The sequence below is a fragment of the Trichocoleus sp. ST-U1 genome (genome assembly GCF_039961835.1).
GTDB lineage: Bacteria > Cyanobacteriota > Cyanobacteriia > Cyanobacteriales > FACHB-T130 > FACHB-T130.
Map to the genome: position 1 here is coordinate 1 of NZ_JAMPJZ010000010.1, position 109,272 is coordinate 109,272.

General features: G+C 47.2%; 87 protein-coding genes, 1 tRNA gene, 3 pseudogenes and 1 CRISPR repeat array. Of the genes and pseudogenes, 54 read left to right on the forward strand and 37 right to left on the reverse strand.

Going from position 1 to position 109,272, the window contains the following annotated elements; all coding sequences use genetic code 11:
• The 3 genes and pseudogenes from NDA06_RS05940 to NDA06_RS05950 all read left to right on the forward strand — a co-directional run.
• A pseudogene (locus tag NDA06_RS05940) lies at positions 1–100 on the forward strand (IS5/IS1182 family transposase); the annotation flags it as partial.
• Positions 101–190: 90 nt separating this feature from the next.
• Positions 191–598 (forward strand): ChuX/HutX family heme-like substrate-binding protein, encoded by a 408-nt coding sequence (locus NDA06_RS05945; protein WP_190984526.1) that lies wholly within the window; start codon positions 191–193, stop codon positions 596–598.
• Between the two features lie 86 nt (positions 599–684).
• Positions 685–1,431 (forward strand): DUF6816 family protein, encoded by a 747-nt coding sequence (locus NDA06_RS05950; protein ID WP_190413362.1) that lies wholly within the window; start codon positions 685–687, stop codon positions 1,429–1,431.
• A 388-nt stretch (positions 1,432–1,819) separates the two neighbouring features.
• Here NDA06_RS05950 and NDA06_RS05955 read toward each other — a convergent pair whose 3' ends face one another.
• A complete protein-coding gene (locus NDA06_RS05955) occupies positions 1,820–2,254 on the reverse strand; it encodes an SRPBCC domain-containing protein (RefSeq protein ID WP_190413358.1) in 435 nt (144 codons plus the stop codon).
• 152 nt (positions 2,255–2,406) lie between these two features.
• Here NDA06_RS05955 and NDA06_RS05960 point away from each other — a divergent pair, with 152 nt between their 5' ends.
• Positions 2,407–3,798: a malic enzyme-like NAD(P)-binding protein gene (locus NDA06_RS05960; RefSeq protein ID WP_190529953.1), complete on the forward strand. Its 1,392-nt coding sequence runs from the start codon at positions 2,407–2,409 to the stop codon at positions 3,796–3,798.
• 178 nt (positions 3,799–3,976) lie between these two features.
• Complete coding sequence (locus NDA06_RS05965; protein ID WP_190984525.1) at positions 3,977–4,867, forward strand: hypothetical protein; 891 nt, start codon at positions 3,977–3,979, stop codon at positions 4,865–4,867.
• A 164-nt stretch (positions 4,868–5,031) separates the two neighbouring features.
• Here NDA06_RS05965 and NDA06_RS05970 read toward each other — a convergent pair whose 3' ends face one another.
• A complete protein-coding gene (locus NDA06_RS05970; protein WP_190435587.1) occupies positions 5,032–5,733 on the reverse strand; it encodes a peptidoglycan-binding protein in 702 nt (233 codons plus the stop codon).
• Between the two features lie 384 nt (positions 5,734–6,117).
• Between NDA06_RS05970 and NDA06_RS05975 the strand changes: the two genes are divergently transcribed.
• The 8 genes from NDA06_RS05975 to NDA06_RS06010 all read left to right on the forward strand — a co-directional run bounded on the left by NDA06_RS05975 (position 6,118) and on the right by NDA06_RS06010 (position 15,112).
• The gene (locus NDA06_RS05975) at positions 6,118–7,533 is read left to right on the forward strand and encodes a hypothetical protein (RefSeq protein ID WP_190984524.1); all 1,416 of its coding nucleotides are present in this window, start codon (positions 6,118–6,120) and stop codon (positions 7,531–7,533) included.
• 290 nt (positions 7,534–7,823) lie between these two features.
• Positions 7,824–8,042: a hypothetical protein gene (locus NDA06_RS05980; RefSeq protein WP_190413348.1), complete on the forward strand. Its 219-nt coding sequence runs from the start codon at positions 7,824–7,826 to the stop codon at positions 8,040–8,042.
• Between the two features lie 107 nt (positions 8,043–8,149).
• Positions 8,150–8,611, forward strand: a complete 462-nt coding sequence (gene rimP, locus NDA06_RS05985) for a ribosome maturation factor RimP (RefSeq protein WP_190413346.1) — start codon at positions 8,150–8,152, stop codon at positions 8,609–8,611.
• Positions 8,612–8,729: 118 nt separating this feature from the next.
• Positions 8,730–10,058 carry a transcription termination factor NusA gene (gene nusA, locus NDA06_RS05990; RefSeq protein WP_190984523.1) on the forward strand — a complete coding sequence of 443 codons (1,329 nt, stop codon included), beginning with the start codon at positions 8,730–8,732 and terminating at the stop codon, positions 10,056–10,058.
• Between the two features lie 49 nt (positions 10,059–10,107).
• The gene (locus NDA06_RS05995; protein WP_190427456.1) at positions 10,108–10,452 is read left to right on the forward strand and encodes a YlxR family protein; all 345 of its coding nucleotides are present in this window, start codon (positions 10,108–10,110) and stop codon (positions 10,450–10,452) included.
• 275 nt (positions 10,453–10,727) lie between these two features.
• A complete protein-coding gene (gene infB / locus NDA06_RS06000) occupies positions 10,728–13,790 on the forward strand; it encodes a translation initiation factor IF-2 (RefSeq protein WP_190984522.1) in 3,063 nt (1,020 codons plus the stop codon).
• 112 nt (positions 13,791–13,902) lie between these two features.
• Entirely contained in the window at positions 13,903–14,568 is a 666-nt protein-coding gene (locus NDA06_RS06005; RefSeq protein ID WP_190984521.1) for a low-complexity tail membrane protein, read from the forward strand.
• A gap of 337 nt (positions 14,569–14,905) precedes the next feature.
• Entirely contained in the window at positions 14,906–15,112 is a 207-nt protein-coding gene (locus NDA06_RS06010) for a hypothetical protein (RefSeq protein ID WP_190413336.1), read from the forward strand.
• A 50-nt stretch (positions 15,113–15,162) separates the two neighbouring features.
• On the opposite strand, the gene NDA06_RS06015 is transcribed toward NDA06_RS06010, so the two are convergent.
• Positions 15,163–15,717 (reverse strand): alpha/beta hydrolase, encoded by a 555-nt coding sequence (locus tag NDA06_RS06015; protein ID WP_190984520.1) that lies wholly within the window; start codon positions 15,715–15,717, stop codon positions 15,163–15,165.
• Positions 15,718–15,887: 170 nt separating this feature from the next.
• On the opposite strand from NDA06_RS06015, the gene NDA06_RS06020 reads away from it, so the two are divergent.
• The 3 genes from NDA06_RS06020 (at position 15,888) to NDA06_RS06030 (ending at position 17,969) form a co-directional block, all read left to right on the forward strand.
• Positions 15,888–16,034: a hypothetical protein gene (locus tag NDA06_RS06020; RefSeq protein WP_190427467.1), complete on the forward strand. Its 147-nt coding sequence runs from the start codon at positions 15,888–15,890 to the stop codon at positions 16,032–16,034.
• A gap of 87 nt (positions 16,035–16,121) precedes the next feature.
• Positions 16,122–17,780 (forward strand): DUF1565 domain-containing protein, encoded by a 1,659-nt coding sequence (locus tag NDA06_RS06025; protein WP_190984519.1) that lies wholly within the window; start codon positions 16,122–16,124, stop codon positions 17,778–17,780.
• A 117-nt stretch (positions 17,781–17,897) separates the two neighbouring features.
• Positions 17,898–17,969: transfer RNA gene (locus NDA06_RS06030), tRNA-Gly, on the forward strand.
• A gap of 264 nt (positions 17,970–18,233) precedes the next feature.
• Positions 18,234–18,845: a CRISPR direct-repeat array (repeat unit 37 nt; unit sequence CTTTCAAACCACCCCTAGTTGGGATGGTCGTTGAAAC).
• Between the two features lie 231 nt (positions 18,846–19,076).
• Here the strand turns inward: NDA06_RS06030 and cobS are convergent.
• A complete protein-coding gene (gene cobS / locus NDA06_RS06035) occupies positions 19,077–19,877 on the reverse strand; it encodes an adenosylcobinamide-GDP ribazoletransferase (RefSeq protein ID WP_347276983.1) in 801 nt (266 codons plus the stop codon).
• 324 nt (positions 19,878–20,201) lie between these two features.
• Here cobS and NDA06_RS06040 point away from each other — a divergent pair, with 324 nt between their 5' ends.
• From NDA06_RS06040 to NDA06_RS06050, 3 genes are all read left to right on the forward strand, one after another.
• Positions 20,202–20,651 carry a hypothetical protein gene (locus tag NDA06_RS06040; RefSeq protein ID WP_190432259.1) on the forward strand — a complete coding sequence of 150 codons (450 nt, stop codon included), beginning with the start codon at positions 20,202–20,204 and terminating at the stop codon, positions 20,649–20,651.
• Positions 20,652–20,765: 114 nt separating this feature from the next.
• Positions 20,766–21,878 carry a tRNA guanosine(34) transglycosylase Tgt gene (gene tgt / locus NDA06_RS06045; RefSeq protein ID WP_190432257.1) on the forward strand — a complete coding sequence of 371 codons (1,113 nt, stop codon included), beginning with the start codon at positions 20,766–20,768 and terminating at the stop codon, positions 21,876–21,878.
• 238 nt (positions 21,879–22,116) lie between these two features.
• Positions 22,117–22,254, forward strand: a complete 138-nt coding sequence (locus NDA06_RS06050) for a photosystem II reaction center protein K (RefSeq protein ID WP_190413748.1) — start codon at positions 22,117–22,119, stop codon at positions 22,252–22,254.
• A gap of 88 nt (positions 22,255–22,342) precedes the next feature.
• On the opposite strand, the gene NDA06_RS06055 is transcribed toward NDA06_RS06050, so the two are convergent.
• Together NDA06_RS06055 and NDA06_RS06060 are read right to left on the reverse strand one after the other, a co-directional pair.
• A complete protein-coding gene (locus tag NDA06_RS06055; RefSeq protein ID WP_190984518.1) occupies positions 22,343–22,900 on the reverse strand; it encodes a glutathione S-transferase family protein in 558 nt (185 codons plus the stop codon).
• A 10-nt stretch (positions 22,901–22,910) separates the two neighbouring features.
• Positions 22,911–23,375, reverse strand: coding sequence for a hypothetical protein (locus tag NDA06_RS06060; RefSeq protein WP_190984517.1), 465 nt, complete (start codon positions 23,373–23,375; stop codon positions 22,911–22,913).
• 465 nt (positions 23,376–23,840) lie between these two features.
• Between NDA06_RS06060 and NDA06_RS06065 the strand changes: the two genes are divergently transcribed.
• Entirely contained in the window at positions 23,841–24,557 is a 717-nt protein-coding gene (locus NDA06_RS06065) for a tetratricopeptide repeat protein (protein ID WP_190984516.1), read from the forward strand.
• A gap of 43 nt (positions 24,558–24,600) precedes the next feature.
• Here NDA06_RS06065 and NDA06_RS06070 read toward each other — a convergent pair whose 3' ends face one another.
• Positions 24,601–24,990: a hypothetical protein gene (locus NDA06_RS06070; RefSeq protein ID WP_190413320.1), complete on the reverse strand. Its 390-nt coding sequence runs from the start codon at positions 24,988–24,990 to the stop codon at positions 24,601–24,603.
• Between the two features lie 242 nt (positions 24,991–25,232).
• The gene (psaM, locus tag NDA06_RS06075; protein WP_190413318.1) at positions 25,233–25,328 is read right to left on the reverse strand and encodes a photosystem I reaction center subunit XII; all 96 of its coding nucleotides are present in this window, start codon (positions 25,326–25,328) and stop codon (positions 25,233–25,235) included.
• Positions 25,329–25,582: 254 nt separating this feature from the next.
• On the opposite strand from psaM, the gene NDA06_RS06080 reads away from it, so the two are divergent.
• Positions 25,583–26,302, forward strand: a complete 720-nt coding sequence (locus tag NDA06_RS06080; RefSeq protein WP_190413317.1) for a TerC family protein — start codon at positions 25,583–25,585, stop codon at positions 26,300–26,302.
• 91 nt (positions 26,303–26,393) lie between these two features.
• Here the strand turns inward: NDA06_RS06080 and ndk are convergent, their stop codons facing one another.
• The 6 genes from ndk to NDA06_RS06110 all read right to left on the reverse strand — a co-directional run bounded on the left by ndk (position 26,394) and on the right by NDA06_RS06110 (position 32,768).
• The gene (gene ndk, locus NDA06_RS06085) at positions 26,394–26,843 is read right to left on the reverse strand and encodes a nucleoside-diphosphate kinase (protein ID WP_190413315.1); all 450 of its coding nucleotides are present in this window, start codon (positions 26,841–26,843) and stop codon (positions 26,394–26,396) included.
• A gap of 232 nt (positions 26,844–27,075) precedes the next feature.
• Positions 27,076–28,206 carry a D-alanine--D-alanine ligase family protein gene (locus tag NDA06_RS06090; RefSeq protein WP_190673276.1) on the reverse strand — a complete coding sequence of 377 codons (1,131 nt, stop codon included), beginning with the start codon at positions 28,204–28,206 and terminating at the stop codon, positions 27,076–27,078.
• 122 nt (positions 28,207–28,328) lie between these two features.
• Positions 28,329–28,937, reverse strand: coding sequence for a hypothetical protein (locus NDA06_RS06095; RefSeq protein WP_190529935.1), 609 nt, complete (start codon positions 28,935–28,937; stop codon positions 28,329–28,331).
• A gap of 29 nt (positions 28,938–28,966) precedes the next feature.
• Entirely contained in the window at positions 28,967–30,331 is a 1,365-nt protein-coding gene (miaB, locus tag NDA06_RS06100; protein ID WP_190984515.1) for a tRNA (N6-isopentenyl adenosine(37)-C2)-methylthiotransferase MiaB, read from the reverse strand.
• 69 nt (positions 30,332–30,400) lie between these two features.
• Complete coding sequence (locus NDA06_RS06105; RefSeq protein ID WP_190984514.1) at positions 30,401–30,550, reverse strand: hypothetical protein; 150 nt, start codon at positions 30,548–30,550, stop codon at positions 30,401–30,403.
• A gap of 784 nt (positions 30,551–31,334) precedes the next feature.
• Positions 31,335–32,768: a carotenoid oxygenase family protein gene (locus NDA06_RS06110; RefSeq protein WP_190984513.1), complete on the reverse strand. Its 1,434-nt coding sequence runs from the start codon at positions 32,766–32,768 to the stop codon at positions 31,335–31,337.
• Between the two features lie 193 nt (positions 32,769–32,961).
• On the opposite strand from NDA06_RS06110, the gene NDA06_RS06115 reads away from it, so the two are divergent.
• Positions 32,962–33,693 carry a carbonic anhydrase gene (locus tag NDA06_RS06115; RefSeq protein WP_190413306.1) on the forward strand — a complete coding sequence of 244 codons (732 nt, stop codon included), beginning with the start codon at positions 32,962–32,964 and terminating at the stop codon, positions 33,691–33,693.
• Positions 33,694–33,735: 42 nt separating this feature from the next.
• Here NDA06_RS06115 and NDA06_RS06120 read toward each other — a convergent pair whose 3' ends face one another.
• Positions 33,736–35,874: an NACHT domain-containing protein gene (locus NDA06_RS06120; RefSeq protein ID WP_190984512.1), complete on the reverse strand. Its 2,139-nt coding sequence runs from the start codon at positions 35,872–35,874 to the stop codon at positions 33,736–33,738.
• Positions 35,875–36,192: 318 nt separating this feature from the next.
• The gene (gene gloA / locus NDA06_RS06125) at positions 36,193–36,624 is read right to left on the reverse strand and encodes a lactoylglutathione lyase (RefSeq protein ID WP_190432239.1); all 432 of its coding nucleotides are present in this window, start codon (positions 36,622–36,624) and stop codon (positions 36,193–36,195) included.
• A gap of 246 nt (positions 36,625–36,870) precedes the next feature.
• On the opposite strand from gloA, the gene eno reads away from it, so the two are divergent.
• On the forward strand, positions 36,871–38,160 hold the full coding sequence (eno, locus tag NDA06_RS06130) for a phosphopyruvate hydratase (RefSeq protein WP_190432237.1): 1,290 nt from the start codon (positions 36,871–36,873) through the stop codon (positions 38,158–38,160).
• Between the two features lie 110 nt (positions 38,161–38,270).
• A complete protein-coding gene (locus NDA06_RS06135) occupies positions 38,271–38,858 on the forward strand; it encodes a hypothetical protein (RefSeq protein ID WP_190673292.1) in 588 nt (195 codons plus the stop codon).
• A gap of 361 nt (positions 38,859–39,219) precedes the next feature.
• Here NDA06_RS06135 and argC read toward each other — a convergent pair whose 3' ends face one another.
• The gene (argC, locus tag NDA06_RS06140; protein WP_190413299.1) at positions 39,220–40,281 is read right to left on the reverse strand and encodes an N-acetyl-gamma-glutamyl-phosphate reductase; all 1,062 of its coding nucleotides are present in this window, start codon (positions 40,279–40,281) and stop codon (positions 39,220–39,222) included.
• 871 nt (positions 40,282–41,152) lie between these two features.
• The gene (locus tag NDA06_RS06145; protein ID WP_190413297.1) at positions 41,153–41,374 is read right to left on the reverse strand and encodes a helix-turn-helix transcriptional regulator; all 222 of its coding nucleotides are present in this window, start codon (positions 41,372–41,374) and stop codon (positions 41,153–41,155) included.
• A gap of 162 nt (positions 41,375–41,536) precedes the next feature.
• Between NDA06_RS06145 and ribBA the strand changes: the two genes are divergently transcribed.
• Together ribBA and NDA06_RS06155 are read left to right on the forward strand one after the other, a co-directional pair.
• A complete protein-coding gene (gene ribBA, locus NDA06_RS06150; protein ID WP_339380239.1) occupies positions 41,537–43,246 on the forward strand; it encodes a bifunctional 3,4-dihydroxy-2-butanone-4-phosphate synthase/GTP cyclohydrolase II in 1,710 nt (569 codons plus the stop codon).
• Between the two features lie 294 nt (positions 43,247–43,540).
• Positions 43,541–44,605, forward strand: a complete 1,065-nt coding sequence (locus tag NDA06_RS06155) for a tetratricopeptide repeat protein (RefSeq protein WP_190984511.1) — start codon at positions 43,541–43,543, stop codon at positions 44,603–44,605.
• Between the two features lie 179 nt (positions 44,606–44,784).
• Here NDA06_RS06155 and NDA06_RS06160 read toward each other — a convergent pair whose 3' ends face one another.
• Positions 44,785–45,258, reverse strand: a complete 474-nt coding sequence (locus tag NDA06_RS06160) for a GNAT family N-acetyltransferase (RefSeq protein WP_190984510.1) — start codon at positions 45,256–45,258, stop codon at positions 44,785–44,787.
• Between the two features lie 163 nt (positions 45,259–45,421).
• Positions 45,422–46,168: a Uma2 family endonuclease gene (locus NDA06_RS06165; protein ID WP_190984509.1), complete on the reverse strand. Its 747-nt coding sequence runs from the start codon at positions 46,166–46,168 to the stop codon at positions 45,422–45,424.
• Positions 46,169–46,366: 198 nt separating this feature from the next.
• Between NDA06_RS06165 and NDA06_RS06170 the strand changes: the two genes are divergently transcribed.
• The gene (locus tag NDA06_RS06170; protein ID WP_190984508.1) at positions 46,367–47,869 is read left to right on the forward strand and encodes an NAD(P)/FAD-dependent oxidoreductase; all 1,503 of its coding nucleotides are present in this window, start codon (positions 46,367–46,369) and stop codon (positions 47,867–47,869) included.
• Positions 47,870–48,110: 241 nt separating this feature from the next.
• On the opposite strand, the gene NDA06_RS06175 is transcribed toward NDA06_RS06170, so the two are convergent.
• The gene (locus tag NDA06_RS06175; protein ID WP_190984507.1) at positions 48,111–49,688 is read right to left on the reverse strand and encodes a Na+/H+ antiporter; all 1,578 of its coding nucleotides are present in this window, start codon (positions 49,686–49,688) and stop codon (positions 48,111–48,113) included.
• A 183-nt stretch (positions 49,689–49,871) separates the two neighbouring features.
• On the opposite strand from NDA06_RS06175, the gene NDA06_RS06180 reads away from it, so the two are divergent.
• The gene (locus NDA06_RS06180; protein ID WP_190984506.1) at positions 49,872–50,549 is read left to right on the forward strand and encodes a uracil-DNA glycosylase family protein; all 678 of its coding nucleotides are present in this window, start codon (positions 49,872–49,874) and stop codon (positions 50,547–50,549) included.
• Positions 50,550–50,621: 72 nt separating this feature from the next.
• Here NDA06_RS06180 and NDA06_RS06185 read toward each other — a convergent pair whose 3' ends face one another.
• On the reverse strand, positions 50,622–50,972 hold the full coding sequence (locus NDA06_RS06185) for a hypothetical protein (RefSeq protein WP_199323943.1): 351 nt from the start codon (positions 50,970–50,972) through the stop codon (positions 50,622–50,624).
• 455 nt (positions 50,973–51,427) lie between these two features.
• Positions 51,428–51,880 carry a PPC domain-containing protein gene (locus tag NDA06_RS06190; protein ID WP_190413280.1) on the reverse strand — a complete coding sequence of 151 codons (453 nt, stop codon included), beginning with the start codon at positions 51,878–51,880 and terminating at the stop codon, positions 51,428–51,430.
• 557 nt (positions 51,881–52,437) lie between these two features.
• On the opposite strand from NDA06_RS06190, the gene NDA06_RS06195 reads away from it, so the two are divergent.
• Positions 52,438–55,671, forward strand: a complete 3,234-nt coding sequence (locus NDA06_RS06195; protein WP_190984505.1) for a CHAT domain-containing protein — start codon at positions 52,438–52,440, stop codon at positions 55,669–55,671.
• Between the two features lie 67 nt (positions 55,672–55,738).
• On the opposite strand, the gene NDA06_RS06200 is transcribed toward NDA06_RS06195, so the two are convergent.
• From NDA06_RS06200 to NDA06_RS06210, 3 genes are all read right to left on the reverse strand, one after another.
• Complete coding sequence (locus NDA06_RS06200) at positions 55,739–57,703, reverse strand: ShlB/FhaC/HecB family hemolysin secretion/activation protein (protein WP_242047329.1); 1,965 nt, start codon at positions 57,701–57,703, stop codon at positions 55,739–55,741.
• A gap of 1,046 nt (positions 57,704–58,749) precedes the next feature.
• Complete coding sequence (locus tag NDA06_RS06205) at positions 58,750–59,580, reverse strand: DUF928 domain-containing protein (protein ID WP_190984504.1); 831 nt, start codon at positions 59,578–59,580, stop codon at positions 58,750–58,752.
• 233 nt (positions 59,581–59,813) lie between these two features.
• On the reverse strand, positions 59,814–60,761 hold the full coding sequence (locus NDA06_RS06210) for a DUF928 domain-containing protein (protein ID WP_190984503.1): 948 nt from the start codon (positions 60,759–60,761) through the stop codon (positions 59,814–59,816).
• Between the two features lie 560 nt (positions 60,762–61,321).
• On the opposite strand from NDA06_RS06210, the gene NDA06_RS06215 reads away from it, so the two are divergent.
• From NDA06_RS06215 to hisA, 3 genes are all read left to right on the forward strand, one after another.
• Positions 61,322–63,016 carry a transglutaminase domain-containing protein gene (locus NDA06_RS06215; RefSeq protein WP_190984502.1) on the forward strand — a complete coding sequence of 565 codons (1,695 nt, stop codon included), beginning with the start codon at positions 61,322–61,324 and terminating at the stop codon, positions 63,014–63,016.
• 409 nt (positions 63,017–63,425) lie between these two features.
• Complete coding sequence (locus NDA06_RS06220; RefSeq protein WP_190984501.1) at positions 63,426–64,370, forward strand: hypothetical protein; 945 nt, start codon at positions 63,426–63,428, stop codon at positions 64,368–64,370.
• A gap of 77 nt (positions 64,371–64,447) precedes the next feature.
• Positions 64,448–65,221: a 1-(5-phosphoribosyl)-5-[(5-phosphoribosylamino)methylideneamino]imidazole-4-carboxamide isomerase gene (gene hisA / locus NDA06_RS06225; RefSeq protein ID WP_190984500.1), complete on the forward strand. Its 774-nt coding sequence runs from the start codon at positions 64,448–64,450 to the stop codon at positions 65,219–65,221.
• 235 nt (positions 65,222–65,456) lie between these two features.
• On the opposite strand, the gene NDA06_RS06230 is transcribed toward hisA, so the two are convergent.
• Entirely contained in the window at positions 65,457–67,703 is a 2,247-nt protein-coding gene (locus NDA06_RS06230; RefSeq protein ID WP_190984499.1) for a PAS domain S-box protein, read from the reverse strand.
• Between the two features lie 43 nt (positions 67,704–67,746).
• On the opposite strand from NDA06_RS06230, the gene NDA06_RS06235 reads away from it, so the two are divergent.
• Entirely contained in the window at positions 67,747–67,896 is a 150-nt protein-coding gene (locus NDA06_RS06235; RefSeq protein WP_190413262.1) for a hypothetical protein, read from the forward strand.
• Between the two features lie 566 nt (positions 67,897–68,462).
• On the opposite strand, the gene NDA06_RS06240 is transcribed toward NDA06_RS06235, so the two are convergent.
• Positions 68,463–69,431 (reverse strand): Hpt domain-containing protein, encoded by a 969-nt coding sequence (locus tag NDA06_RS06240; protein WP_190432269.1) that lies wholly within the window; start codon positions 69,429–69,431, stop codon positions 68,463–68,465.
• A 519-nt stretch (positions 69,432–69,950) separates the two neighbouring features.
• Between NDA06_RS06240 and NDA06_RS06245 the strand changes: the two genes are divergently transcribed.
• Positions 69,951–70,127: a hypothetical protein gene (locus NDA06_RS06245; RefSeq protein ID WP_348251693.1), complete on the forward strand. Its 177-nt coding sequence runs from the start codon at positions 69,951–69,953 to the stop codon at positions 70,125–70,127.
• Here NDA06_RS06245 and NDA06_RS06250 read toward each other — a convergent pair.
• Together NDA06_RS06250 and NDA06_RS06255 are read right to left on the reverse strand one after the other, a co-directional pair.
• Positions 70,088–76,210, reverse strand: a complete 6,123-nt coding sequence (locus tag NDA06_RS06250) for a CHAT domain-containing protein (RefSeq protein WP_190984497.1) — start codon at positions 76,208–76,210, stop codon at positions 70,088–70,090. The two genes, NDA06_RS06245 and NDA06_RS06250, sit on opposite strands and share 40 nt — an antisense overlap.
• 242 nt (positions 76,211–76,452) lie before the next feature.
• Positions 76,453–77,598 (reverse strand): cob(I)yrinic acid a,c-diamide adenosyltransferase, encoded by a 1,146-nt coding sequence (locus NDA06_RS06255; RefSeq protein ID WP_190413257.1) that lies wholly within the window; start codon positions 77,596–77,598, stop codon positions 76,453–76,455.
• A 367-nt stretch (positions 77,599–77,965) separates the two neighbouring features.
• On the opposite strand from NDA06_RS06255, the gene fraC reads away from it, so the two are divergent.
• From fraC to larE, 5 genes are all read left to right on the forward strand, one after another.
• A complete protein-coding gene (fraC, locus tag NDA06_RS06260; protein ID WP_190430429.1) occupies positions 77,966–78,502 on the forward strand; it encodes a filament integrity protein FraC in 537 nt (178 codons plus the stop codon).
• Between the two features lie 106 nt (positions 78,503–78,608).
• Positions 78,609–79,607 (forward strand): DUF5357 family protein, encoded by a 999-nt coding sequence (locus NDA06_RS06265; protein WP_190984496.1) that lies wholly within the window; start codon positions 78,609–78,611, stop codon positions 79,605–79,607.
• A gap of 169 nt (positions 79,608–79,776) precedes the next feature.
• The gene (locus NDA06_RS06270) at positions 79,777–80,604 is read left to right on the forward strand and encodes an ABC transporter permease (protein ID WP_190984495.1); all 828 of its coding nucleotides are present in this window, start codon (positions 79,777–79,779) and stop codon (positions 80,602–80,604) included.
• Positions 80,605–80,714: 110 nt separating this feature from the next.
• On the forward strand, positions 80,715–82,991 hold the full coding sequence (locus tag NDA06_RS06275) for a GAF domain-containing protein (RefSeq protein ID WP_190984494.1): 2,277 nt from the start codon (positions 80,715–80,717) through the stop codon (positions 82,989–82,991).
• Positions 82,992–83,279: 288 nt separating this feature from the next.
• Entirely contained in the window at positions 83,280–84,098 is an 819-nt protein-coding gene (gene larE, locus NDA06_RS06280) for an ATP-dependent sacrificial sulfur transferase LarE (RefSeq protein ID WP_190984493.1), read from the forward strand.
• 159 nt (positions 84,099–84,257) lie between these two features.
• On the opposite strand, the gene NDA06_RS06285 is transcribed toward larE, so the two are convergent.
• Complete coding sequence (locus NDA06_RS06285) at positions 84,258–84,434, reverse strand: hypothetical protein (RefSeq protein ID WP_190984492.1); 177 nt, start codon at positions 84,432–84,434, stop codon at positions 84,258–84,260.
• Positions 84,435–84,631: 197 nt separating this feature from the next.
• Here NDA06_RS06285 and NDA06_RS06290 point away from each other — a divergent pair, with 197 nt between their 5' ends.
• Together NDA06_RS06290 and NDA06_RS06295 are read left to right on the forward strand one after the other, a co-directional pair.
• Positions 84,632–85,036, forward strand: coding sequence for a hypothetical protein (locus NDA06_RS06290; protein ID WP_190984491.1), 405 nt, complete (start codon positions 84,632–84,634; stop codon positions 85,034–85,036).
• 290 nt (positions 85,037–85,326) lie between these two features.
• Positions 85,327–86,013 carry an SAM-dependent methyltransferase gene (locus tag NDA06_RS06295; RefSeq protein WP_190984578.1) on the forward strand — a complete coding sequence of 229 codons (687 nt, stop codon included), beginning with the start codon at positions 85,327–85,329 and terminating at the stop codon, positions 86,011–86,013.
• A gap of 440 nt (positions 86,014–86,453) precedes the next feature.
• On the opposite strand, the gene NDA06_RS06300 is transcribed toward NDA06_RS06295, so the two are convergent.
• A complete protein-coding gene (locus tag NDA06_RS06300; protein ID WP_190413235.1) occupies positions 86,454–86,654 on the reverse strand; it encodes a hypothetical protein in 201 nt (66 codons plus the stop codon).
• A 388-nt stretch (positions 86,655–87,042) separates the two neighbouring features.
• Between NDA06_RS06300 and NDA06_RS06305 the strand changes: the two genes are divergently transcribed.
• The 6 genes from NDA06_RS06305 to NDA06_RS06330 all read left to right on the forward strand — a co-directional run bounded on the left by NDA06_RS06305 (position 87,043) and on the right by NDA06_RS06330 (position 91,901).
• Complete coding sequence (locus NDA06_RS06305) at positions 87,043–87,423, forward strand: histidine kinase (protein ID WP_190430189.1); 381 nt, start codon at positions 87,043–87,045, stop codon at positions 87,421–87,423.
• 207 nt (positions 87,424–87,630) lie between these two features.
• A complete protein-coding gene (gene ffh, locus NDA06_RS06310; RefSeq protein ID WP_190533219.1) occupies positions 87,631–89,076 on the forward strand; it encodes a signal recognition particle protein in 1,446 nt (481 codons plus the stop codon).
• A 151-nt stretch (positions 89,077–89,227) separates the two neighbouring features.
• Positions 89,228–89,488: a 30S ribosomal protein S16 gene (gene rpsP, locus NDA06_RS06315; RefSeq protein WP_190413229.1), complete on the forward strand. Its 261-nt coding sequence runs from the start codon at positions 89,228–89,230 to the stop codon at positions 89,486–89,488.
• Complete coding sequence (locus NDA06_RS06320; RefSeq protein WP_190984490.1) at positions 89,451–89,900, forward strand: KH domain-containing protein; 450 nt, start codon at positions 89,451–89,453, stop codon at positions 89,898–89,900. The genes rpsP and NDA06_RS06320 overlap by 38 nt, the downstream gene beginning before the upstream one ends.
• Positions 89,901–90,376: 476 nt before the next feature.
• A complete protein-coding gene (locus NDA06_RS06325) occupies positions 90,377–91,333 on the forward strand; it encodes a PhoH family protein (protein ID WP_190984489.1) in 957 nt (318 codons plus the stop codon).
• A 193-nt stretch (positions 91,334–91,526) separates the two neighbouring features.
• Positions 91,527–91,901: a hypothetical protein gene (locus NDA06_RS06330; protein WP_190984488.1), complete on the forward strand. Its 375-nt coding sequence runs from the start codon at positions 91,527–91,529 to the stop codon at positions 91,899–91,901.
• 13 nt (positions 91,902–91,914) lie between these two features.
• Here NDA06_RS06330 and NDA06_RS06335 read toward each other — a convergent pair whose 3' ends face one another.
• The gene (locus NDA06_RS06335) at positions 91,915–92,832 is read right to left on the reverse strand and encodes a phytanoyl-CoA dioxygenase family protein (RefSeq protein WP_190984487.1); all 918 of its coding nucleotides are present in this window, start codon (positions 92,830–92,832) and stop codon (positions 91,915–91,917) included.
• 212 nt (positions 92,833–93,044) lie between these two features.
• Here NDA06_RS06335 and NDA06_RS06340 point away from each other — a divergent pair, with 212 nt between their 5' ends.
• From NDA06_RS06340 to NDA06_RS06350, 3 genes are all read left to right on the forward strand, one after another.
• Positions 93,045–94,238: an NAD(P)/FAD-dependent oxidoreductase gene (locus NDA06_RS06340; protein WP_190529870.1), complete on the forward strand. Its 1,194-nt coding sequence runs from the start codon at positions 93,045–93,047 to the stop codon at positions 94,236–94,238.
• Positions 94,239–94,512: 274 nt separating this feature from the next.
• The gene (locus NDA06_RS06345; RefSeq protein WP_190984486.1) at positions 94,513–95,160 is read left to right on the forward strand and encodes an HAD family hydrolase; all 648 of its coding nucleotides are present in this window, start codon (positions 94,513–94,515) and stop codon (positions 95,158–95,160) included.
• Positions 95,161–95,364: 204 nt separating this feature from the next.
• On the forward strand, positions 95,365–95,856 hold the full coding sequence (locus tag NDA06_RS06350) for a hypothetical protein (protein ID WP_190434569.1): 492 nt from the start codon (positions 95,365–95,367) through the stop codon (positions 95,854–95,856).
• A gap of 143 nt (positions 95,857–95,999) precedes the next feature.
• Here NDA06_RS06350 and NDA06_RS06355 read toward each other — a convergent pair whose 3' ends face one another.
• Complete coding sequence (locus tag NDA06_RS06355) at positions 96,000–96,725, reverse strand: DUF4079 domain-containing protein (protein WP_190984485.1); 726 nt, start codon at positions 96,723–96,725, stop codon at positions 96,000–96,002.
• Positions 96,726–96,750: 25 nt separating this feature from the next.
• Positions 96,751–97,182 (reverse strand): DM13 domain-containing protein, encoded by a 432-nt coding sequence (locus NDA06_RS06360; RefSeq protein WP_190533242.1) that lies wholly within the window; start codon positions 97,180–97,182, stop codon positions 96,751–96,753.
• A 226-nt stretch (positions 97,183–97,408) separates the two neighbouring features.
• Here NDA06_RS06360 and NDA06_RS06365 point away from each other — a divergent pair, with 226 nt between their 5' ends.
• The 3 genes and pseudogenes from NDA06_RS06365 (at position 97,409) to uvrA (ending at position 102,965) form a co-directional block, all read left to right on the forward strand.
• Positions 97,409–99,682 carry a glycosyltransferase gene (locus tag NDA06_RS06365; RefSeq protein WP_190533244.1) on the forward strand — a complete coding sequence of 758 codons (2,274 nt, stop codon included), beginning with the start codon at positions 97,409–97,411 and terminating at the stop codon, positions 99,680–99,682.
• 43 nt (positions 99,683–99,725) lie between these two features.
• Positions 99,726–99,854 (forward strand): annotated as a pseudogene (locus tag NDA06_RS06370) (Uma2 family endonuclease); the annotation flags it as partial.
• Between the two features lie 108 nt (positions 99,855–99,962).
• Positions 99,963–102,965, forward strand: a complete 3,003-nt coding sequence (gene uvrA, locus NDA06_RS06375) for an excinuclease ABC subunit UvrA (RefSeq protein WP_190984484.1) — start codon at positions 99,963–99,965, stop codon at positions 102,963–102,965.
• A gap of 349 nt (positions 102,966–103,314) precedes the next feature.
• Here the strand turns inward: uvrA and NDA06_RS06380 are convergent, their stop codons facing one another.
• Positions 103,315–107,322 carry a PAS domain S-box protein gene (locus NDA06_RS06380; protein ID WP_190984483.1) on the reverse strand — a complete coding sequence of 1,336 codons (4,008 nt, stop codon included), beginning with the start codon at positions 107,320–107,322 and terminating at the stop codon, positions 103,315–103,317.
• 486 nt (positions 107,323–107,808) lie between these two features.
• Between NDA06_RS06380 and alr the strand changes: the two genes are divergently transcribed.
• The gene (gene alr / locus NDA06_RS06385; protein WP_190984482.1) at positions 107,809–109,047 is read left to right on the forward strand and encodes an alanine racemase; all 1,239 of its coding nucleotides are present in this window, start codon (positions 107,809–107,811) and stop codon (positions 109,045–109,047) included.
• Positions 109,048–109,158: 111 nt separating this feature from the next.
• Here alr and NDA06_RS06390 read toward each other — a convergent pair.
• Positions 109,159–109,272: pseudogene (locus NDA06_RS06390) on the reverse strand (30S ribosomal protein S5 alanine N-acetyltransferase); the annotation flags it as partial.

Below are 109,272 nucleotides of genomic sequence, written 5' to 3' on the forward strand. Positions count from 1 at the left end.
ACTCAAGCAGTATCGAGCGATTGCAACGCGCTACGACAAGCGTGCGGTTAACTTTCTCGGTGCGATTCACCTCGCTGCTACGGTCATCTGGTTGAATTGATGACACGCCCTAGAATTAATTAGAAAATTAGTCATCCTAATGTCACATTAATGTTAGCAAAGATTTACTTTTTCAACATTCAAATTTACCATGAAAGCTAATCTGAAAGAATTTTTAGAATCCTGCGAAAATTTAGGAACACTGCGTCTGATTGTGACCAGCAGTGCTGCTGTTTTGGAAGTACGCAGTCCGCTGAAAAAGGTGTTTTATGCAGAATTACCTAAAGGTAAGTACGCTAATATGCACGCCGACATATTCGAGTTTCATCTGAATATGGATGCTATCAAGCAGGTAAAATTTGAGACAGGCGAATCAAAACGCGGTAACTTTACTACCTATGCTATTCGCTTTTTGGATGAAAAAAATGAACCCGCCTTGAGCGCATTTCTCCAGTGGGGAAAACCAGGAGAATACGAACCAGGACAAGTAGAAGCATGGCAGTCTCTTCAGGAGAAATATGGAGAAGTTTGGGAACCAGTACCCGTTGATTCGGTGTAGTAAACATGCTTGAAAACCCGGTAAATTGAGAATATTTCTGTGTTTAAAAGCTATCTAAACCTACAAACAAACCCACGTTTACCGTGATGCAACGAGTCTTTTGGAGTTGTTTCCTAATTTTGGGGTTGCTGCTATGGGGAGGGGAAGCGCAGGCGGGGGTTTTAGCTGACCGTTTGGCGCAGTTTCCTCACTGGGACAGTAAACCACTCGTCAGCGCCGCGAAGGGTGACCTAGTTTATCCTGACTGGATGGAAGGTACTTGGAACGTCACCAGTACATTAGTGGATTTAGTGGCACCCTTAGCGCCAGAAATTGTGACGCCAGGGTTTGAAAGCAATCGTCGCCAGCTGAATCAGCCTGTTAGTTTCCCAGTGCGATTCAAAAATCAAGACGCGATAGCTGTCTCTACAAAAGGCAAAAATCATCTGGTAGTGGCAGATCGGGCGTTTAATGGGTTGAGTATCGGGAAGGCATATTTAGGCGATCGCGCGATCCTCTCGGTCAAAGTCGATCCCAATTCTCCCAATCGTCAGGTGACTTTACTGCGAGGCGATCGCCAGCTAGTCTCAATTGTCACGAGTCGAGGCACCGAAACACTCGCCCCAGATCGATTTATTGCCACAGAAGTGTCTCAGCAAGTCTTTCGCGGCACCCCTCAGCCGTATTTCAATACAGTGGAAACCACAACTGCTTATCACCGGATTCACTCATCCATCGAAGCCGATCAAGTAACAGCAATTTACCTCTCGCCTCAAGATCCAGACTATTTCAAAGCTGTCGATCGACCCGTCGCACTTTATCGCTATCAACTACAACTTTTGCCCGTTCAATAGCCAAACGCGATAAATGGCGTCTCTACGTGACTTCAGATCGGGGTGCATGGGTAGACGGCTCCACAAGCAAGCTAGACAATTGCTTGCCTAATCTAGCCCTACTTCTTTGCTTTCGAGAAGTCCGCACCTTATATAAAGTAAAAAACCGTGGGAGTTGGAGTTCCACGGCTTCTGAAGGAGTCTTATCTTAAAACAATCTTATTCGGCAGGAACTTATAGAAAAGGGCTGGTAACAGTTTTTGTAACCGAGTTGCCCCAGCGAGTAGAAGCTACGGCTATATAGACAAAACCCGGATGGTGCGCGGGTTTTAATTTCATCAGTCCGTGACGGAGGACTGAGTTTATATAGCTGCAATTTTTAATTGCCAAGGCAAGGTGTTCCCAGAATTTACATCCGTTCCACATAACGCTTCAACTCCCGCGCCATCCGCTTGATGCCTTGCTGCTCATCATCCCGAATGAAGGGCATAAATACACGAGTCAGCACCCCTGAGAACGTGTTGCGGTGGAAGTATTTAGTCCGTCCAATACCAATCTCTTGCAACTCAAAGACATACTCATTCTTAAAGCCAGGAATCGAGGAAACCCAAGCGAGGCAAAGTCCAGACTGCACTCTAGTAATCAACGGCTGAAACTCTGTTTCCTCCTCACCCGGTACGCGCCGCACAGAGAGTAAAACTTCTTCCCCCTGCTTAAATGGCACCGTTGGATCGAGGTCAAATAAAAAAGTGTTCCACTTGTACCACTTTTCTTTTTTCAACAGAACCTGCCAAACTTCCTGCTTAGGAGCATTAATTTCAATTTCGGTATAGAGACTCGCCATTATCGCGGCAGCTAATCCGGTAGTGTAACTGGGTACAATTGGAAACTTGCAGCTCCTTTAGGCTAGGAGCGAACAATTTTGGATTTTGGAGGAAAGGATTTTAGATTCCCAATCCAAAATCTATCATCTTAAATCTAAAATCCTTAGTCAGCATGGTCAACCTAACACCCAACTCTAGCTTCAGTTTAACGATTCGCCTCCAGATTCCCAATCGCACTGGGATGTTAGCAAGCATCACCACCGCGATCGCTAGTGTCGGCGGTAACATCGGTCAAATTAGTTTAATCGAGCGGACTCGCAATATCGTGGTGCGAGAAATCACCGTCGATGCCGCCAGTACCGAACACACCGAACAAATTGTGCAAGCCGTGAAAGGGTTGCCAGATGTCAAGGTGATAGATGTCTACGACTGCACCTTTAACTTGCACCGCGGCGGCAAAATCGCGATGCAGAGTAAGATTCCGCTGAAAAGTCAAGCCGATTTAGCAATGGCTTACACTCCCGGCGTCGGTCGCATCTGTATGGCGATCGCATCTGACCCGGAACAGGTTCACACTCTCACGATTAAACAAAACACGGTTGCGATTGTTACCGATGGCAGTGCTGTACTAGGATTGGGCAACTTGGGCGCAGCCGCATCGTTGCCGGTGATGGAAGGCAAAGCGATGTTATTTAAAGAATTTGCCGGGATTGATGCCTTTCCGATTTGCCTGGATACCCAAGATACAGATGAAATTATCCGCACGGTAAAAAATCTTGCCCCAGTCTTTGGCGGCGTTAACTTGGAAGATATTGCTGCCCCTCGTTGTTTTGAGATTGAAGCGCGACTGCGGCAGGAACTCGATATTCCTGTGTTTCACGACGATCAACATGGCACCGCAATTGTTAGCCTTGCCGCATTGATTAACGCCCTCAAATTAGTGAAAAAATCCTTAGCGGATGTCCGAATTGTGATTAATGGGGCGGGTGCTGCTGGGGTTGCGATCGCTCGTTTGCTCAAGAAAGCGGGTGCCCAATCCATCTGGATGTGCGATTCTAAAGGCATTCTCTCCAGCCAACGCACCGACCTCACCCCGGAAAAGCAAGAATTTGCTGTCGAAGCCAGCGGTAACTTGGCAGATGCCATGCAACAATCTGATGTCTTCTTAGGCGTCAGTGCGCCTGGAGTTGTAACGCCGGAAATGGTGCGTTCGATGGCAAAAGATCCGATTGTCTTTGCAATGGCGAATCCTATTCCTGAAATTCAGCCGGAATTAGTCACAGAAGATGTCGCGGTCATGGCAACCGGACGCAGCGACTACCCGAATCAAATTAACAATGTCCTCGCCTTCCCTGGCGTTTTTCGCGGGGCGCTCGATTGTCGTGCAGAGACCATTACCACCACGATGTATCTAGAAGCCGCTTACGCGATCGCTTCTTTAGTCAAACCCTCCGACCTCGACCGGGAAAACATCATTCCCTCCGTGTTCGACCCGCGCGTTGTCAATGCCGTCGCCGGTGCCGTGCAAGCCGCCGCCCGTCAAGAAGGCATCGCCCGCCACTAAGCGAGAAAAGCAGCTGGTTCCAGGCGCAATCGTATCGCGTCTGGAACCGGAAAGTGGGGAAGCGACCAACAATCGACTCCCCATTTTCATCTTTGAAATAGTTTGCTCTACAGATAGAGTTTCAATTTTCTAGATATTGGAAGAATAAGGGGGAATACTGCGTTCTTGCTAGGGAATAATGAGCTTTAGTTTCTTTGACCTCTTCTGGGTATTTCTGGCTGTCAGCTCGATCTTGCCCGCCTTCCAACAACGCCGCTTGGCTTTTCAGCGAGTGCAAGCCTTGCGGAATTTCGAGCGATCGCGCAATAGTCGAGTGATTTTGCTAATTCACCGGCAAGAATCGATTAGTTTCTTAGGAATTCCCATCTCGCGCTACATTAGCATTGAAGATTCAGAACAGGTGCTACGGGCAATTCGCCTCACACCTCCCGAAGTTCCCATCGATCTAATCTTGCATACCCCAGGTGGTTTAGTGCTAGCAACCGAGCAGATTGCTCGAGCGTTAATTCGCCACCCTTCCAAAGTCACCGTGTTTGTACCCCACTACGCCATGAGCGGCGGCACCATGTTAGCTTTAGCATCTGATGAAATCGTCATGGATGCCAACGCTGTCTTAGGGCCAGTCGATCCCCAGTTGGGAAATATGGCAGCGGCGAGTGTCCTCAAAGTCATCGAACAGAAGCCAATTAGCGAAATCGACGACAACACGATCATCATGGCAGACCTCTCGCGCAAAGCGATGGATCAGGTACAGCGCTTTGTCCGAACCCTCTTGAAAGACAATATTCCCCAACCGAAAATTGCTCCCGAAAACATCGAACGGATTGTGGACGCTATCACTACAGGGCGCGTCACCCATGACTATCCGATTACGGTCGAAGAAGCCACAGAACTTGGTATGCCGATAACGGTAGGGCTGCCAATGTCAATCTATAACCTGATGGATTTCTATCCGCAGCCCCAAGGAGGACGTCCAAGCGTGCAGTACATTCCCATGCCCTACGAACGTCCCCCAGTTTTACCCCCAGCGCCTAAGGGCAGACCCATCCCAGAGAATGCTAAGTCTTAAGCTGTCCTGAGATTGAATTTTCCCAGGAGTTGAGGCTGCGATCATCGTCAGTAGTCAGTAGTCATAAGTCCTTCAAGTAATGACTCCTAACTACTGACCGATTATCCATTGCCAACTCAGCGCGATCGCTATGCGATTTAGACCCACAGCACCTTAAAGATTTATCAGCTTGAAGGCGATGGTTTTGGGCTGGGAGCCGGGGATGGACTTGGACTCGGCGTTGGTCTTGGCGATGGGCTAGGACTAGGACTTGGTCTTGGGGATGGCGATGGACTCGGACTCGGCGTTGGGGTGGCGCGGGGCGTTGGCGCGGGACTCGGTGTTGGCGATGGCGCTAGTGTTGGTTCTGGCGCTGATTGGGGTGTTGGTGTTGTCGCTGGCGCTGGCGATTGCTGTTCAAATCCGAGGATTCTTCTTGCTTCTTGGTCGAGTCTCTGACGAACTGGTAACGTAGCAATGCCAGTTACCGGCAAATTAAATTGTCTCTGAAACTGCCTGATAGCATCTTCAGTGCGCGGACCATAAAACTGGTTACGGGGAAGGGGCGGATTTGGCTTAACGACAAGATTCAAGTTTGCCTGAAGAATTCTAACGATATTTGCGGCATAATCCTGTGTCTTCGGCCCCGCTGTAGCATCAACAGGTGTTAGCTTATATCCCTGCTGAAACTCGCGGATAGCCCTTATCGTGGCTTCATCCGTCAGAGTATCTCCAATCGTGACGTTATACCCAAAGCCGCGCAACAAGGAACGAAATTCCCTTGGCGTGTAATCGCGGCTGCGTTCGGCTATAGCTACTTGATAACTAACTAAGCTGGCGGTTATGGTTATCACCGCAGCTAAAGGCATTCCAAACCTATTCCACATAGCTCAATCTCCTCACTCACTCACTGATTAAGCGCGATAGCGATTTGAACAGTTACAGTTTAAGCTGAATTGAGCATTCTACCGTTTATTTTTCGCAAGCGATCGCCATAACAGCTAATTGCGATCGCGTCGCGTGCGCTACCGGGTTCGACCTTTCAGCGTGCTGATATCCAATAGAATCCTTCTATTTTGAAGGCAACATCAGCAATTGGTGAACAATTAGTGGTATCAAATATGACTGAAGCTTCAGAGGGTCTGTCAAGCTGATAATTGGTAATTGAAAATTGTAATGGATGCTAGCTAGGTAGTAGGTAGCAGCTTTTTCGCCATTCCCTTTTTTTCCATTACCGATTCCCGATTACCAATTACCTCATCTTCCTTTCCATGTCACCTCAAAAATTGGCAAAGACTCCCCAATCCCGCCGGAACTTGTGGTTTGAACGTGTGATGGCACTTTTGGCAGTGGCTAACTTGGGCTTAGTGCTGTTCGACTTAACTTACATTCCGCTGCGCGATTTCTACCTGCGGGAATTTCGCAGCATTACCCGAATCTATGACCCCATCAAAGGCATTGAACCCCATCGAGAAACACAGCAGTACCTAGAGACAGTAGAAAAACTCAAAGCACAGCTGCAACAGACAGAAGGATTGCAGTCGCCAGAGGTGGCAACTTTACTGGAGGAACTGCGCCAACAAAGTGTGGAAATGATTGAGACAAACCCGTTTGCAGAGGCGAATAAGACAGGGACTCTGGAAAAAATCAAAAATCGGATGCGTCAGCGCGTTGGCAACGACTCTGCCAAACAATCTTTTAGCACCTTTTGGAGTCTGCCTTATTTATCCCAAGCTGGCGTGGAAAAAGAAATTACCTTTTATAACCAAGAAATTCAGCCTTTGATGGCAAGAAATTATTTTCGCCCAGTTGGGGAAACAGGTAATTTCGTTGACTACTTCTGGAAAATCGATCTCTGGTTTATCATTCCCTTTGGCATTGAGTTTCTGCTTCGTACCTACTATATCCACCGACGTCACCATAGTCTCACTTGGCTCGAAGCAATGATGTGGCGCTGGTATGATATTTTCTTGCTGCTACCTTTTTGGCGGTGGCTGCGCGTCATTTCAGTTTTCATGCGCCTACACCAAGCACAATTATTAAACTTAGAATCAATACGGGTACAAATTAACCGAGGATTTGCGGCAAACTTTGCAGAAGAATTGGCAGAAGTCATTGTGATCCGGGTAATCAACCAGCTACAAGGGTCGATTCGCGGCGGAGAACTGACTCGGTGGTTATCAGGACGGGAGGCTCGTCCTTATGTTGACATCAACAATGTAAATGAAGTGGAAGCGATCGCTACCTTATTGATGAAAGTAACTGTCAATCAAGTGTTACCAAAAATTCAGCCAGATTTAGAGGCAATTCTACAGCACAACATTGAAAAAATTCTCAGCCAATCTCCCCTCTATCGGGGAGTCCAGCAAGTACCTGGAGTGGGTACTATCCCCACACAGATAACTGAAAAATTGGTCAAAGAAATCTCACTTGCAGCCTACAACACCCTCACCGCCTCTCTGGAAGACGATCCGGTTGGCGCAGAACTTTCCAAACATCTGATAGAACACTTCACTGAAGCCTTAGGATCGGAGGTGCAAAGACAGCAGACTGCTCAGAAAATTCAATCTTTACTTTTCGATATGTTGGAGGAAATGAAACTCAACTACGTCCAACGCTTGTCCGAGCAAGATTTGGAGCAAGTGTTAGAAGAAACACGGGCGATCCGTCAGATTGTCAAGCAATAATTTGAATTTGTATGTCAATTGCTGATATCCATCTCTAACTTGAACTCCTTATTTAGGATTCAAATTTAGTCTTGGCTTGTGCTAGGAGAAGACCGAGACTGTTGAGCTTGAATACGAAGATGTTTGAACAGTAGTATTGGCATCTGGGAAGGATTATTTATTTAGTAAACTACCTGCCACAAATTTTGATAGATTGTCGCAAAAACGCCAAATTCCCGATAGATAAGGAGTGTCATAACCAATTTTTCAGACATTCTCTACCAATCTCAATTTCTAGCATTCTTTCATAGATGTTTCTAGAGAGTTTCCGATCGCGATCGCGCCGCCACCCAGAAGAAAAATTGTTCTTCTACAGAGTCTTCATCCCGCGCTTGCACGCGCCTACGTTAATAATCCTCAGTCCAATTTTCCTAGCCCTTCAGGCACCGAGCATCGGTGCCTATCTCTTTTTTCTTATCTTCCCTCAGCGCTCGGTTGACGACTCGCCACTGGCATACCGCTTGAGTTAAACTCAAAGTTAGGAAGGCGAATCCATCAGGATTCGTCCAGAGACTTCTTGGAATATAGTGTTCGCAGGAAGTGGGGCAGCACCCACTTTTTTTATTGGAGTTTTCCAATGACTCATCCCCTGATTCCACAAATTATTGATTTAGCAGCGCCAGTGGCAGAAGCCTTGGACTTGGAAGTAGTCGGGGCGGTTTTTCACACCAACCAACGCCCACCCGTGCTACGCGTGGACATCCGGAATTGCAACGCTGACACAGGGCTGGATGACTGCGAACGAATGAGTCGGGCATTGGAGGCTGCTTTGGATGCAGCGGATTTCATTCCTGATGCCTATGTCCTGGAAATTTCTAGTCCCGGTATTTCGCGTCAGTTGACGACAGATCGGGAATTCATCTCCTTCAAGGGATTTCCCGTAATTGTCACCACATCCGAACCCTACGAAGGTCAGCAAGAGTGGACAGGGCAACTGATTCGTCGGGATGAAGAGGGTGTTTACCTCAACCAGAAAGGTCGAGCGATCGCCATTCCCCGCCAAATGGTCAGCCGAGTGCAGCTGGATGAAAAACGGTAATTGAGCTGTCAGCTTAGTAGTTAGTCCTCAGTGGTTCGCAAGGAAGTTGCCTCTTGACCACTGACCGATTACCAATTACCAGTTACCAATTACCAATAGCAATTAGCGAGGTTTTTTTATGTCAATGGTTAGTCTACGCGGACTTAAAGAGCTAATCGATAAAATTAGTGTAGAGCGCAATTTACCCAAAAGTGCCGTACAAGCAGCCCTACGAGAAGCTTTATTGAAAGGATACGAGCGATATCGTCGTACCCAGAACCTCGACAAGCATCATTTTGATGAAGAGTACTTTCAAAACTTTGAAGTCGAACTCGACCTAGAACAAGAAGGAGAAGAAGGCTTCCGCGTTTTGGCGACCAAGACCATCGTTGAAAAGGTGAGTAGTGGCGATCATGAAATTGGTCTAGAAGAAGTGCAGAAAGTCGCGCCTGAAGCAGCGATTGGCGACACGGTGGTTTTAGATGTAACCCCCGATCAAACTGAGTTCGGTCGCATGGCAGCAATTCAGACCAAGCAAGTGCTATCGCAAAAACTGCGAGATCAGCAGCGCAAACTCGTCGCAGAAGAGTTCCAAGAACTGGAAGGAACCGTTTTGCAGGCGCGGGTACTGAGATTTGAGCGGCAATCCGTGATTTTAGCTGTCAGTAGTGGGTTTAGTCAGCCAGAAGTAGAAGCCGACTTACCGAAACGGGAACAGCTACCCAACGATAATTACCGTGCCAATGCAACCTTCAAGGTATTTCTCAAAAAAGTACGCGAAGGCCCAGCGCGGGGGCCACAATTGCTAGTGTCTAGAGCTGCCGCAGGTTTAGTCGTTTATCTCTTTGCCAACGAAGTCCCAGAGATTGAGGATGAGGTGGTGCGGATTGTAGCAGTGGCGCGGGAAGCAAATCCTCCGTCTCGTCACGTTGGCCCGCGAACTAAAATCGCGGTCGATACCCTGGAGCGCGATGTGGACCCCGTCGGAGCTTGTATTGGTGCCAGAGGATCGCGGATTCAAGTGGTAGTGAATGAATTACGTGGCGAAAAAATTGATGTAATTCGTTGGTCGCCCGACCCATCTACTTATATTTCCAATGCTCTCTCGCCCGCACGAGTGGATGAGGTGCGTCTGATTAACCCAGATGCTCGTCAGGCTCATGTTTTGGTGGCGGAGGATCAACTAAGTTTGGCGATTGGTAAAGAAGGTCAGAATGTCCGTCTAGCAGCCCGTCTGACTGGTTGGAAAATTGATATTAAAGATATTGCCAAGTACGATTACGAAGCGGAATCTCGGAACATGGCAGCGATCGCAGCCGCTCGGCAAGCCCAGGAGGAAGCTGAGTATGACGATGCAGACGATGAACTCGAAGAACTGGAAAGATCCGCAGCCGTTCCTAGCTGGCAGCAGGACAGTGATGATTTTGATGATGTAGAGGTAGATGAGGTAGAAACCACGGAAGTTTAGATTTGAGATTAAATCTTCAATCCAAAATCTACACTCCCCATTGCTTGAGATGGAACCAAACTACCGCCGTTGTGTGAGTTGCCGCCAAGTCGCGCCAAAATCGGCGTTTTGGCGAATTGTCAGAGTCTATCCGTCCCAGCAGTTACAATTAGATCGGGGGATGGGGCGATCTGCCTATCTTTGTCCCCAAGAAAGTTGTCTGGTAGCAGCTCAAAAAAAAAATAGGCTGGGCAGAGTGCTCAAAGTACCTGTTCCAGAAGCACTGTACCAAACCCTGTGGCAGCGCCTAGCTACTAAACTTGAAGGCTGCGATCGCTCCTTGTCAAGAAGCGAATCCAGCCCTCAAGAACGTTGCCTCCCATCCGCATCAGACCTAAAACAGCCGTCCGAATGAGATATTGTAGGAAAGAAGCCCAAAAAAAGCGACGTGCCCCAAATTGTAAAGATTTGTGCAAAATTAGAAATAGAAGTGTTTCACTATCCTTAGGGATAGGGAATTTACTTGGTGATAAACAGACTTCCCATAAGTAGCTTGGATATCATTAGTAGAAGTATAGGCAGCAAGTTAAAGCTTCACACCCATTAGGCAGTAAGCAAATGATCAACAAGTTGTCGTTCAAGCAGATGGTTATGGTGTAAAAACTGGTAGGATTCGAGGGGAAAGACTGGATGAACAACGGCAAAGTAAGAATTTACGAGTTATCGCGGGAATTGGATTTGGAGAATAAGGATATTCTAGGAATTTGTGAGCGGCTCAATATTGCAGTCAAGAGCCACAGCAGCACAATAACTGAATCGGAGGCGGAGAGTATTCGCTCGGCGGCAGAAAAACAAGCAGCAGCCCGACCAGCTTCACGTGCGCGGGCTCCAATGGATCAACGTAAAACAGCATCGCCAGCCGCTCAATCGGTGCGACCCCGGCTAGAAAACAAGCCGCAAATTCTGGAGATTCGTCAGCATAAATCTGGGTCTGGTTCTAACGCACCACAACAGCCGGGAGAACAGGTTGCGATTCCTCCCCAACCACCAGTAAGACAGCAGACGCCATCACCCATGAAGCCGACAAGTCTGAATAAACCAGTGCGTCCTAGCCAGCGGGATAATCCTCCTGTAGTAGAAGTAGTAGAAGCAGAAAAACTACAGGTAGACCCAGTAGAGGCTCCTCCTATTCCAGCTCCGAAAGCTGTTGAACCAGCTCCCCATCTGGTTGAACCTCCCATGCGACAAGCAGGGGAGCGTCCTGGGCCAAGTAATGTGGAGCGGCCTGTATTAAAACGTGCCAAGGTAGAAACACCTATTAGCTCTCCCGTCAGCGCGCCCCAAAGAGTAGGACCAGCGAGCGGGGCACCCGAAAGAACTAACGCCTCGGCTCCTCCTGCCCCCGTCAGAACGGAGCGACCTGCCCCCCCAGCTCCACCCCGAGTTCCAGAACTGCACTCGCCCCCCCAAAGGCCGGTGCGACCATCCATGCCCGTTGGTAGACGCCCAGGCGGTGCTGGTGACACGCAACTAGAACCGGGTTCCAGTCGCTCGAAGCTACTACGGGACGAAAATGATGAAGGTTTGGGAACGCCCGATACTCTGGGAGAAGAGGCAAGAAAACCGAATCCCCCCCGTCTCGTTGGTCCCAATAAGCGAAAACCTGAGTGGGAAGATGAGGAAGAAGAAAACCCAGATAAAGCAGGCAAGGCAGGTGCTAAAGCCAAGCGTCGGGTTCAACCCCTCATTGATGACGACGAAGACTTTGACACGGATTTAGAGGAATTGCCAGCAGCATTACAGGTGAGTCTATCTGTAGCTCGTCCTCCCAAGCAGCAGAAAGCTCGTCCAGCCAGCCCAGTCGTGGTGGCAGCGGAAAGAGAGAAGCGGAAGCCTCAAATGCAGCGCGGCGAAGGGCAAAGCAACGATCGCGATCGCCGTCGCGAACCTGCTGCTAAAGCAGAACGTCCGGAAAATCTGGTGTTAACGGGCAGTATGACCGTTCAAGAACTGGCTACGGCCTTAGCAGTTCAGGAAACAGAGATTATCAAAACTCTGTTCTTTAAAGGCTTTGCGATCAATATCACCCAAACCCTAGATATCCCAACCATCACAATGGTGGCGAAAGAACTGGGCGTAGAAGTGGAGACGCAAGAAGAACAAGCTGCGGCGACAAAAGTAACGGAGATGGTGACAGAGGAAGACCTCGATCACCTGCAACGCCGTCCGCCAGTGGTGACGATTATGGGTCACGTAGACCACGGGAAAACAACTCTGCTCGATTCCATCCGCAAAACCAAGGTAGCGCAGGGAGAAGCTGGGGGAATTACTCAGCACATTGGTGCCTACCATGTGGATGTGGAATATGAAGGAAAAACTCAGCAAGTTGTGTTCCTGGACACTCCCGGTCACGAAGCCTTTACAGCAATGCGGGCGAGGGGAACGCGAGTCACCGACATCGCTATTCTGGTAGTTGCCGCCGATGATGGCGTCCAACCTCAGACAATTGAAGCAATTAGCCACGCGAAAGCCGCTGAGGTGCCAATTGTTGTGGCGATCAACAAAGTTGATAAACCGGATGCCCAGCAAGACCGCGTGAAGCAAGAGTTGACCCAGTACGGTCTGCAACCCGAAGAATGGGGCGGCGATACCATCATGGTTCCCGTGAGCGCCATCAAAGGGGAAAACTTGGATACCCTGCTGGAAATGATTTTGATCCAGGCCGAAGTTTTAGAACTCTCTGCAAACCCAGACCGCGCAGCTAAGGGTACGGTAATTGAAGCCAATCTAGATAAGTCGAGAGGCCCAGTTGCTACCTTGCTGGTGCAAAATGGTACGTTGCGAGTTGGTGATGTCCTGGTAGTTGGCTCAGTATTGGGCAAAGTCCGGGCGATGATCGACGACCGGGGAGATCGGGTAACGGCAGCGGCACCATCGTTCGCGGTGGAAGTGTTGGGCTTGAGCGATGTCCCAGCGGCTGGCGATGAGTTTGAAGTCTATCCAAACGAAAAAGAAGGTCGCGCGATCGCAAGTGTCAGAGCCGACGAGCAACGCCAGTCACGCCTGCAACAGGTCATGGCATCCCGCCGAGTCACTTTGAATACCCTCTCAGCTCAAGCGCAGGAAGGCGATCTCAAAGAACTCAACTTGATTCTGAAGGCAGACGTTCAAGGTTCCGTAGAAGCTCTTCTGGGCGCGCTCGGACAGCTGCCACAAAATGAGGTACAAGTTCGGGTGCTGTTAGCGGCTCCTGGAGAAGTCACCGAGACAGACGTTGACTTAGCGGCTGCCAGTGGCGCTGTAATTGTTGGATTTAATACCACCCTTGCCAGTGGTGCGCGGCAAGCAGCGGATCAAGCAGGAGTCGATGTGCGCGAATACAACATCATCTACAAACTGTTAGATGATATTCAAGGCGCAATGGAAGGTCTGCTAGAACCGGAGCAGGTGGAAGAGCCTCTGGGTCAAGTCGAAGTCCGGGCTGTCTTCCCAGTCGGTCGTGGCTCCGTCGCTGGTTGCTATGTGCTGTCGGGTAAAGTGGTTCGTAACTGCCGAGTGCGGGTACGCCGCAACAGTCAGATAGTTCATGATGGCGTCTTAGATTCCCTCAAGCGGATGAAGGAAGATGCCAAGGAAGTCAATGCTGGATACGAATGCGGCATCGGAGTCGATCGTTTCAATGCCTGGGTAGAAGGCGACATTATCGAAGCTTACCAAATGGTAAGCAAGCGCCGTACTCTCTCGCCAAATTAAGGCAAAACTCAAAAGGCAAAAGTCAAAAGAAAGAAAAAAGGAAATAATCTCCTTTGCCTTTCTTCTGACTTTTGCCTTTTATTTTGCTTTTTGCCTTTTTACTACTTGTAATATGCGCTCTTTTTGGTTGGAACCGTTCTTGTGGATTCATCTTGCTGGTCTGGCGACAGTTCCCATTTGGTTGGAACTATGCTGGCTGGGTTTGGCAGTTGGCGATCCCGTGTTGCCGGTGTGGTTGGAACTTTTTTTGGTTGCCACTATAGGTATTGCACCCATACTGTGGATGCAGTTGAGCCGTCCTTTTAACATTTTTAGCATCCTGGCAGTGGCCTTGAAGCCAAGTCAACTGACGCTTAACCAGCGACGCCTGTTGTCACAGTTCAAGTCACCTACAAACCAATTAGTAGCCGTTCTAGCAGCTGGTTTCATGCTGTGGGTATTGTGGCTAATCTATCAGGCAGCGCCGCTAGCGGCAACTGTTACACCGCTTCCCCCGGAGTGGCGGTTTGCTGGACTGCTAGTAGCGGCACTGGCATTTCTGGCAAGCAATTTGTTCTTGCAGATACCACTGAGCGTGGCGCGAGTCCTTTTGACTAATGAAGCAGCATTTTCTGCTACGCAACCCTGTTCAGCAGAAGAAATTCCGCAACAATTTACAATTCCGGGACTACAGGTCAATCAAATCTTACCTTCGGAAATTTCCGAGACATCTGCGATATCACCCAACTCTGTAAAACCAATAAATGCAGGAATAGAAGCCCCAGCGTCCTCCGACTAATCTAAAAAAGAGATTTTTCTTCAAGGTTCTTGGTTTTTCAGCACATGGGTGTCTATGTAGAAAAGCTTTCAGCAACTGGCGTACCCCAAAAAGTTTTGGCTGGTTGACTAGCGAGATGTTACTGACAGCACAAATCCCCCCAACCTAACTGCGTTATCCTAAGAATAGACATAGAAATTTGTTAAATAGTCATCAGCGGGCAGTCAATTTTAAAGATTAGATTTAGAGATTAGATTTTAGAGTGGGTTGTCAATCCATAATCTAAAATCAAAATCTAAAATAGAATTGCTGAAGGCTGATAGCTGAAAACTCCTTGTTCCCTTAATTTAAGGTGCATATGATCAGGTTTCCTGCTTCATCAACCAGCCAATTCTCCGGCAATACCAAAATCTGGGAAAGCCTCAAACAAGCGATCGCATCCAGTTCTGGGTTTCAGCGCTGGGAGATAGAACACCCGTTGGATAACGACCGCCTTCAGGAGTTCAACCTTGATTATCGGGTTCGCCGGTATCTGCGCGAAACCCTAGAAACTCTTGCTTATTAGTCATTAGTCATTCGTTCGGTAGCCAAGAACGAATGACTAACGACCCATCACTACTGACCAATTCTGATTAAATCACTTAGATTGGGCAATCCCTGTCCCAATCGCTTGAGTTTGCCAAAAACCTCAGCAAGGCGATCGCCCTCCACATGAACTTCTGAGGTTGGGTAATTTTCTAAAATTTCAATCAAGGTAATCTGATTGTCTGGAAGCGCTGAACTCATCACAGCTCCTCGCAAAGACTGAATGTTTGCGCCATTTCCGGGAGTATGAACCACGTCACTGACTTGACCCAAGACTAATTCCCCAATCTGGTTATTGAGTACCCGATCTAAAATGAGGGCATTCACCTTAACTTCTTGCGTTAGGGTTTTTCGCAAATCCTCAGGTTTTCTTCCTGCCATAGCCAAATAAGCACGTAGCGCTGGCGAAAGTTCACCCGTTTCAGCAAAAGTTGTGAGTTCGGGAACAGATACCGATTCCCTTAGAAAGCGGTACTTCAGCACGACTGTATTGGCAGCATCCGCACGAGAGGGGCTAAACAAAATACCCGTAGCGGCGGCTAAAGAGAACACGAAAGGTAGCGATCGCAGCAGTAGAGAGCGCATAAGGAACCTGAAAACAGCTTAGAGATAGCACAACTGTGCTATCTCTACTTTGACGATACTGGATGCCGATGGGTTGCATCCTCCTGCTCAAGTAACAACTGCTTTTGAATCATCCCTCTCGCCTGGATTAGCCTAAGCCAACGCTCTTAAATTTATAAAACCTCAGCCCTATGAGCATTTCAGGGTTTACATCGCCTGAATTTTCTTTGCAGGGGCAAGTTGCCATGTTGGGAACTGATAATATTCGCAACTTGTCATCAAACGTAATTGTGAATATTAATATTAGCGACGCAAGTGCATACACCAAGTATGTATAGCTTCCAGCGTAAAAAAATATCCCAATTGGTGAGTCTCTAAGTTACTAAATCGTACAGTTAATAATGCACATCAAAAGCATCAAACGTATGACACCCCAGGGTTTTCCCGATCGTTTCTCCCATTCTTCTAGCATCCGTTTCGCCAAACGTTTCGCTGGTGTCGTACCCGTCCGGGCGTCCCTGCTAAGCGCTTTGTTACTTTGGTCTGGCGGGGTCATGGCACTTCCTGCGGCTGCCCTTACCCCGCCATCAACGCAGATAGCTCAACTTCCTGCAAGCGCGAACGTTGTCTACGTCAACCAATCCACGGGCAACGATACTGCCAGTGCTGGCACCAGTGAAAACACACCCTATCGCACTATCACCTACGCCCTCCAGCAAGCCCGCTCTGGCACAGTCGTACAATTAGCTCCAGGTTCCTACACGGCTGATACGGGTGAAGTTTTCCCCCTCCTTGTCAAACAAGGCGTCATTTTGCGCGGCGATGAGCAAAGCAAAGGGCAGACTGTAGCGATTATTGGCGGCGGCGGCTATGTTAGTCCTACCTTTTCCGGTCAGAACATTGCAATACGAGCAGAAAAAGACAGTGAAATCAGAGGATTGACCATCACCAACCCAAATCGTCGGGGAACTGGACTGTGGATTGAATCTACCAATGCAACAGTCAGCAACAACACCTTTTCGAGCAACGACCGAGAAGGAGTTTTCGTCACCGGGACAGCTACCCCCAAAATTGAAAGCAATATCTTTACCAGAAATAAGGGGAATGGCATTTCAGTCGCTAAGACAGCGCAAGGAGAAGTCCGCAACAATCTGTTTCAAGAGACGGGGAATGGGATTGTCCTAACTGAGACGGCATCGCCTTTGCTCGCAGACAACCGCATTGTCCAAAACGTTGATGGAATCGTCGCCTCCAACTCCGCTGCCCCAGTCCTGCGTAACAACATTATTGAGGCAAACACGCGGTATGGAGTCGTAGCAAGCGGAGATGCCCAGCCCAATTTAGGGACTCAAGAGAATCCTGGGCAAAATCGGATTCGCAACAATGTTCGTTTCGATGTTGCCAACCTAACGCGCACGAATACTATCATCGCGGTCGGCAACGATATTGATTCTAAGAAGATTTCCGGGCGCGTGGATTTTGTGGCGACGTCGATACCTAGCGGTGGTTTTGCCGATGTTCAAGGGAACTGGGCGCAAGCCTATATCGAAGCTTTAGTTGCTAAAGATGTAATTGCTGGTTTCCCTGATGGGACTTTCCGCCCCAACGAACCTGTCACCCGCGCTCAGTTTGCCGCGATTATCAACAAGGCTTTTTCACCAGCACAGATACAGCCTGGGATTAATTTTGTCGATGTCAAAACTAATTATTGGGCTTATCAAGCGATTCAAAGCGCTTACCGGGGAGGCTTTTTGTCTGGGTATCCGGGTCAAGTTTTTAGAGCCGAACAGCGCATTCCCAGAGTGCAGGTTTTAGTTTCTTTAGCGAGTGGTTTGAAGTTGCGCTCTGAGGATACAAATGTGCTGTCTGTTTACAACGATGCCACCCAGATTCCTAGCTGGGCCAGCACAGCGATCGCAGGCGCAACTCAGAAACAGCTGGTGGTGAATTATCCGACGCTGACTCAGCTCAATCCCAGCCGTGACGCCACTAGGGCTGAAGTCGCCGCTTTTGTCTATCAGGCACTGGTGAATGCCGGTCGTGCTGAGGCGATTTCTTCACCTTATCTAGTCAAGGCTCCATAATCGCGACTCAACGTTAAGATGTATCGCGCCAGTTTTCCAATTACTGGATGCTGGCGCTCGATCGGTCGTATAATAAAAGTTAACCATCAGTAGACTGCTGATCGTTAACCTCAAAATGCGGGTATAGTTCAGTGGTAGAACGTCACCTTCCCAAGGTGAATGTCGTCGGTTCGAGTCCGATTACCCGCTTTTCTAGACAGTTGTACAGTGACTAATTAATTGTCATTAGTGACAGATTACTGTCGTTGTGACTAATTGTGTGTCGTTGTGACAAATTAATGTCGCTAAAGTAGCAGTGACAAATTAGTGTCGTCTTGATGCATAAAAACACCTGAACAAAAAAATGCCAGATTGGGAAGCTGACGTTCCTTTCAATCCACTCTAGCACTTGTAAGTTTTGTTAAGTATAGTTGTTAAAACCATGAGTAGGAAGAGGAATGGTTGCATTAAAAATTATCAACCCACTCCTAGGTGGGATGGTCGTTGAAACTTCTGGCTGCTGCTGCCAACCCGCAACTGTACCATCCTTTCAGCCCACCCCTAGGTGTGATGGTCGTTGAAACGCCTCGACTGCGAACGTGCGGATTACGACGACTCCTTTCAAACCACCCCTAGTTGGGATGGTCGTTGAAACTCTAATCGATAAACGTATCTAAGCGAAATTGCCGTCTTTCAAACCACCCCTAGTTGGGATGGTCGTTGAAACAATTAAACGGTGGGAAGTGGGTATTTGATGGTACTTTCAAACCACCCTTAGTTGGGATGGTCGTTGAAACTTGAATTGGAAAAGCTATCAAGTTTATAGAAATCTCTTTCAAACCACCCCTAGTTAGGATGGTCTTTGAAACTAAGGCTAGCCCGTCAAGTAAAAATGCTTTGCTAGCCTTTCAAACCACCCCTAGTTGGGATGGTCTTTGAAACTTAAGTAGAGAAACTGTTTTGAATCTAAGATAACTTTCAAACCACCCCTAGTTGGGATGGTCGTTGAAACATTTTCTGATTCGGCTTATGAGCCAAAGTCAGGTAGCCTTTCAAACCACCCCTAGTGTACAGTGACTCATTAAATGTCATCGTTGATAGATGAATGTCGCTTTGACAATTAGGGATGTCGTTAAGGCTAAATCATCCAATTTGCCGAAATGATTTGCAGTGGCTTGGGCAGTTGAGGCAGTGGCAGGCATTTTTACAAGGCGACTTGGAATATCGAAAAAAACCTCAATTGGGATTCAAGTTTTCTGACGCCGTTGGCTGAAATTGGAATTTCTATGTAAGGCTTGGCAACTTGCGACAGAGAACTTAGCCCGAAAAGTGAGAGTAGAGGCTAGCGATCGCGCACAATAACAAAGCTTCTGTCCACTCTACAACTGCTCCGTAAGTATCGCCCGTATGTCCGCCTAGCTGGCGGTGAAACCAGGCTCCGGTTAAAAGCGAGATCGCGCATCCTGCGGCGGCTGTTCCCACCGCTGCGGGCCACCGAGTCGGCGATAGGACGATCTGTAATCCCATCAGGGCAAATAGCACTAGCAATCCCAGTAGGATGTCTTGAGGCGTCCGGATGGATTCTTTATGGAAGGCACCTTTACCCTCCGCTTTGAGGTAAGGATAGCAAGCGATCGCTACCACTTGTCCCCACCTTCCCCATCCTGCCGATACCATTAGTGCCAGCCACCGATAAGATTCTAAGTCACTCAAAGCAGATGTTTTTAATAGCAGCAGCGCGATCGCTGCCATCGCCCCAAACGCACCCGTGACGCTATCTGCCATCACCTTTAGACGCCGCTGCCGTTCGCGTAGCTTGTCCGAAGAAAAATCCTGCACTGCCAGTCCATCTGCTGTATCCATAGCCCCATCCAGATGCAGACCCCCGGTGAGGGCAATCCAAGCAACAACGACCATTGCAGAGCGAGTCAGCATTGGGACACCCAGCAGTTGAAAACAAGTATCCAGAAGAGCGAGTAACCCTCCAATAAATAAACCCACCAAAGGTGCCCAACGCGCAATGCCGCGAAATTCTAATGTCCATCCAGATGGAATCGGAATACAGGTGTAAAACGCGATCGCACCCAGAAATCCTTTCCAAAATGAGAAAATTTGCACCACAAACAAACTTAATGACTTTTCGATAACAAATTCAGCAGATTAGCGTATGAACAGGGGAGAAATGTTGGGCTAAGATTGTCTCGTAGCAGTTCCGATTGCCATAGGCGTATGCCGTTAGGCTCCTCGCGCTTTGCTGAGTGTTCGCGTTCGCCATAACCGTCGAATGCGTATGCCGTAAGGATTCGGATTCTTGCCCAAAGCGCGTATACCATTAGGTTATGAAAGCTACCTACTTCCCTAAGTAGTGTATATCGCATTATTCTGTTGCATCTACGCAGCGACCAGGCAAGATCGGGCTTGTTTGAACCAGAGGCTGTTCCCATGACTTATGACCAATCTCCGCCCCACTTACCGGCTCCATGTATTATTGACAGCGGCATTATTGTTAATAAACAAGATATGCGACGACTGTTGACCGATCTAGGTCGCGTTCGCTACATCCACACCCTCGATGGCAAAGTTCAGAGCGAGGGCGAAGGATGCGTACTGGACGTATTTGCTGAACCACAGCGGTCTACGATGATTGCTAACCAGGCAATCTATCTTAACGTCCATAGTTTTGATTATCTGCAACTGCACCAGTCGAGCGAACAGGAATCTTATTTTGACTTGATTCAAGATCATCGTCAGTTACGTTTGATACCACTTTCTAGCCCACTCCAAGAGCAAAGCACGCCGATCATTAACGCCGCTGCTTTAGAGGCAATGGTGACACAAGTTCTGTCTGCTAAGTGGGATGTCCAACTTGACGACGACGATTGCTTATTCTAAGTAATCTTTAGTTAGGAAGTCGTTAGTCATCAGTCATTAGTCAATAAAAATCGACTAATCATCTAAAAACTAAAGACTAAAGACTATTGTTAGTAGGACTCGCAGCTAAAGTAAGTGGGATTTTCGTTTCAATGTCAGGCGCGTTGTCGCCATACGCAGGCACGAGCCGGGACTTTTTTGACACCACATGGCTTAGTAGAAACACCTAAGTTTATGCCGGTAGGGACGCTGGCGACTGTCAAATCTGTGACAATCGATCAGCTGGAGGCAACGGGTGCCCAAATGGTTTTGGCGAATACCTTTCACCTCCACTTGCAACCTGGAGAAGCAATTGTGGCGGGTGCAGGTGGGCTGCACCGCTTTATGGGCTGGAAGAAGCCGATGCTGACAGATTCTGGCGGCTTCCAGGTGTTTAGCTTGAGCGAGTTGCGGAAAATTACTGAAGAGGGTGTAACTTTTCGCTCTCCCCGCGATGGGCGGATGATTCATCTAACGCCGGAGCGGTCAATCCAAATTCAGAACGAACTGGGAGCAGATGTCATTATGGCATTTGATGAGTGTCCGCCTTATCCAGCGGAGCGCTCAGAAGTCATGGCGGCAACAGAGCGGACTTATCGGTGGCTGGAACGATGTATAAATGCTAACCAACGTCCGAATGAGCAAGCTTTGTTTGGGATTGTTCAAGGTGGCGTTTACCTGGATTTGCGAGTTGCGGCTGCTGAGTCATTAGCGGAGTTAAATTTGCCAGGATACGCGATTGGCGGCGTCAGCGTGGGAGAACCGGCGGAACTGATTCACCAGATTGTGCGGGCGACTGCGCCAGTGTTACCCGCCGAAAAGCCTCGTTACCTGATGGGTGTCGGCACTTATCGAGAAATGGCACAAGCGATCGCTGCGGGTATCGATTTATTTGACTGTGTGATACCCACTCGCTGGGCGCGTCACGGTACTGTGATGGTACAGGGAGAACGCTGGAATTTGAAAAACGCTCAGTACAGAGAAGATTTCAGTTCCCTGGATGCGAGTTGTCCTTGCTACACCTGCCAGAACTTCAGTCGCGCTTACTTGTGTCATTTAGTGCGAACGCGAGAAATCCTCGGTTACACCTTACTCTCAATTCACAACATTACTGAATTGATTCGGTTTACCCAACGAATCCGGGAAGCAATTTTAGGCGATCGCTTTGTCACGGAATTTGGTCACTGGCTAGACACTCCAACAGAATAATTAAAAATTAAGAAACTTTAAGCATGAGCGTAAGCGTCTTTCTGATCGAGTTGGCTTTTTTAGAGATAGCGATCGCAATTTTGGGGAATTTTAGCGGTCGAGGATCGTCAAGAGCGATCGCCACCGTTTAGTAAAAGTAAATTTTCCATGTAGGCTGAAATCGCGTCCAGCTAACAGCCGAGTCATGTTAAGATACTTGTCAATTCTTAAAACTGTGTTGGAAAGGTGGATTTTAAATATGGAAGCAGCACTGCTGTTGGCAAAACTGCCGGAAGCTTACTCCTTCTTTGACCCCCTGGTAGACGTTCTCCCGATCATCCCCGTGTTCTTCTTGTTGTTGGCTTTCGTTTGGCAAGCATCTGTGGGTTTCCGCTAAACCTGAACTGCAAAAAAATTGAAAGGGCACCCACATGGGTGCCCTTTTATGATTCAGGGTAGGCACAAGGCCGCTTCCTAAAACTTGTTTAACCCTGCGATCCCATTGCTTTCTGAAAGGCAGGACGTTCCGAGAGTCGCTGGATATAGGTAACAACTGCTGGATATTCGTTCAGGTCGAGCTTCAGCATCATGGGTATATAAGCCAGAATCGACCCTACCGCTACATCGACGACCGTTAGTTCCTCGCCTAATAAAAATGGTTGCCCTGCCAAAATTTCATTCAGCGGTGTCAGCAACTTAGGCATCTCGCGTTCCCGACTCGCTTCCACAAAAATCCCTGGTCCCAAAGTAGCATTGCCAAATATTACCCATTGGGTGATTTGTGCTTGTTCCTCCAGAGTGGCTGGCATCTTGCCGTACTTTTGGGCGAGATACATCAGAATCGCCCCTGACTCCCAAAGTTTAAAATCCCCATCAACAATTGCCGGGACTTTTCCCATCGGGTTAATTGCCAGAAACTCTGGTTGGCGATGAGCGCCTGCCTGCATATCCAGCAGAACGAATTCGTAAGGGACGCCCAACTCTTCGAGATACCATTTGACAATTGATGCCCGACTACGGGCACCGCCATACAGTTTCAACATCACAGATATCTTAAAGGACTTTATGGGTGTGAGAGTGTTGTTTCACGTTGTCTTCTTTGCGGACAACGCGCTGAGCATTCAGCACTCGCTTGCGTTCGACGGAATAGTTAAAGTCATTGCGGCTAGTGCCCAGAGGAATATGGGATTTGGCTTCTGGTTTGTTCTTATAGGTGCGAACAGATGCGATCGCCCGAAAAGTGAACTCATCGCTAAATTGCGCCTCTTCTGGAAAATCTGCTGGCTTGTAGAGGTTATCGCCGACGATCACTGCACCCATTGTGGTCGCAACAGCCATCTTGTAGGAGGTCGGAATCCCTTTGAGAAGGGCTTCCAGGGCAGCTGAGGGAATGGGTTCAATAATATTGACTTCTTGGACTTCGCCATCTTCCTTGAAGAAACAAGTGGCTAAGCCAAGTAGCAGGTAGTCATCTTCGCTGAGATCGGGAGCATTGGGATAAGAAGTTGCAGTTGTCATAAGACCGTTTTAAGGAACGATTGCCAAACACCGACGGGAGCGCGTAAGTATCGCTTGCATTCTACCAGCATCCATTCAGTTGGGGCAGTGGGGAGAGGTGTAGTGGGGAGCATCGCTTCAATTTTCCCTGCTCTTTTGCACCTTTGCATGGTTGTAAGATTTTCACCCCTCGCATCCCCCGCTCAAAATCCATAATTTTTTTCTATGCCAATCCTGCAAGCTTCACAGTCGTCAGTTCTCCTAAACGGGTAAATACGAGATTTAGGGAGTCTCTACAGATAGTTTCAGTAATGCTCTGGATTGGGGCTGTAGATTTCCTAAAGGACATCCAAACCGAACTAAAGGTATAGGAGATCGCTCCAGTGCTGGAAGACGCTTTAAGCAGTGACACAGAACACCCCGGCAATGAATAGGAAGCCGCTAAAGTAGATTCCAGAGAAGTCCAAGGTACCCTTGAGGATGATTATGAACGCTCGCGCAATCAATTTTCAAGACCAGGCAAAACACCAAAACGGTTCGCCGGTTTCATTGACCACCGGCACAGTTCCAAGGCGTTTTAATCTAGTCACCTCGGTATCTGGAGGACATCAGAACCAATCCCTGCGCTCCCTACGAGCTTTAGCAAAGGAAAAAGCTCAGCATGGCGATCGCAACGGCGCGATCGCTATCCTGACGACTCTCATCGAACTGAACCCCAGCAGTGCCACTGACTATAACAACCGGGGGTTGATTTATTTCCAGAACGGTCAAAAGGAGCAAGCGATCGCCGACTATAACACGGCGTTGGAACTCGATCCCCACTTGGACAGTGTTTACAACAATCGCGCCAACTACTACGCTTCTTTAGGACAGTTGGCAGAAGCGATCGCGGACTACGAGATGACCCTGGATCTCAACCCTGGCAACGTTCGGGCTTGGATCAACCAAGGGATCACCTTTCGGGATCTGGGACTTTACGACTTGGCGTTAGAGAATTTTGACCTAGTGCTGAGATTAGGTCAGCTACAAGGGAATATCTACGCAGAGCGGGGTCGTACCCATCATCTGCACGGCGACTGGAACTGCGCGATCGCTGATTATCAAAACGCTTTGGCTGTGCTTGCTCCTTTTGGTTCTGCCGGACGCTTGCGCTTGCAAGTCGAAAATTGGATGAACCAACTGCTGAACCCTATCAGCGCTTGAGGAACCATTTAAAATTCAAAAAAATCCAAAATATTTTGAATTTTTACTCATCAGTCGTATTATTATCCAGCCACACAACTGGACGCTGAGAAGGGTCAACTCGATGGCTTTGTTCCTGCATCACGCTTTTGGCTTGCTGGGGATCGAAGTAGCGGCTGAAGTTATTACTTAAACGATTGACTCGTTTTTCTGTGCGCTTTACTTCTTGTCGGATTTCTCCTAGCTTTGCTTGCTGGGACAGGTGATAAGGCAAAAGTTGCACGAGAGCGGCGATCGCTGCCGATGAAAGCACTACATTTACTGCTAATTTAGCTGTCGTTTCGATTGCGATCGCTCGGTTAGGATGGCGTCGTGGTTGTCGCCGCGTCCGAGGAACTATCCGGCTGTTTGGTGCCGGTTGCTGATGAGGTTGTGAGGGTTCAATAGCATTCATGGTGTCAGGATACCACTCTGGACGCAAGCGCCACTATGTCTGTCGATAGATGTCAAAGGCTTTAAGGGAGGTACCCCTGCCTAGAGTTGCTGCAAGTGAATTAAGAAGCTAGGGATTGGATGCTAAGGACTAGAAACCAGGGGAAGAGGGAGCGGGAGAAGGGGAGCCGATGTGTACTAAAGCCCTGTCATTCCCTCACTCTCTCTTGCCATCAGCGGCTAGTCCCTAGCAAGGGGTGACATCTACTTGTACAGTTCCGTTGATAGCCGGAATGCCATGATGCCAGCAAACAGCGCCACAACTAAAGCAATATACACTTGGGTATCGGATATCGACATCGTTTACCAACTCCTTATTTCAGGTTTATAGTTCAACAATTTCGGCTAAATTATGCCCAATATAAACATCTTGTAACAAGATGCAACACAGCCGCGTAAAAATTCTAGCTCCATTGTTTGGCTTGCTTAATGGAATTTTCGACTAATTTTTCCCGACAAAGGTTAAGCTTAATTAAGACAGCAATCATTTTGGCACAATTTAGCCAGTTAATTTTTGCTTTTAGTTTGATAGTTCCAGTTTGAAGCTTGCGTGAATGCTAGACCAAATCCTGAACTCTCCGCTCAATCCGGGACTTGAAGCTCCCCTTGTACTGCTTGTTCTAGTTGTATTAGAGGCAGTGCTGTCAGCGGATAACGCGATCGCCCTAGCAGCTATTGCCCAAGGCTTAGAAGACAGCACGCTCCAGCGTCGCGCCCTCAACTTTGGATTAGCAGTTGCCTACATCCTCCGAATCACTTTGATTCTGACAGCAACCTGGGTAATTCAGTTCTGGCAGTTTGAGTTATTAGGGGCACTCTATCTGCTTTGGCTGGTGTTTCAGTATTTTACTTCTGATGAAGGGGAAGCTCAGGAACATCATGGGCCGCGATTTGCTTCTCTATGGCATGCAATTCCGATAATCGCCGTCACCGATTTAGCTTTTTCCCTCGATAGCGTCACTACAGCGATCGCAATTTCTAAAGATACCTGGCTGGTTCTCACCGGAGGTACGATTGGAGTGATTACGCTGCGGTTTATGGCTGGATTATTCATCCGTTGGCTTGATGAATTTGTCCATCTTCAGGATGCTGGCTATATCACCGTTGCCCTTGTAGGATTGCGATTGCTCTGCAAAGCAATTCAACCAGATTTGGTGCCGCCAGAGTGGTTAACCATTGCCTGTATTGGGGTGATATTTGCTTGGGGATTCTCTCAGCGCGTCCCCGCTGAGCAAACCGCAGAGATTCAGCAGAAGGAAGAGCAAAAGCGTTAGGCAAAATAAAAGCATTGGGAATGGCTAATCGCCAACAGCGGATTATTTAAGAACCGTGTTTAAGAGCCGTTCGCGATTAGCCATTGGCTACTTACTCGTAGATCCAGGAAGTCAAGCTCGGCTTCCAGCTCACCAGTTCTTCATCTTTAAACCACAGAGCAATCTCGCGTTGTGCGGTTTCGATAGCGTCGGAACCGTGGATGAGGTTGCGACCAATACTGACTCCATAATCGCCGCGAATTGTACCCGGTTCAGCAGTTAGGGGGTTAGTCGCACCAATCATTTTTCTAGCGGCTGCGACCACTCCATCGGCTTCCCATACCGTCGCGACTACTGGGCCAGAGGTGATAAACTCGACCAGACCCGCAAAAAACGGTCTTTCTCGGTGTACGTCATAGTGCTGCTCTGCCAGTTCCCGGCTCACACTCATCAACTTTAAGCCAACCAGAGTAAAACCTTTGGCTTCAAAGCGCCGGATGACCTCACCCGCGAGGTTGCGCTGTACACCATCAGGCTTGACCATGACAAATGTCCGTTCCAAGTTTATCTCCTTTAGATTTTACAAACTGATACAAAACACAGATTAGACTAGAAGGCTTTTTAACGCAAAGGGCGCAAAGGTTTATGCAAAAGGATACGAAGATCAACTTTAAGTAAATTCCCACCGCGTTGACACTGCCAAATTGAGCATCTCACCCAAATCCCCCTTGGCGTTCCTTTGCGGTTTCCTTCGCCTACCTTTGCGTTAAAAGTTTAAATGAATTGCTGCCGATCTACCCGTTATGACGTTCTAAGGCTAATTGAATCAGTTGATCGACTAATTCTGGGAAAGCAACACCCGTCGCCCCCCAAAGTTGGGGATACATACTCGTTGCCGTGAAACCAGGCATGGTATTAATTTCATTAATCAATACTTCGCCAGTGGCTTCAACGTAGAAAAAGTCCACCCGCCCCAAACCAGCCCCATCAACTGCGGCAAACGCTTGAAGAGCCATTTCTTGGATTTGAGTGGCAACGGCATCTGGCACTCTCGCTGGGATCGCTAAATCCGCGCGTCCCTCGGTGTACTTCGTTTCGTAGTCGTAAAAATCACTGTCAAAGGTAATTTCTCCAACGACAGAAGCTTTGGGATTGTCATTCCCCAAAACGGCACATTCTAACTCCCGCGCCACCACGCCTGCTTCCACAATTAAGCGACGGTCGTAGCTGGCAGCGTTATCGAGGGCGGTTTCTAACTCAGCACGCGATCGCACTTTGGAAATTCCCACCGATGAACCTAAATTCGCGGGTTTCACAAAACAGGGATAACCGAGTGTCGCTTCAATTTGTTCGCAAAGCTTGGGGAAAACACAGGGATTCGACCACACTTGCGAGCGATTAACGGTGATGTATTTCACTTGAGGCAATCCTGCATTGGCGAATGCCATTTTCATGGCAATTTTGTCCATTCCCATCGCAGAACCTAAAACCCCAGTCCCGACAAAAGGCACTTGCATTAATTTAAGCATTCCCTGAATGGTGCCATCTTCCCCATTCGGGCCGTGGAGGATAGGAAACCAGACATCTACCTCAGCAGCTTGGGGGGGAGATTGCCAACGATTGAGGTCTGGCGATGGGATCGTAAGTTCGGTATTCGGTGATGCGTTTTCGTTACTGGGTAATTGTTGCGGAGAATTTTCTGAGGCCAGTTGGGATTCCGGGGGTCTTCCAGATGCTAAAACTTGTTGAGCCACTTCCCCGGCTTGCCAACGTCCATCTTTGTGGATGTAGAAAGGCAGGAGTTCGTACTTAGCGCTGTTTTGGTCGGCACTCAAAGCTTGCGCGATCGCCCGTGCCGAACTTAGGGAAACTTCATGTTCTCCCGAACAGCCCCCAAACAGCAATCCCACCCGCATTTTATTCATTTCGGATATTCCTGACACTGCACACCGCCGATAGTTTACTACAGCATAGAGGCGTGAGACGAACTCCGATACGGAAACTCCCTCAACCCTCTTTGTTATGATGCCAGTGTTATTTGCCTCGCTCAGGAGCGGACAACGAGTTTCCAGGGACGTTGGACAGTCATCGCTTCTTCCGGCTCCAGCACGGCAATCCGCCATCCTCTGCCCCAAGGTCGCGCCAGGACGACCCGATCGGGATTTGCTGCTTTGACCTTTTGAGCCGCCGTAGTGGTCAACTCGCTCAGTGCGATTTTTTCCACGGCTAGAGGTGCGCGAGCGACTGGCGTCAGGTCTGGGGGAGCCTGAATGGTGGGTGTTGCCGTGGGGACTGGGGTTGTGGCGGTGGAAGCCTGGATGCTTGGTTTAGCGGTGGGGAGGGGTGCCGTGGCGGTGCCAGTCTGAATCGCCTGAACCGGGGGTTTTTTACCCTTGAGCTGAAGCGGTTCCTGTTTAGGAAGAATCAGTTGACGAGTGCTAACACCGAGTAAGTAAGTAAAGCGGCAAGTCAACCAAGCAATGCTTCCCGTAGCAATTGCCGTCCAATACACCAATATCAGCGCGTTGTATAAAGTGTAAGCAATGCGAGGGGGAAGATAAACCGCTTCTTGCAAGTCTCGCCGGAGGAGTGGGAGGCGGGAGCTTACTTCAAGTTTCCACAAGGTGATAAATGTTTTCATAGCAGATGCTAGCACCGCGAAATCCTCCGATCCACCTAAAAATCTTATACCGGCACTGGCTGATGCACTTCCAATGGTTCCCCGGTCAAACTAAACGCGCGAACTTCGGTGATTTTGACTTTCACCACTTGACCTTTGAGTTCGGCAATGTTGCCGGTAAAGAAGGTGAGACGGTTGCCCCGCGTACGTCCCATCACCTGGGTGGGATCTTTGGTATTTTGATCTTCTACCAAGACTTCTTCGATGCGACCGAAGTAACGCTGGGACGCTTGAGCCGCTTTAATTGAAACTAAATGATTGAGACGTTGAAGGCGATCGCTTTTTACCTGTTCGCTCAGCTGATTCTCCCACAGGGCTGCTGGCGTTCCCGGACGCGGAGAATAAGCAGCCGTATTTAACAGGTCAAAACCAATATCTTCCACCAGCCGCAGCGTATTCTCAAACTGTTCCTCGGTTTCTCCAGGGAACCCGACAATCGCATCCGCACTAATCGAGGCATCTGGCATATACCGGCGAATCGTGTCAATGATGCGGCGATATTTCTCGTGGGTATAACCCCGTGCCATTGCCTTCAGAATGTCGTTATCTCCCGATTGGAAGGGAATGTGGAAATGTTCGCACACGTTGGGCAATTCAGCACAAGCTCGAATTAACCGTTCGGTGAAATAGCGAGGATGGCTGGTGGCAAAACGAATCCGCTCAATTCCCGGCACATCATGAACGTAATAAAGCAAGTCTGTCAGTGTATTCTGGTGTCGCCCTTCTGCCGTGATTCCGGGCAAATCCCGCCCGTAGGCGTCGATATTTTGCCCCAATAGGGTGATTTCCTTATATCCTTGACGCGCTATTTCCTCCATTTCGGCGCGAATCGCTTCTGGAGTCCGCGATTGCTCGACGCCGCGAACGCTGGGAACCACGCAGTACGTACAGCGTTCATTGCAGCCGTAAATTACATTCACCCAAGCTGTCACTTTACTGTCGCGGCGCGGCTTGGTGATGTCTTCAATGATATGAACTGCCTCAGTCGCCACCACCTGATTGCCGTTGAAAACTTGTTCCAGCAAATCTTGGAGGCGATTGGCGTGTTGAGGTCCCATGACTAAGTCTAATTCTGGCACCCGCCGCAACAGTGCTTCCCCTTCCTGCTGAGCGACGCAACCCGCAACTACCAGTGTCAAATCTGGTTGCTCGTGCTTGCGTTTCGCCTGTCTGCCTAGGTAGGAATAAACTTTTTGCTCGGCGTTATCCCGAATGGTGCAGGTGTTGTAGAGGATCAGGTTTGCATTTTCAGGTTCTTCTGACCATTCAAAGCCCATATTTTCCAGAATGCCAGCCATACGCTCTGAGTCGGCTTTGTTCATCTGGCAGCCAAAGGTGGTGATGTGATACCGGCGGGGAGAAGTGGTCATGGACGGCTACAACAAATCAATGAAAATAATCGGAACTGTATATCTATAGTACCTATCTGGAGAATACAGCTATCGCGTCTTTACATCTAAAACTGCCAGAACTGCCCGTAAGCGTTGCCAAAGTTCGAGAGCGATCGCTCTTACGGTAACCAAGCACCCACGCTCCAAGCACCTATAACCCAAGCAGCGGTGAGTCAGCGTTCTTGAATCTTCAGGCAAGCCTATATTTTCTGACGCTTGTAAAAAATTGCGGGAACAAAGTAGGACGTTTATTCTACGAATTCCGCAATAAATTACAGCATCATAAACTCAATTATTCAGATTGTTTTGCAATTTTATCCTGATTATGCATCAGAGAGTCCGAATCAGGCAATAGAAGCTCTGACGAGACATCTACTATGCGCCTTTACAGCTCCCTCTTCTTATCAAGCCTATTAGTTACTGGCTTCGCGGTGAATTTACCAAACCTTCGGGATCGCTCGGAAAATTTGCACCAAGCAGATTCAACCCAAAAACACTTATTTACTCATGATTCAAGGCAGGACAGTGCCCATCGCGGTAGCGGACGAAGAGGAAGAGGAAATTCTGAAGCCGCTTTGAGGGGGTTGTTTCATCTTGATTTGACATAGAAGCGCAACCCAGCTTCCCCTAGTTCTACAGGTCGGTTTTTCTATTTTCTGTGAGGATTAAAACAGTCAACATCAGCCAAATAATCGCCAAATTTTAAAAGCCCGTTTTCTTGAATAAAGCGGGCTTTTTATATTATCTTTTTGAATTCGTCTACTTTTCCTTAGTTTAGAAAAATTAGCTAATTACTTAGCAAAAAAATTGTAGATGTAACCCTGAAAATCAGCGAAGCGGGCGATCGCGCTCTGGGTTGATGAAAAAATCGCCAGATGATAAAAAAAGGCGAGATTTCGCGCCTTAAGAGTCTGTAGAGGCACTCTGGCTTGCGCCCCTACAGAGGACTTCAAAGAGACTTCAAAACAACGTTGATAGGCTCCTAAGCTGGTTTCCAGGTGCCGTGGAAGTTAGGGGGGATGACACTGGGTAATCCCAAACGACACGCAGGTTGCTCCGAAAGGCGATCGCTATTCAGAATCCAGACTTCGCTAGTGTCGGTGTTGCCGTCATACACCACCGTTAACACCCAACCCTGTTCGGGATTCAGGGCATCAGGGGCATAGATGGGTTCTGAGGGATAGCGATTCTCACCCAAATTAGCTTCCTCTAGGGTGTCAGTTTTGGAGTCAAAACGAGCGATCGCGCCAAATTGTTCTTGGCTAATCTCTACACCTTGCCGATGTACCGATAGATAGGTTTGGGGCGAAGCTTGACCAACCAGATGCTGTGGCACAACCGGGAACTCACAGTGCCGATCTAAGACTTCTTTGATGCTTGTTACCTGACTCCTTGCCGGGTTGAGATGGATTTGCCACAGCGTACTCTTGGCAGGAGTCCGGGTTTCACCCGTCGCGACTTCCTTGAGATACTGATTGGTCTGAAAGTCTTCGTAGCGGACAACATCCACAATCACCGATCCGCTGGCATCCACATAGCCATTCGCAAAGTGCCACTGATACCAGGGTTCAGTTTCGCCACGACTCACCAACGACAGGGTTTCACGGTCAAAAACCAAAAACTGAGTACCGAGGTTTGGTTGCCACTCCAGCGCATCGCTATAGCTGGTTATGCCTGTTAGCAACGGCAGCACGTTCACTCGCACTGGCGGCACGAAAAAGACTAAATACTGCCCAGCAAGGACAAAATCATGCACCATTGGGATGCCATCTAGTTGAACTGCCGCCTTTTGCAGAATCTTGCCTGTGGAGTCACTTTTATAAATATTCAGCGTTGCATTCCGTCCGGGTGAAATCCCAAAGTTAAAAATTTCCCCAGTCTGGGCGTCGCGCTTGGGATGAGCGGAATAATGTAATCCGTCACTCAGTCCCGATAAATTATCTAATCCCCAAGTTTCCAGAGTTTGCAGGTCGAGGGCGTGGGGTTTGCCGCCTTCCCACAGTGCCAGCAGTTTATCCGGCAAAGCGAGTACCGAGGTATTGGCGGCATTTTTAATCGGTTTGAACCATTGATTCCAGATGGGGCCTGGTGCGGTCATGCCATAGTTGCCATAGAGCAATTGATTCGCTTTGGCTTCCTCTTGGTATCCCTCTGATTGAACGTAGCGATAGACACCAGAGGCACCAGCATCGCTGAAATGCACCCCTAGAATCGCACCATCCCCATCAAACCAGTGTCCCACCCGGATGCCGCCACGTTCTAAGCGGGCTGGGCCGTTGCGGTAGAGGGTGCCGCGCAAACCTTCCGGTATGTTGCCGGAAAGGAGTGGGAGGGGAGTCAGGGGAAATTCTTGTGCAGGTTGGGCGATCGCATTTGCCCAAGCTTTACGGGTTGACGGTTTCGTGGCTGTGGTCATAGTTCAGAAATAGAACGCAACAGAATGGGGATAAAATTAAGTAATGTTAAGCAAGGTCTTTCTTGAGTGTGAACGATCTTGCGGGCGTGCTGTTATCTTTCGGAAGTGCGATCGCAAAACGCCGACGTGTCGGTTCGCATCCTATGATTTACAGGGAAGGGATCGCCATCGCTAGAGCAAAAATTGGCTTTATATGAAGAAACTGATTAGAGGGCTGCGTGAGTTTCAAAGCAACTACTTCAGCGAACACCAGGAATTGTTTGAGCAACTCGCTCACGGTCAGAAACCGAGGGTACTGTTCATCACCTGCTCTGATTCTCGCATCGATCCGAATTTGATTACTCAAGCGGCTGTCGGCGAACTGTTTGTCATCCGTAATGCTGGCAACCTGATTCCGCCATTTGGAGCAACCAATGGCGGCGAAGGCGCAAGCGTTGAATACGCCGTTCACGCTTTAGATATTCAGCAAATTGTTGTCTGCGGTCACTCTCACTGCGGTGCAATGAAGGGACTGTTAAAATTGAGCAGTTTGGCGGCAGAAATGCCGTTGGTTCACGACTGGTTAAAGCACGCAGAAGCGACCCGTCGGCTGATTAAAGAGAACTACACAGAGCTTTCTGGTGAAGAACTTCTGGAAGCCACGATTGCTGAGAACGTGCTAACGCAAATCGAAAATCTGCGGACTTATCCAGCAATCCGCGCTAAACTTCACCGAGGCAAACTATCTCTCCACGCCTGGATTTATCACATTGAAACGGGAGATGTTTGGGGATACGATCCGATTCGTCAGGAGTACCTGCCACTCTACAGTCAACTTTCCACCAATCAGGATGAATCTGTAGAGCCTAAACCTGAGCGAATTGCCTCAATGCTGTTATCTCCGGAGCAAGCAGAACGAATTTACAGGGGTTCTGCCGCGCGATAAAAGTGCGGGTTATCAAGCATTTCTCTGCTGGTATCTGCAATTTCAATTATTAGGAGCCAGCAGTATCCTTTCTTCTATTTCTTCCCATGTTTTGGGCGACACCCGCACCGCTGCTTGTTTGCACTGCAATACCAGGTAATTAGCATAGAGATAATTGTTGTATGCCTTTATTTCTTCTTTAGTTAAATAGACCATTTCTGAGGTGAGATTGAAAGCATTGAGCAAGGTTTGCAGGAGACGATTGTTAAATTCCTGCCGCGCTAACCCTGATTGTTCATAGTCAGGAATTTTTGCTTTGAGTGCTTGCAGTCGGGCAATCAGCACAGTAAAATTTACATTCTTAAAGATTTTTAGTTTTTCAATTTCACCAGTGTTTCTGATAGCAATGGTGATGGCGTCGGCGTCAGGGAAGGCGATGGCGATGGCGATGGCGTTAGTGTCGGTGTCGGCGTAGGCGTAGGCGATGGCATTAGCGACGCTGACAGCGTTGGAGAAGGTGCCGATGTTGACATTGGCGATGACGTTGGCGATGGCGTTGGCGATGGTGTTGGCGATCGCCCTTTTACCCACGGGTTTAATATTACTTTCAGATCCCGCCGTTGCTTGTTCTGCCCAATTAAGTAAAGCTTGTAACTTGGATGTTCGGAATCGAAATGGAAATTTACGGGGGTTGATATACTTTTTAGCTTCTTTTTCCATCAGCAACAGCAATTCATCTGCACCACCACGCATTAACCCAGCTATCAGCAAAAAGACCTCTTGCCATCGTTGATCTGTGAGGTGTTCGGTAACTAGCTTCTCGATTTGCCGATGATCGTCAATATACTGAGCAGTTAAATATTCCTGTAACGTCAAATGAGAGAAAGAAAATATATCCTCCGCTCGCTCTACTAAGATACCTTGTTGAATAGCAATCGCATTCAGAACCGCTTCGCCGTCTAGATGTTGAGGCGCATTCAAATTACTCGCCAAAAAGGTTTTGATTTGCTCAACAACCTCTCGCTGCGAGAAAAATAATCGATCTGCCTCGAAACCTTTGTAGGCAATCTCAGATAGAAGTATCTCTTCTAGCTCTGTATGCAGTCCTTGATAAATTTCATCTCGCAAAATTCGCTTTTCTGATGCCCATTCCTCTAATAATATCCGCAACGCTTTGCGATACAGAACGCTACGATTATCAGGAAAACTTTGGGAACGGTCATATACCAGACAGAGAAACGTCAGCAATAACGGCGTATGGGCTAACTCTTTAGCCGCTTTATGTTCTGGTTTTTGCAATATTTCCCAGCATTTCTGCGCTGTTTCCGCCTGTTTATCTGCCTCTGACTGAAACCAGTTACCTATAAACTGCTCAATCTGGGTATCGTCAAAATCTGCCATTGCCACATCGCTAAACCGACGGAACCCACTGCGATAGGCAGCAGTGCGACAGGAGGCAATGAAGCGATTTTTATCATGTTGGTCAACAAAGTCCTGGATTTGACCAATTGCCTCATTCAAATTCTTTGTCGGCACTTCATCTAAACCATCCAGCAAAATTAGCAACTTGCCGTTTTTTAATAATTCTTTGGTGGATTCTTCAGGTGAAGGGAAACCACAAGTGCGAAACTCATCACTGATGGCTTTCTCAATATTGATGTCACCATCGCTAAATCTTTTTAGTTCGATGAAAACGGGGATACAGGAGTGCTTAAATTCTCCCTTGTTGCTCTTGAGTGCTTCCAGTCCCATGCGCCGCAAAAATGTGGATTTTCCCGCTCCTGGGCCACCCAGTACCATTAGATACTGCTTTTCTTTAGCAACCTTCATTCCGTCTTGCTTTGGACAGTCTTTATTCTGATAACTGCGCCTTTGTGCTTCGCGGAAAGCTGTTTCTAAGCTATCAATTGTTTCAAACTGCCGAATATTCCTATCATCTAAAAACTGAACCCCTGTATAGACTGACTCTAAAGCTATAGGCTCTCGCATTTCCAAAACTTTTACTTTTAGAATGCCATGACGCTTAGTATAATTTTTGAGATATTGGTGCGATGCGTCATAAATTAGCTGCTGAGTTTTCTCATTTAGACTTCCGCCTACCCGGCTTAAAGCTTTACCTCCACCGTCCCAAACCGTTTTAATCACAACACCAGCTAGACCTTTGATTGCTGCATCTGCAACTACGGGTTCATATCCTGTCATAGGGGTAGGGATGAGTTGGTTTTAGTTATTTCTACAAGTTAGCCGTTGCTTTTTCCAGACGGCTAATTTTAATTCAATAGGTTTTGATGTGGCACCTTTGATCGAGTCTAGCCCGTTTAAAAAAGCACCATTCTTAAGCGGGCGGTTGAAACCGCAGCTACACAAACAAAACCTGCCTACGCAGGTTTCAAAACCCGGAATTTTCCTCACTCCGCGTTAGCGTAGCGTGCGCGTTAGCGCATAGGCGGACTTGGTTTGTATAGCCGCGAATTCCATTCGCCAGGGCTGGTCGCTTCTTAGGAAGGATGGAGCAAAAACCTACCGACTTGCTGCTTCAGCCGTTTCCTGTTTTTGGGCAGATCCCTGAGTTCCTAGCTGAATAAGCTCAATCTTGTAGCCATTCGGATCTTCCACAAAGGCAATCACCGTCGAACCGTGCTTCATTGGCCCCGGTTCCCGCGACACCTTGCCGCCACGCGCCTTGATTTCGTTACAGGTGGCGTAAATATCATCAACGCCAAGAGCTATATGACCGTAGGCATCTCCCAGGTTATACTGCTCTACGCCCCAGTTGTAAGTTAATTCCACAACTGTATGGTCAGATTCGTCACCGTAACCCACAAATGCCAGCGTGAACTTCCCATCTGGATAATCTTTGCGGCGCAGTAACTTCATGCCTAGCACGTCGCAGTAAAATTTCAAAGACTCTTCTAGGTTGCCGACTCGCAACATCGTATGTAGCATTCGCATCGTTTTGATCCCGAATTCCTTTTTAATATGACGTTTGAGTGTCCGCTCAGGACGTATTCTATTTCAATCCCCGATCGGGATCTTTACACAACAACCCACGCCACCATAGAAACCATATTACATTCAGCCACGCTAGGTGTTTTCGACAAGGGATGACCACCGCTATAACCAGCTGGCTAAAAAGCCTATCTAAGGTTTGCTGATGTGTGAGACACTTGCAATTTTGCTACTGAAGGGTGAAACGGAATGATTAACACGCCAGATACTGCCATCGACGCCATTGTGGCTCGTGAAATTCTCGACTCGCGGGGGCGTCCCACAGTGGAAGCCGAAGTCTATCTGATCAACGGTGTGATGGGATTGGCTCAAGTTCCCAGCGGCGCTTCTACAGGGACTTTTGAAGCCCACGAACTGCGGGATGAGGATGCCAGCCGCTACGGTGGCAAAGGCGTCCTCCAAGCCGTCCAGAATGTCGAGGAGAAAATTGCTCCTGAGTTGTTGGAGATGGATGCGCTCGATCAGGTTTTGGTTGACCGCACGATGATTGAGCTGGATGGCTCGGAAAATAAATCGAATTTGGGAGCAAATGCCATCCTCGCCGTCTCCCTGGCAACTGCAAAAGCGGGTGCAGCGGCTCTGGAATTACCGCTCTATCGCTATCTTGGGAGTCCCTTATCGAATGTGCTGCCGGTGCCGTTGATGAACGTGATCAACGGCGGTGCCCACGCGGATAATAACGTGGATTTCCAAGAATTTATGATTGTGCCAGTCGGGGCGTCTTCATTTAAAGAAGCGCTGCGTTGGGGTGCCGAGGTGTTTGCGGCTCTCAGCAAAGTTTTAAAGGACAAAAACTTGCTGACTGGCGTTGGCGATGAAGGCGGTTTTGCTCCTAATTTAGAGTCCAATCAAGCAGCTTTAGAACTATTAGTGGCGGCGATTGAAAAGGCTGGCTATAAACCCGGAGAGGACGTGGCCCTGGCGCTAGATGTTGCCGCCAGTGAGTTCTATAAAGAAGGGCAGTATGTCTACGATGGCTCATCCCATTCCCCGGCTGACTTTATTGAGTATCTGGGTAAGTTGGTGGGACAGTATCCGATTGTCTCAATTGAGGACGGACTGCACGAAGAAGACTGGGAAAACTGGAAACTATTAACCGAGAAAATGGGCGATCGCGTTCAACTCATCGGCGACGATCTCTTTGTCACCAACCCCATCCGTCTGCAAAAAGGCATTGAGCAAGCCGCAGCGAACTCGATCCTGATTAAACTCAATCAAATTGGTTCTCTTACGGAAACCCTGGAAACGATTGAACTGGCTACCCGCAACGGATTCCGGTCGATCATCAGCCATCGCTCTGGCGAAACTGAAGACACCACGATTGCCGATTTAGCCGTAGCCACGAGAGCCGGACAAATTAAAACAGGTTCGCTTTGTCGCAGTGAACGGGTGGCAAAGTACAACCGACTGCTGCGAATTGAAGATGAATTGGGCGATCGCGCAGTTTATGCCGCTACCATTGGGCTAGGCCCCCGCTAAAGCGGATTAATTCGGGCAGTTTGTGCCAGATAATCGGGTGGCTCGTTCAGGAATTCAGTCAATTTGTCTGTTGTCTATAAAAGGATTGACCGACTTTTGCACAACTCAACATGAAACTAAAAATCCTGGCGATCGCCACCCTATTTGCTCCCCTGTCTGTGTCAGCAGCCGTCCGAGCCGAAGCAGTTAGACCATTACTTCAAATCCAACCCTGTAATAACTGTCAGCTCATCGGCGCTGCTGAAACGACGCCAGACGCTCAAGAGGATTGGCAGGAGTTTTCTTCCTCTGAAGGGGGCTTTGTGGTGTTAATGCCGGGAACCCCAGAGGAAGAGACACATACCGAGAAAGCTGAAGAAGGCGACGTTGAGCAGCATTTGTTTACAGCCGCTACGTCGGATGGTGTCTTTTTAGTCTCCTATGCTGACTTTGCCAACGAGATCGATCGGCTAGAGGCTGAAGAACTCTTGGATGCGGCGACTGAGGGTTATATAACGGATGGTGCGAAGTTAATCGCTCAGCGCCCAATTTCACTGCATGGAAGTCCCGGCAGAGAAATTAAGTATAAAGATTCGGATGGTTCTATTGGTCAATGTCGGATTTTTCTGGTGAACAAGCGGCTGTATCAAGTCAGTACGCTTGGTTCAAATACCAAGGAAGTTCAAAAGTTTTTCGGCTCATTTCAATTAGTGCCGTAATCAAAGCATTTGGAGTATTTTTTCACATAAACTCATTCACATTTTGTAGGGGCGTGTTTGTGCCATGCCCCTACACCAGGAATTAGGGGTGAATAAGTACTACGACCTGCGATCGCTCTTTGCCAGCCAATTATTTTAGATACCCGTTTTCTAGACTAGAAAACGGGTTTTTGGTATGTACCGAGCGATCCAATATTTTATTGGGCTGCGACTGAGTCGCGCGATCGCGTCAAATTTTTTCTCGTCGCAGCTAACTTCAGTAAGCCCCTCTGATTGCCAACACCAGCCCCTCATTCGACGACTCCGAAAAAACGATCCCTCAGCCATCCAACTCAACACCCAAAAATCTAAAAGGCGATCGCTACGGGTAAAAACCGAGTTGAGGTAAACCTAGGGTTTCTTCCATACCCAGCATCAAATTGAGACATTGGAGAGCTTGACCAGCTTGACCTTTGATTAAATTATCAATCGCTGACATGACAATGACCCGATCCGTGCGGGGATCAACTTCGATGCCGATATAGCAAAGATTAGTCCCGCAAGCCCATTTCGTTTGGGGGTAGATGCCGCCTGGTAATATTTTTACAAAAGGCGAAGCACGGTAGAAGGCTGAAAAGATGGTAATTAAGTCTTCTCGGACTAACCCCGGATCGCGCAAGTTGGCATAAACGGTTGCGAGAATCCCGCGCACCATTGGAATCAAGTGAGGGGTAAACTGCACCGTAACTTCGTGACCGGCGAGATCGCTACAAACTTGCTCAATTTCGGGGGTATGTCGGTGCCGTCCGCCAACACCGTAAGCTCCTAGCGTATTATCTGCCTCAGCCAGCAACAAATTGGTTTTCGCTTGCCGTCCGCCGCCGGAGGTGCCAGATTTGGCGTCGATAATCGCAGTTTCTGGTAAGACTAACCCTTGCTTGAGTAGCGGCGAGAGTGCTAGCAAACTGGCGGTGGGATAGCAACCCGCACAACCTACTAACTGGGCGTCGGCAATGCGATCGCGGTATAGTTCCGGTAAGCCGTAAACCGCCGTAGTTGCGAGTTCTCGGTCTTGACGTTCTCCCCCGTACCAAGCTTGATAGGTTTCCGGGTTGGAAAATCGGTAATCGGCGGATAAATCCAGCACTTTGCACCCCTTCGCCACTAGCGTCGGTGCCATCTGATAGGCAAGACCATTGGGCAAAGAGAGAAAAACGGCTTGACAGCGATTGGCAATGGTATCTAAATCAAGCGGTTCTATCTTTAAGTCAACGCGATGACCTAAATGGGGGTAAAGGTCGGAAAATGACTTTCCAGCGCTACTCTCGCCGCCTAGGTAAACCAGTTCGACTCCTGGATGCTCCATCAAGAGTCGTACAAGTTGCACACCACCATAGCCTGACGCGCCAACAATTCCAACAGGCACGCGCCCTAAATCACCCATGATGCTTGTTCCCTAAAAAGTTTAAATTTTAAACGCTCAGCGGTCAGCAAAGCGCAGTCAACCAAAGTCAGTACTGAGCGATCAGGATACGGCATTGCCACGTCCCTAATGGTTGCTGAATAGAATTTCTTTGTCATTGCTTATTCCTCAGTCCTGCTAAAAGCTGATGGCTGAAAGCGACTTTTGCTGCATTGTAGTATTAAAACCAAGATTTGGTGGTAGAAATATCAGCGTCATCATTTAGGGTTACAAGGTTAGCTGCGGGGAATGCAAGGTTGGCTAGAGCAACTGTTCGGGGAGTGACCGACTCTTTTGGGAATTTATCCTTATAGAAAAGCACCGCTCCAATTGATATTTTGGGCGGTGCTGCGTGGTCTAATTAGCGTTATAAATCAATATCATGACATATTGCGCTTCTCACTTGAACCTAACGCCATAACTCTCTTTTAGGCAAGGTGCGAGGGAATCCTTCTTCTTTCCCTTAAGTCCTACTTATAGCATTCATAAATGAGTTGTGAAGGCGAGATCCTCGACAAGTCTTACGAAGTTGGGGATCTGAAGGGCTGACATCACACAACTCAATTTGGATCGCTATAGCAGTCCGAGGGGATTTCTACGAGATATTTTAAACGAATCGTCTTAGCGAGCGAGCATAGCTGAGGGCGTCCGCGCTATAGAATATAGAAGATAAGAGAAACGGAGAAGAAAGAACATTTCAGTTTTTTTAGTTACTATCTATGAATCTCGATTTAGTTATTTATATAATCATTTTTTGAGCTTATATTTTAATCCCAAAACGGTAATATTTTGTATTTTAATCGAATTACTTTCATAGAGATGACCTTAAAAAAACTAATAATGTGAGATTCATTTATTCAATTTGTTTTAACAACTCGGAGGGAGATACGCTTAAAGCTTTTGCTAAACGGACGATATTAACAAGCGAAACATTTCTCTCACCCCGCTCAATACCACCGATGTAAGTGCGGTGTAACCCGGTTAATTCTGCTAATTTTTCCTGGGAAAGTTCGCGTGTCTTTCTTAATTTTCGGAGTTGTTTGCCAAATTTTTCGAGTTCGGGATTAGCCGCCATAATTGAGAAAGAAGGTTGTTTTAGATAACGATAAGTCTACAGACGATAAGTATCAATTTGAGCGATCGCCGTCGAATTCGCGCGATCGCGCCGCTGGGGGGTGCCCACAGGCTACTCTCAAAAAGAGATACTGGATCTATGGTTTATTGCGCTAATTAATCTGTGGAATTGTCTCAAAGCAAAGAAGCGCAAAATCGCGCTTCTTCAACCCAACCGTTTAAATTTGACGCGATTGACGCCGCCTTGGCAGACCTGAAGGCTGGGCGGGTGGTCGTGGTAGTAGATGATGAGAGCCGGGAAAACGAAGGCGACTTGATTGGCGCGGCTCAGTTCGCCACGCCCGACATGATTAATTTTATGGCGGTAAATGCAAGGGGTTTGATTTGTCTGGCGCTGACAGGCGATCGCTTGGACGAACTGGATCTGCCCTTGATGGTTAGCAACAACACCGACAGCAACCAAACTGCCTTCACCGTCAGCATCGACGCCGCACCGAATATGGGAGTTCGTACCGGCATCTCAGCGGAGGATAGGGCGGTGACGATACAAGTCGCCCTTAACCCAGCAACCCAGCCAAATGACTTGCGCCGTCCCGGTCACATTTTCCCCTTGCGGGCGCGGGAAGGGGGCGTCCTGAAACGAGCCGGTCATACAGAAGCCGGTGTTGATTTGGCAAGATTGGCGGGATTATACCCGGCTGGGGTGATCTGTGAAATTCAAAATCCTGATGGGTCGATGGCGCGGTTGCCACAGTTAATCGAGTACGCCAAGACTCACCAACTGAAAATTATTAGCATTGCTGACTTAATTAGTTACCGCCTCAACCACGAACGGTTTGTCTGCCGGGAGACGATTGCTGAACTGCCGACTCAGTTTGGGAATTTTCAAATTTACGCCTACCGCAACAGCCTGGATCAATCCGAACACGTCGCAATTGTCAAGGGAGACCCAGCCGAGTTCTCAGACCACTCAGTGATGGTGCGGATGCACTCGGAATGCCTCACGGGTGACGCTTTGGGTTCTATGCGCTGCGACTGCCGTATGCAGTTGCAAGCGGCGCTGAAAATGATTCAGAATGCCGGGTCGGGGGTTGTGGTTTACCTGCGCCAAGAAGGACGGGGAATTGGGCTGGTTAATAAATTGAAAGCATACTCGTTGCAAGACATGGGGCTGGATACCGTCGAAGCAAACGAGCGCTTAGGTTTCCCTGCTGACTTGCGGGATTACGGGGTGGGGGCGCAAATTCTCAACGATTTGGGAGTGAAAAAAATTCGCCTGATTACGAATAATCCCCGCAAAATTGCAGGTTTAAAAGGGTATGGCTTAGAAGTGGTGGATCGGGTGCCGCTGTTGATTGAGGCGAATGATTATAATTCCATCTATCTAGCGACCAAAGCGAAAAAGCTGGGTCATATGCTGTTGCAGACGTATTTAATCACCGTAGCGCTGCACTGGCAGGATGAGCCGGAGTCAGTTACAAAGCGCTACGAACGATTAGAGAAACTGCGGCATTTGGCAAAAACTCACGATTTGTTGTTGCAGGAAGAAACGCGACCTGTTGGGATCGCTCTGTTCGGCACGCCATCGTTAACCGTTCACTTAGGTTTTGACCAACCCAATCTGGCGTCACCGGATTGGTATCAGCAGACAGGACATCCTTATGTGCGAGCGATCGCGCAAATTCTGGATGCTTTGAGCGCGTGGCCTCAGTTGCAATATCTAGAATTTATGGTTTCGACGGGAATAGACCCCCTGACAGGCTTACAAATCCAGCTAGACCGGCAGAACTTCCCCGCAAGTACCCTGCCTTCGTCAGTTTGCCATCAGTTAGAAACCCAGAAAATCTACAGCTTTCAGAGTGGTGAGGGCTAAGTAGAGTTAGGACTGAGGACTGAGGGCTGAGGACTGAGTAGAGTTGGGGCTGAGTAGAGTTAAGACTGAGGACTGCGTAGAGTTAGGACTGAGGGCTGAGGACTGAGGACTGAGTAGAGTTAGGGCTGAGGACTGAGTAGAGTTAGGAAGGTTTTCAGCTAACGTTTGTGAGCTTTTACTTGATGAGCGTCTAAGTAGATTGGGATAAATAAACTTAACGGATAGGACTGTTTATCGCTCATGGAAAATTGAAAATTACCATGCACAATCAACGATAAACGGGCTTATTGAGTTATGTTTATTGTCACCCAGTTACTTAATTCCGTAATTTCTAGTAATGAAGCGATGCACTACGGATATAAAGCTATCACCGTTATAGGAACTGCCGCCTTACTTAGTGGAGGGACGACAGCTATCTATGCACAGACTCAGCCCCTACTCTTTCCTCAGCACTCTTTCCCTAGCACTCTTATAGTGGCTCAGTCGAGTGCAGAGGAATTATTCAATCGAGGGATGGAGAAGTATAACCAAGAAAACTATAGCGGCGCTTTCAATGATTTCACCGCTGCAATTCGCCAGGATGCCAACCTGACTAAAGCCTACTACAGCCGAGGGTTGGCAAGGCGGAAGCTAGGAGATAATCAGGGAGCGATCGCAGATTACACGGAGTTGCTAAAGCGAAATCCCCAGAATGCCGATGCCTACCTAAATCGGGGTGTAGTTTATGCCGACCAAAAAAAGTATGGGGAAGCAATTGAGGATTACACCAAGGCGCTGAATCTCGACCAGAAAAATGCGATCGCTTATTACAACCGGGGGAACGCTCGCAGTGCCCTAGGAAATCCTAGAGGAGCCGTTGAGGACTACAGCAAAGCGATTCAGCTTCAGCCTAGGGATGCCACCGCCTACGTGAATCGGGGGAATGCTCGCGTTCAACTGGGAGAAACCCAGGAAGCGATCGCTGATTTTACGAAGGCTCTGGGTCTGAACCCTAATCTAGTAGAAGCTTATTACAATCGCGGGATTGTCCGGCGGCGGCTGGGAAATATCAAGGAAGCGATCGCGGATTATGACCAAGCCATCCAGCGCGATCCCAACAATGCAGCAGCTTACTACAATCGAGCGATCGCTCGTCAGCAAATCGGCAATCCTCAAGCAGCCATTGCCGACTATACCGAGGCGATCTCTATTTCTCCCAACTTTGCTAAAGCTTATGGCAACCGGGGGCTGCTGCGCTACGAAACCGGCGATGCTAGAGGCGCAATTGAGGATTTACAAGCATCTGCGCGACTTTTCTCCGAGCAAGGATTAACCGCTGACTCTCAAAAGGCATTGCAATTGCTGAGACAGTTAAAATAGACCGCCTCCGTCATCGAAATGAGCCAGTGCCCATCTTCTGCCAGATCCCAACCACGTTCTGAGGTAAAAGTCGGTCAGGGTTGTTATTTTTCGCAAACACCGCTGGAATTTTGTACACCCTTTTTCAGAGGAGATAGGGTAGAGATCGTGTGCCGCTTCGCAAGGATACGTCTCTTTAATTACAGCAAATCCAACCGCATCTCATTACTTTCGCTAAAGCCAAGACTAGAGTAGACTGGCTTACCTGGTGGGGAGGCGTGTAGGATAACCCTTGTGCAGTTAAGCGATTTTAGATGGTCGATCGCACAAAGCGTAAGTTTCTTGGCAAGTCCCTGTCTGCGGTGAGGCGGTTCAACGTAAACTCCCCAGATGTATCCATATTTGCGAGATTCCGGTTTGAGGATATGCGGGTAAAGACCAGCAAACATCTGACAACTTGCTGAAGCGATCACTCTCCCATCAATCTCCGCCACAAAAGCTTTGTAGCATCCCTCTTTTCGAGCGCCTTCTATAAACTGGAGCGTAATGTTGAGCCAGTCTGATTCTATTGAGTCAGAAGGAACATGATTATCCAGCCACATTTGATAAAAATGTTGAGCAATTAGAGAATCTTCCTCTGGAAAAGCTTCTCTGATATAAATTTCTCGTTCCATCACCACGATACGGGTTCATTCTTATTTTACGGTCAGAGTAATCTTGAAAGTGGTCTTCTACAAGAGTCACTTTTTCAATCTAATCTCAGTCCACTTCGGTTTGATTATCTCTTATCTGGTAACTATGGATTTAGCAATCGCGCTCGATAGCAATTCCGTATCCTTACCCTTGGGTTAAGTCACCAAAGCGATCGCGATATCTCTCTAATAACTCTGCCAGCTCATTTGAGCGTTGTCGTTCCGACTCAGCTTGCTGTTGTGCTAACTCCCGCTGATTCCGCTCAATTTCAGCTAATTCCTCCCCTGTCTGATACCTCACACCTTGGGTATCGTACCAGTACAATACCTCGCGCTGTATGCCTCCGACTTGAGCCACAAATCGCCCAATTCCTAAACCGATTTCTGGCATCCAGAATGGTTCTCCGATTTGTAACTGATATTGCCCATTTACTAAACGGTAAACTTCAAAAGGTTGTTCCTGGTCGCGCCGCCAGAAATTCGGATTATAAATTACATAATACAACACTCCTAAATTGGCATAAATTGCCATTTTTGTATCGTATTCTCCCCCATAAGTGTGAGAGACAATTTCTAAGACAAAAATGGGGGCAATATTATTTTCTTCCCAGAGAACATAGCTGGAGCGAGAACCATTGTTTTTCCTCCGTTCCACTCCCAAACTTAGAAATCCATCTGGCACCACGGGTACTCTTGGATTCACGCCTGTCGTGTGATAGATGCCCATATCTACACCAAAATACCAGTCAAGGCGATTACCCCAAATGAACTCTAGCAAGAATAATAGAAAATTCGGGATAAAATTCTGGTCTTCGTTATCCACAGGTGTATCATCCGAACAAGGAAGTTCAGCACTTGTTGGTAATCTGGTTTCCGGGTTGTGCTGTACCATAAAGATTAGCTCCACAAGCTATTAATATAATTATCCAATAAATCTCCCTAATATAAATCCAATCTATTTAAAGAATAATCTCTTTTCTCTTCCTCTGCGTTCTCAGCTTCTAAAGCGCTAACGCGCATGGCTTCGCTAACGCTAAGGCGATTCGTTTAAAAAAGATAGTGTTCATAAATTAAATGAGATTGTCATAACATGAGTTTAGATGTAATTGTTATCGGTAGCGGAATTGGCGGTTTAACCGCAGGGGCGTTACTTGCCCGTTACGGAAAACGAGTGCTAGTGTGCGAAAGTCACGCGATCGCTGGTGGCGCTGCACACAGTTTCTCTCGGCAGGGATTCCATTTTGACTCTGGCCCCTCATTTTATTGCGGACTCACCCCTGGAAGCGGTCTAAATCCATTACAGCAAGTGTTAGAACTTTTGGGAGAATCGTTGCAAGCGGTTCCCTACGATCCCCTAGGACATTACCATTTTCCTGAAGGCACCTTTCCCGTTTACAGCAATGCTGAACGCTATCGACAAACTGTTGCTAAAATTACACCTCAAGGTGCAAGAGAATTAGAAAAATTTGAAAAACGTTTACTCCCTCTTTACGAATCATTGCGCGGTATTCCTACCATTGCTTTGAGAGCAGATTGGCAGATGATAACAGTAATTTTGAGACGATATTTACCATCTGTATTAAAACTATTACCGCATCTGAGAATCGTTCAAGGTTCTGTTGGCGATGTGATGGATCGAGAGGTACGAGATCCTTGGGTGCGGCGCTTAATTGACTTGGAATGTTTTCTACTTTCTGGACTTAAGGCGCACGGAACAATTGCCCCAGAAGTGGCATTTATGCTGGGAGAACGTTCTCGCGCTGGTGTCGAGTATCCCGTTGGAGGAAGTGGCGCAATTGTTGATGCTTTAGTGCGCGGTTTAAAGCGTTGGGGTGGCGAATTAAAATTAAATTCTCATGTTGAGCAAATACTAATCCAATCGGGCAAAGTGACAGGCATTAAGTTAAAGAATGGTGAAGTTATTAATGCACCTGTTGTAATTTCTAATGCTACCCTTTGGGATACTTATACTAAGTTATTGCGCCCAGAAGGTTTGCCGCTGTCTTATCGTCAACAATCTTTAGAAACGCCAGCGGTTGACAGCTTTATGCACTTACATTTAGGCATCCGCGCTGAGGGTTTGGAAAATCTGACGGGACATCATGTGGTAGTTCACGATGCGAGTAAAGATATTACTGAACCGGGGAATACTTGCATGATTTCTATCCCTTCGGTGTGGGATGCTAATCTTGCACCAGAGGGACATCATGTAGTTCACGCCTACACATTAGAACCTTATGAGGGATGGCAACGAGATGAAGGGTATGAGGAGAGGAAAAAAGAGCGATCGCAATCTCTATTCCGTGCGTTAGAGAGGGTGATTCCGGATATACGCGATCGCGTTGTATTAGAACTTATTGGTACACCATTAACTCACGCTTATTACTTACGCCGCTATCAGGGAACTTATGGCCCTGCAATTGCAGCAGGTCAAGGGACATTTCCTGGCACACAAACGCCGATTTCTGGATTGTATCGTGTGGGAGATAGTACGATGCCAGGAATTGGCGTTCCCGCTGTTGCTGCTTCGGGAATTTTGTGTGCAAATACTTTGGTTACGCCGCAAGAGACGGCGAAGTTATTAAAAATTTGAAGTTCAAATTAAGCTTTCTTAATTGTCGGCTTTGCGGCGATACTCTCCGCCTAGCATCTCACAACTCAAGTAGGATTGCTAGAAGAAAAGCGATTAGTGAAGCGGGAAAAAAGTAAATGGGTGTGACGAGTATCAAGAAACAGCAACAATATATATTAAAAAAACGAATTGCCCCCAGATCGTAATCATAGAGCAATTAGAAAAGAGAGGATTTTCTTTTAGGGTGCGATCGCGCTCCAGTTTATTTCCTTTCATCCTCTGTTGATTCAGTTAAAATTTCCTGCATGACGGGTGAGAGTCGATTATTCAAACGTCCTGCACGGATCAGTTCAGCGTAGGTGTCGGCTTCAATATCTAAGAGTTTTTCTCGCAGTTGTTGCATATTAAGCGATCGCAACTGAGGATATTGATTTTGCAACTTCTCAATTTCCTCCTCAATACTCTTGAGTTGTCCTTGAACCAGATTTAACTCGTAACGATAAAACTCCTGATCGATTTCTAATTCTTTGCCAGCTTCCAATAAATAATTCAACACTCGATTTAAGGCAACGCGACGGGCAATCGCCTCTGAATATTGCTGGCGTACCGGCTGATCTCCAATCAGTCCTAATCTTTCCAAAAACCACTGAGTTGTCAAACCTTGAACTAACAGAGTAAACAACACAACGCCGAACACCATATCAATAATTTCCTCTCTTCCTGGTAAGATAATGGGTACACTTACCGCCAAGGCAATTGAAACTGAGCCTCTTAAACCACCCCACCAAAGTATTGTTTGATCTCGCCAACCTATTTGAGATTTAACTAGCCAGTTGCTCAAAGCACTGAGTCCATAGATGGCAATTGCTCGCGTTACCAATACCGCCCCAATCGTCACCGCAATCAGACTAAAATTCTCTACTAGACGCGAGTAGTGGATTTGATCGCCAATTAAAAGAAAAACGATGGAATTGACAAAAAATGCTAAAAATTCCCAAAATTCAGATACCAATAACCGGGTGCGCGGGTTCATGCCAATGCGAGAGCCAAAGTTACCCAAGATCACGCCAACCGTGACAACCCCAATTACCCCAGAACCACCCAGCTCTTCTGTTATCAAATAAGTGCCATAAGCGGAAACAAGCGTAAGTGATTGTTCTACTAATGGCAAGTCAAAACGTTGGGTAAGATAGGAAATTCCAAAACCAACTAAGCTGCCAATTCCAATCCCAACACCAACAAATACTAAAAAACTAGCAACTGTAGTGTCTAGTGCAAACTCATTGGTTCCCAGCGGGATTCCCACTAGCAACGTAAACGCCACTACCGCCACGCCATCATTAAATAAACTCTCTCCCTCCATCAACATTGTTAAGCGTTTGCCAGCACCCAGTTCCCGAAACAAAGCTACTACGGAAACGGGATCGGTAGCAGATAAACAAGCACCGACAAGGAGGGCAGTTGTAAGAGGAAGTCCAGTCAGCCAATTGAGAGGAAATGCAATACCAACAACCGAGATGATGACACCGACAATGGCAAACAAAGTGACGGGAAATATATCATCTTTCAAGTCTCGCCAACGGATATTCCAAGCAGCTTCAAATAGTAGGGGAGGCAAAAAAATCTCTAGAATTAATTCTGGCGACAGATTCACCAACCGCACATCTACAAATGCTAAAAATAACCCGACAATTACCAGCAGCAATGTGTAAGGAATTTGGCGTAACCAACTGAAAATTCGCGAGAGTGTCGCCACACTCAAGGAAATAGACAACACTAGCAGAAATTGCTCCAAGCTTTGCTTAATGGAAGCTTCATCTAGGGTGGTTTCTATCGCCATAGGAAACTCCAAATCGTAATTAGTCGTTAAAACTTAGTCGTTAAAACACTGTAGCTTTTAATTTGCCCTTTAATCTAGACGTTGTATAGGATAGTCTCTTAAATTGCCAACATCGTATCATTCAATAGATTTGGTGTTTACAAACATAATTTATTGCATCTATCTTAAGTAAGATAAAACGTTATGTCAGACATTAAACAGTTAATTGCAGATATCCAGCAGGAAGCGCAACGGGAAACATTTCCCGTTGATGAACCTGTGTATCTGGCAGCGAGTTTGGAGCCTACGCAGCCAATTCTCTATGCAGGCAATCTAGAGAGCAAGCTATGCTTTTTTGCCCGCGATTTGGGAAAAGATGAAGTACGGGCACGTCAACCGCTTTGCGGTGCTGCTGGTGGCTTTGTGCGTCGGGGTTTGTACAGTGCGATCACAGCCACCGAACCCAATAAGGATACCGATTTACAGGTTGTCCTCGATCGCGTTTTACTGACAAATACCGTGCCTTACAAACCACCGGGGAACAAAGCATACGCTGAGGCTGTGAAAAAACGATTTCGCCCCTTTTTAGAGCGATTATTGGTATTGCATTGGCAAGGGGATAAAATTATCACTTTGGGAAATGAAGCATTTAATTGGTTTGCCCCTTATGCGGCTAAGGGTGAATTGAAGCAGTTTTTTACAAGAAGCGATCGCTACTCTGCCAGCATTCAAGTTACGCTTCAGGCGAAGGACACAGAAGGCAATATACATCAACGTTCAGTGATGCTACTGCCACTCCCTCATCCTTCCCCACTCAATCAAAAATACTACGCCCAATTTCCTCAACTACTTCAGCAACGCCTCGCTGAAATAGTGCCGTAACACATTAACCCCAGCTATCGAATGGTTGAGAAAAGCGCTCTGTGTATTTATTTAAAGGGGGTATATATTCAGTTAATCAGGATTAATGTAGCGTTTTTTCCCTATTACTTTGCCTTCTTTATCAAAAGACATTTCAAACGAAATCCAAGCAAAATCACCCCAAAGAGCTGCACCATCTACACCATAACTCCAATTCTCACGATCGAGGCTATGTTCGGGAGCAGGTAAGATTTTTAAAATTTCATCTTTGCCCATTCCTAATTGGATACTGGAGAATTTTTCTTCTGAAAAGCCTGGAGGTAATTTTGTATCAATTAAAGGATAAGGCAGAACATAACTCTCGGTATGGCAAACAAACCAGGCTAAAGTAAAAATTCCAATTCCTGCAAAAAACAAAGAGTCGATTCTAAGAGGTGATTTCATGGATTTCCTCAATTCATAAATATAAATATTGACGATATCGGAATTGATGATTCCCTTGACTACCCTGTAAAATCTAATTTCACAGAACCAAAGTTAATTAGTCTCCCCTAAATTTTGGATTTCTGTTAGTTCCTTGCACTTAGAAGATTAGGGGCAAGATAACTAGCGATCGCGCTTGGGCTGGAAAACAGGGCAAACGCATCGAAAATTCAGATGTACCCATCTCTCCATCGTCCTTCCCTCTACTCTCTGATGACTCATTACCGCTACCAACTGATAAGAAGTTCTAATAGTTTCGCTAAACTTCTGTCAGATAAGCATTTTAAGCTTGGCATGGAAAGTTCAGCCTAAATTTTGAGCGGATTTGAGACTCATGAATTATAAGTATTGAGTGATTTTTTAAATTTAAAACTCAACACTTATAATTCAACTAATTCAAAATTTCTACTTTCTACTCACATTGGTTTTAGGCGCGTTACCTTGAGCTTAAAAGAACCGCCACTTGTTTCCCCAAAAGCCCGAACCCGAATAATATAATCACCCGGCTCGGTAATGCGGGAAAATAAAAGCGAGTTAGTGCTGCCGTCGGGACCGTCATCATTTTCCGCCACAGTAGCGCCATCCGACGACATCAGCGTCACAATCGTGTCAAAACTATCAGAGATCAAGTCAACCGCTACCTGATCTCCAGCATCCAGACTCACCACGTAATCACGAGCAAAACCTCCCTCACCAGTCGGAATATCTTTTTCAGTCAGCGTGTCGGAAACTTCGTTGTTTGCCGGTACAGGAATTGGGCTGTACACCTTATTTTGCGCTCTGGCTGATATAGTGGTCAGACAAAGAGCCAGCAGCGTGGCAGGAACAATCAGGGTGCGGTGCCATCTAAGGGCAAAAGCGTCAGTCATAAAAATTTCCGCTGGACACCCTTCCCTTTTGAGGGTTGGGGGAAAGCGGGGCGGGGTGTACCGCTTCCCAAACAAAGAATGTTTCTACTATTTATTTTTTACTTTCTTTGGCACCCGGAAGCGATTCGATAGAAGCGATCGCTTTGCTTTACGCAATTTGTGGATAGTCCGGCACTTGGGAAGAAACCGGAAAATCCGATCGGTAATTGCTCTGTCCGTGTTACCGCCCGACTTGAGCTTTCTCCAGATGGGCAGGCTGGAGCTGGCTAATTCACTAGCTTATCTCCTAAAAGCGATGAGTTGGCGCTCAAACTCCTGTTCATTGATTGAGTGGTGGTGAAATCCATTCTTTTTATATCCTTCCTAATTAGTTTTGGCGGACAGGACGATACGGCAATTTACCGCAGAGCGAGGACTTCTCCCTTTACACTGTCCAAACACTATAAACAAAAGCCTGTAGCCATTTCAACACTGCCTCTAGCGCAAAAGTTGCCCCAAAAGCTAGCGTTGAAAAATCTAAAGACTTGAGGAACGTGTTTCCTTTTAGGAGCGGCCTTATGAAATCAATTGTCAAAATAATTAAATTGTTGTTAGCACGACAAAAGGGAAAAGTCAAAAGGAAAAGGTCAAAATCTATCGCCTTTTTGCTTTTTGCCCTTCCACATCTGGCATTGGGAATATCCGTTTGCTTTCTGAGCGTGCAGGCACAATCGATCGTCCCGGCGACTGACAGCACCGGCACCATTGTGAAGCCTAATGGAACCCAATACGACATCCAAGGAGGCACGACATCCGCTGATAATACCAATTTGTTCCACAGCTTCACCCAATTTGGTCTTAGCCAAGGTGAGATTGCCAACTTCATTTCTAGCCCATCCATTCAAAATATCCTGGGGCGCGTTACGGGGGGCGATCCCTCAGTCATCAATGGGCTTCTCCAAGTCTCTGGCGGCAATTCCAACCTCTTCTTGATGAACCCCGCTGGGATCGTTTTTGGCGCAGGAGCTAGTTTGAACGTACCTGGAAGCTTCACCGCTACCACAGCGACTGGAATTAAATTTGACTCAGGATGGTTTAATGCCATCGGTTCTAATAGCTATGCGGCGCTGGTAGGGACGCCCAATACCTTTGCCTTCGCCACCCCTCAAACTCCCGGAGCGATTGTCAACGAGGCACAGCTAGCCGTTAAAGATGGGCAGGATCTCAATCTACTCGGTGGCACGGTTGTCTCCGTCGGTAATCTCTCGGCACCTGGGGGGAAGATCGCGGTTGCATCTGTACCCGGTGAAAAGATGGTTCGCCTTTCTCAGGCGGGAAACCTGCTGAGTTTAGAGATTCAACCTCTCTCGCCTTCTCTCCCCCTCTCCATCGCTTCTCCTCTCTCTTTGCCCCAGTTACTCACAGGTGGAGGCGCTAACAATGCCACAAAAGTAACGGTTAGCGGCACTGGGGAGGTGAAACTGTCTGGATCTAACATCCAGGTAGACGCTGGTGATGTCGTGGTGCAGGGAGCCACCTCTAAAACTTCCTTGCCCCCACTAGGGAGTTCTGTGAATTTGGCTTCTGCTAACAACATTACAGTCCTCGGAAAAATCGATACTTCTGCCACTTTTTTAGGGGCACATGGGGGTTCTGTAACGATGTCCGCTTTTAAGGATATTAATATCCTGAGTTCGCCCTTAGACGGGATTTTGACAACTTCTGACTCAGGTAATGGCGGCAATATTTTTCTAACGAGTACAGCAGGTTCAATTAACATTAAAAGTTTTTTAAATTCTTCATCAAATCTTGGAGATGGAGGTGCAATTACTCTTTCGGCACTTGACAAAATTAACAATATTACTTCACCCAATAGTCCAACAGGGACAATTAATATTGCTGGTTCTATTAATTCCTCTTCCAACGCTGGTAACGGGGGCGCGATCGCGCTTTTGGCTCTGAACGAAATCAACGCTGGAGTCATCAACTCTAGTTCAGCAATTGGGAATGGGGGATCTGTCACCCTCGATCCGCTTGGAGATATTCAAGTTGCCTCCATCAATGCCCAAGGGGGAACGAATGGCGTGGGGGGAAACGTTAACATTGCAACTGGTCAATTTTTCAAAGCTACGGGCACTTTTCTAGACCAAGATGGGATCTCTGCCAGTATCTCTACGTCCGGAGGAATTGGAGGAGGCGCGATCGCTATCCAGCATGGTGGCGGCAATAATTTAGTTCCTTTTTTAGTTGGAAATCCAACAACGAACGGGACAGCCGGAGCGCTGAACAATGGACAATTCACGATTCCGACCTTCCAATCTTTTCCTGGGCCAGACACTCAGGGAAACATTCAATTAATTACTGCCGATCCCGATCAAATAATCGATCCCACAATCTTAATCGACGACCCAGAAGAGGAGCCACCCACAGAACTCCCGCCGGATATTCCGGCAATTGAAATTGACGCGGTCGTGACCGAACGCGAAGAAATTTTTACTCGTCAATTTGCCGAATATTTCGGTCTCAATAATCTTCCTACTCGTGTTAATTCTCTGCTTGATGCTCGTCAGACTCTCGCAAGAATTGAAACAGAGACGGGAGTCAGACCAGCGCTGATGTATGTTGCTTTTGTTCCCAAAACTATTGCCCCAGAGGTGCAGGAAAGTAGGAGAGTACAAGGGACTGAAAAATCCCTCTCACTCAACACTCAGCAGGGGCAGGAAACCCCAGCCTCTACAGCCGTTAGCCCTCAGAGCGACGAGCTGGAAGTAGTGCTGGTAACGGCAGAGGGTCCACCCATCCGCAAGCGGTTATCGGGAGCCGTGCTAGGAGCGCAAGGCGCATACGCTTCGCGAACGCAAGTTCTCAAAGTCGCCGAGCAATTTCGCAAGGAAGTCATTCGGATCAGACGCACTCCCACTTACCTAACCTCAGCCAAGCAACTGTATCAGTGGCTAATCGCTCCGCTAGAAGGCGATTTACAAGCTAGAGGCATCCAAAATCTCGTATTCGTGCCCGATAGTGGGTTGCGTTCTGTACCATTTGCAGCTTTATATAATGGTCAACAATTTCTGGTGGAGAAATACAGCGTCAGCTTAATCCCCAGTCTTAGCCTAACGGACACTCTCCAACGCAACCTAAAAAACTCTCAAGTTTTGGCAATGGGAGCATCGGAATTTCCCGACCAAGACCCGCTTCCCGCTGTGCCAACCGAGTTATCAATCATTACACCTGAGTTGTGGCCTGGTAAATCCTTCCTCAACAACGCCTTCACTCTCAAAAATCTCAAGACCCAGCGCCGCCTACAACCGTTTAGAATTGTTCACCTGGCAACCCATGCAGAATTTGAACCCGGAGATCCGAGTAACTCCTACATTCAGCTATGGGACACGAAGCTGTCCTTGAACCAACTACCACAGCTTGACTGGAATGACCCGCCGGTGGATTTGTTAGTCTTGAGTGCCTGCCGCACTGCGCTGGGTGATGAGCAGGCGGAGCTGGGTTTTGCTGGGTTAGCGGTGCAGGCAGGAGTCAAATCAGCGCTGGCAAGTCTTTGGTACGTCAGCGACCAAGGCACCTTGGGATTGATGACGGAATTTTACCAAGAATTGAAAAAAGCCTCCGTGAGAGTGGAGGCACTGCGGCAAGCACAGGTAGCGATGCTGAAGGGGCAAGTGCGAATACAGGGAGGTAAACTGCAAACTCCCAGAGGGGATGTAGTTCTAACGCCCGAACTCGCGAAGCTGGAGAATCAAAATTTATCTCATCCTTATTATTGGGCAGCTTTTACGATGATTGGCAACCCGTGGTAATCCATGCAAAATGCAGAATTAAAAATTAAAAATGAGGATTTCTTCAATTTTTAATTTTTAATTCTTTCTAAAATTGATAGTTAACGCTGAAATAAAATCCCCGATCTTGGGCATTTTCGCCACGGTCTTCAATATCAACCAGTGGAATGCCATAGTCTAGTCGTATATTTAGCTTGGGCAGAGGTTGCCAGATTAGCCCTAAGCCAGCACCTGCTAAAAATCTCTCATCCTGTAACGTGGCATCGTTGGGATTATCAGACACATTCCACACCCAACCCACATCCACAAAAGGAGCAAACTGCAATGTGGCGGCACCGGCTTCATCTCGCTGAACGGTAATGCGATCTTCAATTGAAAGTCGCACTCCATTGTCACCAGCACGCACATTTTGTCGGTAGCCGCGCAACGATTGACCGCCGCCAATTACAAACTGTTGGGAGGGTAATAAGCCACTGGTTGATAGCTGAATATCTCCTTGCACAATTAAGAAATTATTGTTATTCAGGACTTGAACTCGCTGCACTTGGCCCAGCCAGCTTAAGAACCGACCATCGGGTATGGGGTCGGGATTGATGGTGGCATCCAATAAGCCAGTGCCAAGACTAAAAAGCGATCGCAATGCCCAAGCACCCTTAACATCCCGACGCAGATAATCTTGCCCAAATTTAATCACGCTGGTGCGGCTCCGACCTTCTTCGTCGGGGCCAAAACCAAACGGGGTTGGCCCTGCAAAAGTAAAAGTCTGACCATTCTGGTGAGTAAAGCCTAAAGAAAGGGCAAATTCTTCACGCGGTGAGCGGATTAACGGCTGTCGATAACTAATTTCATAAAGCTGCGATTCTCCCCGAATGTCGAAAACTTCAAAAGGGGCTTGGGTGACTCTATTTCGGTTGGGAGCATATCTCAGTTGCAAGGTGCCGTTCATGGCGTTGAGTGGCACCCGATAGTTTAAGTCAAGAACATCAGCGCCGCCTGTGGTCGTATGGTAATAGGAGCCAAAAATTTCATCTCCAATGCCGGTGATGTTGCGATAACCCAGATTGACGCCCAATCGTTCGGAACCAACGCTCGGAGGCGAGTAGTTATCGACGCCGAAGCTGCCATAAAAGGGGTTGGCTTCGGTAACGCGAACGACGAGAATACTTTGACCCACCCCGCTCCCAGAGCGGAGGCTGGCTTCTACATTTTTAAATAGAGGATCGACGCGCAATAGCCTTAATTGATCTTCTAGCTTGCCCGTATTGAGCGGTTTGCCAGCCCCCAAACGCACGCGCGATCGCACGTAATTTGAATTCAACCGGCGCGTTCCTTCTACCCTAATCTCTTCTAGGCTGCCTTCAATGACGCGAATCTGGACGACACCATCCGTAATGGCTTGGTCTACCAGGATGGCTCTTGAGGTGATGAAGCCTTGATTGAGGTACAACTGGGTAATCGCATCGGCAACGTTTCTGAGTTCTTCTAGGGTGACAGTCCGCCCCTCTACAGTTTGAGTAATCGAGTTCAGCTGTTCTGCCCCAAAGATGGTGCTGCCAGTGACTTGAATCTTTTTCACCTCAAGCGTGGCTGAGGACGGTGCAGAATCGGGTGCTGGCGTCGGCGGCGTCAGTACGGGCGACGGTGACTCTTCCGGCAGAGGTTCTGGGAGGGGTGCAGGCTGCGGAAAGCGATCGCGGTTAGGATCGGATTGGGGTTGCAGGGGTTGATTTAGCTGGGGTTGGTTCTGCGGTGAAGCCGGTAGAGTCTGCGCTTGCAGCCGCCTATTTTCAGACCTCTCTGGCTCAGGCTGAACAACTCCCACGCGCTTTTGCTGTATGCCCTTTGACGGGGCAACTGAACGCCTAGCGGGTTCTTTTTTTGCTCTCTCGTCGCTGGAAAACGCTTTCATCGTTTCCATTTCGCGATGAAAATTCAATCCATTCAGATCGGGCGTTGCCGGTAGTGTTTTGGCATTAGCACCGCTGGCAGAGACACAAGCGATCGCACCCTCAATTAACACTCCACACCAAAACCATTGAAATTTTGAACGCATGGTAGCTGTGTTCTCCACGGGTTGAATTGTCTAAAAACTTCAATTAATACAATTTTTTTGTATCCAATCCGTATTTTCTTTACTTAATTCAACTTTTTTCCTTTTCTCTCTCCAAAAGTAACATTCTCGCTTTTAGGAGCGAGAATGTTACTTTTGCAAGCAAACGAGCGGCATGATTTTGCGGTTTTCACCAAAATTGCATCTATCTGAAGACTCAATTTTATGTTTTCATTATGCCATCATCTGTCAATGGCGTCGCCTCTTTGCTAGTTACATTGTGCCTTCGGAAGGCGAGCTAATTTGCTCGCGAACAAGATCGGTTTGCTACCACACTCAAACGCCCAATCAATGACTTTTGCACCTGACTTTTGCACCTGATTGCACGCGCACTCTCATTTCAGGCTGGATTCGCGATCCCCAAGACAAACGGATCGATATCACCTGCGGCACTATTATTCAGCCAGTGAACGTATTTTTCCGACAGCTTTACCCAGTTTGGGCTAAACCAGGACGGAATTGCTAATTTTCTCCCCCAGCCTGCTATCCAGAATATCCTGCTGAGAGTACGAGGTAATAATGGCGAGAGGGTAAAAGTGTGATGCGTCCCTCTATAGGATTTGAAATTTTGAATTGCCGATTTTGGATGGTACAAGTCTTGCCAGTAGCCACTTTCAGCAATCTATTTTAGGCGATATTAAGGTAAAAGGTTATAGTACAATTTCACAAAAGATGGTACTTCAGAGACACCAATCCCTGCAAAGAGAGTGCATCTGCGCCACAACGCGATCGCTAGAAAAAAGGGCTGCAAGAATTAAAGTACAGCCCCAATAAAGTGAATTGATATAAGCCGGGACACTTGTGGAGTTTAGATATCCAGCCTTCAGCTTTATCCTGTCCTCTAGCCGTTCATTTCGTATTTACAGAAAATTGCAGTGCTAAGTGGTAGGGGCATAGGCTTTTTCCCTGCCCCATTGCCTGCTGAGTCTTCAAGGATGAGAAATTAAGTATATTTTCATCCTTAAAGTGAGGGAGCAGTTCATTCAAAACTATTGATTTTCTCTCAAGCGCTGAAAGGGTGTCGTTTGGCTAGCAGATGTCGTCATACTGGGAAGCAAAGGCTCTTTGGCAATGTTGTCCAGTCCAACTGCCTTCAAGAGTTGTTCCCACTCAGCAGAATAAGCGGAATTGTTCGGATTGGAGCGGCGCAGTTCTGCCAGAGTAGTTAAGGCATCAAACCACATCCCCGCCTCTGCATAAACATCTGGGCGCTTATTCGGTGTAGCCACCCTCAACTGATTATCAAGCTGCGCGGTTTGTGGAACCCGCTGAATCGAACCTTGTACAAAAACATCGAGCGATCGCTGTTCGGAATCGCAAACCATTGACAAGAACCACTGATAATTCTTACCGACTTCCAAGGGTGGTAATCCAGCATAAGTCGGAAGACTTATGCTGACAATACCCCCCTTTCCCGTAGTCATGAAGGTTGTTGTATAAATCTCTCGATCGTTTTTTTCATCCTTCAGTACGAACTCTAGTGCCAGTGGCGAGGCTTGGGCAGGCACTGGAGGGACGTAGAATGAAAAGCTCGGATATGCGGCGACGGTAAGCCCAATGTTATTGGCAGGAATCAGTGCAGTGAGGGGCTTGCCTGCCGCCGGACAACTTCCAGGACTGCGAGTTCCGCCCCCTTCTCTGCGCCCTGGTGCCCCAACGGTTTTAGGTGGATTATATCCAGCAACTATCCACCGATCGGGCATTCCTTGGGCGAGTAGTGTTGGTGGTGTCCCTATCAGAGTTGAGAAACCCGTGAGCAGTGCCACTTCCATAGAGATAGCTAAGGCTCGTTTTAACCTAGGGGACTTCATCCAGTCCATAGCAGAACTGCTCCAAAGAGTTTTGAGTTTTGAATAGATAGGTGCGGTTCAACCAACAAGATTCGATTGTCCCGCCCTTGATTGACTGACTACCCAACCCCTACATCGTTTTCTTCACGATCCGAACTCGGCTTTCTGCCTTCATCGAGTCGCATTTTGGAGTTGAAAACTCTGAACAAGTGGGTCAAATATTCCTATTTTTAGCAGATATAACAACCCAAAGACTGGTTGTTTTAGTTTGAGCCAGTCGTTCTTCGACTAGCTGCGCTCTGAACTAGAGGCTCGCTCGCAACCTTGTTCAGTTCAACTGACAGTAACAGCTTTTTCCAGTCAGATGCCAGGGTAGAATCGTTAGGATTCAAGCGGCGTAGCTCCAGCAGGGTAGCGAGTGTCTCATGCCAAAGGCGAGCTTGTGCATAAAGACCAACGCGCTCTTGTAAAGTGGCTCGCTGGATTTGTCTGACTAAGGCTGAATCTGGTGCGATGCGCTTGATCGCACCCCCTACGACAATATCTTTCTCCCGGCTGTTAGCATCACAAATCACCGAGACGTCCCAATGATATTCCTTGTCCTGCGCCAAGGGTGGTAAATTGGCGGATGGAGGAAGGTTGAGGCTGTAAATGCCAGGTTTTCCCGCGATCGCAAAATTCGCTTTGTAGACTTCTCGATCGCTTGCATCCCTCAGCACAAATTCCGCTGACCGAGCTGACGTTGTAGACATATACCATGAAAAGGTTGGATACTCTGCAACTGTTAACCCAACACCCAAGGGTGTTAAGGCAGTGAGACCTTGCGTGCAAGGGATGGGTTGGCGGGTTGCACCTTGTTCTCTGCCATCAGGGGTGCCTCGCTCTGGCGGCTTGAAGTTTAAAGTATCTGGTAGTAAGCTACGGCTGAGTGAGGCAGGCTGTGCCTGTGCCTGGGAAGGCACGTTCAGAACCAGTCCGAGCGTTAAGGAAACAGCCAGTGTTGTAATCTGTGAGTAGCGTTTCATCCAAATCATGCTAGAACTGTTTTCTGTTGACACTTCCCAGAACTTAAGCTGTGGGATTTTTACTTCAACGAGTCTACTTAAAAAATTGAAATTGGGTTGAATTTTGCCGAGGGTTTCTCCTTTAGGGAGCGTATCGCGATCGACCCCTAATTTTTGCGGCACTGTAGTTTCTTGTGTAGACCTCATTAATCCGGTCTCTTCCAATCTCCAGACCTTTTCAAGCGGAGTGCCTGAAGATTTTGCCCATCCAGACAGTTGTGGATGGCTCTGCACTCTCACACTTTTGAACGTTCTGTTTAACAACCAATCGCTAGATTGATATCGCTTTGGAGCAGCAAGCTCGTCCGATCGCGTGTCCATAATTATATATCAAACTCATGTACGGAAAATTTGTTTTTCTATTCGGACATCGAGTCATGAAGTCTGCCCTTCTGCAAGAATCCCCAGTGGGGGCATTTAAAGGCAATGGGTCGGCTCAATCCTTAGTTGGGTCATTAATTAAAGAAGTCCTAACCGTTGTTAGAGTTCCCGGCTGACACAGACAAATAAGATCGTACTCAAGTTCGTATAAAGCAGTTGTCTTGGTTGCATTTTTGGTAACTTGGGCTAAGACTAGGGTCAAACCAATTTGAGAGTGGCGATCGCTATTCTAGATTGACTAAATCCTCATAATCCCAAATCCCAACTTTCAAACCCCTCTGCCTCCCTGGGTATCCACTTCTACATAAACTTCACTGAGATTTGAGATGATTCCTGATTCAGCGGCTCTACCACTCAAAGAAAATCCTTGGCATCGGACAATTAGACCGATTGCAGCTGCTGCCATACATGGCATTGCTTCTCAGAAAGATACACTTATCGCCATTGACGCCACTAACGGGTATCTGCTGCAAATCGATCCGAAGAGTGACAACACTACTATACTCAATGCCAATCATCTGCCAGATTTTCTGGGCGTAACTGGGTTAGCTCTTTGGGAAGATACTCTCTGGTGTACCCAGGAAAATGGGGTTTTCTTTTGTCCAAACGCCATTAATGGCATCTCTACCACTGATTTGACGCCTCAGTCTTTTGTCACCTTGCCCTACCTAGCAAATGGGGTTGCTGTTTGGGAATCAACTGTTTACGTGACTTCCCAGAAGGCGGGATATATTCTTGTTTTTAGTCGTGAGACAGGTCAAGAGATTACCCGGTTTTATGCGCCTGGAGTAGGGGTAGAAAATATCACAGTCAAGGGAGAGGAACTCTGGGTTTCCGATAGCATTGAGCAAACAGTTTACTGCCTTGACCGAGCTACAGGTGAGATCAAATTCAGCGTACTGACGCCTTTTGAGTGCCCGACAGGGTTAGCTTTTTACACAGATCCTCAGACTGGGAAAGATATTCTCTACGTAGCTTATGCAGGTGAGGAGCCTTACCTGCGCGATAACCCGAACGCCGACCCGAATTACGAATTACAGTACCGCGATCGCACGTTTATTCACCCGTTGTATTTTTACTACAACGAGGCTGAACACTACGCTCTCTCGAATGGTTATCTGATGGAAATTTCCTACGTCGAGGAACTTTCCCCCCTCGACGAGGTGGATTTAGAAAATGTGGAGTGGCGAATTGCTCTACCCTCGGAGACTCATCGGCAGAAGATCAGAAAAATTGAAGCCGTCGGATTGCCTTTCACGGAAGAAATTCAAGACGGACAGCGGGTGGCTGTATTTAAATTTAACAGTCTCAAAACCGGCGATCGCCATATATTTGGCTGGAAAGCCCTGATAGAAGTCTGGAGCATCAAATATCGCCTGACGCCCAGAGATGCCGAAAAACTTCCCGACCTCCCGCCTGAGTTACGCAGCAAATATCTGACGGATGATGATGATTTGGCAATGGACACCGATATCATCCTCAAGGCCGCCAAGGAAGCGATTGGCAGCGAAACGAATATGCTGCGGAAAATTTTCAAAATTCGCAACTATGTCTATGACCATCTTTCCTACGGGATTAAGCCCTACATTGACCCGCCAGATGTCGCCTTAGAAAGGGGTGTTGGTTCCTGCGGTGAGTACCTGGGGGTTTTACTTGCCCTGGCGCGGCTGAATGGCATTGCCTGCCGCACGGTAGGTCGCTACAAGTGCCCTCCCCATCCTGAATTGATGAATTTGCCCCTGCAACCTGATTTTAATCATGTCTGGATGGAGTTCTACCTGCCTGGATTTGGTTGGTTGCCGATGGAATCCAATCCGGATGATGTGGTCGAAAAAGGCCCCTATCCATCGCGGTTTTTCATGGGTTTAGCTTGGTATCACGCTGAAATGGGCAAAGGTATCACCTTTGAAAGCTTGATGAGTCATGGGGAAAGAGTCAATAAGCAGTCCGTTTCTATTGGAGAATTATCTCTAAATCATGTGAGATTTACGATTTTGGAGGAACTAGCACCGTCCTCATAAGGGTGAATAAAGTCAGAAGGGTGGGCACTGTCCACCCTTTTTTACTGGGTACTCATTGCTAATTGTCCGCTATTCCCTAGGAGGTCGCTGCTTAAACTGTCACAAACTGTTCTCCGTTTTTACCAAAAAGCAGCAGTTTAAGGAAAATGGCATCTATCGCCTATTAAAGTAATTGGCAATCGCTAAGCGATCGCTAATTTAAGACTTTCGGAGTATGTCAATTTTTTATGTGTCACAAAATTTAAAAAAAATCCGGATTGCTCTTCGATACTAAATTTGTCCTGTAAGTATCAATTTTTATCAAAAATATAAGCTTTTGAATATCAGAATGCTGTTACAAAGATACTAAATAGAAGGTTGAATAGGTACTTAATAATCAAGGTCAAAGCAATAAGGAAGAACTGAATCTATGAATAATTCTAGCATTAAAGAGCGGTCGGTCGATCTAGCTGGAAATCAATATCCCCATCCGCATTATTTACAAACGCGATCGCGCATTAATTATCTGATTGAGCGCTATCTATCGTTGGAGATTCTCCAGCAGAACCTGTCAGACTTACCGAGACAGTTTAAAAATCCTCATCAGCGCCGCTGGGAAACGATTGATTGGCAAGCAATTACTTCTAATCAAATTATCGGTGTCGCTCCCGAATTATTTATTGCAACAGTTGCAAATGCGGTGGAGATTGAAACGCCGATTCGCGCTTATGCGATGGAAAGCTGGAATTATTTGCAGGCAGCCCACTTTCCAATGGCGCGATTTGTGGGCGGTACCTTTGCAGCGGATGGCACGATGCTAGAAGTCGGAATATGGGAGAAAGAAGAACGGCAACACCGCCCCACTTTTAGCAAAATCTATCAACAATTAACGGGTGATAAACTACAATCCCATCCGAACTCAGTAAAAGGCTATGAATCGAGTGGAAATCTACGAGAAGATGTTTATAAACACGCGATCGCCCGGATCGCAACCGAGTGGGGAGCAACGTCTGTATATCTCTGGTTAATGGCTCATTCGACGGGGGCATTGCAACAAGCGATCGCGCAACCCATGCAAGACGAAATCAATCACCTAGCAAAGTTCTGGGGGATTAGCCGTTGGGCGTTTGGAGATTCCTATCTCACCCGCTTGCAGGGCACCACTAAAAATTTAATGGGTATTCTCAAACATCACCAGGGCGAACGCCCGAAAGGGAACGATGTCTTGCAAATTGGCTATGCCTTGTACGCGGTGGAATTAGTTTTCACATTTGCCCGACTCATGGTGCAGCTGCGTCACTGGAACCAAACGCTTACGCCTGATTATCTCGAAGAGTTATTTGGGTTGCCGCCACAACAATTAGCTGCTAGCTGATAGCTGTTAGCTGATAGTCTGGACTGAGTAGGGGGGCGCTGCCCACTCTACTCATTTGATTATTTGAATAGCTGAAGATGAATGTAATTCCAGCGATTGATTTGCTAGAAGGTCGGTGCGTGCGGTTATATCAGGGAGACTATGCGCGATCGCAAGTTTTTGATAACAACCCCGCTAATATTGCTAAACAGTGGGTAGAACAGGGGGCAACCCGGTTGCATATCGTAGACCTCGACGGTGCTAAGGCGGGTCAACTGGTCAACCGGCAGGCAATCAAGGCGATTTTACAGGCAGTGCCGGGAGAAATACAAGTAGGGGGCGGCTTGCGCGACAAAAGCTCAGTCTCTCAGCTGCTAAACATGGGTGTGAAGCAGGTAATCTTGGGAACCATAGCCGTAGAACAACCCCAGTTGGTCGAAGAACTTTGCCAGGAATTTCCAGGGCAAATTATCGTAGGAATTGACGCCCGGAATGGACAGGTTGCCACAAGAGGCTGGTTAGAAACGTCTGAAGTTGCGGCAATCGACTTGGCTAAGCAAATGCAACAATTAGGGGTTGCTGCCATTATCTACACCGATATTCATCGAGATGGCACGCTTTCTGGCCCTAATTTAGAGGCATTAAGAGAACTCGCCAACGCTATTTCCATCCCCATTATTGCCTCTGGCGGTGTTAGTTCGATTACTGACTTGTTGAGTTTACTAACACTCGAACCTTTGGGAGTTAGCGGTGTGATTGTGGGTCGTGCCCTCTATACAGGTGATGTTTCGCTCAAAGCAGCCCTGCAAGCGATAGGGTCGGGACGTATTCAAGATGTCCCGCCAGATTTGGGCTTTTCCACTTTTGCTTGACACTTCAACGAGCTAAAGACGCGCAACTGCGCGTCTCTACATTTCCTTCTTTTTATCCCCAAAACTAGAGGTTTAGTTAATTAGCCTATAATAAGCCCGGAGGTTGGGTTGAGGCACGAAAACTAACATCTAGTAAGTTTAGCGAGTAATTGGGTGAATCATAGTGAAACCCAACCAAAAAATTACTTTTTCTGTTTAAGCTTTTTATGCTTAAGTAAGTGCCATTCGCTAATTTTTACACTCCTTCCGGCTGGGGAAGATTTACGGGCAGCTCGATACAGAATTCCGTTCCTTCTCCCGGTGCTGACTGACACTTCAAGACGCCGCCGTGTTTTTCTACAACAACCTGGTAGCTGATTGACAACCCCAAGCCAGTACCTTGACCGACTGGTTTAGTAGTAAAGAAAGGGTCAAATATATGTTGCTGCACTTCCGATGGAATGCCAGGGCCATTATCAGTAATCTGAATGACCACCTTATTGTCATTTGCCAGTTCGGTGCGAATCCGGATAGTAGGAATGTCAGTTGTTTTTCTACTGGCAACTGACCATTCACCATTAATGATTGACTCTTCTAGGGCATCAATCGCATTACTCAGAATATTCATAAATACCTGATTGATTTGCCCAGCATAGCAATCGACACGAGGCAGGTTGTCATACTCTTTAACTATCTGGATCTCGGTGCGTCCTGCTTTCGGCTTCAAGCGATGTTGTAACAAAAGTAAAGTGTTATCAATTCCATTGTGAAGATCGAAAGGCTCTCTTGCCGCTTTATCTAGACGAGAGAAGTTCCTCAAGCTCAGCACAATTTGTCGAATACGTTCAGCTCCCACTTGCATTGAATTCATCAGTTTTGGAAGGTCTTCACTGAGGAAATCTATGTCCAGTGCTTCTGCTGCTTCTTGAATGGCGGGTGTCGGTTGTGGATATTCCTGCTGGTAGAGGTGAACGAGATGCAGCAGGTCTTGAGTATACTCCGTCGCGTAGGGAAGGTTACCGTAGATAAAAGAAACCGGGTTGTTAATTTCGTGAGCAACACCAGCGACTAACTGCCCCAAACTGGACATTTTTTCTGTTTGTACCAGTTGACTTTGAGTTTGTTGCAGTTCGTATAAGGCTTGTTCCAACTGGGCTGCTTTGTCTCTCAGTTGCGCTTCCGATTGAATTAAAGCTGTCTCAGCCAGTTTGCGATCGGTAATGTCACGAGAGTTCACAACAATGCGAACCCCTGGCGCATCCATTACCAGATTGCTGTGGGTTGCTTCGATATAACGCCACGAGCCATCTTTGTGCTGAAATCGGAACTCAATGGATAAAGCAGTTGTTGAATTTTCGAGGACGCCTTGAAAATCGTTTTTGACTAAAGAAACATCCTCTGGGTGAACAAGGTCAAAGGTATTTTTGCCAATTAATTCTTTTTGCTTGTATCCTAAAATGCCCTCAATGGCAGGACTTGCGTATTTGATGGTCCCGTCCGCTTCCAAAATTGTGATCAAATTGGAGCTGTTTTGCAGTAGCGATCGCCATTTCCCTTCGTTTTGCGCCCACACCACTGCTTCCCTCTTGCGTTCCTCTTCTACACCGATCGCCGCAGCCATAATCCCGATCAGCTTCTTGTCAGATTCTGTGGGAACAAACTGGTTCTGATAGACCACGCAAAGAGAGCCGATATATTCACCCGCGCATCTAACTGCTTGTCCAACGTAGGTTTGCAGTTGGTAAGGAATGACCCAAGGATCTCTGTGTGCGTAGGGGGTGTTGGGTAAATCCTGAACGACATAGGGCTGGTTGCTTCCCTGCTGAATCACGTCATAACAGAGATGTCCGTCCGGATCGCCTACATTTAGGAACTCCGACGGCGTCTGCCATTGACCCCAAGACCACAGTAAGCCTTGATGCAGTCGATTGTAGACTGCCCAAGCACCGCCTAGTAATTCCCCTGCGGATGCCGTGATGCGGTTAATATTCTCATCCGGGTCGGAACCAAGACCCGAAAAACATTCATTGATTTTTGAAAATTGTTCGCTTGCCTTGTGGTTGGTGATTTCACTCAGCGTGCAGACGACTTGCTCGACGCAACCATCTGGATCTAACTGCGGTTCGGTGTTAACAGATATCCAAATGCGATCGCGCTTTGTCGGTCTATAAACCCCTAGCACCAGGTTTCGCAGCGATTGTCGGGTCGAAAGCAGCAACAATGCTTGCTTTGCCCGGACTGGTGCCGTGTGGAGTTTCATCTGAAATGGCGTTCCATTCTCCTGGATGACGTGCCAAGCGGGATCGAGCGGCGTTTGATCCAGCATCTGGTCTGCTGTTAAATCCAGCAAGTCCAGTGTCGCCTGATTCGTAAAGCGTATTTCTCCCTGCGCTCCCATCACCAAGACGCCAACTGCTAGTTCGCTCAGAAGTGCCTGAGGGAGGGTATCCATCCTGGGCGCTGATTGGGCAGCGCCTTGCTGATTCGCTTGTAAACTTCGCATAGCTTTCAATCAAGGCACTGGCTGAGTACCTGGAGTTTTTATTATGGCAATCTTTGTTAACTCGTTCAGCCGTTGGACTGGATACACCCTTTTGTCTCTACTCTGGTATAGCCTTTCTAGCTGTGGAGCTGCATACACCCTGAGTCGTAACTTTCAGACTATTTTATTTAAGTCTTTGAAGCCACCAGATTAACAAGTTTGTCTACAAATAGATAGATGCTTATTTTTTCTAAAAGTTACACTCTAATCACTGTAGCTAAGGGTTTTGAGTTTGTATTGGTATCAGTTTTAACAAGTAATGAGAATTTCTGGCCTAAAAGGAGTTATTTCCCTAAAACTCGGTTAAAAAATCGAATAGGATATTTAGATTTCTGTATATATTTTTAAATATTTAAACAATACTTGTCTTTTCTTAATGTCCAAAAAGCTAAATTGTTGCTAGTTGTTCTCTGGAATTAACCACAAGGACTATTCCTAAGGATTGATCGGTTATTCGCCAGTCAGTATTCGTTATTTTTTACACGCAAACATACTGAAAGTTTTGACCTAATCAAAAATTAAAGTAAAAGGAAAAAGCAGTTTTTATACCTATTTTTTGAATTGCAAAAGACAGCTTAATGATAAATGTTCGTCTAATTGCAAAAAAAACGATGGGGCAGTGCTTCGGGTACTGCCCCATCGATTGATTCTGTAGCTGGTTGAGCAAAGGAAAAGTAGCCGCTTGCTTTGTGCAACAGCCGCGTTTTGTGGTAGAGAGAATCAGCGAGAAGCTTGGTGGAGTAACTTTGCTAGCAGCAGCAGTTGCTCTTTATTAAACACTTGAGCCAAAACCTTTGCCGCCGCCCTAGGTTCTACAGGCACGGCGATTTGTTTGATGGATGTCGGAGTGGGTTTTGACTCCGTTGGGCTGGGTGGCCCTTCCCCAACTGCCACCTTTGCCGGCGGAATTGGGGCTGTAGTTGCTTCAGGGGAAGCTGCCAACAGCCGCAAACTGGCACTCGGCGCGATCGCGTCAGTTTTTCCGTGTGGCAACAGATCGCTAGCCTGCTTGAGTTCCTTAATTACAATCGGTGCCAAGGTGGCATAAGTATTTTTGGGATTAGCGATCGCTCGATTTGCAGTTCTTACCAGCACTTGCCAGGTTTTTATTTCAGCACTCATCTGCACGAGACGACTGCACAAAGCGCAAAGTTGTTGACGATTTGCGGGTGTTTCTGCTTGTTTAAACAGCGGCAACATTTGTTTTAGAACCCCAGTCACCTGAGCAGAAATATCTGGAGTTGACGTTTTGCTCGCTTCTGGAGCGCTTCCTGCCGCCCCAAGCAGGTGGTTAAGGTGTGCCTGTAACTTAACAAAATTAGGTTCTGCTGCTTGTACGATTTTCTCGCCTTCCTCTTCTCGGAGACCAAATGGCCCCTGAAGCTGGTCAACTAAGTGCTTAAGGGTGTCATACCCTTCTAAAAACATGGACTCCAGATCGTTATCGATATTGACTGGATGTTCCTTGAGGAGCTTGAAACAATCCTCAAACCGATGGGAAACTTTTTGAATACTGTTGAAGCCCAGCATCGCTGCCCCTCCCTTGACAGAATGGGCGGCGCGAAACATTTCATTAATCCTTTCTTGATCTGCCATTACGCCTCGCAAATCCAGTAGCCCTTTTTCCAGGGTTTCGAGGTGTTCTTTTGCCTCCTCGATGAAAAAGCCCAAAATCTTTCCCGACTCCACGGCAGCATTCCTCAAAACAACAATTTTGTGTAGTCACCTGGTTATGGGGGAGTCGTTCCTGGCAGTGGATTTTTCCACTAGGCACTGTTTACCCCTGTTCCTGTCGGCACGCCTCAGGTTGAAGCGCAGCTAAGTTTGATATACGTTGGAGACTGTTCCTAAAATAGCCGAAACCACCAATTTAAAGCTTGGTAGCAATACTTAAATTAGCAAGTGCTAATTTTGCCATTGCGTGAAAGTATTTTATAACTAAGCTTCAAAAAGCTGAAAGGCGAACCAGTGGCTTCTAAAACAAACAACACTTCACAGTTACCTGTTGACGGGCGAAGTCACCGGGTTCGATTGTCGCCTTCCTTGTGTTTTCCAGAGAATACCAGTGCATGGAGGGCGAACCCGTAACCTCTGGCGAAGCCGATAGCGGCGCGGATTCGCTTAGTCGTGCGCTGTCTGGGCTATAGGACGCATAGAAACGTAGAAAAAAATAGAGTTTCCAAATCAGTTACGAATGCGAAGGGTTGAATGCAAGTACGATTTTCTCTGCCTCAGTCCTCAGTTCTCAGTTCTCAGTCCTCAGTTCTCAGTCCTCAGTCCTCAGCCCTCAGTCCCCAGCCCTCAGCCCTCAGCCCTCAGCCCTCAGCCCTTACCCCTTACTTCTCTTACCAAGGATTGCCAATCATCGTGAAAGCTGCCCAGTAATAAGGATGCGTTAGCTGCGTGTCGCCCCGGTTGGCGAGTTCGGGTGGCAGCTTGATGTTTCCTGTGGGGAGGCGCAGTTCGCCCGCCTCCAAGCGTACCTGCCCCTTGAGCATTGCTATCTGCGCTTGCCGTAAAGCTTCTGACTTGATCGGGGCTTTCTTCAATTGGGCATAGAAATCCGCCATCAATCCTTGAGTTCCCTCGTCGCTGACATACCATAAACTGGCTACAACTGATTTCACCCCTGCCAGCACTGCTATGCCCCCAAAGCCTAACTCTGCTTGTTCATCTCCCAGTGCGGTGCGACAGGCACTCAGTACCAACAATTCCACTGGCGGGTCATTCCAGCCCAATTGGCGCAGCTGGTTGAGTCGTAGCTTGGTATCCCATAACTGAATGTAGGAGTTTTCGATTTTCCCAGGTTTAAATTCGCCATGCGTTGCCAGGTGGATAATTCCATAAGGCTGTTGCTGACGCTGTGCCTTGAGATTTCCTAGCGTAAATTTCTCGTTGAGGAAAGATTTCCCCGACCACAGCGTCGGAGTGATGATAGATAATTCAATCGGCACGGCTGGTAAGGAATTCAGTTCGGTAAACTTTGACGCGCCCATTGCCAAAACTTGAGTGTTTTTGATACTCACATAGCGGGTATCGGTGAGGCTGAGACTGGGCATCATGCCGATGCTGTAGTTTTCCACCAGGAACTGTTGACCATTGTGGAGGGCAGCCATTGGCAGCGATCGCAAACCTGTATCCATCAGAAATACTAGATTTTGGATACCTCTGGCTTGTAAATCGGCTTCTAAAGGTGCCACCATCCACTGATAAAGTTCCTGAGATGGTGCCAGGTAGCCATTGGGTTTTTTAAGGTTAGTAACTTCGCTGCGGAATTGTTTAGCGACTGTGAGAACTTCTTCGCGTGTTGTCCCCTGCACCCGTTTGCGAATCGGTTGACCCTTAGCAGTGATGACAAGTAATTCGAGTTGGTCGTTGTCTTGGGCGGGGAGACTGGTAGCGGGAGTAGCGGCGGGTTGCGGGGATGCTTGACTGAGGGCAAAGCCTTGGGGATTAAACTGCCAAAGGATGTCTGATTCTGGCGATGTTGCAGGTAATAGAGTCTTATCGGTAGCTGAAGGAGGTGCCGCCGTGGCAGGAACAAAAGTGATGTAGATAAGTGCCGGTTTTACCCCAGTCGATTTTTCAATGTTTTGAAGAATATCGCGGGCTTCGGTGAGGGTTCTAATCGGAGTATCCGCACTTCCACTAAAATATTGCTCAAACTGGCGCGTGAACGGTTCGTCTAGGTCAGCGAACAAGGTGTCAACTTCCGCGAGAGTCAAACTGGTAGACACCGACAATTGTGGCGTTAGCGTTTCCTGTGGAGGCGTTATTTCTTGTGGTGGTAAAGGACTCGGTGAGGACGGTGTATCAGGTTGATCGGCTTGATCGGCAGTAACGAGCTGAATCTTGCCCTGAGTATAGCTGCCGGGGAAAGATCCTGAAGCAATTGTATTGCCTGACCCAGTTGTTAATACTCCCGCTGTACCGTTGTTGGTAGCCTTACCAACGACGAAGGGAACGTCTTTGGAACCGCCTCCGTGGCGCAGGATGATGGAACCTTCACCAGCACCCCCAGCGGCGGAAATACTTGCTTTTTGCCCATTTTGGTCAGTGAAGGTACCCGTAGCTCGAAACAAACTTTCGGTTGTAATGTCAACGATGCCCCCTTTGCCTCCCGTTCCGCCTTGGGCATTAATGAAGCTAACTTGAATGTCGTTTTCGGGGTCAAGGGTGACATTACCAGCATCTCCGAAGCTAGCGCTGGAATTAATTCCCAGCGTTGTAATGCTGTCAATGGCAGATACGAAGATATTCCCGCCTTTAGTCGTCCCTGAGGCGGTTAGATTTCCGGTGTTTATCGCGGCTGTTTGGCTGATGAGGGTAATATTTCCGCCAACCCCATTATCAGAATGAGAGTCGATGTTAGCAGTGGCAAGGTTGTTTTTAGCAGTCAGAGCGATCGCGCCCCCATTTCCCGTCGTCTTGCTGGTATTGAACGAACCTGTACTGATGCTATTGTTCGCTGTTATTTTAATCCCGGTAGCCGTAATATCTTTTGCAATGACATTGTTGCCGCTATTTACTGTCAGATTATCTAGAAAATAACCATTTCCTCCCACTGCATCCTGGAAAGTGACATCACTGCTGACACTGATAGTTAGGTCGGTACCATTGCCGCTATTAGCGAGGATACCGCCAAAGGTAATCGAGCCAGCGCTACTACTGAGTTCTATCGGGTTTTGACCGACGAGGTAAACATCGCCGCCATAGTTTTGAATTCCACTGCTGGTGACATTCCCGCCGATGACGCTACTCCCCTGTATTGTCACGCTGGCTGCATTGACGCTGCCATCCAAGCTAGTGAAGCCACTGGTGTTAGCAGTTAAAGCTCCGATGGAAGTGCTGTTGCCCACTGCATCAGCGATTTGAATGTTGGCGGTACCGGCAGTTAAAGTGAGGTTTTGCCCCCCTGCGCCCGTTCCGTTTGTCTTGCCACTGAGATTAATATCACCACCCCCTTGAGCGCCGGTACTGAGGGTGATGTCTTTACCCAGAAGCGTATCGCCTTTGATAGTAATGTTTTGATCGGCGGTAGCGATATCTGCGTTGAGGGTGGTTAATCCAGCATCAAGGGTGATGGAGGCGTCCCCCGTGCCTGTAATGGCTCCATTAACCGCCACTGAGCCAGAGGGTGCTTGAACGGTGAGAGGATCTTTGAAGGTGACACCTGCACTATCGATCGTAATCGCACCACTGCCATCAAGGCGTCCAATCGTAATAGAGCTAAAGCCATCTTGCAATTGTCCCAACTTTGCGGCGGTCAGATTCAAACTATCGGTTACAGGAGTCGCATTCCCAACCTGAATATTTTTCGATGCTGTTGCGGGTGCCAGTCCAATTTGGTATCCCGCACCGCTGACTGCCCCATTAAAGTTAATCTCGTCTGCGGTTAGGGTTGCATTGTTACTCAGCGTCACAGGGGTATTGAAACTGAGGGTGCTGCCGCTGGTTGTGGTAACGTTGCCGTTCAGGGTGAGATTGGAGGCACTATTGACGCTCAAATTTCCAATAGGTGTAATATTGCCGACAGCGTTCCCAAATGTAATGTTACCCGTGTCTGCATTCAGCGTCAGATTTTGACCGCCTGCACCCGTGCCATTGACCGTTCCGGTGATTTCGATGTTACCGTCCCCATAACCAGAACCATAACCATAACCAGTACCACCGATTGTGGTGAATGTGGCGTTGTTACTGAGCAAGACATCGCCAGTGAGGGTGATAGCAGATCCGGAACCATAAGCACCGCCAGAGGAATTGAGATCGCCTCCAATTGCGATCTTGCCACCTGCACTCGTTATCAGGTCAATATTTCCACCATTACCATTAAAAAAAGTAGAACTGGCGTTGAGGAAGCCTGTAGTAATGTTGCCAGTAGCATCAATGTTGATATTCCCGCCTTGGGTGGTAATGGTAGTAGCGCTACTGTTGAAAGTGTTGCTCAGGCTACTGAAGTCACCGCCGTCAGTGTCAATCAGACCATTAATTGTTACATTGTTTGCTCTAGTTCCCGCACCCCCTTGACCTCGAAGCACGACATTTAGGGCGTAGCCATTACCGCCGATAGAGCCATTGAGGATAATGTCATTGGCTGCCTCAAGAGTAAGAGTGACAGGACCACCAAAAAAATACCCACCGCCAATCGCTGCATCAGCATTCTGCGTAATATTGCCTACCTGGGTGCCAGAAGGATTATTCGTGGAGATGATTACGCTACTGCCAAAGTTGAGGGCGTTGTTGATTGCAGTGTTAGTAACAGTAGAGTTGTCGGCATTAGCAATAAAGTTCGGTGACGCGCTGGTACCATAGCCATAACCGCCGCCATTGACGATAGTCACATTCGAGGGATCGAGCAGCCAAGTGCCGGGAAGACCTTTGGGGGCGCTGGCATCCGCTGCTTTGGTGACATCCAGGTAAACTTTACCGGAAGTTTCGATAAATCCGCCGTTACCACCTTGTGCGCCGCCACGGGCGCTAATGGTGCCATAGGTACGAGTGGCTTGATCTGACCAGACAATGACTTTACCGCCATTGCCATTAGTAATGGCATCGGCATTGAGCGTTACATCTGCGCCGACAAAGGTGAAAGCAGCATTGGGTACGCTACCTTTGCCCAGATAATCTCCGCCAATCAATACTTGACCGCCGCCTGCATCTCCTGAGGCATTCACGCTGGCGTTCTCGACTAAACCAACTTGATTACCTAGTACAGCTACTGCGCCGCCAATACCAACTTGAGTGTTAGAGGTATCCAGCTTCCCGGAGACAATTGCAGTTCCCGGTTCTGTGGGAATGGTAATACCCGATCCGCTTAGCACCACTTGTCCCGCACTGTTGACGGTCATTTTGGTGGCATTGGCGACACCTCCACCGGAGAGTAATTGCGGCAGTGAGGGAGGATTTGATAACTGGGCATTAAAGCTGGAAGGTAAGACGGATGGCTGAATTTCTAAACTCAGCACGTTTCCCGCTTGCGAAATCTGTACCGTCTTCTTGCCCGGTACGGCGGCTACGGTGATATTACCTGCTGGTGCTTTGAGTTCTCCGGTGTTGACGACAGTTCCGCCGATAAGAGTGAGATTTTTTCCCTCTCCCACCGTTAAATTCCCAGCGTTGATAATGCTACCCGGCTGGGATGTGGTAAAGGCAAAGAGATTGGGCGTGCCTACCAAGTTGGCGTAGTTATTCGGATCGAAGGCATTGAACCAATTGTCACCAATCCCTATTCCGGTGGCGGTGGTGGTGGTGAAGCCTCCTGGTACGTTCAAGATGGCACCCGAACCAAACACAATGCCAGCCGGGTTCATCAAGTATAAGTTGGTGGAGTTGCTGCCGGAAACTTGGATAAGTCCGTTAATAATAGAAGGGTTGCCACTCGTGACGCGACCCAAAATATTGTGGATAGATGGGTTAGAAAGAAAGTTGGCAATTTGATTTTGTTCTAAGCCAAATTCGTTGAAGCTGTGGAAGAGATTTCCTCCATCGGCTGAAAGTTTTCCACCAGTAATATTGAATTGATTGCCAGAGGTGGTGACATTGGTGTTGGTGCCGTCAGGTGCGGTGGTAATTGATTGTGCTTGGGCAAAAGTTGGAGAAAGGCTACAGGTGAGGGCGAGAAGGCAAGAGGCGATGTTTTTAGCAATCGGTAATCGAGAATTAGTAATTGAGAATTGGTAATCGAGGATTGATTGCTTTTTGCGAACTAATAGGACTTTAGAGTTGAAAGGGAAATGGCTGAGGATGTGCAGTTTTACAGAGAAGCGATCGCTTAATCCTCTCCTTTGCAGTGCCCGTGCGATCGCTTTGCAGGCGTTTTTCGCCTGTTGCTTGGTATAGGTGTGCGAGTCACTCGCCTGATGGCAACGATAGTAATAAAGTGGCTTGTTGATATGCCGCACTTCGGCAACTTCTGACAGCTTCAGGCACAGATCGTAGTCTTCAACGTAGTCGAAGGACTCTTCGATTCCCCCCACTTGGTCGAAGAAACTGCGACGCATCAACCGGAAGTGAAAGGTCATAAAATCGAGCAAAAGCCGCTCTTTTGAGTAGGGGATGCGACAGCGCTTCCCGTAGTCGATGACTTTGCCGCTTTGGTCAATGTCGATGTAGTCGGTGTAGACAAAACCTACCTCCGGGTTCGCCTCCAGCACGGTTGCTGTCTCTTGCACTGCTGTGGGGGCAAGCAAATCGTCACTATCTACCAAACCGATGTAGGTGCCGGTAGTCTGCGCGATCGCTGCTTGCAAGGCGCTGACTCGTCCTTGATGTTCTGCTGCAACTACCCGAACTCTGCGATCGCGGGCTTCGTATTCACGGGCAATTTCTACAGTTCTATCTGTAGAACCGTCATCCCACACCAGTAGCTCAAAGTCTTGCCTAGTCTGCGCCAGAATACTTTCAATCGTGGCAGCGAGATAAGGTTCCCGGTTGTATGCCGTGATGACTAGGGAAATGGGTACGAACATGGGAAGACTCCGGAGGTGCTAACTCTCGTTGCCGAAAGTCATGCGAGTGCTAACTAAATTATTTTCTTTTCTAGAATACTCCTATGGATAGTTGCATTGGTGAACTTCTTTATACAATTCCTCCTAGAGATTTGCCTCACATCATGCTCCGGACGGGCGGTTGAAACCGTACAGCGACAGCAAGCACACAAACGAAACCTGCCGGGAGCAGGTTACATTTGTATCGATCGATCGCTGAAACTCTAAAAATCTACGCCACGCTTCAAGTCCACCCCTCTGTCAGCGTAATGCTTATGGCAAATCATCTCTGAATGGACGCTGGCAAGGTCAAAATACGCCGGACGATTTAGACAGCGCCCCGTGATAATCACTTCCGTGTCGCGGGGTTTGCGTAGCAGTGCGTCTACGATTGGTTGTTGATCCAGCAGTTCTAAGTCAACTGTGGGATTGAGTTCGTCTAAGATAATTGTCTTATAAAGCCCAGACGCGATCGCTGCCCTAGCAATCTCCCAACCGCGTTCAGCTTCCACATAATCTAGTTCTTGCTGTTGTCCGCGCCAGACAATCGCATCTTGTCCGCAGCGCTGATGATCGACTAAGTTTGGGTAACTTTGTTGCAAAGCTGCGATCGCGGCATCCTCAGTATATCCAGTCCCACCTTTGAGCCACTGCATAATCAGCACTCGGTGCGACTGATCCTGACTAATCCCGCGCCCAATCGCCTGCAATGCTTTACCCAATGCGCTAGTAGACTTGCCTTTACCAGCACCCGTATAGATTTCTATCCCCTGTAAAGGCAGGGAAACCCCGTCCCTACCTTCGGTAATCGGGTGGTGCGGCTTCATCTCAGAGTGCAAATCCGCAATTTCTAGCAGTTGTTGGGGGGCAGCCCGACCTGTAACAATTACTTCCAACTCCTGCGGTTTATGCTTGAGCGTCCGAACCACTTCCTCCACTGGCAACAAACCCAAGTCCAGTAACGGGTTCAGTTCGTCCAGAACTAGGACAGAATAGAGGTCAGATGCGATCGCGCCTTTTGCCACATCCCAACCGCGCTGCGCCTCCTGTCGGTCAAAGCGCGTTATTTCCTCCGCACCAAAAAATTCTGACCGCCCTGTGCGAACTTGGTCAATCAAGTGAGGGAAGCCTTGTTGCAAGGCAGCGATCGCCCCATCTTCATCGTAGGAGCGTCCCGGTCCTTTGAGAAACCGCAACAGCAGCACTCTCGTTGCTAAATCAGTATTAATTCCCAGCCCAATTGAGCGTAACACCACGCCCAGCGCCGCCTGGGACTTTCCCTTCCCTGCCCCATCGTAAACATGAATCTGACCGACGAGACGCTCAGAACGCACTTGAGCCGTGCGAATGCCGATCCCCATTCTACTCATAATTCTCATGAATCTTAGCTGTCACAAACTGTTAACAATAGCAGCTTAGAAGGGTAAAGTGAAAAGAATCAAGAGTAGCCGTTCCACAAAAGCTAAAGTTGAGACTAGAAATAGGTAGTAGGGGATAGGGAGTCAATTGTCCATCATTCAGTTATCAGTTCTTTTTTCTCTTCTACTGAGTTATTTCTCGCGCTAAACTACCCACCCCTCTACTTAATTTAGGAGTATTCCAAATATGCTTTCTTTACATAAAAGTTTTCTTGATATTCCCAAATTCGCAGGATAATAGAAGTAAAGAGCAAGCTGCCATCAAAACATCAAAATTTACGTCTAAACTTAATTAAATAGGTTTCACAGAGACAACCTTATGCTTGCAAATGTTTTCCCGCTTCAAACGATTTTATTTCAATTTTTATTGCTGTTGGTTGGAATTGCGATTGAATCATTCATTTTATACCGACAATTAAATCTTAGCCAAAGAAGAAGCATTGACTATGCCATTTCGATTAATTTATTTTCAACAATTTTGGGTTGGGTAGTTTTCTTTTACGTACATCCTTGGCTTCCCCGGTCACTGAAATCTCAGTTAATCAGTTATATCTTTTTTGATCGATTTTTTCCATTTGCTCAGTCGTCCAATATTGTAACAGAACTAATCTTAAGTGGCTTTGTTGTCTTCTTTGCCACCTTTATCGTTAAACTAAAAGGATTAGAACTTTTACAAATGTTACTGGAAACACCGTCTTATGGGGAAAGACAAAACCAAGAAAAGTTCAACCTACAAGATTTTCGACTTCTTACTTTTAATTCCAACCCTCTTTTAACTAATACTATTTTTCAGGCTAATATCTACAGCTTTGGGGGATTCGTATTGCTTCTATTTATTCGGACTCAATTTAGTTAAACTACAAACATTTTTTGAGTTAATCATCTTTTGATAGATGAATTTAAATTTTAGTTGCGACCAATTTATCAAGTTAGGCTTAACTTAATAAAGACTTACAAAGAATATGGCATCGATTCTTGACTTTTTTATTTTCAAATACTTAATTAATACTTTTAAAGTATTATGGAAATCCCTAGCTCCTTCCCGTGCTTATTCCTGGAAAACGTTTATTTATCTCAGTTTCTTTTCTTGGGTAATGTCATTTTTTGCAACTGACTTAGTACATGATATTATCACTCATTGCGGTTGGTTATTTTTAATTATTGGAGTGAGCTGGGCTACAACAGAGAATCCAATAAAAATTTGGGGTGTTCCGATTGGTCCTTGGATTACGGGTGCCTTAATCTGTATGTTTTTATTTGGCGATTGGACTGGGAGTATCCCACCGATTGCTTTAATAGTTTGGCCTACGCTTTCATCAGTAATTGCTGTGTTCCCAACCTTTTTTGATGAAAGATTTAGATTAAAAGTACCGGCGCTGCAATTTCGTCAAAAAAGTGTTATTTTGATTGGCAGCAATATGGTAATTAGCTGCTGGATTCAATTTTATTTTATTAGTCAAGATTGGTTAGAACAATATCCTACCTTGCTGTCGGATCATTTTGGGAAAACCACGATGGTATCCCAATCAGCATCTCAATCAACAAGGACTCTTAGAGGTACGGTTATTTTAGAATTTATGGAACCCTTGATCGTACAAGAATTAGAAAATAAACCTTGGTCGGAAGTGGAGCGATGGCTGCTAGAACCACAACCGCGTATAGAAGCAATTCGGGCAGAAGCCGCAAAAAAAATTCCGCTTGTGGAAGAAGATTTTTGGTGGCGTTATACCTATAATATTGGTTCGATTAACTCAGGATACAATTTACAATTACGCGCAATTTGGCAAGGTCCTCGTTCGCAAACCGAAGCATATTATGTGGAAAAAAACTGTCAAATTAATCAAAGTTATCAACCAATAGTAACTGGAGCAAGGACAACGCCTAGCCAGACAGCAGCACAAAATATTGCGGTTGCACAAGTCAATTGTCAGCCTATCAGCGAACTAAAAAGCTATGAATGATGAAGACTCTCTCTAAAAGTTATCAATAGAGCTAGGAAGTGGCTGCTCGTGAAAGATAGTTAATCGCATAAAGAATTAACTATTAGTAACAAAAAAGTTATTTTGTATTCGTGCAAAGGATAAAATATAAATCGTTGAGAGAAATCATCAATGATGATTTAGAAGGACGATGAGTTTAAGCACAGTAAAATCGAGGAAAATAAATGTGTTTCGGGCAGCGATCGAGAGTTTAAAGAGAATTTGGGCGATCGCAGTGAATGGGTTTCGGGAAGTCATCCGCGATCGCGTTCTCTATATCATCGGTTTGTTTGCGCTGTTAATGGTGGCGGCGTGGCGACTGTTGCCAGAAGTGGCAGCAACAACAGAGGATAAAATTCTTAAAGATGTTGGATTAGCAGCAATGGATGTACTGGGAACCATTGTTGCTGTATTTGTCGGGACTGGATTGATTAATAAAGAAATCGAAAAGCGCACTGTCTTAGTGTTAATTCCCAAACCGCTCAGTCGCGCCGAATTTATTATTGGCAAACATCTGGGGCTATCAGCCGTTTTAGGCGTCTCGATCGCAGCGATGACGGCAATTTATCTTGGCATCCTCAGTTTAAGTAAGATTTCTTACCCGCTAGGTAGCATTCTGATTTCGGCGCTGTACTTGTTTTTTAAGCTATCTTTACTGACTGCTGTCGCGTTGATGTTTGGCGTCTTTACAAGTTCGCTGTTAGCGACCTTGTTTACATTTGCAGTGTATTTGATGGGACATTCCAGCCGAGATTTAGTAGAGCTGGGAAAATTAAGTCGGAATGTAGACATCGAACGGATCGTAAATGCTTTATATGTGGTACTGCCAGATTTATCTCGGCTAGACCTCAAAAATCAGGCGGTTTATGGTCTTTTGCCTTCTTCCTCGGCGCTTTTAACCGATGCTTTGTATGGTTTGGTGTATACCATCCTCCTCTTAGCGATCGCTATCATAATTTTTTCGCGACGTGAGTTTTGAGCTGCCTCGCGATACAAACTAGCTAGAAGAAGCGCGAAAGTAAAAGAAGCAAACCCGTCCCTAATCCTTCGTCCGTTACTCCTTGTTTCCAGCTCGTACTTCGCCTCGTGATGCCACAACTGCAACAAGCTCCGTCCCCAGATGCCCTCCGCCTCTTGATCGTGATAGCTTCAAGCGCGGATGTCGGGCTGATTACAAATCCACTGCGGGAAGCGGGCATTGATTTTACTTACGAAATTGCCGCTACATCTGCCGCTTGTCGAGAACAATTGCAGCAAAACACCTACGATGCAGTGTTGTCAGTCCAGGGGAGCGGGGATGCTAGCTCAATGACACATAGGAAGGCTGGGAGGCAGGGAAAACTAGAAAATTCCCCTTCTCACCCCCTCACAGATGCCCCAAGCTCCTTAGAAGCATTGGAGTTAGTCCAACAATCCGGGCAGTTTATTCCTTTGATTGCGATCGCGCCGGAAGCTGAAATCGCCGATGCTGGCTCAGAACAGATGAAACATCTGCCAGAGATTTTGATGCGATCGCTCCACGAATTTGAACAACACCGAATCGAGCGCGATCGCATTGTCAAAATTCAGCAGCAAGCTCAGCGAGAGGCAATTATCAACCGCATTGTGCAAGCAATGCGAGAAACGCTGGTTCTGGAGGAAGTGCTGCAAACCACCGTCAATTTGCTGCACGAAGCGCTCAACCTCAGTCGGTGTCTAATTTTTCTGCCCGATCCCAATCAACAAATGCAGGCTTGCCTTGCTAGCGAATCTACCCCTCAAAGGCAGAGCCTGATTGGCGTCTATTGCGGCTTCTACTCCTATTACCATTCCTCCCTTGCTCAAGGTGAGCCGCTGATATTCAACCAAATTGACGACCGCATCCCACTCAAACTGCAAGAATTAGCCAGAGAGTATGAAGTTTGCTCCATGCTGACGATGCCGATGTTGTATCAGCAATCCTTGGTGGGGGGGATTAGCCTGCATCAATGTGTTAGCGAACGGCAATGGACAGAAGATGAAATCGCTTTGGTAAGTGCGATCGCGAATCAATGCGCGATCGCCATCCACCAAGCGCAGCTGTTCGCTCAAGTTCAACAACAAGCAACGCGGGAGCGATTGTTAAATAATATCTGTCAGAGCTTAAATTCCAGCCTCGATCCACAATATATTTTGCAGGAAATTGTGAATCTAACTGGAGAGTTCTTCGGCGTTGATCGAGTCGCTATCTTTGCCTTAGAACCAGAGGAAATAAAGATTCTCAAAGAATGGCGAGTCAGCGAACAAGTGGTTTCTCTGTTGAACCGCAGATTTCCTCTATCGGAAAACCGCGATGTATTAGATCCTGCCTCCGAGTATTCGGTTCAGCGGGTTTTCCATGCTCCCAAACTCGCAGACGTTCCTTCTTCTTCCACCCGCCAAGAGCAAATTCAACAGTTACAAATCCTGTCTATGGTAAGAGTGCCAATTTTTATTCGCGGTCAGCTTTTTGGTGGCATTTCGTTACAATCCACAACCCGTTACCGAACTTTCACCGAAGACGAAATTCACCTTCTCGAAAGAATTGCTGACCAAGTGGCGATCGCGCTTTACAATGCCCAAAGCTATGAAGCAAGCGAGCAACTTGTCAAAGAACGTACCCAACAATTAGAGCAAGAAAAACAACTCTCAGAAGCCGCGAATCGTGCCAAAAGCGAATTTATCGCTACGATGAGCCACGAACTGCGAACCCCTCTAACTAGCATTTTGGGGCTTTCTCGCCTGCTAGTCGATCAAATTGTCGGATCGCTCAATGACAAACAGCAAGAATATCTTACTTTGATTACATCCGGCGGCGAACATTTATTGGAATTGATTAACGACCTTTTAGATTTATCCCTGATTGATGCCGGTCGAGAAGAATTCAGCCTAGAAATCCTGTTAGTGGAGGAAGTTTGTCAGGCGTCCGTTTCCGCCGTGCGCGAACAGGCGCAAAAGAAAGAATTGCAATTAATTGTAGAGATTTCCCCAGGCATCACCACCTGCGTAGGCGACCATCACCGCTTGAGGCAGATTTTAGTCAATCTGCTCTCTAATGCGGTGAAATTTACACACGTTGGCTCAGTTACGCTAAAAGTGGAAAAAACCGCAGACACTATCTTATTTTCAGTGATTGACACCGGAATTGGCATCGCCAAAGCCAATCATGCCACCCTCTTTGAACCGTTCCTACAGATAGATAGTGGTTTAAATCGTCAATATGAAGGAACGGGTCTCGGCTTAGCTTTATCCCGCAAACTGGCATTCCTTCATGGCGGCAATATCACCGTAGATTCAGAACTGGGACAAGGCAGCTGCTTTACTTTACACTTACCGATCCAGCCACCAGACGAATTGAATAAAGCTTGAAATTCGTTACGATCTGGAGAGTGCTGAGGACTTAGGACTGAGGACTGAGGGAAGGATGAAAAACTTCTCCCCATCTCCTCTGCACCATTTGGAGAGTGCTGAGGACTTAGGACTGAGGACTGAGGGAAGGATGAAAAACTTCTCCTCATCTCTTCTGCACCATTTGGAGAGTGCTGAGGACTTAGGACTGAGGACTGAGGGAAGGATGAAAAACTTCTCCCCATCTCCTCTGCACCGGAAGCGCCTGAAGCACCTTTGCGTCCTCTGTGATTCGATTTAAAAAAAACCATGATAAAGCAGAAACTTGAGCAACTAAAAACCCTCTTTGCAGAAATGGATCGGGCATTAATTGCCTATTCTGGGGGCGTCGATAGTACCTTGGTTGCCAAGATAGCTTACGACGTTTTGGGCGATCGCGCTTTAGCCGTTACCGCCGTTTCTCCCTCCCTCCTCCCGGAAGAACTCGAAGACGCCCAAATCCAAGCAGCCGCGATTGGAATTGCCCATCAAGTGATACAAACGCACGAAATGGACAATCCTAATTACACCTCGAATCCTGTCAACCGTTGCTATTTTTGTAAAAGCGAACTTCACGACAACCTTAAACCCCTGGCACTTCAACTGGGTTATCCCTATGTTGTAGATGGCGTGAACGCCGACGATTTGGGGGATTACCGTCCGGGAATTCAAGCGGCAAAAGAGAGGGGTGCGCGATCGCCTTTAGCAGAATTAGGCATTACCAAAGCTGAAGTCCGCCAACTTTCTCAACACCTCGGACTTTCCTGGTGGGATAAACCCGCCCAACCTTGCCTAAGTTCCCGCTTCCCCTACGGCGAAGAAATCACCGTCAGCAAACTGCAACGAGTCGGACGCGCAGAAATCTATCTGCGTAAATTAGGATTAAAAAATCTCCGCGTTCGTTCCGAAGGTGACACCGCCAGAATTGAGTTACCGTCAGAACAAATTAAAGAATTTGTTTTCACTACCGATTTATCCACCCTGGTTTCCGCCTTTCAAGAATTCGGCTTTATTTACGTCACCCTCGATTTAGAAGGCTACCGCAGTGGCAAACTCAATCAGGTGTTACCGCTGGCAGTAAAAGCCTAAAATTCTGGCGTTGTACAAAGTTAAGTTGTACAAAGTTAAATAGATTCTAGGGGATGGGGACGTGTCTACCCCCTCAACGCCGATCGAGATTCCGATCCCCCATCCTCTCAAAAGTTGCGATCGCTTCTAGCAACTAAATTAGGTTTTAATACAAATCCATCAACAATAATCACTCATGCCATAAGATAGTAGTTTTCTCGCAGCATGGGCACGACGCCCAAGAGTGCGAACAAATGGCATGAAAGCTTCGGCTTTGTCTACATCATCTTCGATCGAGAACGAGCGATCGCTCTGGCAAGCAGAATTAGCTTGGAATCGGGAAGTATTGTACGTCAAAGTCTGACTTCTCAATTTACAACTCAACCAAAAAGTAGGGGTACCTGATTGCCGTACCCTTAAAATTGAAATATACGAGGCGAAGTGCGGCGACGATACTACCCGATTATAAGCTTAGGCAAAAAGGCAATTCCTGCCAAACAACGATTCCTCATGAGTTAGCTGTGTGGCAACCAATGGAGGGCAAGGCTAGGGCAATGCATAAACTTTCAGAAATGGTATATTCGACTGTATTTTGGTTAATTTCCGGCTTACTTGTGTGGCTGGTAGTTCTGCCCGCAGCACTCATTACTTTACCCATTATCTTACTGGGAAAAGTAGTCAAACAGCTACTTTTCAAGATACCTCAACAAAATCTGACAGAGGTCGAAATCTCATTAGAAAATCACTCCGAACAGAAACCTAAAAATGCAGGAGAATCGCTTTTGACTTCGTTGCTCATGACAACGCTTGTGGGAGTGCCCGCTCTACTCGCATCAGCCATTTCTTTGCAGCCAATGAGAGTTATTAAAAGAGAAACAGAACTGGCCCCAAAGCCTACGCTACAGCCAACAACAGCACAGACAACCTCATGGCTAGAGACTGAGGAAAGTGAAACTTAAACCAACCAGAAAGGCATCAGTGACATTGCCAGACACAGAAAAAATGCTAGTCATCTTATAAATTGGAAAGTCCAGTTTGAGGTACGGAACCCGGCATTTCCTGTATGAGGATGGCACAAAAACGATCTACTCAAAATCTCTTATATTTATTAAAATTTTGTGCAGCAAATTTAAATAACTTACTCAACTATCTAACCATCACCAAGTCAATTTTCCATCTTAGTTGGTTGATTACAGAGCCTTCAGTCATTTTATAATCAGCCAAGGAAAGTATGCGATCGCTCGGAAAAATGGGATTAAAACTTGAAAGCGTCATTCCTTGGGGACGTTCCCTGGCAGAATACATCAAGATGTTCAACTTAACGCCTGACGACCTCCAGTTAAAAATTCTAGATTGTGGCGGTGGCCCTGCCAGCTTCAATATTGAGATGACACGCCTAGGCTACAACGTCATCTCTTGCGATCCGGTGTATCAGTTTTCCAACCACGAAATTCGAGAACGTATCCAGAAAACCTATCAAAAAGTGATTGATGGACTCCAAGCCAACCTCGATAGCTACGTTTGGCACGAGATCCAGTCACCAGAAGATTTAGGGCAAATTCGGATGTCAGCCATGCAGCAATTTTTAGAAGATTTTCCACAAGGAATTCAACAAGGACGCTATTTAACCGCTGAGTTACCTGTTTTACCCTTCAAGACTCAGCAGTTCGATTTAGCCTTATGCAGTCACTTGTTGTTTACCTATTCGGATTTCTTCTCAGAAGACTTTCACCTCGCCTCCATTGTGGAATTGTGCCGCGTTGCTGCTGCGGTACGGGTTTTTCCTCTCTTAAATGTTTCTGGAGAGGCGTCGCCAGTCCTTCAGCCAGTAATGGAGAAATTAAAAGCGCAAGGCTACAGTGTAGAAATTCAGCCAGTACCCTACGAATTCCAAAAAGACGGCAATCAAATGTTGCAGATAAAGTCAGTCGTGTAAATATGTACTGCAATCTGTCGCTCCTTTGAACCTAGATGATTCAAGAAGGCGAAATCCCCGACTTCTTAAAGAAGTCGGGGAGCTGAAGGGCTAGTATTTCACAATTTAAATAGGATTGCTGTATATGCCTGCTACACATCATTCAGGTTAGCGGTAATGGATAAAAGGTCATACGATAACGTGAAATGGTATAAGAAACACTTTTTTCTCTAATTACCTATTCCCAAAAACCGATGAGTCGCGCATTTAAAGGAAAATACTCAAAAGGAGATACTATTTTTTCAAAAAAAAGTTTCAGGGTGTTCTTATTGAAAAGAACACCCTGAATTAGGTTAATTATTTATTTAGCAGCCTTTGATATATCAAATAAAGCTGCTACACCACTATGCAAGCGAGATAATACAAAAAACTAACTCTAGCCGGTTAACTTTAGCTCAAACCTAGCTCAGCGAGGCACCGCTGCGGTCGTAGCTAGAGCGGAAGCTTGGGTGTGGTTGTCCTTGAATGTGATTCCAGTATTCAGATGATTCAACATCTAGACCCACTTCAGCAGCGGCGCGACCCAGCATAGACTGCTGACGGTTCTTGATGAGGTGATGATGACGCATCATGAGGGCGCGAGCTTGTTCTTGAGTAGACATACCAGGTTTCTCCGTACTGCTTCAGTGATGTTTGACTAACTTATTTTCTCTTACCTATTTAATATAACAGAAAATTCTGTATCTAAATTTACAAAACGCTTTTAAAAACAAAACTTTACAAAAAAATTAAGGTTAGGTGCGGCACTCATCCGATAGAGCGATTCTAAATGAGGAAAAAATCGGAATTGCTGATTCCAATTTTGCATAGGGGATAATAGCCAGACGCAGAAACTGTAAAATTTGACAAACATCCTGAAAGTTTAAACGGCTACATCCCCCAAAAGTGTGATTTAGTAGTTGCCTTGGGCAGGCTAAAAGCATCATGGATGATGTGGAGTTCGTGCGCCAATCAAAAACCAAAAGAGACAGCCGACCAGGAGATAAAAAAATGGCTACCCCCTGTCACATTCTTGTAGAAGGCAACCCGGTCATCATCTATGCTTCCCGGAATGGCAGCCCTAAAAAAGTTTTGCCTATCCTCAATCGCTTTTTAGAGAAGTTTTGGCAAGAGAGAGAAACCTGCGGAGAATACTGCGATACACCTGGGTGCTTAGTGGCTCAGATTCTGGTTCGCTTTGGCTACGAGATATGCGAAGATGATTTTTCTAACCTGCGAGTGGGAGTGAATTTTGACTCAGCGGTGGAATACATCTACTGGGTTTCTTTGGATTACAAAGTGAGTATCTGGGTTCCAGAGGTGTCCTACCGCAATAATCCCTCTTTGGGACTGCAAGGCTGTCGCCAGGATCTCGTTTTGAGTACTCTCTAAATACTGCGTGCGCGATCGCACATTTTGTTTGCATTTTATTATTTGCACTCCTCACCCCCATTCCTGACCTGGCTGCACGCCAGATAACAGCGAAAACGACTAATCTGTATACAGATGGATAAGACCCACAAACTCACAAATGTGGGCTTTCTTCAGCCGATTTTGATAAGCAGATAACTATCTAGCCGCCTAAAAGATACACATATTATGTTCGACGCACTTGCTGAACGCTTAGAATCTGCCTGGAAAAGCCTGCGGGGTCAGGACAAAATTTCCCAATCCAACATTCAAGATGCCCTGAAGGAGGTGCGTCGCGCTTTATTGGAGGCGGATGTCAATCTCCAGGTCGTCAAAGATTTTATTGCCGATGTTGAAACCAAGGCACAGGGAGCCGAGGTCCTTTCCGGCGTGCGCCCCGACCAGCAGTTCATCAAAATTGTTTACGATGAGCTAGTCCAGGTGATGGGGGAAACCAACGTCCCCCTGGCTTCAGTAGATAAGCCTCCCACGATTGTACTGATGGCTGGGTTGCAGGGAACGGGTAAAACCACAGCTACAGCAAAGCTAGCTTTGTACCTACGCAAGCAAAATCGCAGTACCTTGCTAGTCGCAACCGACATCTATCGCCCAGCCGCCATCGATCAGCTGGTGACGTTGGGACAGCAAATTGAGGTGCCAGTGTTTGAACTCGGCACCAATGCTAACCCGGTAGAGATTGCGCGGCAAGGGGTTGAGCGAGCCAAGGCAGACGGCATAGATACAGTCATTATTGATACTGCCGGACGCCTCCAGATTGACCAGGACATGATGGCGGAATTAGCCCGCATCAAACAAACCGTCCAGCCGCACGAGACACTGCTGGTGGTGGATGCCATGACCGGGCAAGAAGCGGCGAATCTCACCCGAACTTTCCACGAACAAATTGGGATCACGGGTGCCATTTTGACGAAGCTGGATGGCGATAGTCGCGGCGGTGCAGCGCTATCAGTGCGACGGATTTCCGGTCAGCCGATTAAATTTGTCGGCGTTGGAGAAAAAGTCGAGGCGCTGCAACCGTTTTATCCAGAGCGCATGGCTTCCCGAATTCTGGGTATGGGAGACGTGATCTCCTTTGTAGAAAAAGCCCAGGAGGAAATAGACCTGGCAGATGCCGAGAAGATGCAGGAAAAAATGCTCTCGGCTAAGTTTGACTTCAGCGATTTCCTCAAGCAGATGCGGCTGCTGAAGAATATGGGTTCTCTGGGGGGCATCCTAAAGATGATTCCAGGGATGAATAAGATTTCCGACGAACAGCTGCGCCAAGGAGAAACCCAGCTAAAGCGGGCTGAGGCGATGATTAATTCCATGACGAAGGAAGAACGCCAAAACCCAGACTTATTAGCGAAGTCTCCCAGTCGTCGTCGCCGGATTGCTCGCGGCGCTGGCTATCAGGAGACGGATGTCAGCAAGCTGGTAACTGATTTCACAAAAATGAGAACCGTCATGCAACAGATGGGTCAGGGCGGTTTCCCCGGTATGCCCGGAATGGGCGGTATGCCCGGAATGGGTGGTGGCAATCGTCCTTCCCAAGCCGGTTGGCGGGGCTATGCCCAAGGCAGTCCCGGCAAGAAAAAGAAAAAGGAGAAAAAGAAGAAAGGCTTCGGCACTCTCTAGCTGGAACCGTTAATGCAATTAGCTTTTAGCTTGGAGGGGTAGAACTTGATGCCAAAAAATGGTACAATCAATGACTCTGCGTCTAAAGTCTAAAAGCTAATCGCTAAAGAGCTGATGGCTTAAAATCCAAACAGGAACATTCTTCATCAACATGATCAAACTGCGATTAAAGAGATACGGCAAAAAGCGGGAAGCTAGCTACCGGATTGTGGCAATGCAAAGCACTTCCCGCCGCGATGGGCGTCCTTTGGAAGAACTGGGCTTTTACAACCCCAGAACCGATGAAGTCAGGCTAAACGAGCCAGCACTCACCAAGCGCCTCCAACAGGGAGCGCAGCCTACGCCAACGGTGCGCCGGATTCTTCAAAAAGCTAATGTCTTGGAACAAGTCAGTGCCCCAACTACCGCATGAGTCCGAGTTGGATTCCCCAGCTTCAACCAGCCAGCCTGTAAGGTCATCCCACGGGAGTTCCCTACCGGATTATGCTGATCTGGTGAGATTTTTGGTGCAGCCGTTTTTAGAATCACCAAAATTGCTGAGCGTGGACTGCGAAATGTCGCAGGGAAATACTAAAGCGTGGGTGCGGCTGGCTTTTGAAGGCGAAGATAAGGGAAGAGTTTTTGGTCGGGGAGGACGTAATATTCAGGCAATTCGGACGGTGATTGAAGCGGCTGCGAAAGCTGCCAATCAATCTGTCTACCTGGACATCTATGGGAGTTCGGCGCGATCGCTTGAAAGTACGTCAGGAAGTCCAGAAGTTGCGAAAAAAGATCCACCCCGCCGGTCTTCCCCAGTATCTGCTCCCAAATTCCGCTCCCGTTAAAACTTTAGACGGTTAGCATTGAGGAGGTGATGGATCGCCTCCGATTATGAATATCTCCTAAGTAAATCGCCTGTTATCTTTGGCAAAGGGGGCTATCAGCTTAGTATTGGTACTAACCAAAAGCTAGGGTTGATGGTTAACTTAAGCAAAAAACAGCGAGTGGCTGCAAGTCCGTTTGGTTGAACACAAGTTGATTAACTCGGCGTGAAGATGCAATCAACCAGAAAATCTAGCGATGCGGAATTTTCTGGGGTTAAATCTTGCCAACGGTACGAAAAGCCGAGTATTCGTCGAAAGCGGAAGCCTCCCGTCAGCGCCTACGCTCTCATTGAGGATCTGTAGCCAATTAAATTGGGACGCCTGAGCTGTTATGGAAAGTCATATATCGGGCGTCTTTTCGCATCAAAGGGACGGATTTTACTAATTAATTCCGTCCTCTCACCGACGAATGCTGTAAACTCGCCCATAATATTACGATGACCGAGGCATTTAAAACAATACATCTACCAAATGCTAATAGCGCGATCGCTTTAGCAGGCGATCGCGAAGAAAACCTCAAAACCCTGGCAAAAACGACTGGCGCAGTTCTAGTGTTGCGGGGTCAAGAACTGATGGTTTCTGGGACACCTAAACAAGTAGACCGCACCAACGATCTGGTGAACGTCCTCAAACCTTTCTGGAAAGACGGGAAGCGGATCTCCAAAGTAGATATCCGCACGGCTTGCCAAGCCCTGGATACGGGACGCCAGGTGGAATGGCAAGCAATGCAAGAGGAAGTTCTCGCGCGAAACCGTCGTGGCGAAGAAATTCGAGCTAAAACATTTCCTCAGTTGCAGTATATCCAAGCAGTACGCACCCACGACCTCACCTTCTGCATTGGCCCAGCCGGTACTGGCAAAACCTACCTAGCAGCCGTTCTGGCAGTTCAGGCGCTGCTGTCCGATCAGTACGAACGACTGATTCTCACCCGTCCAGCAGTGGAAGCTGGGGAAAAATTGGGCTTTTTGCCTGGGGACTTACAGCAGAAAATTGACCCGTTTCTGCGTCCCCTTTATGACGCGCTCTATGAATTTATCGATACAGATAAAATTCCCAGTTTGATGGAACGCGGGGTGATTGAAGTCGCTCCCCTGGCTTATATGCGGGGTCGAACCCTCAACAACTCCTTTGTAATTGTGGATGAAGCCCAGAACACCACCCCAGCACAGATGAAAATGGTGCTGACTCGCCTAGGGTTTCGTTCTCGCATGGTTGTCACGGGTGACATTACCCAGACCGATTTACCACTCAACCAACAATCTGGGTTAGCCGTTGCCCAAAAAATTCTCCAACGGGTTGAAGGCATTGCTTTCTGCAATCTCTCTAAAACTGATGTTGTCCGCAATCCGTTAGTTGAGCGAATTGTAGCGGCATACGAAAATGATGCGTTGTGAGGGATGAGTGAGGAGAACTGTTCGGGTTTTCTAACCAGGAGAATGTCGGTTCGCAAACTATTTGAAAATTTGCTTGCAGTTCTCTACCCAAACAATCAGGGAAGAAGTTCTCGAATGCGTGCGTCGAGAGTAAAGATAAAACTAGAAAATTTTGCCTTTTTCAGCAGCTGATAGAGGTAAAAAAAGTAAAAGAATGAACGATACCACAGTGCTATTTCGTCCGGTGGGTCAAAAAGAGCTAGATTTGATCCGACAAAGCGGTTATAGTGCCTTTCCACCTCGGCTTCCCTTCCAACCAATTTTTTATCCGGTGCTAACGGAGGCGTATGCCGTGCAGATTGCTAGAGATTGGAATACGAAAGATGAAGCTTCTGGCTATGTAGGTTATGTCACCCGCTTTTATGTGAAAACGGAATTTCTAGTGCAGTATGACGTGCAGACAGTGGGGAGTTCTCAACACCAAGAGTATTGGATACCAGCGGAGGATTTAGCAGAGTTCAACCAAAATATCGTCGGGAAGATAGAAGCGATCGCTAAATTTCAACCCAAACCAGAAACCGCATCATAAAATGTTTTTTGTCTTAGCAGATACGACCTCGCTTCCCTCCGGCTGAGTGACCCACCGGGTTGCTCCCCACCCATCTTTCATCCACGGGTTCCGAAGCTAGCTGATAACGGCTATCTGAAGAAAGCCGAATTTGCTGGGAGTGGTTATCTAAGCTGGCATGAATTGTAAACATACCGAAAATCAAAACATCTCCAGCTTTGAAATCGGCGGTTAACCAACGTCCTCCGTATTTTTTTCGCAGAGAAACTGGGTTTTTTGATAACGCCCCATTCCACCACTTTTCACCAGAGGCATACAATTGGGCAGTCTTTCGGTTGGAACAATAACTATCTACATCCTTGCGCCCATAATCGTTTTTAATCCTTTCCAGCCGATGCGAGTTTTCCAAAATTATCAACCCTCCCATCTCCAGAGATACGTCGCCCAACGGTGTCCAAGTTGTGTAAAGGTCATGAGTTCCCCGTCCCATGTATACGATATCGCAATGGGCATAAGTACCATGACCGGGGGCAACTGCCCTTAACCAGGTGTAATCAAAAGGTCGAACATCTCTGCCTAAAAAAACTTGATAAAATTCCATCATTCGACCCGAATAAAGCAGTTTTTTAATTGCCTGACTTTGGGCTGCTAAATCGGGTCTAAAATGCATTTTCAATCCCGGCTTTGCCACGCATTCTAGAATCGGGTGTCCGGGTTTGAGACAATCTTCTGCGGCTAAGAGTTCGGCAATTTCCTGACGACTTTGCCAAACTTCTTGGGAATTTAGAAGTGCCGGAAGGTATAAGTAGCCGTCCTGTTGCATCCGCAGGCGCAGTTCATCGGGCTGATTGAGTAAATTTGAAGAATCGATTAAATAACCAAAAGCTTCGCTGCTGCAATCGAGTTCGTAACCTAAAGAAGTGAGGACGGTTTTCTCAGGTAAGAGGATCATCACTCAGTATTTAAAGTTGCTATTCTCACATCTTATTCTCGTTATCAGGCAGCAGCCCAGGAACGAGAGATGCGAGGCTACTGCCGCCCCAGCGCCAGCGCTCAGACGAACGTTATTAAATCACATAATTGGACAACCCACTTGCTTGAAGGATTGTATTGCTATCCTGTAAGTTAGTTGCCCTGCGCTTGAATCGCCCACTCACTAGAACCATGACCCAGCAACCTACACGCATTTGTATCCTCGGTGGCGGCTTTGGCGGTCTTTACACTGCCCTGCGCTTGAGCCAGTTGCCTTGGGAAAAATCGGAACGTCCGGAAATTGTCCTGGTGGATCGAGATGACCGCTTTTTGTTCACGCCGCTGCTGTATGAACTACTCACCGGGGAACTGCAAACTTGGGAAATTGCTCCACCGTTTCAAGAGATTTTAGCGAACACGGGTGTGCGCTTCTGTCAGGGTGTTGTGGCTGGAATAGATATTCAGGAAAAACTGGTACATTTGCATGATGGCCCTGCCTTCTCCTACGATCGCTTGGTGTTAGCCCTGGGTGGAGAGACGCCCCTAGATATGGTGCCGGGGGCGGCTGAATATGCGTTTCCTTTCCGGACGATTGCTCACGCCTACCGCTTGGAAGAACGGCTGAGAATTTTGGAAGAGTCGGAAACGGATAAGATTCGCATCGCCATTGTGGGGGCGGGTTATTGTGGGGTTGAATTGGCTTGCAAGTTGGCGGATCGCCTTGGCGAACGAGGTCGCATCCGGTTAATTGAACAAGCTGATATGATTCTCCGGACATCGCCAGATTTTAACCGGGAAGCGGCGCGAAAAGCTTTGGAAGAAAGGGGCGTGTGGATTGATTTGGACACGGCAGTGGAGTCGATGTCACCGACTACGATCTCGCTAGTGTACAAAGCACAGGTAGACCCAATCCCAGTGGATTTGGTGCTGTGGACGGTGGGAACCCAAATGGCAGAGGCGGTGCGATCGCTCGAACTCAAACACAATCAACGCGGTCAAATTACCACTACGCCGACTCTACAAGTGGTTGACCATCCAGAAATCTTTGCCCTTGGCGACCTTTCGGACGCTCGCGACGCTGACGGTCAGCAAATACCGGCAACTGCCCAGTCTGCCTTCCAGCAATCAGATTATACTGCCTGGAATATCTGGGCATCGCTGACCGGACGTCCGTTGCTTCCCTTCCGCTATCAGAGCTTCGGCGAAATCATGACCTTGGGAACGGATAACGCCACTTTTACTGGCATGGGAGTGAAGCTGGATGGTTCCCTTGCCTATCTCTTCCGGCGTCTGGCATATCTGTATCGGATGCCAACGCTCAACCATCAGTTGAAAGTCGGATTCAATTGGATTGCCCAACCTTTGTTGGAAATGTTCTCGAAGTAATCCGGAATGAGGGGTCATCGGCTTGGAGTCAAAGGTGGGCAATGCCCACTTATACAGTTTCACTATATTTATCTCTTAGATTCTCATGTAGGGGCGCGAGGCTTTGTCTCGTGCCCTTACGTTTAGGAAGGAATTGAGGAAGGATTTGACGCTCCCACGGCTTTGAGGGAGTAGAGCCGTGGGAGCGTCAATACTGAGATAGGATTTATGACATGATGAATCTAGCCGGTGGTTTTGTTGGGTTTGCGATCTTGAGATGGAACGCTAAGGTAGCATGAAGCGCCCCAAAGTTATTTTTCTCGATGCCGTGGGCACCATGTTTGGTGTAAGAGGTAGTGTAGGAGAGGCGTATAGCGCGATCGCCAGTCGGTTTGGCGTCCAAGTCTCTGCTGAGGTGGTGAATCCAGCCTTTTACCAAAGCTTTAAAGCCGCACCGCCGCCAGTTTTTCCAAGCGCAGAACCCCAAGAAATCCCGGATCGGGAATTTGAGTGGTGGAAAGCGATCGCGCTTTCTACATTTGGACAAGTTGGCGTCTTGCCCAAATTTTCTAACTTTCCGAGTTTTTTTAACGAACTCTACGCCTACTTTTCCACTGCTGAACCTTGGTTTGTTTATCCCGATGTTCTTACAGCTTTGGAAAAATGGCGGGAAATGGAGATTGAGCTGGGTGTATTGTCAAATTTCGATTCCCGCATCTACTCGGTTTTGCAATCACTGAATTTAATTGAATTTTTTACCTCTGTCACCATTTCCTCGGAAATCGGTGCTGCCAAACCCGATCCAAAAATTTTTGCCGCTGCGTTGGAGAAACATAACTGTTCGCCTGATGAAGCATGGCACATTGGCGACAGTCATAAAGAGGACTATCAAGGAGCAAAAGCAGCGGGACTCAAGGGCATTTTTTTAAAGCGCACTGAGTAGAGGGTTGGGACATGATGTAACAGTGTAGTTGTGGCAGCGAAAAGCCACGTATAGTGCGATACGGTCAGCGATCGTTTTTCTCAAGTGCTACTGCCTGTAGTTTCACCATCGTGACTCAAGAGCAACTGTGCTAATCGAGCCATGCTACTGCATCATTTCTACTTGCTTGGAGCGATCGCGTAACTCGTCAACAAGGAGTCATAGATGTCTTTTCTACCTTATGAAAATTTCACTATTACAACTAATCTAGATTCAGAAGAAGTCAAGAGAATATTGGCTGATGTCATTGAACCGCCTAAGACGTTTAGAAATTCTTGGTCTTCGGCATCAAGATCGCATAAACCCTATGAAGGTAAAATTTATGATGATAGTTTCCAAATATCTAGAATTATCCATTCCCGAAATTCATTTTTACCAATTATCAAAGGCAAAATTTTCCCTCAAGTTATTGGTTGCTCAATCAATATAACTATGAAATTGCATATTTTTGTATTAATATTTATGGGCTACTGGTTGAGTATGACTGGCAGCATCGGAGTAGGATTTCTATTGGCATTGCTATCAGATAGTCGAATAGGCATAGCTGGTTTGATGCCCCTTGGGATGTTTGTATTTGGTTGTCTTTTATGCATAATTCCTTTTAAAATTGAAGCCAAAAAATCTAAGGAGTTTTTATACAAGCTGTTCAGCGCTTAGTTTTCATAAAAATCACATGACAAAAGCATCTAAGAAAAATCCTTCGTTCCATTTGACTAGGAAGAAAGAGCATCGACCAACATTAAAGCAGTTTGATGGGAGCGATCGCGCTAATTTTGTAGCCAGATTAAAACTTGAGTCACTTAATTTTTTGCAGGTGTTACTTGGATGATGCAAGGCTGACTGTTGCACTGCTGGATGTAAAGCCAATCCACATAAGGTTTCTGCCACCTTAAAGGAATCTCTAGTAAATCTCGCGTACCAGTCATGCTTTGTCCTACAAACATTAAGAGTGCAATGCAGCTCAAAATGATGTGAATGGTGCGCCAGCGATTTAACCGATCTTTGTAGATATCTTCAATAATTGCTAACGAAAAAATCATCAGCATTGCCGCTGCGATGCCGATGTAGTAGTGAGACACCAACCACTCGTTGTCCCGACGATAGACGCCTTCTTGGAAGCCGAGAATAATTAAACCTGCGCCGGTTAAGGTTGCAAAAACGCCGCGCCAGAGCCGCTGTTTGGCTTTGTAGAGCAACATTAAAGAGGCAATGGTAGCCGCAAACATTAGGACGATAAAGACAACTTGAAAAGGTTTCTGGCTCCAGATTTGCTTGCTCAAAATATGCTCAAAAATTGGGTAAGCAAGCCCGATAAGGGTAACTCCGACAATGGCACCAGAAAGCCATTTGCCTAATTGGACGTGTTCTTGCCCAGCCACTGGCGGAATTTTACTTTTGCCTTCTAAATTTTGTAAGCGGCGTTGGCGAGTCTGCCAAGCGCGGTTGACGACAATGCCAATCAGAGGGAAGACGACTGCAATTGCGATCGCAGGATGAATTAAAGCCGCCAAATCTGCAATTTCCATAACAACCTCAGTATGCGTTGATTTTTTAGCTACTGAAAGGGGCAAAGCCAAAGGTAGGGTTGAATAAGCGACACCAAATCACCACCGATCCAAACTCTGCTGGATTGACACTAGCAGGAATAGCATAGCGTTGAGCACCACTTATTTTTTGCAAGCGACCGATACTTACATAATCTTTCTCTTTAATGCCATTTGTTGGAGGTTTTTCAGAACGATACAGAATGACGAATAAATCCAGGCCATTGTCAGTTTTGAAAGCTCGATCTAACTCCAGATAGCGTTTTCCATTTTCTGTCACCAAGCGCACAGTTCCTTGGGTATGATGTTCTGATCCCTGAAAAGTCCCAGATTTTGTAGGCGTCTGTGCTACCGATGTAGCAGATGAGCCAGTTAATGGTGCAGGCTGAACATTTGGCTGATTAAAATTGGCTTCTATTGTATTACCTTTTAGCTTCAATGATTACTAAGATTATTTGGTGTTTAAACAGTCTTATTAACCCCTATTAATTAAGTAAAACTTTAGAGTATAGATAAAAGTTATAATTACTATAAAAAACGATATTACGTATTATCTAATATTTTTTTAATTTGTGTTTAATTGAAAATTAGTATATTACTATTAATTTCAATGAAACCTAAAATTAACTGATTATCAAACAACTTTGAATTAGGAAATTACAGCGATGACGACTTCATACATTAAAAATAAAATCTCAAAGCGTCAAGTCCTAAAACGAATTTTCCGCCTTCGGATGGCAACGCTGCTCATGGTAGGAATTGTTGTCTTCGCAGCTGCGATCGCTACTGCGTGGTTTGCGGGTGAAGGGAAAATTAGTCAGCTGTTTGCCGAACTCAATACTTTACAAGAGAATCCACCCCTGTGGCTGCAAGCGCCCATGAAAAGTGAATACCTACTAGTTCCTACGGTTGCTTTGCTAGTAATTGTTTTGATAATAAGGAAAATCTCTCCAAAAACCGATGCTTGGTCTCGGTTTTTTGTAGTGGGGATTTTGCTGGGGTTAACGGGTCGATATATTGTATGGAGATCGCTCTCAACTTTGAATGTTGCTGACCCCCTGAATGGGGTTTTCAGTTTGGGGTTATTTTTCATGGAAATGTTGATGTTGAGTAGTAGTACGATTCAGCTTTTTTTGATGCTGAACGTCAAAGAGCGACATTGTGAAGCTGACCAAATGGCTAGAAGTGTGATTGATGGCAGCTTTCTGCCAACTGTTGATATTTTTATTCCTACTTACAATGAAGCTGTATTTATTGTTAAACGCACAATTATTGGTTGCCAAGCTTTAGATTATCCCAATAAAACAGTTTATTTGCTAGATGATACAAAACGCCCAGAAATGCATAAATTGGCTGAGGAGTTGGGCTGCGAATATAAAACCAGACTTGATAATAGACATGCAAAAGCCGGTAATTTAAATCATGCATTCCCTCAAACAAGTGGAGAATTAATTGTTGTATTTGATGCAGACTTTATTCCGACTAAAAACTTTCTTACTCGCACTGTAGGTTTTTTTCAAGATGAAACAGTTGCCCTGGTACAGACACCCCAAAGCTTTTATAACTCCGATCCAATTGCCTACAATTTAGGATTAGAACACGTCCTAACGCCAGAAGAAGAAGTGTTTTACCGACAAATTCAACCGATTCGGGATGCAGCTGGTAGTGTTATTTGCTCTGGAACTTCTTTCATTGTTAGGCGTAGTGCTTTAGAAGCAGCGGGTGGCTTTGCCACCAACTCCTTAAGCGAAGATTACTTCACCGGCATTTGTTTATCTGCCCAAGGCTACCAATTAATTTACCTAGATGAAAAGTTAAGTGCTGGATTAGCCGCAGAAAATATTGCCGCTCATGCTACTCAGCGACTACGGTGGGCACAAGGCACTTTACAAGCGTTCTTTATTGAGGAAAATCCGTTAACGATTTCAGGACTTAGTCCTCTGCAAAGGCTGGCTCATTTAGAAGGATTATTACATTGGTTTACCAGTTTGTCGCGGGTTTATTTCCTGTTTATACCCTTGGCTTATTCGTTTTTCGGTGTTATTCCTATTCGGGCAATGACTGGTGAATTATTATATTACTTTTTACCTTACTATGTCGTGCAAATTTCAGTTTTTTCCTGGTTAAATTATCGTTCTCGATCAGCTTTGCTCACGGATATTTACACGTTGGTGCTTTGCATTCCTTTATCACTAACTGTACTTCAAGCAATGCTGAAGCCTTTTTCTAAAGAGTTTAAGGTAACGCCTAAGGGAATATCACGCGATCGTTTTTCTTTTAACTGGAATTTAGCATGGCCTTTGATTATTTTGTTTATAGCAAGTGCTGTCAGTTTGTGGCGAAATTTAGGAATGTGCATAATAACGGGTAATTGGCAAAGGCTAGAAGCTTACGGAGCAACTGAAGTGTATAAAGGTATCGGGTTGGGTTGGATTTGGAGCGGTTATAACTTGTTAATGATTGGCATTGCGTTGTTAATTTTATTAGATGTCCCTAAACCAGATATTTATGAATGGTTTGATTTACGAAGGGTAATCCGCCTGAATGTTGCTGGGCAGAAGTTTTGGGGCATTACTACAATAATTTCGGAAGCAGGTGCCCAAATTGCCTTAACCCACGAAGGGCTAGCGAATGATACCAGTGAAATGTTGCCAGTGACATTAGAAATTATGGAAGAAAAATTAGAATTGCAAGGCAAAATTATCCACACAGGATTTAGAGGTGAGTATCCAACGGTGCAAGTGGCTTTTGAGAAATTAAACCTCAAACAATATCGGCGTCTAGTAGAAATGCTATTTTGCCGCCCAGGTCAATGGAAACGCCGGGAGGCTCCTGGAGAGTTTGGTTCTTTGTTGCTGATTTTAAAAATTTTACTTCGCCCACGAATTTTGTTTGATAGGGAGCCACAAGTGAGAGCGATCGCTGTCTCCAAAATTTAATGACTGTCCGCAAAAGCGATATCTACATTTCCCCAAAAGACTGTTTAGAAGGCGATCTGAGGGGCGATGGGTTCTCGATCCCTACGGCGGAGGGGAAGCAGTTCACTTGGCTAGTGTTGATTTTAGGTGCGCGATCGCAACCTTGTATGAAGATGTATTAGCGCTTAGTTGATCGCTGAGTTACCCGCCCGGTTAGCGATAAATTGATTAATTGGCTAACTCATCCAGCGCAGCCTCTTGCCAGCGCTAAGATCGTTAAGCACTGTTTCGCTCTGCCCTCATGTCTGACCGTGTCAATCTTTCGGATGCTTTACCAACTGAGTCCTCAAATGGGCACCATTCCACGGGTGTAAATCAAAACAGCCAGAACGCGATTCGCATTCGCGGCGCTAGGCAGCACAACCTGAAGAATATCGATCTGGAACTACCGCGCGATCGCTTAATTGTCTTTACTGGCGTCTCTGGTTCCGGCAAGTCTTCTCTCGCCTTTGATACCATCTTTGCAGAAGGACAGCGGCGCTACGTGGAGTCCCTGAGTGCCTACGCGCGGCAATTCTTAGGGCAGTTGGATAAGCCAGATGTGGATGCGATTGAGGGACTTAGCCCTGCAATTTCGATTGACCAAAAATCGACATCTCACAACCCCCGCTCAACGGTTGGCACGGTAACGGAGATTTACGACTATCTGCGGTTGCTGTTTGGACGCGCGGGTGAACCCCACTGTCCCCTATGCGATCGCTCGATTGCACCTCAGACGATTGATGAAATGTGCGATCGCATCCTGGAACTGCCCGATGGCACCCGTTTCCAAATCTTAGCGCCTGTGGTGCGCGGCAAAAAGGGCACCCATCAAAAATTGCTCTCCAGCTTGGTTTCTGAAGGGTTTGCTCGCGTCAGAGTTGATGGAGAGGTGTTTCAACTGTCCGATTCTATTGAACTAGATAAAAATTATACACACACGATTGAAATTGTCGTTGACCGACTGATTAAGAAACCCGGTATTCAGGAGCGTCTAACCGATTCTCTCAGCACTTGTCTGCGTCATGCCAGTGGAATTGCGGTCATTGAGGTATTGAATGATACATCAAAGTCGAAAGAATCTGACTCACTAAATAATTCTGAGACAAAAGATACTACAAAAACCGAAACTGGGCAAGAAACTTCTCAAAAGGCTGATAATTCCTATCAAGAAAGCTCCAATGAATTAGTCTTTTCAGAAAACTTTGCTTGCCCGGAACATGGGGCGGTGATGGATGAACTTTCTCCGCGCTTGTTCTCCTTTAACTCCCCTTATGGTGCTTGCCCTCAGTGTCACGGATTGGGAAGTTTGCGGACATTTTCACCAGAGTTATTGGTGCCTTTTCCGGAGTCGCCGGTGTATGCTGCGATCGCGCCTTGGTCAGAAAAGGATAATTCTTACTATCTCTCCCTTCTATACAATGTCGGACAAGCGTATGGCTTTGAAATTCAGACACCTTGGAATCAGCTAACAGCAGAACAGCAGCACATCATTATGCATGGTGCTGACAAATCAATCTGGAACGAAAGTCGAAATGATTTTAGACGCTACGCAGGCGTTATTGCTATCCTCCAGAAGCAATACGATGAAACCAGTTCCGAACTCATTAAACAAAAAATGGAGCAATATCTCGTCGAGCAGCCGTGTGAAGTGTGCGCCGGGAAGCGATTGAAACCGGAAGCCTTGGCTGTGCGATTGGGACAGTATCGGATGCTCGATTTGACAAGCGTTGATATTGGGGAAAGCCGAGAACGAATTAATAATTTAAAATTGAGCGATCGCCAGTTTCAAATAGGCGATTTGGTACTTAGAGAAATTAAAGCTAGGCTGCAATTTCTCCTCGATGTTGGCTTAGATTATCTGACGCTTGACCGTCCGGCAATGACACTTTCGGGCGGGGAAGCGCAACGAATTCGCCTCGCCACCCAAATTGGTTCGGGTTTAACCGGCGTCCTTTACGTGTTAGATGAACCGAGTATCGGGCTGCATCAGCGGGATAATGGGCGCTTGCTGCAAACTTTAATTAAACTCCGCGACTTGGGCAATACATTAATTGTGGTCGAGCATGATGAAGAAACGATTCGTGCGGCTGACCACATTGTTGATATTGGTCCTAGTGCGGGCGTTCATGGCGGAAGAATTGTTTCTCAAGGTGACTTGGAGACCTTGTTAGCAGCAGAAGATTCTCTAACAGGTGCTTATTTGTCGGGACGGCAGGTAATTGAAACCCCTGCACAGAGGAGAGAGGGAAATGGGCGATCGCTAATTCTCAAAAATGCCTACCGCAACAACTTACAAAATATAGATGTCGAAATTCCACTGGGTAAACTTGTCTGCATCACCGGCGTTTCTGGTTCCGGCAAATCTACTCTAATTAACGAATTACTTTACCCAGCCTTACAACACCACCTCACCCGCAAAGTTCCCTTCCCGAAACATTTGGAAGCCATCAAGGGATTGAACGCAATTGATAAAGCAATTGTCATCGATCAATCTCCAATTGGACGCACCCCTCGTTCTAATCCAGCTACCTATACAGGTATATTTGATGCGATTCGAGATGTATTTTCACAAACGATAGAAGCAAAAGCAAGAGGGTACAAACCGGGGCAATTTTCTTTCAATGTTAAAGGTGGACGCTGCGAAGCTTGTGGCGGACAAGGCGTGAATGTGATTGAGATGAATTTCCTGCCAGATGTCTACGTACAGTGCGAAGTTTGTAAAGGCGATCGCTACAACCGAGAAACTTTACAGGTAAAGTACAAAAACAAGTCGATTTCTGATGTTCTCAACATGACCGTAGAAGAAGCTTTGGAATTTTTTATAAATATCCCTAAAGCATCAACACGGTTGCAAACTTTGGTAGATGTGGGACTCGGTTATATCCGTTTAGGACAAACTGCACCCACTCTCTCTGGTGGTGAAGCGCAACGAGTGAAGTTAGCCTCGGAACTCTCTCGTCGTGCTACTGGGAAGACGCTTTATTTAATCGATGAACCGACAACGGGTTTATCTTTTTATGATGTCCACAAGTTGCTAGATGTGTTACAGAGATTGGTAGATAAAGGCAATTCAATTTTAGTCATCGAACACAATTTAGATGTCATTCGTTGCGCCGATTGGGTTATCGATTTGGGACCGGAAGGGGGAAATAAAGGTGGAGAGTTAATTGCGATGGGAACTCCAGAAAAAGTGGCGGACAATCCGAGGTCTTATACCGGGCAATATTTGAAACAAGTGTTGCAGCAGCATCCCCCAAAATGACAACTTTTAATTTGTCAACCTAACAACCGCAATCGCGCAATACCAGTTTAGAAATTGACAGATTTTTAATGCTGACTTTTCGCCAGATGCCTGTCTGGAAAAAGGTGAATTTTCTTAAGGAAGTAACTAAAGGAATTCAGGAATGGGCTTTGATAGCTGAAAATCTAAAACTTGCGTTGGTTGTTTTTTTCCTCAACCCAAAACACATAAACAATGGTTGGGTTTCACTGTCGTTTAACCCAACCTACTCGCTAACATTTCGCTAACATTCGGTAGGGGCTTTTGATTGCCATACCCCTACAGGTGTACCGCACCCAACCGAAAACTGCAATATTGAAAGCAAAGTAAGTCAAGTTTTTCTGGCAATTAGAAGATAAGTTGTCATCTCACCTTTGCCTTTGACATGGATAAGACCCCGTTCCTCAAAAACATATTCGTCTCGTAATAACTCATAGGTAGTGGCAGTGACTTGAATTCGACCCGCCAGACCGTGAGATTCCATCCGAGAAGCTGTATTTACCGTATCGCCCCACAAATCATAGATAAACTTTTTGATACCAATGACGCCAGCAACGACGGGTCCCGTACTAATGCCGACTCGAATCTGAAAATTTTTCGCATTTTTGAGGTTAAATAGCGCGATCGCATCTTGCATATCCAGCGCCATGTCAGCTATCGCCTGGGCATGATCGTTGCGGGGCATTGGCAAACCGCCGACAACCATATAGGCATCCCCAATTGTCTTTATTTTCTCCAAACCATGCAGTTCGGACAATCGATCGAACGCAGAAAATATCTTGTTGAGTAATTCGACAAGTTCGGTGGGTGATGTATCGGCAGAAAGTTGGGTAAAGCCAACAATATCAGCAAACAAAACGGTAACTTCGGCAAAGCTATCGGCAATTGTGCTTTCCTGAAGTTTTAATCGCTCGGCAATCGGGGCAGGTAAGATGTTGAGCAGCAGCAGTTCCGATTGTTCCTGTTGATAGCGCAGTGCTTCTTCTGCGACCTTGCGATTGGTAATATCTTGGACAGTGCCTTCGTAGTAAAGGATTCTCCCTTGAGAATTCTTTACCGTGCGGGCGGTTTCCAAAATCCAGATAGTGCTGCCGTCCTGGCGGTAAATTTGAGACTCAAACCGAGATACAGAATCATACTTTTGCATGGCAGCAATAAATTCCGTTCGTCGGTTTGGGTCAACATAAAGTTGCCGCTCAACGCTCGTCACATTGGCGATTAATTCCTCCGGGGACGAGTAGCCATAAAGGCGTGCGAGGGCAGGATTCGCACTGATGAAGCGTCCATCCGGTGTCGTTTGAAAAATGCCTTCAACTGCGTTTTCAAAGATGCTGCGATATCGTTCTTCGGCTTGCCGAAGTGCGCCTTCCACTTGCTTGCGCTCGGTAATGTCGCGGGAATTAACCACGATGCCTGCCACGAAGGGATCGGCTAGCAAATTGCTCCCAGTTGATTCTAGAAAACACCAGGAGCCGTCTTTTCGGGGAAAACGATATTCGATGGAAAAAACACTCTGAGGGTTGTTAAGCCCCTCATGGAAAACTTCTAAAACGCGGCGACGATCCTCTGGGTGAATCATGCCCAAGGTGTGTACCCCGGTCAATTCCTCTGGTTGGTAGCCCAAAATACTCACAATCGAAGGACTTTGATAGCGGGTAATGCCATCTGCGTCATAAATGGCGATCAGATCCGAACTGTTGAGAATCAGCGAGCGAAATTTCGCTTCACTGTTAGCGAGGGCGGTTTCTGCTTGTTTGCGATCGCTCGCTTCCATTGCCAAAGCAGCCATATACGCTAAATAAGTCGCAAAGTTCTGATCCTCCAACGCCCACTGCCTTTGCGTACTCATGTGTTCCAGACAAAGCACCCCCATCGTCCGTCCACCTACCCGAATCGGGACATCCAACATCGAAGCAATGCCTAAAGGAGCTAAATAAGCCGCGGAAAACTCCTTCGTCCGAGGATCGGTATGGGCATCAGAAGCCGCGATCGCGCGTTCCTCTTCTAGTGCTTGGAAATAGCCCGGATAGTCTACTCGGTACAGCTCCATGCCCCAGCTATGCCGCTCCTGAGTGACTTCGTACAAGTCAACACAGAGCAATTTTGGATTGGGTTGGGATGTGGTAGAAGCCGGTTCCTGAGTCTCAACGATTTCTTGTTGATAAAGCCAGATACTCGCTCGTGCGACGCCCAGCGTGTTTGTGGCTGTCTCGGTAATCTCCTGCCAAGCCGCGCTCAAATCGCCCGTGTATAAAGCCTGACACGTAGCCAGTTCCATCAGCGCCCGCTGCTGTCTGCAAAGCCGAGTCTCGCTTTCTTGGAGTGCGGCTTCCGTCTGCTTGCGCTGAATGACGGAACCCAGCTGAGCGGCAACGCCCGATACTAGCTCCACCATCTGCCGGTCTTCTTCCTGGCTATCGAAGCTGAAGAAAACCAGAACAGCTAGCACTTGTGGCTGCTGTAGGGGCACCCCAGCGCTTTGCCCGTCCTGAATCGGCAGGGGGGACGATTCCCAAAACGTTGCCGCAATAATCGGAATGGCGAAACTTGCTTTCAATCCGCTTTCTCGTGCAATTGCGACACGATCAAAAACGGCTGGTGGCTGAATTGAAACATCATCAATCCACTCTGGCTGCTGCGATGACCAAACTCGTCCCGGCAATCCGTTCCAGGATGCAAAAGTGAGCTTCTGGCTGAAGTGTCTGAATTTCTTCAAGGCGGGGGATACTTTCTCCTTACCGCCATACCAACCCCGACTGCATTCAAGAAAGTCACCCGTTGGGTGGGGAATCCAAGCTTCCCCAAAACTCCAGCCGATTGTCTCGCAAACCTTGCCCAGCGTGACTTGCAAAGCTGAGTGAAAATCTGAGGCATCCGCGATCGCTTGCGTCGTCGTCTGCAACAAACGGATTTCTTCTTGGGCTTGTTTGCGATCGCTAATATCTCGAACCACGCCACACACGACCTCTCTGCCACCATAGGAAATCGAGTTGGCACTCACTTCCACATCCACCAGCGTTCCATCTTTACGCCGGTAGCGTCGTTCGCCTAGGTAGTGCTGTTTATCAGCTAGGATTTGGTTGATATTTAAGTCAGCGCTGTCTTGGGTGTGGGGAATGAGATCGTAAAGGGTCAGCTGTAGAATTTCTTCATGGCTGTAACCGAGCAAGCGATTAAAGGCAGTATTGGCTTCCAGAATTTGAGAAGAGCGAGCATCAATTAAGACAATCCCTTCCGACGCTTGCTCAACCACGGCGCGGTGACGTTCTTCGCTTTCAATGCGATCGCGTCCAGATTTTTCCAACGCTTCTAGCATCCCATTAATCGTCAGTGCCAAGCTGGACAATTCATCCTTTCCGGGCGTCGATACCCGCAGCGAAAGATCGCTACTCGCGCCAATTTTCCGAACTTCCCCACTCAAAGCTGCCAACCGAGACAGCACCAATCGCTCTATCAACAGCAGCGTTACTCCACCAAATACCAGTCCTACTACTAGCAGACACAAGATGAGATAGCCTAGGCGAATCTTTCCTTGCCTGTAGATTTCTCTGGGGACATCCACCCGCAACAGCAAAGCCGGTTTGCCATAAATGTCTTTAATCCGGGCGTATCCAGAAATCGTGTCTTCATTGCGCGATCGCACCAGAATTGGGCGTTGTTCTGACAAAGCAGAACGCACGGCTTGAAAGTCCGCAGGCATTTGAGGATCGTTCATCCCGTACATCATCACGGGCAAACGGTTGATTCTTGCCAACTTCTCGATCGTCCGATTGTCTATATAGCGCCCGAAGATCAAAGTTCCTCGGATAGAACCTTTGCCATTTGAAGGCAAAATCGGCTGCGAACTAATCAGCATTGGCCCTTCCGGAAGCAGAATGATTCCTGACAGGATGCGATTAGAATGGGGACGCTCTAAAAGCCGGTCGTTGAGAGCCAGGTGTTGTTTGAGGGCCGGTGGAATCGGTGTTTTTTTCTGATTTTTTAGATCGAACCCAGTCCCAAAGACAATTTCACCCCTGTTATTGATAAACAGCACCAAGTTGATCTGCAAGTTGTAGAGCGATTCTGGATTTAGATTCGACTCCCGATAAGCTTGGTTTGGTTTGTTAATAAAGTTATAGGTGTCATCCCACGATGACCAATCGCGAAATCTAGAACTAAAGTCATCGCCAGTTTGGGCAAAAACATTCAGAACTGCCTTAACCATCTGACGGGTATTTTGATCCTCAGCGTGCTTGAGGCTCCGCAACAAAACGATGGAAGAGGTAGCATATAGCACCCCTACCAGACCGACGAGTGTCGCGCCAATGACCATTAGTGTCTTCGTTCGCAGTCTCATGCTTTAGTGCTGAGTCCGTCCTGTAAAGGCGGGTTGACCCGTCCGAGCTAAGTGTTGAGAGGGGAAGTCAAATTATCTCCTTTATTGTTCCTCGTAAACTCGGCATTCGATACGATTTCTGCCAAAATCTACCTCCAGACGTTTGACGAAAAGCGGGATCGCTAAATACTGCGTCAACAAGCTGTGTTCGAGAAGCACCCTGGATGGCGAAAACCCCGAAACCCAACAGGAGGAAGGTTAGGGGTGAATGCCAACATCCTAGCTACGTTCAGAACGACAGCTACAGTCTCTAATCAATAACAACGAGAAACTACTTGACGATCCGGACGCGATCGCTCACTCTAAGTTGTTAACTGTAGGACTTCCCCTAGAGTTTTCTCTAGACGGAATCGATGAACGCTAAAGCTAGATATACCAATAGTGTAGTAATGGCTTGAAGGCGTAAGTCCTAAACTAACAGGTGTGAGTGAGTGAGGAGTGAGTCTAATGCTAAGCTGGGAGCCGACTCCTGTCGGGATGCCTTCCTCTGGGTACCCTAATCTTTCCCAAATACAGCGAGAAAATTTTACAGCGCTCAAGGAACGGGCTTGGGTAGAAATTGATTTAGCCGCTTTAGCTCATAATGTGCGGCAGCTGAGGCGTTTTCTCTCCCCAAAAACGGCACTAATGGCGGTGGTGAAGGCGGATGCTTATGGTCATGGTGCGATTACCGTTGCCGAGATTGCTTGCCAATCCGGTGCAAGTTGGCTAGGTGTTGCCACGATTCCAGAGGGAATTCAACTGCGGGAAGCGGGGATTCAGGCACCGATTTTGATTTTAGGTGCCAGTAATACGACCGAGCAAGTGCAAGCGATCGCTCACTGGAATTTGCAGCCGACGCTCTGTACGCCTCAGCAAGCTTTAGTCTTTTCCGAGACATTAGGCACTTTAAATCGTTCTTTAGCGGTTCATGTAAAATTAGATACCGGGATGTCTCGCCTAGGCACTCCCTGGCAGCAAGCAGCGGAGTTTGTCTCCTTGGTGCAGCGATTGCCCCATCTCAAAATTGCCAGTATTTATTCTCATCTAGCAACGGCTGACAGTCCAGATCCCACGGGAATGAGACAGCAACAAGACAGATTTGAGGAAGCGATCGCTCTTATCAAAACTACAGGAATGACGCCTCCCCGTCTGCACCTCGCCAACTCAGCTGCCGCTTTAAGCGACCCAAGCCTACACTACGACATGGTGCGAGTGGGTTTAGCAACCTACGGTCTTTACCCCGCGCCCCATCTAAAGTCTGTCATCGACCTCAAACCCGTCATGAAAGTAAAAGCACGGGTAACGCAAGTAAAAAATATTTCAGCAGGTACGGGAGTCAGCTACGGGCATCAGTTTGTCGCTAGCCGGGATATGCGCCTCGCCGCGATCGCCATTGGCTACGCCGACGGGGTTCCCCGCAATCTCTCCAACAAAATGCAAGTTTTGCTTCGAGGTCAGCCGGTACCGCAAATCGGCGCGATTACAATGGATCAGCTAATGCTGGATGTCAGCGCCATCCCCGATTTACAAACTGGCGAAGTCGTCACTCTGCTGGGGCAAGAAGGAAACGCCGAAATTTCTGCGGATGACTGGGCGGCGACTTTAGGCACGATTTCCTGGGAAATTCTCTGCGGCTTCAAGCATCGCCTCCCTCGCGTAGCAGTCGGTCAACCCCTGGAATCAGAACAGGCTACATCGTCTTGACGCAAGTTGAAATACTTGCAAGTCTTTGCTTCTAGATGCCGGGGTACGGCAGTGCCGTACCCCTACCGAGAATAAGAATAGCCGACAATAAGAATAGTGGCAGACAAAAATTCATTTCCTCTGCCAATTTTTATTCGTTAAGCTGGTCAAGATATGGTCTTGCCATTCACCTTGAATAAATAAATATTCTTTAGCATATCCTTCAACAACAAATTCTAATTTCTT

Bases quoted from the DNA above. Each gene is read 5' to 3' on its own strand.
- larE (WP_190984493.1), top strand. From the start codon at position 83,280: ATGATAAAGCAGAAACTTGAGCAACTAAAAACCCTCTTTGCAGAAATG.
- NDA06_RS06340 (WP_190529870.1), top strand. From the start codon at position 93,045: ATGACCCAGCAACCTACACGCATTTGTATCCTCGGTGGCGGCTTTGGC.
- NDA06_RS06265 (WP_190984496.1), top strand. From the start codon at position 78,609: ATGGCATCGATTCTTGACTTTTTTATTTTCAAATACTTAATTAATACT.
- NDA06_RS06155 (WP_190984511.1), top strand. From the start codon at position 43,541: ATGTTTATTGTCACCCAGTTACTTAATTCCGTAATTTCTAGTAATGAA.
- NDA06_RS06160 (WP_190984510.1), bottom strand. From the start codon at position 45,258: ATGGAACGAGAAATTTATATCAGAGAAGCTTTTCCAGAGGAAGATTCT.
- NDA06_RS06190 (WP_190413280.1), bottom strand. From the start codon at position 51,880: ATGACTGACGCTTTTGCCCTTAGATGGCACCGCACCCTGATTGTTCCT.
- rpsP (WP_190413229.1), top strand. From the start codon at position 89,228: ATGATCAAACTGCGATTAAAGAGATACGGCAAAAAGCGGGAAGCTAGC.
- NDA06_RS06135 (WP_190673292.1), top strand. From the start codon at position 38,271: ATGAAACTAAAAATCCTGGCGATCGCCACCCTATTTGCTCCCCTGTCT.
- NDA06_RS06195 (WP_190984505.1), top strand. From the start codon at position 52,438: ATGAAATCAATTGTCAAAATAATTAAATTGTTGTTAGCACGACAAAAG.
- eno (WP_190432237.1), top strand. From the start codon at position 36,871: ATGATTAACACGCCAGATACTGCCATCGACGCCATTGTGGCTCGTGAA.
- NDA06_RS06250 (WP_190984497.1), bottom strand. From the start codon at position 76,210: ATGTTCGTACCCATTTCCCTAGTCATCACGGCATACAACCGGGAACCT.
- NDA06_RS05950 (WP_190413362.1), top strand. From the start codon at position 685: ATGCAACGAGTCTTTTGGAGTTGTTTCCTAATTTTGGGGTTGCTGCTA.
- NDA06_RS06235 (WP_190413262.1), top strand. From the start codon at position 67,747: ATGGCAATCTTTGTTAACTCGTTCAGCCGTTGGACTGGATACACCCTT.
- nusA (WP_190984523.1), top strand. From the start codon at position 8,730: ATGTCAATGGTTAGTCTACGCGGACTTAAAGAGCTAATCGATAAAATT.
- NDA06_RS06090 (WP_190673276.1), bottom strand. From the start codon at position 28,206: ATGAATAAAATGCGGGTGGGATTGCTGTTTGGGGGCTGTTCGGGAGAA.
- fraC (WP_190430429.1), top strand. From the start codon at position 77,966: ATGCTTGCAAATGTTTTCCCGCTTCAAACGATTTTATTTCAATTTTTA.
- alr (WP_190984482.1), top strand. From the start codon at position 107,809: ATGCTAAGCTGGGAGCCGACTCCTGTCGGGATGCCTTCCTCTGGGTAC.
- NDA06_RS06165 (WP_190984509.1), bottom strand. From the start codon at position 46,168: ATGGTACAGCACAACCCGGAAACCAGATTACCAACAAGTGCTGAACTT.
- ffh (WP_190533219.1), top strand. From the start codon at position 87,631: ATGTTCGACGCACTTGCTGAACGCTTAGAATCTGCCTGGAAAAGCCTG.
- NDA06_RS06230 (WP_190984499.1), bottom strand. From the start codon at position 67,703: ATGCGAAGTTTACAAGCGAATCAGCAAGGCGCTGCCCAATCAGCGCCC.
- NDA06_RS06245 (WP_348251693.1), top strand. From the start codon at position 69,951: ATGCAAGTACGATTTTCTCTGCCTCAGTCCTCAGTTCTCAGTTCTCAG.
- NDA06_RS06040 (WP_190432259.1), top strand. From the start codon at position 20,202: ATGACTTATGACCAATCTCCGCCCCACTTACCGGCTCCATGTATTATT.
- NDA06_RS05995 (WP_190427456.1), top strand. From the start codon at position 10,108: ATGGAACCAAACTACCGCCGTTGTGTGAGTTGCCGCCAAGTCGCGCCA.
- psaM (WP_190413318.1), bottom strand. From the start codon at position 25,328: ATGTCGATATCCGATACCCAAGTGTATATTGCTTTAGTTGTGGCGCTG.
- NDA06_RS05945 (WP_190984526.1), top strand. From the start codon at position 191: ATGAAAGCTAATCTGAAAGAATTTTTAGAATCCTGCGAAAATTTAGGA.
- NDA06_RS06050 (WP_190413748.1), top strand. From the start codon at position 22,117: ATGGAAGCAGCACTGCTGTTGGCAAAACTGCCGGAAGCTTACTCCTTC.
- NDA06_RS05975 (WP_190984524.1), top strand. From the start codon at position 6,118: ATGTCACCTCAAAAATTGGCAAAGACTCCCCAATCCCGCCGGAACTTG.
- NDA06_RS06025 (WP_190984519.1), top strand. From the start codon at position 16,122: ATGACACCCCAGGGTTTTCCCGATCGTTTCTCCCATTCTTCTAGCATC.
- NDA06_RS05965 (WP_190984525.1), top strand. From the start codon at position 3,977: ATGAGCTTTAGTTTCTTTGACCTCTTCTGGGTATTTCTGGCTGTCAGC.
- NDA06_RS06055 (WP_190984518.1), bottom strand. From the start codon at position 22,900: ATGTTGAAACTGTATGGCGGTGCCCGTAGTCGGGCATCAATTGTCAAA.
- NDA06_RS06020 (WP_190427467.1), top strand. From the start codon at position 15,888: ATGAGCATTTCAGGGTTTACATCGCCTGAATTTTCTTTGCAGGGGCAA.
- NDA06_RS06080 (WP_190413317.1), top strand. From the start codon at position 25,583: ATGCTAGACCAAATCCTGAACTCTCCGCTCAATCCGGGACTTGAAGCT.
- NDA06_RS05955 (WP_190413358.1), bottom strand. From the start codon at position 2,254: ATGGCGAGTCTCTATACCGAAATTGAAATTAATGCTCCTAAGCAGGAA.
- argC (WP_190413299.1), bottom strand. From the start codon at position 40,281: ATGGGTGATTTAGGGCGCGTGCCTGTTGGAATTGTTGGCGCGTCAGGC.
- NDA06_RS06365 (WP_190533244.1), top strand. From the start codon at position 97,409: ATGACGACTTCATACATTAAAAATAAAATCTCAAAGCGTCAAGTCCTA.
- NDA06_RS06300 (WP_190413235.1), bottom strand. From the start codon at position 86,654: ATGTCTACTCAAGAACAAGCTCGCGCCCTCATGATGCGTCATCATCAC.
- NDA06_RS06355 (WP_190984485.1), bottom strand. From the start codon at position 96,725: ATGGAAATTGCAGATTTGGCGGCTTTAATTCATCCTGCGATCGCAATT.
- NDA06_RS06005 (WP_190984521.1), top strand. From the start codon at position 13,903: ATGCGCTCTTTTTGGTTGGAACCGTTCTTGTGGATTCATCTTGCTGGT.
- NDA06_RS06325 (WP_190984489.1), top strand. From the start codon at position 90,377: ATGACCGAGGCATTTAAAACAATACATCTACCAAATGCTAATAGCGCG.
- NDA06_RS06345 (WP_190984486.1), top strand. From the start codon at position 94,513: ATGAAGCGCCCCAAAGTTATTTTTCTCGATGCCGTGGGCACCATGTTT.
- infB (WP_190984522.1), top strand. From the start codon at position 10,728: ATGAACAACGGCAAAGTAAGAATTTACGAGTTATCGCGGGAATTGGAT.
- NDA06_RS06070 (WP_190413320.1), bottom strand. From the start codon at position 24,990: ATGAATGCTATTGAACCCTCACAACCTCATCAGCAACCGGCACCAAAC.
- hisA (WP_190984500.1), top strand. From the start codon at position 64,448: ATGAATGTAATTCCAGCGATTGATTTGCTAGAAGGTCGGTGCGTGCGG.
- NDA06_RS06010 (WP_190413336.1), top strand. From the start codon at position 14,906: ATGATCAGGTTTCCTGCTTCATCAACCAGCCAATTCTCCGGCAATACC.
- NDA06_RS06015 (WP_190984520.1), bottom strand. From the start codon at position 15,717: ATGCGCTCTCTACTGCTGCGATCGCTACCTTTCGTGTTCTCTTTAGCC.
- NDA06_RS06180 (WP_190984506.1), top strand. From the start codon at position 49,872: ATGTCAGACATTAAACAGTTAATTGCAGATATCCAGCAGGAAGCGCAA.
- uvrA (WP_190984484.1), top strand. From the start codon at position 99,963: ATGTCTGACCGTGTCAATCTTTCGGATGCTTTACCAACTGAGTCCTCA.
- NDA06_RS06290 (WP_190984491.1), top strand. From the start codon at position 84,632: ATGCATAAACTTTCAGAAATGGTATATTCGACTGTATTTTGGTTAATT.
- NDA06_RS06205 (WP_190984504.1), bottom strand. From the start codon at position 59,580: ATGGACTGGATGAAGTCCCCTAGGTTAAAACGAGCCTTAGCTATCTCT.
- NDA06_RS06335 (WP_190984487.1), bottom strand. From the start codon at position 92,832: ATGATCCTCTTACCTGAGAAAACCGTCCTCACTTCTTTAGGTTACGAA.
- NDA06_RS06380 (WP_190984483.1), bottom strand. From the start codon at position 107,322: ATGAGACTGCGAACGAAGACACTAATGGTCATTGGCGCGACACTCGTC.
- NDA06_RS05980 (WP_190413348.1), top strand. From the start codon at position 7,824: ATGTTTCTAGAGAGTTTCCGATCGCGATCGCGCCGCCACCCAGAAGAA.
- NDA06_RS06255 (WP_190413257.1), bottom strand. From the start codon at position 77,598: ATGAGTAGAATGGGGATCGGCATTCGCACGGCTCAAGTGCGTTCTGAG.
- NDA06_RS06115 (WP_190413306.1), top strand. From the start codon at position 32,962: ATGAAGAAACTGATTAGAGGGCTGCGTGAGTTTCAAAGCAACTACTTC.
- NDA06_RS05970 (WP_190435587.1), bottom strand. From the start codon at position 5,733: ATGTGGAATAGGTTTGGAATGCCTTTAGCTGCGGTGATAACCATAACC.
- NDA06_RS06120 (WP_190984512.1), bottom strand. From the start codon at position 35,874: ATGACAGGATATGAACCCGTAGTTGCAGATGCAGCAATCAAAGGTCTA.
- NDA06_RS06175 (WP_190984507.1), bottom strand. From the start codon at position 49,688: ATGGCGATAGAAACCACCCTAGATGAAGCTTCCATTAAGCAAAGCTTG.
- NDA06_RS06295 (WP_190984578.1), top strand. From the start codon at position 85,327: ATGGGATTAAAACTTGAAAGCGTCATTCCTTGGGGACGTTCCCTGGCA.
- NDA06_RS06110 (WP_190984513.1), bottom strand. From the start codon at position 32,768: ATGACCACAGCCACGAAACCGTCAACCCGTAAAGCTTGGGCAAATGCG.
- NDA06_RS06210 (WP_190984503.1), bottom strand. From the start codon at position 60,761: ATGAGGTCTACACAAGAAACTACAGTGCCGCAAAAATTAGGGGTCGAT.
- NDA06_RS06330 (WP_190984488.1), top strand. From the start codon at position 91,527: ATGAACGATACCACAGTGCTATTTCGTCCGGTGGGTCAAAAAGAGCTA.
- NDA06_RS06320 (WP_190984490.1), top strand. From the start codon at position 89,451: ATGTCTTGGAACAAGTCAGTGCCCCAACTACCGCATGAGTCCGAGTTG.
- NDA06_RS05960 (WP_190529953.1), top strand. From the start codon at position 2,407: ATGGTCAACCTAACACCCAACTCTAGCTTCAGTTTAACGATTCGCCTC.
- NDA06_RS06065 (WP_190984516.1), top strand. From the start codon at position 23,841: ATGAACGCTCGCGCAATCAATTTTCAAGACCAGGCAAAACACCAAAAC.
- miaB (WP_190984515.1), bottom strand. From the start codon at position 30,331: ATGACCACTTCTCCCCGCCGGTATCACATCACCACCTTTGGCTGCCAG.
- rimP (WP_190413346.1), top strand. From the start codon at position 8,150: ATGACTCATCCCCTGATTCCACAAATTATTGATTTAGCAGCGCCAGTG.
- NDA06_RS06200 (WP_242047329.1), bottom strand. From the start codon at position 57,703: ATGCGTTCAAAATTTCAATGGTTTTGGTGTGGAGTGTTAATTGAGGGT.
- NDA06_RS06145 (WP_190413297.1), bottom strand. From the start codon at position 41,374: ATGGCGGCTAATCCCGAACTCGAAAAATTTGGCAAACAACTCCGAAAA.
- NDA06_RS06060 (WP_190984517.1), bottom strand. From the start codon at position 23,375: ATGACAACTGCAACTTCTTATCCCAATGCTCCCGATCTCAGCGAAGAT.
- NDA06_RS06220 (WP_190984501.1), top strand. From the start codon at position 63,426: ATGAATAATTCTAGCATTAAAGAGCGGTCGGTCGATCTAGCTGGAAAT.
- NDA06_RS06270 (WP_190984495.1), top strand. From the start codon at position 79,777: ATGAGTTTAAGCACAGTAAAATCGAGGAAAATAAATGTGTTTCGGGCA.
- NDA06_RS06185 (WP_199323943.1), bottom strand. From the start codon at position 50,972: ATGAAATCACCTCTTAGAATCGACTCTTTGTTTTTTGCAGGAATTGGA.
- NDA06_RS06215 (WP_190984502.1), top strand. From the start codon at position 61,322: ATGATTCCTGATTCAGCGGCTCTACCACTCAAAGAAAATCCTTGGCAT.
- gloA (WP_190432239.1), bottom strand. From the start codon at position 36,624: ATGCGAATGCTACATACGATGTTGCGAGTCGGCAACCTAGAAGAGTCT.
- NDA06_RS06170 (WP_190984508.1), top strand. From the start codon at position 46,367: ATGAGTTTAGATGTAATTGTTATCGGTAGCGGAATTGGCGGTTTAACC.
- NDA06_RS06350 (WP_190434569.1), top strand. From the start codon at position 95,365: ATGTCTTTTCTACCTTATGAAAATTTCACTATTACAACTAATCTAGAT.
- NDA06_RS06275 (WP_190984494.1), top strand. From the start codon at position 80,715: ATGCCACAACTGCAACAAGCTCCGTCCCCAGATGCCCTCCGCCTCTTG.
- NDA06_RS06305 (WP_190430189.1), top strand. From the start codon at position 87,043: ATGGCTACCCCCTGTCACATTCTTGTAGAAGGCAACCCGGTCATCATC.